A 104,680-nucleotide genomic window follows, 5' to 3' on the forward strand; every position below is an offset into this window, starting at 1 on the left:
GCGCGGAATGCTATCTTATCAGGGCCATTGCACTGCGGATGATCTGAAATGATCTCATAGGGTGCATAGAACAGATTTCCGTTATAATCTTTGTAGACAGGCACCGAAGTTTCGGCCTGTGCATGGGACATTATGAAAATGGCAGAGAGCGATAATAAGGTTTTCTTAATATGATTATTCATTGAAGCTCCAAATTTGTTTCTTATACTCAATATGGGTAAGCAAAGCTGACTTAACAAGAATGCGTTATAGTTTAACCACCCGCCCCTCAATCGCAGATTGTTGCGCGGCTAATCCCATTGCAACGGCCTTGGCACCATCATCCAGAGTAACTTCCACCCTGCCCTGCCCGCGCACGACCTCCAGAAATCGCAAGTGTTGGTAAAATGTCGATCCATTATGATCCCCTGCCTCAAGCAGATTGGGGTCAACGGGAATTTCGCGCACCTCGGGACCTTTGGGGCTGCGCGGGCTGACGATCAGTTGGGGGATTGGTGGCGCGCCCAGTTTTTCGGGCCAGAACCGGGTTGGGCCAGGCACCAGCGCTTCGATCTTGCCGCGTGGACCGACGGCGCTGATTTCTTCCTGATAGCGAGATCCTTCGGCGAACATGCATAATTCCAGCATCGCCCGGGCGCCGTTTTCGAAATCGACAATGACATAGCCGTTGTCCCAGATGTCGGGCACCTGACCGTCATAGACTTCATTCGTATGGTTCACCGATTGTCCGGCGCTGGCCATCACACGTACCGGTTCGGACCCAAGTGTCAGCCGCATCAGGTCAAAGAAATGGCAGCATTTTTCGACCAGAGTCCCACCTGTTTGCGCGTTGAAGCGGTTCCAGTTGCCAACCTTTTGCAGGAACGGAAAGCGGTGTTCGCGGATCGTCAGCATCTTGATCCCGCCGGTGATCTGGTCCGCCTCGGTCAGCAGTGCAGCGATGGGCGGCATATAGCGATACTCCATCGCGATCCAGACCGGCGCGGGGTAGGTCTGACCAAAGGCCTGCAACACAGGCGCATCAGTTGGATCGGTATAAAGTGGCTTTTCACATAGGATCGGCAGCGGGCGTTTATCCGCGATGGCCTGCAGTTGCGTGACATGAAGATTATTTGGACTGACGATCACCAAGGCATCCAGCCCGTCATGGGCCAGCAGATCGTCCAATGTGCCCATCACAGCTGCCCCCCCTGCCAGATCGGCCGCCGATTGCGCCAGATCAACGACGGGATCATAGACCACCGACACCTTGGCCCCGTCCAGAAGCGCGATGTTCTGAATATGCTCTCGCCCCATCATTCCGCATCCGATGATGCCGTATTTTATTGTGTTCACTGCTGTCCTCATTATTTCAAGCGATTGATATAGCGCGCTTTTTCGTGATTGTACCATGTCCGTGAAAATTCGGACGGTTGCCCGTTCTGCGACCAACTGATCCTTTCGATAAAACCTGCAGGACTGCCGTGATCCATCCCAAGCGCCGCGGGCGCCCAATTTGGAACAGGGGCCACGCCAATGCGATCTTCGACCTGTGAAATGATCAATCCAAGGTGTCCTTTATAGAAAAGATAAAGCGATTCAAGCAGGTCAGCCGCGTTAATTTTTTTAGCAAAAGTTCCATCAAGCCAGATTTCTTCCACCGCCGCTGGTATGCCGCCCAAACGGCGCAAACGTCGAATGCGATGTGCGTCGGGACTGGATCCGAAAAATGGTAAATCGGCAGGCTTGTGCAGACGATCAACACTGATGACACAAGCCGTTGGCAAACCGCCACCTTGGGTCAGCTCCAGACGAAAAAAAGTATAAATACTTTCCGTAACTGTCTGACTTTTAATGTAATTTCCTGATCCTTGTATGCGGTGCAATAGACCCTTAGTTTCAAGATCACCAAGAGCTTTGCGCAGGGTACCAACCGATATGCCATGCTGATCAGCCATCTGACGTTCTGGCGGCAAGCGGGTGCCATCGGGCAAGTGACCCGCTGTGATCTCGCGGATCAGCATTTCACTGATCTGAATATATTTTGGCAGCGCCGAAGAATGGGTCATCGGTCACGCCTCCCTTTCGCGGCCAGTAATTGATATACTATTGATGCATATCAAAGTGAATGCTACGCAAGTAGAAAATCGAAACTGGGAGGAGATTCGATGACCGTTGTGCCCGTTACGTCATCAGACTTGGATGCGGCCGAGGTTTCATGGTTTTCCGCGTTGTGTTCGGATGACTATGAATATTTGGGTGTTCCAGATGGCGCGTTGCGGTCAAGCTGGGAAAATTGTCGGGATATCTTGCTTGAGGCCGAACATCAGGGCTTTCGTAATATTCTGTGTCCCTCCTCTTATCAGGTCGGCCAAGACACCCTTAGTTTTGTAGCCGGTTGCGCCTCATTAACAAGCAACATCAATATGTTAGCTGCAATCCGCTGTGGTGAAATGCAGCCTATCATGCTGGCCCGTACCGTGGCCACGCTGGATCATATGCTTAAAGGCCGACTGACATTGAATGTCATCAGTTCTGACTTTCCTGGCGAAGTGGCCGAGAGCAATTATCGTTATCAGCGATCACGGGAAGTCGTCGAAATCCTCAAGCAGGCCTGGACGCAGGATGAGATTAACTACAGTGGTGAAGTATATGATTTCAAAGGTATAAATACCGATCCAGCCCGCCCCTATCAGCAGAATGGCGGCCCGCTTTTGTATTTCGGTGGCTATTCCCCTGCGGCGTTGGAGCTGTGCGGCCAGCACTGCGACGTCTATCTGATGTGGCCCGAGCCAAAAGACCAATTGGCTGAACGTATGCAGGCCGTGAACACGGTGGCCGAACGTTATGGTCGCACGCTGGATTACGGGCTGCGGGTGCATATGATCGTGCGTGATTCCGAAGCTGAAGCGAAGGAATACGCCGAACATTTGGTCAGCCAGCTGGATGACGAATATGGCCAGCTGATCCGCGACCGTGCCCATGACAGCATTAGTCTAGGCGTTGCGCATCAGGCCAAAGCGCGGGAATTGGCCGATAAATTTGGATATATTGAACCGCACTTATGGACTGGTGTTGGGCGTGCGCGATCCGGCTGTGGTGCCGCGTTGGTCGGGTCAACTGATCAGATCATGACCCAGATTGAATCGTATCAGAACATGGGCATTCGCGCCTTTATCTTCTCGGGCTATCCGCATATCGATGAATGCAAATCATTCGGACAACGCGTGTTGCCAAACCTGAAAACCTGTTCTCTGCCCGAGGTTTACGGCAGGATCCCATCCCAAACACCAGCCACGCCACTGGGCGTAGGAGAGCGCCGCTAATGGAACGTATCAAGCTGACCGATGATCTGGAATTTAGCCGTATTGTATATGGGATGTGGCGCTTGGGCGATGACAGCGATACGTCGCCCGCCCACATCCAAGCCAAGATTGAGGCCTGTCTGGAGCAAGAGCTGACAACATTTGATCAGGCCGATATCTATGGTGATTATGGCGCCGAAGCTCTTTTAGGAGCAACGTTGAAAGCCGCCCCACAGCTGCGCGATCAAATGGAGATTATATCAAAATGTGATATCGTTGCACCGATTGGCAAATATGCGGACAAGCGAGTGAAATACTATGACACATCGCGCGATCATATCTTAGCTTCTGTCGATAGCTCGCTAGAATATATGAATATTGAGCAGATCGATTGCCTGCTGATCCACCGGCCCGATCCGTTGATGGACCACCACGAAACGGGCGCGGCGCTGGACGAAGTCGTGGCCAGCGGCAAGGTGCGGACGGTGGGCGTGTCGAACTTCAAGCTGCACGACTGGACGTTGTTACAATCGGCGATGAAAAATCAGTTGGTCACTAATCAGATCGAAATCAGTCTGGCCCAACACAGCCCATTTACAAACGGTGACATTGCTTATTTGCAAGAACGTGGTGTGCCGCCGATGGCTTGGTCCCCGCTTGGGGGTGGCAGCCTGATGCGTGGTACCGATGCTGATGCTGCGCTACGGACCAAACTGGCCGATGTCGCACAAAGCAACAGTACCGATATCGCATCGGTAGCGGTGGCGTGGTTGCTGGCGCACCCGGCACGGATCATCCCCGTGATGGGCACAAATAATCTGGACCGCATCAAACAGTTTTCCGATGCCTTTACCGTGCAGATGGACCGCGAAACCTGGTTTGACCTTTACACCGCAGCCCTAGGTAACGAGGTACCATAGTGGACGGCGATCAGGGGAAATTTATGCAAATATTTCAACCAGATGCAGATGCGCGCAGCTTTCGGGACGCGCTTGGGCGGTTCGTGACAGGTGTTACTGTGGTCACGGTTCCTTCGGTTGATGGCCCCATCGGAATTACAGCAAACAGCTTTTCCAGCGTATCATTAGACCCGCCTTTGGTTCTGTGGTCGCCTGCAAAATCTTCGCGTCGTTTCAAATACTTCGAAGCCGCGCCGCATTTCGCAATTCATGTTCTGGGTGAAGCGCAAAGCGAAATTTGCACGGGCTTTGCCAAGTCCTTGTCTGCCTTTGACGGGCTGGATGTAACCGAAAACGATCAAAATGTACCCCTAATCAATGGCTGTCTTGCACGATTTGAATGCAGTCTGGAGGCCATGCATGATGCGGGCGATCATGTGATTATCGTGGGACGAGTCGAACGTGCCGCCCTGCAGGATGGCGCGCCGCTGGCTTTTGGCAGCGGCCAATATGGTCGCTTTACGAACGGACTGTAAGGTCCGATAGTTAATAAGGTCCGTAAACGGGCCAAAAACGGGAGGACGCGCCATGGCGCTGTTGTTTGGGTTACTTGCGCCCCTGCAACTGTTCAACGATATCGTGCTGCGCATCGGTCGTGCGCTGGCGATTGCGGCATTGGCGATCATGGTTTGTATTATTCTAGGCCAGATCTTTTTCCGATATCTGAGTGATGGTTGGGCTTTTGATCAGGTCAGAACGTATGTCTGGGCAGGTTTGCCCAAGGCAGCTTTGTCATGGACAGAAGAAGGCGCACGCTTTTTGATGCTTTGGATGACAGGGCTGATTGCACCTATGGCCTATCGCTATGGTGGCTTTGTGTCGATTGATATGCTGGAACGCGCCCTGCCTCGCATTCTGGCGGCTATCTTGGGTTTACTGCTAACCTGTATTGCAGCTATTGTGATCATCTATTGCGTTATACTGGGCTGGGATAACGTGACATCCTTTACAGCAAGTGGTCGTTCGGGGTCTTTGGAACTTCCATTGGATTGGTTCGGCGGCGAACGTATCAGATTTAAAAACAGATGGGCTTTTGCATCGCTGTTTGTTGGCTTTTGTTTGCTTTTGATCGTGAATACGGAGCTGCTTTTACGCCAAGTTATCAGCTTGTTCGGTGGCGGCGATAACCTTCGTCCGTTCGAGACCACGGAAAGGATCGACTGATGCTGCTTTGGTTCCTGCCGCTGTTTCTTATTATCCTGATGCTGGGATTGCCGGTCATCTTCGCGTTGCTTCTTGCGCCAGGTACCTTGCTGATTGCAGATGGATCAACACGAGATTTACCTGTGCTTTATCGCAATCTTTACAATGGTATAGATAGCTTTCCATTAATGGCCTTGCCCTTTTTCATGCTCGCAGGCGAAATTATGAACAGAGGCGGGATCACAAACCGCCTGGTCGAATTCAGCCAGGCCTTTATGGGGCACCTGCGCGGCGGTCTTGCCCATGTGAACATCCTGTCCTCGATGCTGTTTGCTGGATTATCAGGGTCTGCGGTTGCTGATACGTCTGCCCTTGGATCGACCTTGATCCCGGCGATGGAAAAGAATGGCTATAGCCGCAAGTTTGCAGCGGCGATCACTGCAGCGTCGTCGGTCATTGGGCCGATTATCCCACCATCGGGGATCATGATCATTTATGCCTATGTGATGGGCGAAAGCGTGGCCGCGCTGTTTTTGGCGGGGATTGTACCGGGTATTCTGGTTGGGGCTGGCTTAATGCTGGTCGTCAGACTGATGGCAGACAGATACGATCTGCCAAAAGCGGAACGTATTGTTCATAAAAATCAAACCATAACACCGCTTGAAGGTGTTGTTGCATCGATCCTAGTGCGCATCAACATTGCGGCCTTGCTATATGGTCTGTTTGTACTGTTTCGCTGGATGTTTGCGCTGAACGTCAATCCCAACGGCTGGCTTATCTTTCTGATCATGTTGCCCGTTGCCCATGGGCTTTTGGTATGGATGAAGGCCAACGTCAGCGATGATTTTCGCCTGATCTGCAAAAAGGCAGTCGCGCCACTGCAGACCCCCATTATCATTTTGGGCGGTATTCTGATTGGCGTGTTCACCCCGACCGAAGCCTCTGCCATCGCCGTTGCCTATGCCCTGGTGATCAGCTTTTTCGTATTGCGATCCATGTCAGTAAAAGATTTAACCGGCGTCCTAGCGCGATCTGCATTGGCATCATCATCGGTCTTGCTGCTGGTCGGGGCCGCTGTCGCGTTTAAAACAGTCGTATCGCTGTCGTTTGCACCACAGATATTGGCCGAATTCCTGACGTCGCTTAGCGAAAACCCCTTGATCATTCTGTTCCTGATCAACATCTTGCTGTTCATAGTCGGCATGTTTCTGGATGCAGGCCCGGCGATCATTATTCTGGGCCCGATCCTGGGCCCGATCTTTGTTGATCTGGGCGTACACCCGGTGCATTTCGCCATCATTATGTCGGTGAACCTAACCGTAGGATTGGCGACGCCACCGATGGGTTTGGTGTTGTTCGTCGCCTCGACTGTCAGTCGGGAAAAAGTCGAAACCATTTCAAAAGCTATTTTGCCGTTTCTTGCCGTGGAAGTCGTCGTGATCTTTCTGATCACGTATTTTCCATTCATATCTATGACGGTTCCCAGACTTGCGGGATTCGTTCAATAAACAGCTGTCAGAGGGAGGACATCATGCTGAAAACCTTAACGAAAAAGCTTATGGTCGCGGGGCTTCTTGCCACGGGTCCAATGGCGGCAATGGCGCAGGAATATACGCTGCGTGCCACTGCAAACTCAAACGAGAATGACGAAGATTACGATGGTCTTGTCGTGTTCAAAAACTATGTCGAGGCAGCGTCAAACGGTGCCATCGCTGTGGAAATTTTCATGGGTACTCAGCTTTGTGCCAAGGGGATCGAATGTCTTCAGGGCGTGTCTGACGGATCCATTGATATTTATATCTCGACCTCCGGCGGGGCTGCGGGCGTTTTCCCGTATGTTCAGGTGCTTGATCTGCCGTATCTGATGTCTGACGACCGCGTGGCTGAACACGTATTGTCGGGTGACTTCGTGCGCACCATGCGTGACATGGCACTTGAAGATTCAGATGGCACAATCCGTTTGATGACGATTGGCAACACAGGCGGCTGGCGCAATTTTGCTAACACGCAGCGCCGTGTCGCATCACCATCCGATATGGAAGGTTTGAAAATCCGCACTGTGGTTGCCGACCTGCCGCAAGAGTTGGTTCGTGCACTTGGCGCTGCACCCACACCGATCCCGTGGGCCGAACTGTTCACAAGTTTTCAGACCGGCGTTGTTGATGGATCGAAAAACGGTATCACCGACATCATGGGTATGAAATTCCCGGATGCAGGCTTACAATACATCACGCTGGACGGCCACGCCTACATGGGTGCCCTCTGGTGGATGTCGAACGAAAAATTCATGGAAATGCCAGAAGACATGCGCCGTGTTGTTGTTGACGGCTTCTATGCCCTGCAGCAGGCGACATTCGCATCACCCAAGCGTAAATCAATCCAGGCCTATGAAGATTTCGTCGCTGGTGGTGGTGATCTTTACGTGCCAACGCCCGAAGAAAAAGAAGCTTTTAAACAAGCCGCATTGCCCGTTTATGACTGGTTCAAGGAAAACGTGGATGGCGGCGAAAAGATCTTTGATGCGTTAAACGCAGCCGTCGCTGAGGCTGAAGAAAGCATTAATGCAGGTCGCGCACGCGACTTAAATTAAAATCAACAAAAGCACAGTTAAACGCGGCATTCACCTGATGTCGCGTTTTTTACAGTCATTTGAGCGTTACGTAAAAACCCAGTTCGGATCGTTTTACGCATTCAAGCCATTTGCATCTTTCTTTTGCACCAAATCCAGCGACAGTCATGTCTGCGAAAAAAAAGGCGTAGAATTTTCGTAGATCACTTAAACTCTGAGACCTCTTAACCAGAATAAAGCCTTCGATTTCGAAAAGTACCGCAATCATTTTAAGTTGTCAGTACTATGAGGCCCGGAAACGCGCTTTAGAAATGAGCGATCTTCGCGCAGCAGGAGCTTTTCTCTTTGGCAAATTCGTAATTCTTGCGTCCCAAAAATTGTGGTCAAACTGTGAATATCGAGGGAGTTGTCACATTGATCGAGGACACAACCCGCGCCAACTTTAGTTTTTGCAAAAGGCATGAAAACGGACGTGCTTATGTCACCTTTGTTTGATTTTTCAGAGCTATAAAGGCAATCGCATTACAAATCCAATCCACATGATTTTGCATCTCTTCACGCGGATCAAGCCATCCACGACCCGACTCAATAATAACCTCGTTTGTATTGATATGTAGAACAATCTTAACAGTTCGAAAATCGTCCCGTTTCCAAGTACGGGATTTGCTGGGTGACTTAATATCAACCTTATGAATATCTGAAATACTAAAAATCCTGGTCGGCTGCGTATAAAACCACAGTATCCTGACATCGACAAATAAAGTACGACTTGGGATATCAAAGCTATAGGTTCTCACAACAAGTGGCGCAAAAAATAGACATAAAAGAACGACCACACTACCAACAACAGGAAGCGAAAATGCCATAAATTCAAGGTACATAGCAAGGCTTTCACCTTCCATCAACACAGCAAACATGACGCTGACAAGCCAAAAAACAATGATGAATATTGGTAAGGCAAAAAGTTCTGCAAAGGTTGGTTTATTAGACAAAACCAACCTATTATCGCTTTTTTCCAGCAGCTTAAGCCGCACTGAAATCTCCGGCAGTTCGCAAGTGCTTAAGGCACATTAACAAATGTACAAATTGATCTGGCGCCGTGCACGAATAGTAATCGAAAATTATTCAGCCGCTTCAGGTGCTTCTGGGGTTTCAGCTGCAGGCGCTTTAGTGGTTTCATCAAGCTTTGGCTTGCGCGGTCTGCGCGGGCGCTTTGGCTTTTCCGGTGCGCTTTCAGGCGTTTCGACCAATCCGCTTTCTTCTGAAGCAGGTGCCGGGATCGCATCAGCAGTTAGATCAGGCTGTGGTGCCTGTGCGGGATCGTTTTCACGATGATCCTGGCGATCTGTGCGTTCGCGGTCTCGTTCGGCCTGGCGTTCACGGTTTTCGCGTTCTTGTTGTTCACGGCGCGCATCCATCTCACGCTGTGCTTCACCAAGAAGCCGCGTGTAATGTTCCGAATGCTGCTGAAAATTCTCAGCCGCAACACGGTCATTGCTAAGTTGTGAATCACGGGCCAGCTGATTGTACTTGTCGATAATTTGCTGCGGGGTACCGCGCACTTTACCTTCTGGTCCGGAACTGTCGAACACACGATTTACAACATTGCCCGAAGGACGATTATTATTGCGGTTCGGTTTCGACCGCGAACGTGACTTGTTAGATGATCTCATAAACTTGCTGTCCAGCCCTATGTATGGCCTTTGCCCCGTTCCGATGCCGCACAATCAGGTGGGCCAAATTTTCGAAAAGCGCAATTTTCTGGTTATTATCGAGGGGAAGACAACCGCCTTCATCCGTCTGATGATGTAGTGATATCATTCTTTATCAATGGAGCAAGGGGAATCTGGCCTGTTTTCGTTAAACTTGCGCCTTTTTGCCTGTTTTTGCACTGACAACACGGTCACGACCATCCAAATCAGTATAAATTGCGATGTTTTCAAGATTTTGCTGCTGAAAGATTTGCTGCACGGCAAGCCCTTGACTGGCCCCAATTTCAACAATCAGACATCCGTTTGCAGTCAGATGATTGGCGGCTTTGGCTGCAATGGTGCGATAGGGCTGCAATCCATCCCCGCCTGGAGTAAGGGCCATCTGCGGTTCCCAATCGCGCACGTCAGGGGATAAATCAGTCATTTCAGACTGCGCGATATAAGGGGGGTTCGACACGATAAGGTCAAATAGGCCGGTGATATTTTCAAACCAGTCAGATTGCTGAAACTGCGCGCGATCTTGCAGTTCAAGACTTTGTGCATTTCGCCGCGCCACATTCAGGGCAGCCGCAGACAAGTCGACACCTATGCCATTGGCATGTGGCCGTTCGGCCAAAAGCGTTAGCAAAATGCATCCCGACCCCACGCCCAAATCAAGCACGGTTTCAAAGGACTTTTGAAGCGCAACCCCAATCAGTGTTTCAGTATCGGGGCGCGGATCCAGAACATCAGGCGTCACGATAAAGTCCCGGCCATAGAATGCACGCGCGCCAATAATCTGTGCGACAGGTTGGCGCTTTGATCGCGCTGCAATATGTGTTTCAAAAAGCTTCTGCGCCTGTATTGGCATCGGGTCGGACAAAATCAGGCTTATCCGCCCGGGATTAATCCCCAAAGCATCCACCAGTAGTTTGCGCGCATCACGTGGGGCATCTGGCACCCCTGCCCGGTTCAGTACCTTGATTGCATCTGCAAGTGCGTCCGCTGCAATCATGCCTCCATCTCGGCCAGCAGATTGGCCTGATCTTCGGATGTCAGCGCATCGACAATATCATCCAGATCGCCCTGCATGATCTGATCCAGCTTATAAAGCGTCAAATTAATACGGTGATCCGTCATGCGGCCTTGCGGAAAGTTATAGGTGCGGATGCGCTCTGACCGATCACCTGATCCAACCTGAGCCTTTCTGTCCGCGGATCGTTCGTTATCTACGCGCTGACGTTCCAGATCATAAAGGCGCGTTTTCAAAACCTGCATCGCAATTTCGCGATTGCGGTGTTGGGATTTTTCGGAACTGGTCACGACCAACCCTGTGGGAATATGCGTGATGCGAACGGCTGAATCCGTGGTGTTAACATGCTGACCGCCTGCCCCACTGGCGCGCATCGTATCAATGCGAAGATCCTGCGCGTCGACCTGAATATCGACGTCTTCAGCTTCCGGCAGAACGGCGACTGTGGCTGCACTGGTATGAATGCGTCCCCCGCTTTCTGTTGTTGGCACGCGCTGCACCCGGTGCACACCGCTTTCGTATTTCAGCTTGGCAAAAACGCCATCGCCTTGCACATGGGCTGTCACTTCCTTGATCCCGCCAAGTTCTGTGGCTTGTTCTTCTATGATCTCGAACTTCCAGCCCTTGGTTTCAGAATAACGCTGATACATCCGCAGCAGATCGCCTGCGAAAAGTGCAGCTTCGTCGCCACCGGTTCCAGGACGAATTTCGATCATTGCGGGCCTGGCGTCAGCCGCATCTTTCGGCAAAAGCGCCAACCGTAGCGCCTGTTCAAGCGCTGGCTGGCGCGCTTTTAGCGTGGGCAATTCATCTTCAGCCAGCTCTTTCATTTCGGGGTCGGCCAGCATCACTTCGGCTTCGGCAATATCATCCAACAGTTGACGATAGCTACGAATTTTTTCGACCACCGGCTTCATGTCCGAATATTCTTTAGCCAGCTTGGCAATATCACCGCTTCCATCGGCCATCTGCGCCTCCAAGAATTCGAAACGCTGTATAATCTGTGCAAGTTTATCTAAAGGAACCATCCGGTTTCACTGTCGTATCATAGGGCTTTGGTCAAGACCGATCCTGTGTTAATATGACGATATGAGACAGAGCTTTTTTGTTTTTACAACGCTTATTGTGATGACAACAGCGCTTTCGGCGCAGGGTAACAAAACCGTAGATTGCTATTGCACAGATCGCGGCGGAAACCGTGTGGAATTGGGTGAAAATACTTGCCTATACGTTGATGGCCGTATGTTCACAGCGCAGTGCCAAATGTCATTGAACGTTCCGATGTGGCGCGAAGTGCAGCAAGGCTGTATGACATCACAGATGACCGAAAGTGACCAAGACCAGATTTATGTCAGCAATCAGCAGCATTAAAAACTTGGGTCCCGCCTATGAACGCGAATGTGCAAAAGCGGGCATTTATTCCGCAGAAGAATTGCGCGCATTGGGGCCCGACGCAACTTATGCAAAGCTATTGAAAACTGGAACAAAACCGCATTTCATTGGATATTACGTCTTAGTCATGGCACTGCAGGGTCGGCCATGGAATGACTGCAAAGGCGATGAGAAAAAGCAATTACGCGCACGCTTTGATGCCTTGAAAGCCCAAACACAAAAGGCGCCCATGTCCGAGCTTGAAGAAATGCTGAATATTATCGGCGTAGTTGAAAAACCAACAGATAACCGCCACATCTAGGGTATGAGCGAAAAAGAAATCAAAAAACTGGAACGCCTTGCCAAAGTGATGGATGACATCGTACGTGTGCCAGGCACGAATATCCGCATCGGCCTGGATAGTCTGACCGGATTTGTTCCGGTCATAGGTGATTTTGCAGGTTTGATCCCTGCAATTTATATCGTTTCAAAATCCCGCAAACTTGGCGTATCCAATCACGCCACAGGACGCATGGTTTTTAACAGCTTGATTGATTTCGCAATTGGATCTGTTCCATTGATCGGTGATATTTTCGACATCGGCTGGAATGCAAATCTGCGGAATGTTGCGATTTTACGCAACGAACTTGAACGTAAGAAATTACAGTCCGCAGAACGCGATGGCCTTATCGAAGCGGTGCTGGACTAGATCATTCTTATTGATCCAGTATTCCAGAAAAAGTCCGTTGTCGCCAAAAATGTACCCCAAGGCATGGTCACTATGAAGTTGTAAAAGCGGGATGTTTTCATCGCAGTCCCACCAAGCGGGCATTGTCCCGTTCTGACGATGCCCCAGCATCTGGTGACGATCAATACAGCATCTTGCCTGACCATTTAGCAAAACGGACCCATGCCCCGGCGTATAACTCCAGAAATAATCCTCAAAATAAGACTGCGGCATCTTTGCGCGATATTCCGGATTTACTGCAGCGTCTTGCACCGCTTTTAGCATCCCTTTCGACAATGCTTTTTCAATATCATGCTGCGCGTCTTCAAAAGCACTGTCACGCGTCTCAATCAGCCAGTTTATAAACCCATTCCGTTCTGACTGAGTTGGCTCGTTAGTCCAGGATTTACCCCGAACTTCTTTGATTGTGCCCAATGCCTGCTTGCGCAAGGACTTGATATAGTGGCGGTTCATCCAACCCTTGCGAGATTTGAAATCAGACGTTGCACCCAAAAAGGCCCGACAGATCGCACCAATGACACCCCAAGTTTGTGGAAACGGCAAACCATCATGCGGATCATCCGGTATGTCGCCGTAATATCGATTTGGCTTACCATCTTGGAAATTCGCGATCAGACCCGTGGCCCGCAAAATTTGTGTGGCATGCATGCGGCTTTGCAAAATATCGTATCCACGTTCCACGATGTCCATATCTGACATATGGGGCAGTCGTTCAGGCCAGGTTTTGATCAACAATGGCTCAACCGGCCATTTGGTGAAAACGCGCAGCGCAGGATCATCCGGTAATACGGGATCACCAGGCATGCCCATTCCGATTTGGTCCAACGTATGCAAATCATCAGGCGGTTGGCGCAAGGGCGTATCTTGTTGGGTTATATGGATAACAGAACAATAATCACTACACGTCGCCTGTTCATAGGACGCGCCATCCTGCAACATTGCAAAAAACAAAAGCAAGCCGTGATCTGGCAGATCAACATTCGTTTTTGGCAAGCTGGCGCAGTCAATTTGGGCTATGAAGTGCAACGCTTGCCCCGCAGCCGTTCTGGGCCATTCGATATCGGCGGGCAGCATCGGCATACCGCCTAGATAACTTAGCGTGTCATCCAGATGCGATGGAACCGGAAAGGACCGGTGCAGATAGATCGTGGGTTTCGCGAAACCCGATAACATCCCATCAAAGTCTTCAATATCATAAGGTTTCACTGGGTATTATCCATCAATAAAACCAAAGGCTTTGTCAAAACGACGATCAGCCAGATCTTTTTTACTGATCCAAAACTCAGCAAACCCATGATCATAAAAACAAAACTGCAATGCATCGTCGCTAAAAAGCTGCAGCAGCATCACGTTGTCGTCGTTATCAAAATCGGGATCAGCCCCACCCATGCGGCGATAGCCCAGCATCTTGTGGTGGCTGTAGTCTGCACGAAACCTAGGGCGCAGCGTTGCGTCCAGGTGCGCGGTGGTCGGCAAATAATGCCATGATGCCTCCTGAAAATAATCCGCAGGTACATTTGCGCGCCCGACCGGATCAATAGCCATTTCTTCCAACGCCATACGCATACCATCTGATACAGCGTCTTTTATCAAATGTTGAACAGCGTCATTGTCTGATGATATAAGGGGCCGCAACCAATCCAGAAAATAGGTGCTATCCCGTACTGTAGGTATGTGATTTGATGCAATCCGTCGCGCTTGTTTAATGAATGCATGCGCCCTTGTCACAGCTTTGGCCTGAAGATCATCTTGGGATATCAGATCTTTGTCTGAACGGTCCGAATGATAGCAAAAGGCCCGGGCAATTTTGTCAATCATACCCCAAACTTGCGGAAAAGGCGGCCCATCATCCAGATCCCGGGGACAACGATATCGCCAGTGCGGATATTTATCCGTGAAATTCGGCGCGGTGCCTGTTACCCGAAACAGCTCTGCTGCGATCATGCGCTCTCGCATGTCATCATATTTACGATCTGTTAATTCCTGCCAGTCACATCCTTGAACGTGCGTGGGCCAGTCATCCACGCGATACAACTGCACAGGCCAATGACGAAACACCTTAACAGGGGCATCATCGGGCATTTCCAGCGTACGGTACCGTTGATGCCCATGGGGAAATAATGGCAGCAAATCATCTGGGGGCTTGTGTTTTTCATGGTGCGTATCAAGAACATGGATCACGCGCACTGAATTTGGAGCTTGCCAGCAGTCTTCATCATCAAGACACCCAAAGAATAACAAAAGTCCGGCATTGGGCAGATTAAAGCTGATTTTCGGCAGGCTTGCGCAATCAATCTGCGCCAAAAAATGCATGGCACGTTCATATGAATCACGGGGCCAATCAATATTTACAGGCAACGACGGCAGCCCACCTAGATGCGACAGCGACGTATCGTTATTTTCATCAAGCAAGAATGGTCGATGCAAATAGACTGCGTCACGCCGCGCCGGGCCGGCCAGTGCTTCAAAGTCGGTATGGGTGAAAAAGGGCAATGTCATATCGGGCTGATCACAATAAAATCAGCCCAATTAGCACAAATTTAACCGACCAATTCAAGTCCCGCAAAGAAATAAGCGATCTCGACCGCAGCAGTTTCGGGTGCATCTGATCCGTGTACTGAATTTTCGCCAACGCTTTCGGCAAATTCTGCGCGGATCGTGCCAGGTGCGGCATCAGCAGGGTTCGTGGCCCCCATCACTTCACGGTTTTTAGCAATGGCCCCTTCGCCCTCCAGAACCTGCGCAACAATTGGTCCAGAGGCCATGAATTCGCAAAGCTCGTCATAAAACGGGCGTTCGGCGTGCACGGCATAGAAAACACCCGCCTGCGCCTTGGTCAGGTGAATGCGTTTTTGTGCTACGATGCGCAGACCTGCGTCTTCGAATTTTGCGTTGATCTTGCCTGTCAGGTTCCGCTTGGTGGCGTCGGGCTTGATGATGCTGAATGTGCGTTCTAGGGCCATTATACTCTCCTTGGGGTACATTTGTGGCGCGCTTAACACGCACTATTCCAAAGGGGAAGAGCCATTGTCGATCCGGACTTCATGGCACTGCATATTAAGCGAAAAATCAGAGAACGGATGGATTTGGCTTTTGAAATGCCGTGTCCAGACGGCGCGACCATCAGCTTGGATGGAAAAGTAGAGCGGGTTATAGGCATATGTGCCGTAAAAACTGCGTGGTCTGAATTCATCAGAAGGAAGCGCAATCATCGACACCCCATCTGTATTGAAATGTGTCGGTGGTATTGCGCTTATAATTGAATTAATCGATGCCTCCCTGCGCACCAGACATCCCTGAAATCTGCCTGTGGCTGTGCCATCTGCAATCGTCAAATAGTAAAATGTCTGATAGAGTTCAGGCTGTGGAAGGTTTTCAAGCATATATACCTGCCCGTCTTTTTCAGACCAGCTTTTTTGGTATACGGTTGTAGTATCATTTCTTTGGAGTTTGCAGTCAGCGAAATCCGTAGGTTCAGCGAAATCCGTAGGTAATGACTCCGAGCTAATGATTAATGGATGCAAGCGACCAGGTTTTTGAAGGACCTCACACACATATGTCTGTGCATTACAGGTTCCCGCGAACAATATTGCACATAGTGTTAACTTGAATAATCGTGCGGCCCGCATGTGCTTTTTGCTTTCTCAATATGTACTGGCATCTTATTGGGCCATTTCGGGGCGTTCAATGTCAATTATATGCAATCAACGCATTCGGTCAGATTGACAGTGCCCTGATGTTCGTTCAGCAGTGCCGCCATGCTTAAGATATCAGACATTAGTTATTCGGTCGAAGGGCGCCCATTGTTTGAAGGTGCCAGTGCGACGATCCCAACAGGCCACAAAGTTGGTCTTGTCGGGCGAAATGGAGCTGGAAAAACAACGCTTTTCCGCCTGATCCGTGGTGAATTGGTTCTGGAGGGCGGCAGCCTTAACCTGCCGTCTCGCGCCCAGATCGGAGGTGTCGCGCAAGAGGTCCCCGCATCAGAAACATCGTTGATCGACACTGTTCTGGCCGCTGACACCGAACGCGCAGATCTTTTGGCTGAGGCAGAAACAGCCACGGACCCGGCCCGGATCGCCGATATCCAGACCCGTCTGGCCGATATTGATGCCTGGTCCGCCGAAGGGCGTGCAGCATCGATCCTGAAGGGTCTTGGCTTTGATCACGCCGAACAACAAATGCCCTGTTCGGCGTTTTCTGGCGGCTGGCGAATGCGTGTGGCTTTGGCCGCCGTTCTGTTTTCCGCCCCCGATCTGCTATTGTTGGATGAACCCACCAACTATCTGGATCTGGAAGGCGCGGTCTGGCTGGAAACCTATCTGGCCCGTTATCCACATACCATTCTGATTATCAGTCACGACCGTGGGCTTTTGAACCGGGCCGTCGGTGCAATACTGCATTTGGAAGACCGCAAGCTGACGCTGTACCAAGGCCCCTATGACCAGTTCGCCCGTCAACGCGCAGAACAACGCGCGGTTCAGGCGGCGATGGCCAAAAAACAGGACGCCCGCCGCGCGCACTTGCAAAGCTTTGTCGACCGCTTCAAAGCCAAGGCCAGCAAAGCCAAACAGGCCCAAAGCCGGGTTAAGATGCTGGAAAAGATGACCCCGATCAGCGCCCCCGAAGAACAGGCGCGGCGGGTATTTACCTTTCCCGACCCCGAAGAATTGTCTCCGCCGATCATAAATGTCGAAAACGGCGCTGTGGGCTATGGCGATACGATTGTGCTGAAAAAATTGAACCTACGCATTGATCAGGACGACCGTATCGCTTTGCTGGGAAAGAACGGTCAGGGCAAATCCACGCTGTCCAAGCTGCTGTCAGGCCGTCTGGAAACCCGCGAAGGGCGGATGGTGCAATCGACCAAACTGCGCATCGGTTATTTCGCGCAGCATCAGGTGGATGAATTGCACATCGATGAAACGCCGCTGCAACACCTGCAAAGCGAACGCCCCGATACACAGCAATCCAAACTGCGTGCGAAACTGGCAGGGTTCGGCTTGGGACCGGATCAGGCGGACACCCCCGTTGCACGGCTGTCGGGTGGTCAAAAGGCGCGTCTGTCGTTGTTGTTGGCCACACTGGACGCGCCGCATATGCTAATCCTGGACGAACCGACGAACCACCTTGATATTGAATCACGCGAAGCCCTGGTCGAGGCACTGACAACCTATTCCGGTGCGGTCATTCTGGTCAGCCACGATATGCATCTGCTTAGCCTTGTGGCCGATCGTCTATGGTTGGTCAAAGACGGGGCCGTGATGCCCTATGAAGATGATCTGAATGCCTATCGCAAGATGCTTCTTAGCGTCGATAAGCCTGCGAAAACGACAGAAAAGCCCAAGCCCAAGCGTGCCAGTCGGGAAGATGTGCTTGCCCTGCGATCCGAGGTTCGTAAATGCGAAATGCGGGTCGAAAAGTTAAATGACATGCGCGACAAACTGGCAAAAAAATTGGCCGATCCTGCGCTTTACGAAGATGGCAAAACCGGCGAGATGGAAGTCTGGCAAAAGAAATACGCCGAGGTGATGGACGCCCTGGGTCGCGCCGAAACAATGTGGATGAGCGCATTGGAAAAGCTGGAAAAAGCGCAGGCGTAAGGGGGCAGCCGCATGAGCAAGGATACTGTTTGGGTCAGTCGCGCGATGATGGATTCAACGCTGATGAAGGGATTTGATCACGACAATTACTTTGTAGATAAAGAAAATGCTCTTGATGCTATGCGCCGAAATGAAAAAGGTGAACCCTTGCCCGCAGATCGATTTCCGAAAGAGATGTATGGCGAATACAGGGATGAAAAAGTAAAAAAGCAACCTGATATCTTTAACGCAGGTGGATTTTGGACGGTTTCTGCCGAGTGTGCAGATGTTTTACGACAATTCGATTTGGGCCAGACATCCTTATATCCAGTGAAAATTCTTCAGCACGACCGGACAACACCGGTTGAAGGCACATATTTCTGCCTGAACTTCGGCGAAACCAAGGATGCTTTTGTCTCGGAGGAGTCGCCTCGTGCCAGAGAGCGGGGATATAATGCTTGGGGGCTTCCTTATGGCGTAAAAGATGGGGAGATGGCTATAAAACCTGATGCGTTAAAAGGTGTTGATTTATGGATGGATCAACGGGTTAAAGATGCCTTCTTTTTAAGTGATCCCCTGGTTAAAGCCCTTAAAGCCGCAAAATTGACCCGCCGGTTCGGCCTGCGGAAATGCCGGATCCTTTAACCAAATCCAGTTTCATTGTTCCGAAAATACTCACGCCGCAGGCAAGGGGCGCCGCAGCGCCCCTCCCACGTCCTAGAACCGATACGACAATCTCGCCTGCAACGTAGTTGCATCGATATCAATATCGCTGTCATCGAAATCGTCAAACTGATGAAACAGCGCCTCGCCACCAAGCGATATATTCTGCGTCACGCGGTGTTCGTACCCCGCCCCCAGAAAATAGCCATCGCTACTGTCCAGTTCATCAGCCGTAGCCTGAGCCCAACCGCCCGTGGCGTATAACAGACCATTGCCCAGATCATAACCGCCCCGCGCCTTCAGGCGCAGCACGCTTTCCAACGTATCGGCGTCATCCAGTTCAATGCTGGCGATATCGTAATCGATGCCACCGCCCAGAACGAACTGACCAAAGTCATAATCATAACCGGCGATTAGACCACCGATGACATCATCACCGTCCAGATCAGCCGCACCATCCGTGGTTACATCGCCGTACCCAAGCTGCGCACCACCGTAAAACCCGGTCCAATCGCCATCGGCACGCATTGGTTCTTCGGGCGGTGGGGCTGGGACAAAAACGCTGTCGTCCACAGGCTGTTCGATTGACCCTGCAAAGGCGGGAACGCCCAATGCAATCGCCGATACTGTCATCATAAGATACTTCATTTCCTGCTCCTCAGTTTCGCACGCTCATGTCGCGCACTTTTTAGGTAAAGAGCTGGCCGCCCCATGTTACCCCACACAGCCACACGTCCGCGTGAAATGAGCTTGATTGGCCATTTTGGGCTGCTTGCAGCGCAATACCCCTTGAAAAACAGGCATTCTGGCGCTGATTTTACAGATTTTTTGACAAGCGGGAATAGGTCAAATATTTGAACACCTGTTCAATTGGGGGAAAATCACGTGGATATGAAAACTGTCGCCGCTGTTATAACGGGCGGCGCATCGGGACTTGGGGCCGCAACGGTCAAAGCTTTTCGGGACGCTGGTGCGCAAGTCACAATTCTGGATCGCGATACAGCAGGGCAAACGTTGGCTGATGATGTTGGTGCAGGCTTTGTTCAAACGGATGTCACGGATGAGGCATCGGTCAGTGCAGCACTAGACCACGCGAAATCCGAAATGGGCCTGATCAACGTGGTAGTGAACTGTGCAGGGATTGCCACAGCAGAAAAGACGGTTGGTCGCGATGGCCCCCACCGTCTTGAGACCTTTCAGCGTACGGTCAACATCAACCTGATCGGCAGTTTCAATGTGGCAAGGCTCGCGGCCGTTCATATGGCAGAAAACCCAAGCGAGCCTAAGGGCGTAATTGTGCATACCGCATCTGTCGCGGCTTTTGACGGGCAAAAGGGTCAGGTGGCCTATGCCGCTTCCAAGGCCGGGATTGCAGGTATGCAGCTGCCTATGGCGCGCGATTTAGCGCAGATGAGTATCCGAACGATGGCCATTGCGCCGGGTATTTTTCGCACACCCATGTTGGAAGGTCTTGGCGAAGAGGTGATGACGGGTCTTGCTGCCGATGTCACCTATCCCAAGCGCCTTGGTGATCCAGCGGAATATGCAGCACTGGCCAAGTTCATCGTCGAATGCGATTATTTGAATGGCGAAACCATTCGGATTGATGGGGCACTGCGCATGAAATAACGGCAGCATGGTATCGCGGAAAAAGCCCACAAGGGCTTGATAAGCGCTTAGGTTACACCGGCGCATCCTGCCAAGTCAGTGCCCTATGATCGAAACCATTTGCCAAGGTTGGTTTGATGACCTGAAAATAGGGCGACAGATCAAAATCGCGCGGTGCAAACAGGGAATGATGACGGATGTGAAAAATCTCACGCCTAATATAATTACCGCGCTGATCTTCAACCCGCACAGTTGGCAAAATGGGATATTTGATCGACTGATACGCCTGCGCAATCAGTGATGAACAAATCGCGCGGGTCGGATCGCCTGATCCGAACGCCAGCATTCGTCTGCGCCAACGAACAGGAACCGGCGGCGTGGGCATGAAATATCGTAGCAAATCGAAAATATTCCGCAGATCGTAATCCAACCCGATGCGGTCAATCATAAACTGTGCAATCATTTCGCGTTCAGCCTCATCCAAGCCGACAGCCCTGCAAATTCGGGTGTTGAACGTCTCGTATTTCGACAACGGCACGGCCACGCACCCTTCGCCCAGGTTCACTTCGACCAACCGCGGACGTTCTGTACCGTTACCCACTTCTGGCAAGGCGTCCCCCACATAGAGGGCCGCATGCGACCATGTGGATTGTGTCAGATACTTGATTGCCTTGGATATTCTTTCATTCCCTTCAACCAGCAACACATCACCCGGCCGCAGCGTATCGCATAGTGATTTGAAATCAGACGGCGTATAAGGTCGATAACCCGAACTTTCACTGCGCAGCTTATTCGCAAGGCGTTTGCCCAGCCAATCCAGAAAACTGTCCATCTTGTGCTTTGATGTTGTGGTCATCCACACTTCCTATTCACATCATTTGAGTAAATTGCGACACAGATGTCAAAGAGATGTATGTTACAAAACCAGCAAGATCAGATGATCAAAGTTCGGCCATTTGACCATACGGTGGCACAATAACGGTTTCGATCAGATACTTCGCGCTTTGTGCCATCGCAGCTTGTTGCAAGGGGCCGAAATACCAAACCGGATCTAGTTTGCGTTCGTAATAAAGTGTCAGAGATACATCCGTTTTACCATCGGCACGTTCTGTAAAATCGACACGCGTGCCGTCGATTGACATATACCCGGACAGATAGCTGTCGTTGCGGGTGATGCTAGTTCGGATATGGTGATCGCCCACTTCATCCAACCTCAAGTGCATCTGACCTGTATGAACATTGGTAAAGAACCAGCGGCGATAAACAAACGTCATCTCATGCACATCGCCCTGATTTAATGTACCGGCCTTGATATCGGTTGGCTTCGGGAAAACCGATATCAGCAAGGGGCGCGGTTTTTCAAACTGGATGGGCTGCGCCATATGCGCCTTGATCGCCGCGATGCTGGCATCAACCGTCACTGTGTGCGTCACCTGATTTTCGCGCGGGGCCGTCAGGGCGGGAATGGTGCCTTCCAATGACAATCCCATAACAAGGGCAGGAATGATCAAAGCCGGCACACGCGTTCTGTGATTGTTATAAAGTGCGGCGAACCCATAGGCTGAGAACATAATGATGTAATAAATCGGCATCGCAAAAAGGATACAGATGAACCCTTCGAACAGAAAACCTGATAAAGCCAGGAAAAAGACGGTTGAATGCAAGAAGTTTTTAACAGCTCTTTTACCGTATCCCATCGGTTCCGGGGCAGGCACAAAATGATGCAAAGCCAATCCGATCAAAAATGGGATTGCTACATAGAAAACGCCAGTATGACCAAATCGAGAATCTAGCAAATACCGCAGCGCAATAGACACAACACCTGCCATGAAAAACAAATAGAACCATTTAGGGGCACGTAATTTCATCGAACTGCCTTCAACTTTGCGTTATCTTTCGTCGTTATACCTCAAAAGAACAATAACAAAACTGTCGCAGGCTTTGACCCAAGGGCAATCTGTGCTAACTCTTATGAATTAGCCAACAGGAGAGACGACATGAAGATGAAGACCCTTCTGGCCGCAGTGGCCCTGACACTGACACCTGCTTTCGCATTTGCAGCCGGTTGTAATTATGGCAAAGACGAAGTCGCAATGTCCTGTGCAAGTGGTACAGTTTGGGACGCGGCTTCGAAAAGCTGTGTTTCCACCACAAGCTAGGATCAGATCAATCCACAAAAAAGACGGTCCTTTGTGGCCGTCTTTTTTATTTTCCATATCGTCTTTGATCACCTTGGTTCTATATTCGGCTCAATATCAAAGGAGATTTCGATGCGCGCCCTTATTCTTGCAACCGCCCTGTGTATTCCAACTTTTGTTTTCGCGGCAGGGTCAGAGGACCCGACCCCACCCAAACCAACGCAAACCACAACAGAATGCAAAAGTGGCATGGTATGGGATGAAAAGACCAAAAGCTGCGTGGCGCCGCAGGAAAGCCAACTGGATGACGACGTGCTGTATCAGGCCGCGCGCGAATTTGCCTATGCTGGACAGTATGATCATTCACAAGCCGCTTTACGGGCCATGTCAGATCAAAACGATGACCGCGTTTTGACCTATATGGGTTTCACGACACGCAAAATGGGCGATGTACCCGCAGGTATGGCGTATTATAACGCGGCCCTTCAGGTGAACCCGGATAATATCTTGGCACGATCTTATATGGGTCAGGCTTTTGTCGAAGCAGGCCAGCTTGGGGCCGCGCGCGAACAGTTGAAGGAAATTCAGGCACGCGGTGGTCGCGAAAGCTGGTCTGAAACGTCGTTGAAAAAGGCAATCGAAACAGGTGACGGATATTCCTATTAATCGCTGCCGTTAAGCATCCATTCACACTCATCAGTTTAGACATGGGCCAACGACGGAGGCCCGCATGACAATCGCCTTGCCCATGGCATCGCTGGAAGACAACGCAACACCTATACGGCCGCGCGCCAAGCTATCGCTGACGCGAAAACAAAAGGCTGCTATTGTTGTGCGTTTACTGATCAGCGACGGGGCCGATCTGAAGTTGTCAGAACTTCCCGAAGACCTGCAGGCGCAGTTAACTCTGCAAATGGGGGCCATGACACATATCGACCATGATACCCTTGCCGCTGTTGCTGGTGAATTTGCCGAAGAATTGGAAGCAGTCGGTCTGTCCTTTTCCGGCGGCGTTGCTGGCGCGCTGTCTTTGCTGGATGGCAAGATCAGTTCGAAAACGGCGGCAAAGCTGCGCAAGGATGCAGGCGTCACGCGGGGCAACCCATGGGAACGCATCATCGGTCTTGGTAATGACAGACTGCTGCCTGTGTTACAGGATGAAAGTATCGAAATTGCTGCTGTTGTCTTGTCGAAACTAAAAGTGAACAAGGCCGCGGAATTACTGGGGATGCTGCCTGGTGAACGGGCGCGCCGCATCACCTATGCCGTGTCGATGACAAGTGCGGTCACCCCCGACGCCGTTGAACGCATTGGCCATTCCTTGGCCGATCAACTTGATGCCCAACCTGAACGCGCCTTTGACGATGATCCGGTCGAACGCGTTGGTGCCATTCTGAACTATTCACAATCCGCAACACGCGATGACGTTTTGAAAGGGCTTGATGAAACCGACGCCGGTTTTGCCGAAATGGTCCGCAAAGCCATTTTCACATTTGGCAATATTCCAGAACGCATTGACCCACGCGACATTCCCAAAATTACCAAAAACGTGGAGGCATCGGTTCTGATCACAGCACTTGGGGGTGCGGCAGACCTTGGATACCAAACTTCAGCCGACTTTATTCTGGATAACATGTCCAAGCGAATGGCCGATCAGATCCGTGACGAAATTGCGGCATTGGACACCATCAAGCCAGACGATGCTGAAGTTGCGATGACAAAGGTTATCGCCGAAATTCGCGAAATGGAACAAAACGGCGATCTGTTATTACTGGCGGATTGATTTGGCTTCAACCGCTTCATAAAGCAGATCCGCTTGTTATTATCGTGTACCGGTTTTATGACATTGTTTGCACTGTCAGGAAATTCGGATGACCAAACCCAAGAACAAAGGCCGCACATGGTCGGATTGGTTGACCGACAAAGTGTTGCGCGCTGTGATCATAGGCACCAAAATTCTACCCTATGATCAACGCGTTCCCATCATGGGCACTCTAACATCTCGTTTGATTGCGCCGATGGCTGGGTACATCAAACGCGCAGACAAAAACTTGGCCTATATTTACCCCGATATGACGCTGCAGGATCGGCAACGCATTGCACGTGCCGTCGCGAATAACGCCGGAAGAACAATAATCGAGACGTATTCGCCAAAGGGGTTGATGCAAAAAGCAAAGACTAGCACGGTTTCGGGCCTGGGCTTAGAGGCATTACAAAACGCGAAATTACAAGGCAAACCCGTTTTACTGGTCACCGGCCATTACGGAAACCACGAAGCCCCCCGCTATGCGTTAACTGCAATGGGTTATGAGATCGGCGGATTGTATCGCCCAATGGCAAACCAGTTCTTTAACGAACACTATGCCAATACCATGGCCGACATAAGCGGTCCGGTTTTTGCCCAGGGGCGGCGCGGAACGGCAGGGTTTGTGAAATACCTTAAACAAGGCGGCATCGCTGTTTTATTGTTCGATATCTATACCAGAAAAGGCGTGACCCTACCCTTTTTGGGAAAACCTGCGCCAACGGCCCTGTCAGCAGCAGATCTGGCATTGAAATACAACGCCATTCTTATTCCGTTTTTCGGCAAACGACGGGAAGATGGGCTGACCTTTGATATTCAGCTTGATGCACCCATTGACCACACCAGCCCGGAACAGATGCTAACAGAAATGAATACGCGTCTGGAAAAGCGTATTCACGAAAATCCTGAGCAATGGTTCTGGATACATCGGCGCTGGCGCAAAAAGGTGCGCTGAATAGCTATTTTAGCTGGGCAGCCCCATAAATTGCGCCATGGCCGTCCTTTTGAATAATCACAACCACGGGCGATGAACCGTGGGCCTCAATAGATTTACGAAACGGTTCTTGGCCGCTCCAATTATCAATCTTTTCCCAAGAGGTAACAACATTGGCATAACTCAATGTTCTGCCCGCATTTTCCCCACGTTTTATTTCAACCGTTTCCAACGGGGAATAGCGCACAAGTTGAACGATCATTGGGTTAGCAACGCTTGATAATGCCTCAATCCGTACAATATTACCGCGCCGTGTCAGCGAAATCTGAACAGGCAAATTCTGCGCTGCATGTTTTTGCAACATATCCGCCACTTGCATCGGTCGGGTTCCTACCACATGGTCAACCCCGCCGATGATCATTTGTGGGGTGTAAACCGTACGTGACCCTGCTGCATGCGCGTATGCTTTTTGCCGTTTGGTGTGCATCGGATCGGCAAAACGGTCTTTCCAGCCAATATAATCCCAGTAATCAACGTGTAATGCCAAAGCGATTACATTTTCACGGGCGGCAAGTTCGTGCAATAATTTGTCTGCCGGCGGACAACTGGAACATCCCTGTGATGTATAAAGTTCGACCACCACAGGGGTCGTGTCAGCATTGGTAATTGTACAAAGACTACTCAGACCGAACAAAGCCGACATAATTATTCTTAGCATTTCGCGTTTCTTTCCATTTTAACGTCTCAGACGTATTGCATCTGATGATCAATCGCCAATCAAGGTTTTGCGAGAAAATGCAATACTCGCCCATAGCGTGAAAATACTGTGTGCAATTGTATACAAAAATTACAAAGACCCCTTGAAACCTTAAATATCTTCGTGCAGATAGCAGCCAGCGATACCCCGCATGACCTATGTAAGGGAGGCAAGAAATGCCCATCACCGTCGGACAGGATACCTCAAAAACACGCAAAACACTTAGTGTTGGTAACAAATCTTTTGCCTATTATTCAATTCCCGCAGCAGAAGCGGCCGGTCTTGGCACGTTTTCAAAACTTCCAGCAGCACTGAAAGTCGTTTTAGAAAACATGCTGCGCTTTGAAGATGGCAAAACTGTTCACGTCGATGATATCAAGGCGTTTTCGGATTGGGCTGCCAAAGGCGGGAAAAATCCGCGCGAGATTGCATACCGCCCTGCCCGCGTACTGATGCAGGATTTTACCGGCGTGCCCGCTGTGGTCGATCTGGCCGCGATGCGCGACGGGATCGTGGCGCTTGGCGGGGATGCTGAAAAAATCAATCCGCTGAACCCTGTGGATCTGGTTATTGACCATTCGGTCATGATCGATGAATTCGGCAACCCACGTGCGTTCCAGATGAACGTGGACCGCGAATATGAACGCAATATGGAACGTTATGTCTTCCTGAAATGGGGGCAAAAAGCATTCAATAATTTCCGTGTTGTTCCCCCCGGTACTGGTATCTGTCACCAAGTCAATCTGGAGTATCTGGCCAAAACAGTTTGGTCTGACGAAGATCAGAACGGTGATCTTGTTGCCTATCCTGACACGCTTGTCGGCACAGACAGTCACACAACCATGGTAAATGGTGCTGCCGTTTTGGGCTGGGGTGTTGGCGGGATTGAGGCTGAGGCCGCTATGTTGGGTCAGCCCATTTCTATGTTGATCCCCGAAGTTATTGGTTTCAAGCTAACCGGCGCGATGGTTGAAGGCACGACCGCAACCGATCTGGTATTGCGCGTTGTTCAAATGCTGCGTGAAAAGGGTGTTGTTGGCAAATTTGTTGAATTTTACGGCGACGGGTTGGATAACCTGCCGCTGGCGGATCGTGCGACCATCGGCAACATGGCCCCGGAATACGGCGCGACCTGTGGGTTTTTCCCAATTGATGACGAAACAATCCGTTATCTGACACAAACCGGCCGCGACGAAGAAACGCTGGCGCTGGTTGAAGCCTATGCCAAGGAAAACGGCATGTGGCGGGATAGCGATTACAATCCTGTCTATACCGACACGCTTGAGTTAGACATGGGCACTGTTGTTCCTGCGATTTCGGGTCCAAAACGACCCCAGGATCACATCGCGCTTGATGGCGCCGCAGTGGAATTTGCCAAATATGTCAAAGGTGAACGTGAAGGCAAAGAAACAAGTGCCGCTGCTGAAGTGCGTTGGGAAGGCGAAGGCGGGCAGCCCGAACCACAAACAATTCCCGGTGACCAGGGCCATCATAAGCGCGGATATGTTCAGACCGAAGACGGCAATTATCAACTGCATGACGGGTCAATTGTGATTGCATCGATTACGTCGTGCACAAACACTTCGAACCCTTATGTGATGATTGGTGCGGGTCTGGTTGCGCGCAAGGCGCGGGAATTGGGCTTGAACCGTAAACCATGGGTGAAAACGTCACTTGCCCCAGGATCTCAAGTGGTCAGTGCCTATCTTGAAGCCGCAGATTTGCAGGATGATCTGGATGCGATTGGCTTTAATCTGGTGGGCTATGGCTGCACAACCTGTATCGGCAACTCTGGCCCGCTTGAGCCCGAGATATCAAAAGCCATCAATGATTATGATCTGATCGCAACTTCGGTTCTGTCAGGCAACCGTAATTTCGAAGGCCGCATCAGCCCGGATGTGCGCGCCAACTATCTAGCTTCTCCGCCCTTGGTGGTCGCATATGCGCTGGTTGGCGATATGAACGTGGATATTGCCAATGACCCGATTGGTCAGGACAAAAATGGTAACGATGTTTACTTGAAAGACATCTGGCCGTCGTCCAAAGAAATCGCTGAGCTGGTCGAAAAGACCGTGACACGGGAAGCATTTCAGTCAAAATATGCGGATGTCTTCAAGGGCGACGAAAAATGGCAGGATGTTGAGATCACCGATAGCCTGACATATGATTGGCCGACATCATCGACCTACGTTCAAAATCCGCCTTACTTCAAGGACATGGACAAGGAACCGGGAACAATCAGCAATATCGAAGACGCCAAAGTGTTGGCCATTCTGGGTGATATGATCACAACAGACCACATCAGCCCGGCCGGTTCGTTCAAAGAAACAACGCCTGCCGGTCAGTATTTGGTCGAACGTCAGGTGCCGGTGCGTGAATTCAATTCCTATGGGTCACGCCGCGGTAATCACGAGGTCATGATGCGCGGCACATTTGCCAACATTCGTATCAAGAACGAAATGCTTGATGGGGTCGAAGGTGGCTATACGCTTGGGCCGGATGGGCAACAAACCTCGATCTTCGAGGCAGCAATGGCCCATCAGGCTGAAGGCACACCATTGGTGGTTTTTGGTGGCGAACAATATGGTGCCGGATCTTCGCGGGACTGGGCTGCCAAGGGTACAAATCTGTTAGGTGTCAAAGCGGTGATCGCTGAAAGTTTCGAACGTATTCACCGATCAAATCTGGTTGGTATGGGCGTGATACCGTTCGAATTCACGAATGGTGATACACGATCCACGCTTGGTCTAAAGGGCGATGAAACAGTTTCAATCACAGGCCTTGAAGGCGACGTTAAACCCTTGATGACCGTGCCTGCTACGATCACCTTTGGCGATGGTTCCACCAAAGAGATTGAACTGAAATGCCGGATCGATACCGAGGTTGAGATCGAATACATCGAAAACGGCGGCGTTTTGCATTACGTGTTGCGTAATCTGGCTAAAGCCGCCTGATCCGCTTATCGCACCCTTGCGGGCGCTTTTCGCGAAGCGCCCGTATCATACATTTATATTGTTTTGAAAACCTTTGGGATACGTCGTATTCCTGATAACAGATAATTCAGTCGCGTTCTTTCCAGCGCACCATCTGCCGCAAGACACCATGCAAAATTTGAACATCCGCGCGGGTCAGTGGCATACGGCTCCAAAGATTGCGCAGGTTCAATTTCATAACTTCTGCTTTGGCTTCAGGATAAAAGAAATCCGCATCGCTTAACCGGCTTTCGTAATGATCTGCCAGCTTTTCAATATCAACCTGTGTTGCCCAGTCTGTGCGCGCCATATCAACAGTTTCATGCACAATATCTGTATTTTGCCGCTGCCATTCATAGGCCGTCAGTAAAACGCATTGCGCCAGATTCAATGACGGAAAATCGGGGTTAACCGGCACCGATATAATGGCATTCGCCTTGGCGATATCGTCATTTTCCATACCTGATCGTTCCGGACCGAAAAGAACCGCAACCTTGTCACCTGCTGCAATCTTTTCTGTGGCCAGCTTCATTGCATGTTCCGGACTGAACACAGGTTTGGTCAATCCACGTGGCCGCGCGGTTGTGGCAAACACATAAGTGCAATCAGCAACAGCATCGGCTGTGGCCTCACACAGCTTGGCTTCATCCAATAATCGCCCTGCTCCGCTGGCCATTGCAACAGCTTTTTGATTGGGCCATCCATCACGAGGGGCCACGATCCGCATACGATCCAATCCAAAATTCCACATTGCCCGTGCCGAAGCACCGATATTTTCACCCATCTGCGGGCGGATCAAAACGAAAAAGGGTTGTGGATCAGGTGTCATGGCGCCTGCTCTAAGCAGCCCTTGGCTTGGATGCAAGCCCACGATATGAAAGCAAAAAAGAAAGGGTGCCCAATGACCGAGGACACACAAGACCCACAGATCTATCTGATCACACCGCCCGAGTTTGAATTATCCACTTTTCCATCCCTTTTAGCACGGGTTCTGGATCAAACCCAAGTCGCCTGTGTCCGGCTAGCCCTTGCAAGCAAAGACGAAGATCATATTGCGCGAGCTGCAGACGCCTGCCGCGCTATTTGCCATGAACGCGATATTGCCTTGGTGTTGGAAAGTCATATTCTGATGGTCGAGCGTCTTGGATTGGACGGCGTCCATCTGACAGACGGCGCACGCTCTGTTCGCAAGGTACGCAAAGAACTGGGTCAAGATGCCATCGTTGGCACATTTTGCGGCAGCTCGCGCCACGAAGGACTGACGGCCGGGGAAGCCGATTGTGATTATGTCGCATTCGGCCCTGTTGGTGAAACCCCATTGGGCGATGGATCCCGTGCCAAGGCTGACTTGTTCGAATGGTGGTCTGAAATCATTGAGGTGCCCGTGATTGCCGAAGGCGCGCTAAGCATTGATCTACTTCGCGTCTTGGCTCAATCCACAGACTTTTTTGCCATCGGGGATGAGATTTGGTCAACCGATGATCCCGCCGCTACACTGGCACAGATGCAGGCAGCCATACAGGGATGACATTCGTTAAATCACATTGGCAACTGATGCTGATCACGGCAATTGTTTTTGCCCTTTGGTCGACCCCTGTAGTGTTTCCGTTGAAAATGCTTGTTGTGTTTTTTCATGAAATCTCGCACGGGTTGGCCGCAATTTTCACGGGCGGCTCAATCATCGAAATGGCACTGTCACCGCAACAGGGTGGTCATGCTGTGACAATGGGCGGCAACCGGTTTGCGATCACATCAGCGGGCTATATCGGGTCGCTGGTCTTTGGTGTTGTTCTGTTCACGCTGGCTTTGCGCACCAAGGCCGACACCTGGACGATGGGCATATTGGGCGCCGCACTGGTTGTCATTACACTGCTTTATATTCGTGCGCCCTTTGGTCTGATATTTGGCCTGATCAGCGGTAGTGCCATGCTGATCATGGCGCGCTTTGCAAGCCATCAGATCAATGATCTGGCCCTGCGGATCATCGGATTATCCAGCATGATCTATGTGCCCTATGACATCTTCAGTGACACGCTGGCCAGATCACATTTGCAGTCTGATGCATGGGCCATGGCGCAGACATTCGGAGGCACCACAATGATGTGGGGCGGGCTTTGGTTGATCATAAGCCTTGTCGTGATCGGCTTTTGCTTACGTTACAATCTGCGTGGCAACAGCAATCTGTTCTGATTATTCTGCCGCTTGCGTTGACGGATTGTTCGGATGGCTCGTCCAGTTTGCATATTCAGGCTCAACCACCTTGCCGGTTCTTGGATCAATGTCACCGGCGGTCATTGGTTCCATCGTGATGCAATCCTCAACCGGGCAAACGTTCACACACAGGTTACAGGCCACGCATTCTTCATCGATCACTTCAAACACGCGGTCGGGTGACATGCTGATCGCCTGATGACTGGTATCTTCGCACGCGGCATAACAGCGCCCGCATTTGATACAGGCATCCTGGTCAATCTTGGCCTTGGCGACATAGTTCAGGTTCAGATATTGCCAGTCGGTCACGTTGGGCACTGCACGCCCCACCACATCGGCGACAGATGCATAACCCTTTTCATCCATCCAATCACTTAAGCCTGATTTCAACTCATCCACGATCTTGAAACCATAGGTCATGGCCGCTGTACACACCTGCACATTACCACACCCAAGGCTGATAAACTCGGCCGCATCGCGCCACGTTGTGATCCCGCCAATACCGCTGATAGGCAGGCCGTGTGTTTCTGGATCACGCGCAATTTCCGACACCATGCTAAGCGCGATGGGTTTTACGGCAGGGCCACAATACCCACCATGACTGCCCTTGCCATCAATAGACGGCTCGGGCGACATCGTATCAAGATCAACAGATGTGATCGAGTTGATCGTATTGATCAGGCTGACCGCATCGGCACCACCTGCTTTGGCCGCAGCCGCAGGTTTGCGCACATCGGTGATATTAGGCGTCAGTTTCACGATCACAGGCATGCGGCTGTATTGTTTGCACCACCGTGTGACCATTTCGATATATTCCGGCACCTGACCGACAGCCGCACCCATGCCGCGTTCGCTCATCCCATGGGGACAGCCAAAGTTCAGTTCAATTCCATCGGCGCCTGTGTCTTCGACCAACGGCAGGATCGCTTTCCATGCTGCTTCTTCACAGGGCACCATCAGCGATACAATCATCGCACGATCGGGGTAATCACGTTTACAGGCCTTGATCTCGCGCAAGTTCACCTCAAGAGGGCGATCGGTGATCAGTTCGATATTGTTCAGACCCAACAAACGGCGATCTGCGCCGTAAACAGCCCCATACCGCGGACCGTTGACATTGACTACAGGCGGCCCTTCGGACCCAAGCGTTTTCCACACCACGCCACCCCATCCGGCCTCGAATGCACGGCGGACATTATATTCCTTATCTGTTGGCGGGGCCGAGGCCAGCCAAAACGGATTGGGGGATTTGATACCCAGAAAATTTGTACTTAGGTCAGCCATAGCGCGTCCTTTCCCTGTTCGGGTATGATCTGTTTAGACCATCAGTGTGTTGTGTATATCTTCCGCCGCATCACGTCCTTCGGCAACAGCGGTCACAGTCAGATCTTCGCCACCCGCCGTACAATCGCCACCGGCCCAGATCTTGGGCATGGACGTACGGCCAGCCGCATCAACCACGATTTTACCGCCCTGAATATCCAACCTATCAGGAACCGTTTCCAGCGTTTGCCCAATCGCTTTGAATATCTGATCCGCGGGCAGACGCAGGATTTCACCGGTACCGGTTAGGCCAGCGTCTGTCTGCGTCACATATTCAAATTCAGCCTCGCAAACGGATCCGTTCCCAATGATTTGACGCAACACCACATTTGTTAAAATCCGCACTCCACTTGATGTCGCATGGTCTTGTTCGTAACGCGACGCGCTCATCCGGTCCTGATCGCGGCGATAGGCAATCGTTACGTTTTCCGCCCCAAGCAGCTTGGACTGCACTGCAGCATCTACGGCCGTCATACCCCCGCCGACAACGATCACATTGCGACCAACAGGCAGTTTTGTAAGATCGCTGGCCTGACGCAGGTGTGCGATAAAGCTCACGGCATCTTCAACACCGGTCTTGTCTTCACCATCTGCGCGCAGCGCATTCACACCACCCAGACCAATACCCAAAAACACGGCATCGAATGCATCAGCTAGATCATCCAGCGATATCTCATGCCCCAGTCGAACACCGGACTTAACTGTAATGCCACCAATCTGCAGTAGCCAGTTCACTTCTTTTTCGGCGAAATTGCCGGCTGTTTTATAGGCGGCGATGCCAAATTCGTTCAGACCACCCAGTTTGCTTTTCGCATCATAAAGCGTGACGCTGTGCCCTTTCATCGCCAAACGATGTGCACAGGCCAAACCTGCAGGACCAGTACCAACAACCGCGATGGATTTTCCTGTGTCAGACGCGCGCATGAACGGGTGGACACCAGTATCCATCAATGTGTCCGTTGCAAAGCGTTGCAAACGACCGATTTCAACAGGCTTACCTTCGGCTGCTTCGCGCACGCAGGCTTCCTCGCACAAGGTTTCAGTCGGGCAAACCCGGGCGCACATGCCCCCCAGAATATTTTGGTCCAATATTGTTTTTGCTGCCGCTTCCGGAGTTCCGGTCTGAATCTGACGAATAAACAAAGGGATATCAATCGCAGTCGGACAAGCCGTTATACAAGGCGCATCATAACAAAAATAACAGCGATCCGCAGCAACGGCGGCTTCGTGGCCGTCCAATGGTGTGTAAAGATCATCAAAGTTCTTCTTGATTTCATCTTCCGAAAGGCGTCCCGAAACAATTCCCGGGGTCATGGTATTGCTGGCCATGCAAGGATCCTTGTGCAAGCTTGCTGAGAAAAGCCAATTTGCCACAGCTTTCAATTTTGGCAAATGATTAATTATGAACCACAGAATGCCGCATCATTTTTAGTGAAGTTCGAAAATTATGCCTAAAATTTCATCATTAAATATACGACACACAATGCATAACAGACCAAAACAAACGGTTGTATGCGTTTTTGCCCTTGCTATCCCCACGAGCACTTGTTGAATTGTGCCGGGTCCGATCAGACGGACAAGTGTGGGAGAATACAAAATGAATAAATACCTAGGACGTGTTGTCGTCGGTTTAGTGGTATCATCATTTGCAAGCCAAGCGTTTGCGACCGAATGGAACGTATCGGTATGGGGTAAAAGACGTGCTTTTACTGAGCATGTTGAAAAACTTGCAGAACTTGTTTCTGAAAAAACAAACGGTGAATTCACCTTCAATATCTCGTATGGTGGGTTGTCGAATAACCGTGAAAACCTTGATGGTATTTCGATCGGTGCGTTTGAAATGGCGCAATTCTGTGCAGGATATCATCGTGATAAGAATCCATCCATCACAGTGCTGGAACTTCCCTTCCTAGGCGTTGAAACGCTTGAAGACGAACGTCGGATCAGCCAGGCAATCTATGAACATCCAGCCGTAATTGAAGATCTGGCCCGCTGGAATGCTGTGCTTTTGATGCCATCACCATTGCCGCAATATAACTTTGTCGGTGTCGGCGAAGCCCCTGAAACATTGGCAGAATTCGAAGGCCTAAGCGTTCGTGCAACAGGCGGGATTGGGGCCGCGATGGAAACTGTTGGCGCTGTACCAACATCTATGTCAGCCACCGAAGTACGTCAGGCGCTGGACAGTGGCGTGGTCAAGGCCGTGTCGTTTGCTCCGCATGCGCATATGTCATTCGGAACCGTCGAATCAGGCACATGGTGGACAACCAACCTGAACCCCGGCACGGTGAATTGCCCTGTGGTCGTAAACAGCGATGCGCTTGATGCATTAAGCGACGAACATCGCGAAGCCCTGATGGGATCAATCGACGAGGCGTTGGATCATTATATCGATTATTATGAAAATAATACGATGAAAGCCTGGGGACCTTTGCTTGAAGAAAAGGAAATCCAGCAAGTGACATTCAGCGATGCTGAAATTGCAGCTTTTCGCGAAGCAGCAGCAGCCCCTGCAGCGCAGGCTTGGATTGAAGAAAACAACGCGCGCGGCCTGCCCGGGCAAGAATTGTTTGACCTGGTCACCAGCCTTGTAGCTGAAGAATAAGAGACCTCAGAAAACCGCCCGCTAATTCGGGCGGTTTTTTCCATAAAGGATACATAACATGGCAGGCAAAACGTCTGTTCTGGAAGATGGCACGCTTGTCAGCCGTGTTGACCGGGCACTTTATAAACTGGAAACCTTTTTGGCGCTTATATGCGGATTGGCCGTTTTTGGATTGATGATACTGGCCGTCATATCGGTCGGAGGTCGCAATTTCTTCAGCTCTCCCCTGCCCGGCTATGTCGATTGGATCGAACAGTTAATGCCTTTGATCGCTTTCATCGGCATTGCTTATGTGCAGCGTGATGGCGGCCATATTCGAATGGATATCGTTGTTAGCTATCTAAAGGGTCGTGCTTTATGGCTGGCCGAGATTGTCAGCGTTCTGATGATGCTGATTCTGATGATCCTGCTAGTCTGGGGAACGTGGTCGCATTTTGAACGCAGCTTTGATTTTGCAGCGCCGCTATGGAGCACAGATAGTTCTATCGATATTTATTTACCGATCTGGCCCGCCAAACTGCTGGCCCCGATTGCATTTTCAGTTCTGTGCCTGCGCCTTGTTGTACAGTTGTGGGGATATACGCGCGCGTTTGTTTTGGGTCTTGACCAACCCGCAGCCGTACCAATGGTCGAAGATGCCGCCACACAGGCGGCCAAAGAAGCAGATTCGCTGCTAAGCCGCGCAAAGGACTAATTAAAAATGGATGCGACTGATATCGGGCTTATCGTCTCGGGCGGGATGCTGGTCATGGTTATACTGGGTATGCGCGTGGGATTTGCCGCCGCCATGGCCGGTGTTGTTGGTTTAATCTGGATTTTTTGGGCACGCTTCGGATACGATCCCAGTCGGTTTGATCAGGCAATTGTTGTCGCTGTCAAAACCGCAGGCCAAGTGCCGCATTCCAAAGTGTCCAGCCAAGCGCTTAGCCTGATCCCGACATTTATTCTGATCGGATATCTGGCCTATTACGCAGGCCTGACCAAAGCCTTGTTCGAGGCCGCCAAAAGATGGGTGGCCTGGGTGCCGGGTGGTCTTGCCGTATCAACTGTTTTTGCAACGGCAGGTTTTGCTGCTGTGTCGGGTGCATCAGTCGCCACATCTGCGGTTTTCGCACGAATCGCGATCCCCGAAATGCTGAAGATCGGCTATGATAAGCGTTTTGCAGCAGGTGTGGTTGCGGCAGGTGGTACGCTGGCATCCCTTATTCCGCCATCCGCCATTCTGGTAATCTATTCGATCATCGTGGAACAGGATGTGGGCAAACTGTTGCTGGCGGGGTTCATCCCTGGGGTCTTTTCAGCAATTGTTTATGCGATTTTGATTGTTGGTCTTGCCCTTGCCCTGCCAAATTTCGGCCCCCCCGTCAAAGGCTTTACATGGGGTCAACGCTTTTCATCCTTACTGCCAGCATTTCCAATTTTCTTCGTCGTCGTGATTATTCTTTTCTTTGTCTATAACCCCATCCCGCAGACGATCACTTTATTCGGCGCAGAAATTGACACGATCATTGGCGGGGATGCCTGGGGCACCCCGACCGAAGGTGGCGCGCTTGGTGCATTCGTGGTCTTTATCATGGCCGTTTGGCGCGGAATGCGTTGGCCAGAATTAAAATCAGCCCTGCTGGAAACCGCCAAGTTAACTGTGATGATTTTTACAATCATCTGGGGCGTTCTGATCTATGTGCGCTTTTTGGGCTTCGCTGATCTGCCAAATGCGTTTTCAGACTGGATCACATCACTTGAATATTCACCGATGTTGATATTGATCATGATCCTGCTCGCCTATGCGGTCTTGGGCATGTTCATGGACGCGATCGGGATGCTTTTGCTGACATTGCCGGTGGTTTATCCCGCAGTCATGGCGCTGAACGGTGGTGAATTTGTCAGTGCGGCTGACAGTACATTCGGCATGTCCGGCCCAATGTGCGCAATCTGGTTCGGGATACTAGTGGTTAAAATGGCAGAATTCTGTCTAATCACGCCCCCCATCGGCCTGAATTGCTTTGTGGTGGCAGGCGTTCGTGATGATCTAAGTGTTCAAGACGTGTTTAAAGGCGTCACACCGTTTTTTATCGCAGATGGCATTACAATTGCGCTTCTGGTCTCATTCCCGATGATCGTGTTGTGGTTGCCCAGTCAGGTTTGATTGGCCCCTTAGCGATACAAAAGTGACTGACCATTGGCGAACAGGTGAATTTTGTCTGGGTTTGCAGTCATCTTAAGCGTCTTGCCGCGTATGCCTGCATGAATGCCAAGCAGTTTCGCAATCACAGAGTCATGTTCCGGGGCTGATTTGGCGAAATAGATTAACGTGACTTCACCCAAGGCTTCCTTGAAATCCACTACGCCTTCGAACGCATAATCATCGCCGTCGGTGGCGATCATATCCTCGGGACGAATACCAACATTCACCTTAAGGCCTTTATCGCCCTCTTGCGTGGGGATATCGACACGTAACAGACCATTGCCTTCGGGCATATGCACCAATGTTTGCGGGCCTGTTTCGGCTATTTCACCGGCCAACAGGTTCATCTGGGGCGATCCGATGAATTGCGCCACGAATTCGTTTTCTGGGCGTTCATACAGATCCAACGGTGTTCCCACCTGTGCAATACCTTTGTTGGCCAAAACAACGATCCGACTGGCCAGCGTCATCGCTTCGACCTGATCGTGCGTCACATAGATCATGGTACTGTCTGGCATCGCTTCTTTTAACTGCGCGATCTCGATCCGGGTGGCGACCCGCAATGCTGCATCAAGGTTTGAAAGCGGTTCATCGAACAAATACACTTTTGGATCGCGCACAATCGCGCGGCCAATAGCAACACGCTGACGCTGACCGCCTGACAAGGCTTTGGGCAACCGGTCCAGATATTCACCCAATTGCAGCGCATTGGCAGCGCGGTCAACGGACTCTTGAATTTCGGCTTTGGTTTTACCCGCCAACTTTAGCGCAAAGGCCATGTTATCGCGCACGGTCATATGCGGATAAAGCGCATAGGATTGAAACACCATCGCGATACCACGCTGTGACGGGGGCACGTCATTCACAACAGTTCCGTCGATTTCAAGCGTGCCATCAGATATCTTTTCCAGCCCAGCAATCATTCGCAAAAGCGTAGATTTACCGCACCCCGATGGACCAACAAAGACAATCAGTTCACCGGTTTGGATATCAAGGTTGATATCTTTCAACACTTCAACCGTGCCACCATAGACTTTGGCGACGTTGCTTAGCTTAAGATCAGCCATGCGGTTTCCCTCCCCCTTTTTTTGTTTCTTATGTCTTCCGAAGCGCCAGATGTGGCTGCCACGGCCCAAGATGTAATTTCCCGTCAGCACTTACGCCGGCACTGCCAAGTTCGGCCCCGATTTGTTGCCACTTGCCTTTAGGCAATTCAAAATCAGACGGTGTGTCGCTTAGATTGAACGCGCAGAATATTTCTTCGTTGGCATGCGTGCGTGTAAAGTAAAGAACGTCGCCCAAGACACTGACTTTGCTTTGTTTTCCCTTAATCAACGCAGGATGGGTCTTGCGAAAAGCAATCGCGCGTCGATAATGATGCAAAATCGCAGCCGGATCATGTTCTTGTGCCGAAACAGAGCGGTTCAGGTGATCGTGACTCACTGGCAACCAGGGCGTTCCACTGGTTGTAAAACCACCGTTTTGATTTGACGGTTCCCACACCATGGGCGTGCGACAGCCATCGCGTCCTTTGAATTCGGGCCAGAATTCGATGCCATATGGATCTTGCAGATCTTCAAATGCAACATCAGCCTCGGGCAATCCAAGTTCTTCGCCTTGATACAGACACACGGACCCGCGCAGGGAGAGGATCAGCGTGGCAAACAAACGTTGCGCCGCAGGCGTCAGATCCCACCGGGTGACGTGACGTATGACGTCATGATTGGAAAAAGCCCAACAGGCCCATCCAGTCGGTGCCACGTCGTCAAGTTTTCCAAAAACATCTGCGACGCGCTTTGCTGTCAGCTGATCTTTTGCAAGAAACTCAAAGGCATAGCACATATGAACGAAATCATCACCCGCTGTGTATTGCCCTAAAATCTCAAGCCCGAATTGCGCATCACCCACTTCGCCCACTGTTGTCGTACCGGGGTATTCATCTAGAAGTGCGCGGTACTTCCGAAGAAACTCAAGGTTTTCCGGTTGGTTTTTGGAATACAGATGCCGCTGGTGATTATAAGGATTCACCGAAGGCGCGATGTTGGCATTGCGTTCTTCGGGCGGCAATGCCGGGTTATCGCGCAATTCCTTGTCTGCGAAATAAAAGTTAATCGTATCCAGCCTGAAGCCATCCACACCGCGATCCAGCCAAAACCGTGTGACGTCCAGCAAAGCCTGTTGCACATCAGGGTTGTGGAAGTTCAGATCGGGCTGCGACACTAGGAAATTATGCAGATAGTATTGCTCGCGCCGCGCATCCCATTGCCAAGCCGAACCGCCAAAGATTGATAACCAGTTATTAGGCGGCGTTCCATCAGGTTTCGGATCTGCCCAGACATACCAGTCAGATTTCGGATCATCGTGGCTTTGGCGCGATTGTTCAAACCAGGCATGTTGATCTGACGTGTGGCTGAGCACCAGATCAATCATCACCTTCAGTCCAAACTTATGTGCCGTGTCCACAACCGCATCAAAATCAGCCAGACTGCCAAACATCGGATCAACATCGCAATAATCACTAACGTCATACCCGAAATCCTTCATCGGTGATGTGAAGAACGGCGAAATCCAGATCGCATCCACACCAAGCGACGCGATATAGGGCAAACGCTGCACGATCCCCAACAAATCCCCGATACCATCGCCGTTGCTGTCTTGGTAACTGCGCGGATAGATCTGATAGATCACCGCCCCGCGCCACCAATCATTATCGACTTTCCGCGATGAACCCGCTTGCATATCAGCCACCACATTCATGTTGTCAGAACCCTTTATTTTACCGAACCAGCCAATAGGCCGCGCACCAGGTAACGTTGCATTGTAAAGAAAACGATCAGCGGGACAGCGATTGACACAAATGCCGCTGTCGCCAGAATATCCCAATCCCCTCCGCGTGAGCCAAGCAGGTCATCCGCGATTTTGACTGTCATCACCTTGGTCTCGGCCGAGGATGGCAAGAACACTTTCGCCACCAACAGATCATTCCATGTCCAAAGAAACTGGAAAATCGCAAAGCTGGCCAATGCAGGAAATGACAGGGGCAAAACGATTTTCATGAAAACCTGAAAGTCAGTGGCCCCGTCAACCTTGGCGCTTTCGATAATATCACGCGGTAGGCCGACCATGTAATTTCGCAATAGATAAATCGCCAGCGGCAGTCCGAACCCGGTATGCGCAAGCCATATGCCCACAAAACTTTGCCCGATACCCACCTGATTATGCAGGTTCAAAAGCGGCACCAATGCCAACTGCAACGGCACAACCAGTAAGCCCACGACAGCCGCAATCAACAGACCGCGCCCCGGAAATTCCATCCATGCCAATGCATAGGCGGCAAACGCAGCAATCAGGATCGGGATGATCGTGGCAGGAATAGTAACGGTGAATGTGTTGACAAAGTTTATGAACAACCCTTCGTCGGCAAATAAAAGTTGTCGAAACGTCTGCCCTTGCTCAATAGCGTTTTTGCGTTCCAGTTCATTTTTGCCCGTCAAAACAGTGGCATAGTTATTCAACGTCAGATCTGGCGGCGTTTCCGCCAGAATATAAATACGTGGGCCCTGGCCAGAAAACTCTTCTGCATTTTCTGCCCGAAAGCTGCCATCAGTGTTCACAGTCAAAGTGCCGCCGCGACGCAATTCAACCGTTTCACCAGCGGTATATTGCGAAGGTGCTGCCCCGCGCGTGCCAAAGGCAATCACTGTTCCTTCGCCATCGGGAAATCTGTCTGCAACTTCAGCATCTGCAAAGATATTGCCTTCGATCACGTAAAGCCCGTTTTGCTGTTCCATACCGCTGGTCGAGGCACGTCCGCGAAAAGTCAGATCAACGGAAAAAGGGGCCTGCCACCACCCCGATGCGCTGATCTGATCACGATCCCGAAACGAAGACACTAGCAACCCCACTGTTGGGATCAGCCAAAGCAAGACCAGTACAACAACACTTATATTAACCGCCCAACCAAGGCTGGATTTGGTTCCTGCATTATTATCCATATCGTGATCCTTTCCCTAGCGCATTTCTTTGCGGGCCTGGACAATGTTCCAGATCATCACAGGTAAAACGACCAACATAATCACAAAGGCCACAGCCGTCGCGCGTCCATCGTCACGGAACATGTAACTCATCATATAACTGGGCAGAATTTGGGTGCCGAAATTCCCGCTCGTCATCGTATAAACGATATCGAAAACCTTAAGCACAAGGATGGTGATTGTCGTCCAGACAACCATAATTGTCCCAACAATTTGCGGCACTTTGATCTTAAAGAAAATCTGTACGGGGCCAGCGCCATCAATGATCGCCGCCTCTATCGTTTCTTCGGGAATACCACGCAACGCCCCTGACAGGATGACCATGGCAAAGCCCGTCTGGATCCAGATCAGGATCACCATCAGAAAGAAGTTATTCCAAAACGGGATCAGCATGATGTCGACCGGCTCACCACCAAAAAAGACAATGATTGCATTAATCAAACCAATATCGGGATTGTTCGAATAGACCATTTTCCAGATCAGTGATGCGCCTACAAAAGAAATCGCCATCGGCATAAAGATCAAAGATTTGGCGATGTTGCCCCAGCTTAGCCTGTCGGTCAGTTGTGCGACCAGAAGACCCAGAAAAGTCGACATTGCAGGCACAACCAGAACCCAAAGCAGATTGTTCACGAAAGCCTCGCGGAATTCGGCATCGCCAAACATTGATGTATAGTTTCCAAACCAGATGAATTCATCGCCTGCGCGATTGAACAGCGACCTGTAGAACGATCCGACCACAGGATAGACCAAATAAAGGCCCAGGGCCAAAACCGCAGGCATCAGAAACAGCCATGGTCGAATTCTGTTGGCACGATTTATATTGCGGCCAATGTTCGGACCCGATGCGGGGTAAAGCACCTTATCCAGAAACAGGTTTGAGGCATAAAAATACCCAACACACCCACCAACACCGATCAGGATCGTCAATACACCTTGCAAAAGCGGGGACATGGCGCGATCTCCTTGGTTTTGAATTCAAGGGGTCACGGGCTGATCGTGCAGCCCGTGATAAAGTCTTATTGGATTGAATTCCAGCGTTGCTGAACTTCGCCAGCCACAGTGGCCGCGTCTGAACCTGAACTATAATCGATCATCGCTTTCCAAAACGCGCCCGATCCAATTTCACCCGGCATAAGGTCGGATCCATCAAATCGGAATGTCGTCGCATTCAGCAATACATCGCCCAAAGCGCGGTTTGTATCGTTTGAATAAAGCTCTGTGTTGACGCCCTTGTGGGGGGTCAAGAACCCGGACAACGCCATCCACGTTTCATGCGCGATGGGTGTTTTCAGGTATTCAATCAGCGCCCGGGCGCCTTCGCTGTCGTTAGTGATCGACCACATCGTTCCCGCGCCAAGAACGGGGTTACCTAAGTCTTGTTCGGCATAGGATGGGAAGTAGAAAAAATCGACATCCACGCCCATTTCAGTTCCGTCAGGAAAGAATGTCGGGATAAAAGACGCCTGACGGTGCATGTAGCATTTCGGCGGAAGCGTGAATAACCCGCCTGCACTGTCGCGAAAATCGATTGTGACAATCGAAGATGCGTCGCCGTCAACATAGTCATCATTACGCGCGAAATATCCGAACTCCTCGATCGCCGCCACAACGCGGGGATCATCAAACGGAATTTCATTGCTGACCCACTGGTCATAGACTTCAGGCGGTTGCGTCCGCAGCATCATATCTTCGACCCAATCGGTGGCAGGCCACCCCTTGGCAGCGCCCGAATCCAGGCCAATACACCATGGGGTTGCACCATCTTCGACGATCAGATCGGTTAGCTCTTTCAGCTCTTCCATCGTTTGGGGGATATCATAGCCAGCCTCATCAAACTGTTCTGGGGAATACCAAACCAGCGATTTTAGGTCGACTTTGTAAAAGAAACCGAACAGCTGATCTTCACCGCTCTCATTCGCAAATGTCGCAAGATCAACCCAGGAATCGCCGGCTGCATAATTCTCGGTCAGCCAGTCAGCTGTGGCGTCATCAAGGGGGGCCACAAGTCCCTGCCCCGCCAGATCTGAGGCCAGACCCGGCTGCGGAAACACCGCAACATTTGGTGCAGAATTGGCGCGTGCAGAAATGACGATATCGTTTTCAAAGCTTTCGGAGCCGGAATAGTTGACCGTTGCCCCGGTTGCCTCTTCAAAATAGGACAGAACTTGCGTCACAAGATCATTGTCAGCACCGGTCCAAGGGCCAGTTACTGTGACTATTTGTCCGCTAAGGTCATATTGATCTGCAAACGCAGTATAACTGTCCCAGTTGAAATCCCCATAACCGATGTCAAATGGCAAATCGGCGACGGCTTGTGACGCACTTAAGCCAAATGCACATATAACGGCCCCCGAACAGAGCAGATGTTTCATGATATCCTCCCAGATCGCAGAGATTCCCCTGCATTTTAAAAAAGTCCAAAACGCCGGAATCATTTGAAAGCGCTTTGGTTAACACCCAAAGTGACGTTAGCGTTAACCATCTGTCAATGCCCTAGGTTGAATTACTTTTTAAAACAGGACTTTCTTTGCAGCTGCAGAAAGACGATGTAGGTATTATTTTATTTTGACCGAATGATTTTAGATTGATATTGCAGACAGGTAATAAAAGCGCTTTGGTGTGTTATCTTATGAATTTGAAAGAACTGGCTGAAAATCTTGGATTGTCACAAACAACGGTAAGCCGCGCGCTAAATGGCTATCCAGAGGTAAGTGAAGCCACCCGCGTGCGTGTCCTGCAAGCCGCTGAGCAATATAACTATCGTCCGAACACCCGCGCCAAAGGCCTTGCGACGGGGCGATCAATGGCCATCGGTCACGTTATTTCAACCTCAACCAAAACTGAATTAGTTAACCCGATTTTCGCTGATTTCATTGCCGGTGCCGGCGAAACCTATGCGAAAAATGGCTATGACATGCTGTTGTCAATTGTTTCTGACGATGAAGAGGCGCGCGTGTATCGTGATCTGAAAGCCAAGGGTACAATTGACGGCATTATTATTCATGCCCCTAAGGTCAACGATTTACGCATCCCCTTACTACAGCAGCTTGATTTGCCTTTTCTGGTACATGGCCGATCATCCCGCGGCAGTTCTGATTATGCCTGGGTTGATGTGAACAATGAACAGGCCTTTCAGCGCGCAACTGAATTTCTGCTGGACTTGGGGCATACAAGAATTGCCCTTGTGAACGGCGATGAAAACATAGATTTCGCGAAAAAACGTCGTGACGGTTTTCTAAGTGCGATGAAAACTCGGGGCGTTGATGTTCGGCCTGATCTTATGCGGTCCGACGACATGACAGAAGTTCATGGCTATGTGTCTGCCAAAGATATGCTCGCCTTTGACGTCCCGCCCACTGCGTTTTTAGTGGCCTCAACCATCACAGCTTATGGGGTACGCCGCGCGATTGAAGAAAGTGGCAAAGTGATGGGCCGCGAAATATCTGTAATCACCTATGATGACGCCCTTAGCTATTTCCGCAATGGTAATGAGGTGCCCGTTTTCACCGCGACACGATCATCCGTACAGGAAGCCGGGCGCATATCGGCCGAACTTTTACTTGAAATGATCGCCAATCCGGGCTTGGGTCCGCAGCAAAGACTGCTGGAAGCACAGCTCGTCATTGGAAAATCAACGGCACCTGCCCCTAAGGACTAAAATTTTCATGAAATCCTCGAAAGACATGTCATTGGTTGCCGATATCGGTGGCACCAATACCCGCGTGGCATTGGTTCATGAAAATACTGTTCGCCAGGACAGCATCAAGCGGTTTCGAAATGCGGAGTTTTCGAATCTTGAAGTGATCCTGAAGACATATCTTGACGGTCATCGCGTTGATGTCGACGCAGTGTGTCTGGCTGTTGCAGGCCCTGTTCAGGAAAATCGCGCACAGATGACCAATCTGGACTGGGATATTGAATGTCAGTCGATCAAAGCGGCCACCAATGCCTATGATGTTACAATCCTGAATGATCTTCAGGCACAAGGGCATGCGCTTGATCAGTTGCCGGCCGACCAGCTTTATCAGATTGCGCCAGGCAAAAGTCAGCATGACGGTCCAAAGCTGGTTGTCGGCGTTGGGACAGGTTTCAATGCGGCCCTTGTTGTCGAGACGGAAAAAGGTGTCGTGGCGCTTGCGTCTGAATGCGGTCACATTCAATTGCCGGCCGCGACAGATGATCAACTTGCTTTGTTTAAGTTCATTCAGGCCGATCATGGATTTTGTTCTGTCGAAGATGCCGTATCAGGTCGTGGGCTGGTCAATATATATCGCTGGATGGCCCAAGGCACCGCAAACCCGGATGTCACCGCAAAAGAAATCGTCGAGGCCTGTGACGCTGGTCACAAAAACCCCCAGGCCGCCGCTGGAAAGTTGTTTTGCAAACTTCTGGGACATATCACCGGGGATCTGGCGCTGACACAATTGCCCCATGGTGGTCTATATTTCGTGGGTGGCGTCGCTCGGGCATTTACATCGCATTTGATACAATTTGGATTTTATGATGCCTTCAAGGACAAGGGGCGTTTCAGTGAATTCATGTCCCATTTCCAAATATTTATAGTCCATGACGACTTTGCAGCCCTGAATGGGGCAGCGTCATACCTGTCAAAAAGATAAAATCCGCGAACGCATCCATTAGGTTTTAGAAACGATTTCTTAAAACTCAGCCCCTTAAACCTGTCTCACAGGACGAAAAGGGGATTCCCAAGATGCTGACAAGATATCCGTACGAGAGTGACAATGGCTGAAACTATTCTGCTGCCATCGCGCCTGGATGTAAAAGCGGCACCAGGCCTTCACAAAACATTGTCACCTATGGACGGTGACGTTGTTCTTGATGCAAGCGGCGTGACCCATATCGGAACGCAGTGTTTACAAGTGATATTGGCGTGCAAACAAAAACTGGACGCCGCTAATACAACCCTTCGCCTGGAAAATCTAAGTACAGATTGCACAGAACAATTGGCTCTTTTTGGGCTTGATTCAAACTTTTCGACGGAGACAGCAACATGAGTTTAAGTGTCCTTGCTGTAGATGACAGTCGCACGATGCGCGACATGATTTCAATTGCCCTGAAACAGGCAGGTATTGAACCGACATTGGCGGAAGATGGCGAACATGGGCTGGAAGTCTTGGCCGACATGACGCCCCCTGATGTGATCATCACAGATATCAATATGCCCAAGCTGGATGGATTTGGTTTCATTGATGCGGTTCGCAAACAAAACAAGCATCAAGGCATTCCCATTTTGGTTCTAACAACCGAAAGCGCGGAAACCCTGAAAGCACGCGCCAGACAAGCTGGTGCAACAGGTTGGATCGTTAAACCATTCGATCCTGTGAAACTTGTGCGCGCTCTTAAAATGGTTGCCGGATAGGAAGGACAGTCGATGACCAGCACCGACCCAATGGCCGAAATCCGGGCTTCGTTTTTCATCGAATGCGAAGAGCTTCTTGAATCACTTCAAGATGGCCTTGAAGCATTGGGGTCTGGCGATTCTGATCCTGAAACCATCAACATCGTTTTTCGAGCTGTTCATTCTATTAAAGGCGGTGCAGGTGCGTTTGGGTTGGACCAGCTTGTCGAATTTGCCCACAGCTATGAAACGGTGTTGGACGGCGTTCGATCTGGTGAAACTGAAATTACACCTGATCTGATGCGTCTTCTTTTTCAATCAGGCGACATTCTATCTGATCTTGTGCGGCTGTCCCGTGACGATGAGCCCATTGAAAAATCCCTGACTGAAGCCACATACGCAGCGCTTAAAGAAGTCGCAGGATCCTCTGATGAGGAAGAGCCGGAAGCCGACATCGATTTTCAACCCATGGGTTTGGCGTTTGATTTCGCGGATCTAGCTGAAGAAAAAAACGCGTTCATAATCACATTTAAACCCGAAGCAGAATTATTTACGTCAGGCAATGAACCCCTGCATCTATTTCGTACCCTTGCCGAACTTGGAAATATTACAGTCACATGTGACGCAAGCGCACTTCCTATCATCGAAGATATGGACATCGCCCAAGGGTATCTAAGCTGGACATTGCGCCTTGAGACAGACGCCGAAAAAACTGCAGTACAGGAAGTCTTTGAATTTGTTGAAGGGCTTTGTGATCTGAAGATCGAAGACGATATTGATCTTCCGGCATTACCCGATCTTGCTCCGCTTGAGCCCGTGGCCGAAACCGTATCCGAAGCCATTGTGCCACTGTCAGCAACTGCACCTTCCGCACCAGCTGAAGCCAAGACCGCCGCTGCGCCAAAACCGACAGTTCGTGTCGACCTGGAACGCGTGGACAGGTTGGTCAATCTGGTCGGTGAGTTGGTAATTAACCAGGCAATGCTGTCACAAAGCATATCAGACACGGGTATTCCAGGCAGCTCGGAAATTGCGACCGGATTAGAAGAATTCATGCGTCTGACACGCGATATTCAAGACAGCGTCATGATGATCAGAGCGCAACCCATTAAATCTCTTTTTCAGCGTATGTCGCGAATTGTACGTGAATCGTCAGCAGCAATCGGCAAAGACGTTAAGTTCGTCACTGAAGGTGAAAATACCGAAATTGATAAAACCGTTATTGAACGTCTTTCAGATCCGCTGACGCATATGATCCGAAATGCCGTTGACCACGGTCTTGAAAGCAACGCCGACAGAGTTGCTGCTGGAAAACCCGAACAAGGCATTGTCAAGCTAAGCGCTATCCACAGATCCGGCCGTGTCATCATTGAAATCAGCGACGATGGCGCAGGTATCAACCGCCCTAAAGTTCAGCAAATTGCTATTGAAAAAGGGCTTATCGCGAAAGATACTCAACTCAGCGACGCTGAGACAGATAATTTGCTTTTTGCGGCTGGATTTTCAACAGCGACCGAGGTTTCAAATCTTTCCGGTCGTGGTGTGGGAATGGATGTCGTGCGCAGTGCAATCCAGTCACTTGGCGGGCGCATATCGATTGCCTCAACCCCCGGAAGCGGCACAACATTCACGATAAGTCTGCCACTTACACTTGCGGTTATGGATGGCATGGTCATTAACGTTGCAGATCAGGCAATGGTAGTGCCGTTAAATTCAATTGCGGAAACACTTGCGCTTACTCAAAATGATATCGAACAACTTGGTCCAAACAAACATCTGGTACGCAACCGTGACACATTTGTTCCCTTGTTGGATCTTGGCGTAGAACTGGGATATCGGCATGCGCTGCCATCTTACGAAGGCGCTGTTGTTCTATTGATTTCACAGGAAGACGGAAGCCGCGCCGCACTTGTTGTCGATACTATTCAAGATCAACGTCAGGTCGTCATCAAAGGCCTTGAAGAAAGCTATGGTCGTGTCCCCGGTGTTGCTGCGGCAACTATTTTGGGTGACGGACAGATAGCTTTGATCCTTGACCCCACAGATATCATCTCAAACGCGTCCCTAGGTGCTGCACCTGACGACGCCCCATTCGCGATTGCAGGGTGAAAACATGGCTGAAATGGAACTTATAAAAGAAACAGGTGATGTTGAATTGCTGTCCTTTCGCATCAGCGAACAGGAATATTCCCTTGATATCATGTCAGTTCGGGAAATTCGCAGTTGGACAAAGGCAACACCGTTGCCGCATTCCCCAAGCTATGTGCGGGGGGTCATTAATTTGCGTGGAACAGTTTTACCAATCATTGATCTGAGTGCGCGACTGGGACTTGAGAAATCAGAACAATCTGAACGGGACGTTATAATTGTCGTGCATATGTTTGATCAGACAGTCGGGCTTTTGGTTGATGCCGTTATCGATATTCTTGCGGTACCACATAATGAAATGCAACAACCGCCCGAAATTGGCACAGACACAGGTCCAGCTTTTGTCAACGCACTGACCCTGGTCGAAGGTCGCATGATCAGATTGCTTGATCTGGCTTCGATTATGCCCCGCACCGAAGGCAAAGCAGCCTGATGACACCGAATGGATCATCCCAAATGACGGCACAGACAATTCCAGATGCGCATTTTGTGCAACTGGCGGATCTTGCATATTCTGAAGCTGGATTAATGATACCACACGGTAAAAAATCCATGATTCATTCGCGACTAAGCAACCGGTTACGCCGGCTGAATATCGCAGATTTTGGGGCTTACCATGCTTATGTGACGTCACCCGAGGGTGAGCAAGAACGTAAGCATATGATTTCTGCTTTGACAACGAATGTCACCTCGTTTTTCAGAGAAGATCACCACTTCAATGCATTGCGCGAAGACATCTTGCCAGAGCTTTTGAATAAAGCGCGAAATGGGCAGTCTGTACGAATATGGTCTGCGGGCTGTTCCAGTGGACAAGAGGCATTTTCAATCGCAATGACGCTTGCAGATTGCGTATCAAACATCGGTAATTTGGATATCAAAATCCTTGCGACCGATATCGATACCAATATGATCGCAACCGCACGGCGTGGGTTTTACTCTGAAACAGATGTTTCAGGTATTCCTGGCAAATATCGTGACAAACATCTTTCGCCGGCATCATCAAATAATCAAAGTGGATATGTGATGTCCAAAGCGTTGCAAGATCTTATTGCCTTCCGCGAATTGAACTTGCTTTCAGACTGGCCGATGAAAAAGAAAATAGATGTCATTTTTTGTCGGAATGTCGTGATCTACTTTGATGAGCAAACGCAAAGCAAGCTTTGGGAAAAGTTTAAAGACGTGATGCATCCTGAAGGATGGTTGTTGTTGGGCCACTCCGAACGTTTGGGTGATCAGGACATCGATGGCATGCAAAGCGTTGGCGTCACCACGTATCGCAAAACCACGCTTCCAAAACAGGCTAACGTAAAAAGGAAAAAAAATGGCGCTTAGGGATAAAATTCGCATTTTGGTCGTGGATGATATGGCGACAAGCCGCGGCTTGATTACCCAAGCTTTGGACGGTTTTGGTGTGACAAACGTGACGACAGCAGTTGATGGACCATCTGCGCTGGAATCATTGGCCGCGTCGCCAGCCCACCTTGTGATTTCAGACTACAATATGCCGAATATGGATGGTCTTCACCTTCTGCACGCTTTGCGGCAAAATGCGGCAACAAAGGGAATTGGCTTTATCCTGATTACAGGTCGTGCAGAACAGGAAATCATTGAACACGGCAAGAAACTTGGAATGAACAATTGCTTGAAAAAACCGTTTGAACCCAAACAGCTTTTACAATGCATCGAAGCGGTTGTTGGACGGCTATGAGTGTTCAGCATCATAAATTTGAAAGTGATGCATCGTTGCTTAAAACAGTCGATCTTGCTCATCTGTCTGGTAGCATTGCAATCGAATTGCAAACGTTATTACAGACAGTTGGTCAACTTGAAGTGGTGTTAATTGAACGCATGCCGCCGACAGATGATCTTTGTATTGAAACGATGCAATCGCTTGATTTATTACAACAAACGCTTGCAGATCTGTCAGAGTGTCAGAAATCAATTCAACTGAAAATGCAAACGGCTGAATTTTGTTGTAATTTTCAGGAAATTGATTTTGGAAGCGTCAAGCTGACAAGTCTCAAGGAACGCTTATTCAATTCGAATCCGAAATCTGACTATAGCACTGAAACAAAGGAAACCAGTGCAATTGAGTGGTTTTAGAACAGACTGACTTTCAACGAAAACTCATATTAAATTCTGCGACACAATCTCAAATAATCATTTGAGACTTTTCAAACCGCATTCGCTGACGTAAATCCACTTTATGGTTGATAAATTACATATTGTGGGCGGCGGAATGGCCGGATCTGAAGCCGCCTGGCAAGCCGCACGCATGGGTGTTTCGGTTGTTTTGCATGAAATGCGCCCGCATGTGGAAACATTTGCGCATCAGACGGGCCATCTGGCTGAAATGGTCTGTTCAAATTCCTTTCGATCAGATGATGATGAACAAAACGCCGTTGGATTATTGCATTGGGAAATGCGCGCCGCTGATGGTTTGATCATGAAGAAAGCCGATAAACATCGCATACCTGCCGGCGGTGCACTTGCCGTTGACCGAAATCCCTTTGCGCAAAGCGTTACGGAAGCGCTTAAAGCGATGCCGAATGTTGAGGTTTCTTATGGCGAAATTACCGAATTGCCTGAAGACGGTCATTGGATTATCGCAACCGGTCCATTGACATCGGGTCATCTGGCGAATGCCTTGCAGGCAGAAACCGGAAAAGAAGCATTAGCCTTTTTCGACGCGATCGCTCCAATTATCTATTCCGACAGTATCGATATGTCGAAAGCCTGGATGCAATCGCGCTATGACAAGGGCGAGACTGAAGCAGAACGCACCGCTTATCTGAATTGCCCAATGGACCGCGCGCAATACGAAGCATTTATCGACGCACTTCTGGCTGCCGAAAAAACTGAATTCAAAGAGGGCGAGACAGCAGGTTACTTTGACGGCTGCCTTCCCATCGAAGTCATGGCCGAACGCGGCCGTGAGACACTACGGTTTGGACCAATGAAGCCGGTTGGTCTAACCAATGCACACCAACCTGACGTCAAGCCCTATGCCGTGGTTCAGTTAAGGCGCGATAATGCGCTGGGCACTTTATTTAATATCGTCGGATTTCAGACAAAAATGAAATACGGTGCACAAACCGAAGTTCTTCGTACGATCCCGGGCTTGGAAGATGCCCGCTTCGCTCGGCTTGGGGGCATTCACCGAAATACATTTTTGAATTCTCCTATTTTGCTAGACAATCAAATGCGGTTGAAATCCAAACCGCATATTCGGTTTGCAGGCCAGATCACGGGTGTCGAGGGCTATGTCGAAAGTGCCGCCATGGGGCTTTTGGCAGGCAGGTTTGCGGCAGCCGAACTATTGGGAATGCCACTTGCCTTACCACCAAGGAAAACGGCAATGGGGGCGTTGATCGCACATATTACCGGTGGCGCTGATGCAAAAACCTTTCAACCTATGAACGTTAATTTCGGTCTTTTCCCCCCGGTTGACGGTTTGAAAGCCGGGCGCAAAGGACGTAAAGACCGCTATAAAGCGTATACGGATCGCGCGAAGACCCTTTGGACCGAATGGCTGAACCAAGGCGCCTTGAACGCAGCCTGATGGCAGCGGATACACTTTTCAGAACGCGTTTTGCGCCATCCCCAACCGGGCCTTTGCATCTGGGGCATGCCTATTCGGCGATGCTGGCGCATGATTTAGCCGTGCAAAATAAGGGTGAATTTCTGTTACGGATCGAAGATATCGACCAGTCGCGTGCCCGCACCCAATGGGAAGATTGGATTTTCCGTGATCTAAAGGCACTTGGTATTGAATGGCCAAAGCCTGTTTTGCGTCAATCAGGCAGATTGAATGCCTATCGCAATGCGATCCAGTCCTTATGGGACAAGCGGCTTATTTATCCTTGTACATGTAACCGTCGCGATATTCTTGACGCCGCGAGCGCCCCGCAAGAAGGGGCAGCCCCCATTATAGGCCCTGATGGTGTGGTGTATCCGGGTACTTGCCGTAATTATCAACATGACGTGTTCCTGGTGCCACCCGCCACCACACTGCGCCTAGATATGCGTAAGGCAATTGCGCATTTGGCTACCACAGACTTTGCCTTTATTGAACAGGGCCAAGGAACAAAGACCACAGTTGATTTCAGCGCGGACAAGGTTATCGATAAGATTGGCGATATTGTCATTGCTCGTACTGGTTTGGGCACATCATATCATTTGTCTGTTGTGCTGGACGACGCATTTCAAAAAATCTCGCATGTTGTCCGCGGCCAGGATCTGTTCGAGGCGACAAAAATTCACGTGATCCTGCAAAAACTGTTTAATCTGCCAACACCAGTTTATCATCATCACAAGTTAATCCGCGACAAAACAGGTAAACGCCTTGCAAAGCGTCACGATGCCGAGGCTATTCGTAAATATCTGGATAACGGCGCAACGGCAGGTGACATTCGCAAGCAGGTCGGCCTTAGACCATAGGCGTCATCAATTCAACTTCACCTTCATCGCGTATTGCGCTGTAAAAACAAGATTTTCTATTGGTATGACACGCTGGTCCCGTTTGATTAACAACAGCCAAAAGGCAATCGCGATCACAATCTACGCGCAGGTCAACCAGATCTTGGACATGTCCGCTGGTTTCACCTTTGATCCAGAAAGACTGACGCGAACGGCTCCAATATGTGACGCGCCGGGTTTGCAGAGTCTGCAAAACCGCCTCAGAATTCATCCATGCCATCATTAAAACCTCACCGCTGCCATCCTGTTGTGCGATGACTGGAATCAGCCCGTCTGCGTTGAATTTTAGTGTGGATGGATCAAATGACATGTCGAAAACCTTTTGCATGTGCCGCAGAACGGATTATTTATGCAAAAATCGACCAAAGGAAAAGCCATGAGTGCCGAAACTGACATGATCAAGCTGTATTCGTCGCGTATTCTTGCGTTGGCAGCTGAAATTCCGCGCACTGCTCGGCTGGATGCGCCGTCAGCGACGGCAAAACGCAGATCACCGCTGTGCGGATCAACCGTTACAGTGGATATTATTGTTGAAGATGGCCGTATTGTGGATTTTGGACAGGACGTCAAAGCTTGTGCTTTAGGTCAGGCTGCAGCGTCTGTGGTGGCGCAAAATATTATTGGCTGCACTTTGGCTTATGTCGAAAAAGCGCGCGATGAACTGAAGACAATGCTGAAATCAAACGGCCCTGCACCGGCTAAACCCTTTGATGGGCTTGAGGTGCTGATACCAGCGCGGGATTATAAAAACCGCCACGCATCAATTCTTTTGGCGCTGGATGCCGTAGTCGAAGCAATGACCGAAGCCAAGAAATCGGCCTGCGCTTAGAGGTTCTGGAAACGACATCTTTTGTCGCCCACAAGCAACCCGACCCGCAGATATGACGTAATTCTTTGATGAAAGCATCAAGGAGGCGCGCCCATGAAAACCACCACCCGTGTTGCCGTTATCGGCGGAGGCGTCGTTGGCTGTTCGGTTTTGTATCATCTGACGAAATTGGGTTGGACCGACGTGATGCTGCTGGAACGGTCGGAACTGACCAGCGGATCAACCTGGCATGCTGCGGGCGGGTTTCACACGCTGAACGGTGACACCAACATGGCCGCGCTTCAGGGCTATACCATCCGCCTTTACCGTGAGTTGGAGGAAATCACCGGCATGTCCTGCGGCCTGCACCATGTGGGCGGCGTGACGCTGGCCGACAATCAGGATCGCTTTGACATGCTGGTCGCGGAACGCGCCAAGCATCGCTATATGGGCCTGGAAACCGAAATCGTCACCCCCGAAGAAATCGCCAAGATCGCGCCGATCACCAATCTGGATGGCATCGTGGGCGGGTTGTTCGACCCACTGGATGGTCACCTTGACCCGTCGGGCACGACCCACGCCTATGCCAAGGCCGCGCGGATGAACGGCGCGCAGATCGAACTGCACTGCAAGGTCATCGAGACCAACCAGCGCCCCGATGGCACCTGGGATGTGGTCACAGATAAGGGCACAATCCATGCCGAACATATCGTCAACGCCGCAGGCCTTTGGGCGCGCGAAGTGGGCGCAATGGCGGGCATCTATTTCCCGCTGCACCCGATGGAGCACCAGTATCTGGTCACCGACGACATCCCCGAAATCTATGAACGCGACAGCGAACACCCCCATGTGATGGACCCCGCCGGCGAAAGCTATCTGCGGCAAGAGGGGCGCGGGCTTTGCATCGGTTTCTACGAACAACCGTGTGAGCCCTGGGCGGTCGACGGCACCCCTTGGGATTTCGGGCATGAGCTGCTGAACGACAAACTGGAAAAGGTCGAAGACAGCATCGAATTTGCCTATAACCGCTTCCCCGTCCTGGGGCGTGCGGGCGTCAAATCGGTGATCAACGGCCCCTTCACCTTTGCGCCCGACGGCAACCCCCTGGTCGGCCCTGTGCCCGGCATGCGCAACTATTGGTCGGCCTGCGCGGTCATGGCGGGCTTTAGCCAGGGCGGCGGCGTGGGTCTGACGCTGGCGCAATGGATGGTTGAGGGCGAGCCCGAACGTGACGTCTTTGCCATGGACTGCGCCCGCTTTGGCCAGTGGGTCACCCCCGGCTACACGCGGCCCAAGGTGATCGAGAATTATCAGCGCCGCTTTTCCGTCACCTACCCCAACGAAGAACTGCCCGCCGCGCGGCCGTTCCAGACGACGCCGATGTACGACATCTTTGATCAGATGGGCGCGGTCTGGGGCCACCAGTTCGGGCTTGAGGTGCCGAATTACTTCGCCGCCCCTGGCGAAGAACGCTATGAAACCCCCAGCTTCCGCCGCTCAAACGCGTGGGAGGCTACTAAGCGCGAAGTCCGCGCCGTGCGCACCTCGGTCGGGATAAACGAGGTCCACAACTTCGGCAAATTCCGCATCACGGGCGCAGGCGCGCGCGACTGGCTGGATCGGATCATGGCAGGCCGCATCCCCGTCCCCGGCCGGATGAGCCTGACGCCCATGCTGTCGCCCAAGGGCCGCCTGATCGGGGATTTCACGATCAGCTGTTTAAGCGATGATGAATTCCAGCTGACCGCCAGCTACGGCGCGCAGGATTTCCACCACCGCTGGTTCCTGCAGCATTCGGAAGACGGTGTGAAGATTGAAAATATCAGCAATCAGCGCACCGGCTTTCAGATCGCAGGGCCGAATGCGGCCAAGCTGCTGCAATCCTGCACCCGGCAGGATATCAGCGACATGCGCTTTATGGATGTGCGCCGGATGACCGTAGGCATGGTCGACTGCACCGTCCAGCGCGTCAGCTACACCGGCGATCTGGGCTTTGAGATCTATTGCGATGTCATGAGCCAGCGCAGCCTGTGGCACACGCTTTGGGACGCAGGTCAGAGCTTTGATATCAAACCTTTCGGCATGCGCGCGATGATGTCGCTGCGGCTGGATAAATTCTTCGGGTCCTGGCTCAGTGAATTTTCCCCCGACTACACCGCCGCGGAAACCGGACTGGACCGCTTTATCAGCTTCAAGAAAAACGTTGATTTCATCGGTCGTGAAATGGCCGAAAAACAGCGTACCAATCCTCCTGACCGACAGCTGTGTGCCTTTGAGGTTGATGCAAACGACGCAGATGTCGTTGCCTATGAACCGATCTTTTTGGATGGTAATGTTGTTGGGTTTTGTACGTCAGGTGGATACGCTCACTGGCCGGAAAAATCGATTGCCATGGGCTTTGTGCCCACGGATCACGCCAATGCGGGCCTGAACGTACAAATCGAAATTCTGGGCGAAATGCGTGATGCGACACTGATCACAGAACCGCTTTTTGATGCCGACGGCGCGCGTATGCGGGGGTAAGAAGGTCTGTGGCGTGTTTCAAAGTGAGATTCACGATCACGATAAAGAGATCGCATTAGACGTTCGAAAATAACCGAATAGTTGCCATTACTAAGTTGCAAGACGGGTATAAGTGGCAGCGGGATAATTTCGTCTATTGCGCCGAATCCATGTCGACCGAACGTCTTTTGCTGTATGCTATTTATCTGACTTATATTGCGGATGATCAGGATTTCGATAATGACTTTGATAATAATGTCAGCTCATTCATGTTTAGGTAGACGCAGTTTCTATAGGCGTAAATTACTTTTTTCACTAAAAAATGCCAAAGTCGTGCTTGAGATTGCGCAACTAGCGATCTTTTATGACAAATCATGCTCGCGTAATTTAGTTGCGCAACTACGACTTTGGTCTAGTTCGGAACCCTGCGTCACTCCTGCTAGGTTCTCTTGGAAATAACGAACCGCAAAAAGGCAAACAGGTTGCACATAAGTCTAAAGTGCTCTTTTCATGACATCTTAAATCCGACAAGATCGCGTCAATGTCAGGCTGCGGTTAGCCTTTTTCCAAACATGGGTAGGTTTGGAAAACATGATCTAGATCATGGTGTGTATGGGCCATGTGAAAACAGTATCGTCACGAGTGGGGAGGACGCTTGATCTGAAACGCATCGGTTCGCGGGATCAGGCATCCAGATAATGACGAATGGAGGAGACTATGACAGCTCAAGCGCAAGAAAAGGGCGCATCTGCGCCCGTGTACGCGCCATCTGCCGAATTTGCAGCCAACGCGCATGTCGATGCTGAAAAATACGCACAGATGTACGAAACATCTGTTAAAGACCCCGAAGCGTTTTGGCGCGAACACGGGAAACGGCTGGATTGGATCAAGCCTTATACAAAGGTGAAGAATACAAATTACAGTTTTGGCGATGTCTCGATCAAATGGTTTGAAGACGGCACGCTGAATGTGGCAGCCAATTGCATTGATCGGCATCTAAAAGACCGTGCAGATCAAACCGCGATTATCTTTGAACCCGACAATCCCGAAGAAGATGCCCAGCATATCACCTATGCCGAATTGCATCGCCGGGTTTGTCGGATGGGTAATATTCTGGAAGACATGGGCGTGCGCAAGGGCGACCGTGTTGTGTTGTATATGCCCATGATCCCCGAAGCCGCCTATGCCATGCTGGCCTGTGCGCGGATCGGCGCGATCCATTCTATTGTTTTTGCAGGATTTTCACCCGATGCCTTGGGCGCCCGTGTGAACGGAAGTGACGCCAAGGTCGTGATCACCGCTGATTATGCCCCACGTGGTGGTCGTGAAACGGCGTTGAAGTCCAACACGGATCAGGCGCTTTTGCATTGCAAAGACAGCGTCAAGGTTCTGGTGGTCAAGCGGACTGGCGGACAAACGACTTGGATCGAGGGGCGCGATTACGATTATAACGAAATGCTGCTTGAGGCTGATGATTACTGCCCCGTGGCTGAAATGCGTGCCGAAGATCCTTTGTTTGTGCTGTATACCAGCGGATCAACCGGGCAGCCAAAGGGCGTGGTACACACCACCGGTGGTTACCTGGTCTATGCCGCGATGACGCATCAATATGTGTTTGATTATCACGATGGCGATGTCTTCTGGTGTACCGCGGACGTGGGTTGGGTCACTGGCCACAGCTATATCGTTTATGGCCCGCTGGCCAATGGTGCCACCACGCTGATGTTCGAAGGCGTGCCCACCTATCCAGACGCCAGCCGGTTCTGGCAGGTCTGCGAAAAGCATAAAGTCAACCAGTTCTACACGGCCCCCACCGCCATTCGCGCACTGATGGCGCATGGCAATGAGCCGGTGGAAAAATGCGATCTAAGCGATCTGAAATTGCTTGGCACCGTCGGCGAGCCCATCAACCCCGAGGCCTGGAACTGGTACAATGATGTCGTGGGCAAGGGTAAATGCCCCATCGTCGACACATGGTGGCAAACCGAAACCGGTGGTCACTTGCTGACCCCCCTGCCCGGCGCAACCGCGTTAAAACCCGGATCAGCGACAAAGCCATTCTTTGGGGTACAGCCTGTCGTATTGGACCCACAAACCGGCGAAGAAATCACCACAACCGCCGCCGAAGGGGTGCTTTGCTTGAAAGACAGTTGGCCCGGCCAGATGCGCACCGTCTGGGGCGATCACGACCGGTTCCAGTCGACCTATTTTGAACAATACAAAGGCTATTATTTCAGCGGTGACGGCTGTCGCCGGGATGCGGATGGCGATTACTGGATTACAGGCCGTGTGGATGATGTGATCAACGTCAGTGGTCACCGCATGGGCACGGCCGAGGTCGAAAGCGCACTGGTCGCTCACGCCAAGGTTGCCGAGGCCGCCGTGGTCGGATACCCCCATGATATCAAGGGCCAGGGCATCTACGCCTATGTGACGCTGATGAACGGGATCGAGCCGACTGATGAGCTGCGCAAAGAGCTTGAGACATGGGTGCGCAGCGAAATCGGCCCCATTGCCAAGCCAGATTTGCTACAGTGGTCCCCCGGTCTGCCAAAAACGCGGTCGGGTAAGATCATGCGACGCATTCTGCGTAAGATCGCCGAAAATGACTATGGCAGCCTTGGCGATACCTCGACCCTGGCTGATCCATCGGTTGTCGATGATCTGATCGAAAACCGTATGAATAAGGGCTAGGATAATGGATGCTGAAACATTGACAAAATCCGCTGTTCTGATCCTGCTTGGCCCACCGGGTGCGGGCAAAGGTACCCAAGCCCGAATGCTGCAAGATAAATTCGGTCTGGTGCAGTTAAGTACTGGTGATCTGCTGCGCGCAGCCGTCGCGGCTGGCACAGAAGCGGGCAAAAAGGCCAAAACGGTCATGGAGGCCGGTGAACTGGTCAGCGATGATATCGTACTGGCCATTCTGAAAGATCGGCTGGCCGAACCCGATACGTACAAAGGGGTCATCCTTGATGGGTTTCCCCGCACCACAGCACAAGCCGAAGCGCTGGATGATCTGCTGGATAAGACCGGCCAGAGTATCAATGCGGCGATCTCGCTTGAAGTGGACGATGCCGCAATGGTCACCCGTATATCGGGTCGTTATACCTGTGCAAACTGCGGCGAAGGCTATCACGACGATTACAAGCAACCCGCCATCAACGGCATTTGCGATAAATGCGGCGGAACCGAAATGAAGCGCCGCGCCGACGACAATGCAGAAACCGTCGGCACCCGTCTGGCCGCTTATCATGCGCAGACAGCACCGTTGATTGATTACTATGACAGAAAAGGCGCGCTGCGGCGTGTCGATGCGATGGGATCAATAGATACGATTGCCATTGATCTAGGGAAGATTGCCAAAGAGGCATCTACCTGACTAAAACTGGGCAGGCGGCCAAAGGAGGAGGCCGTCTGATATAATGGGGAAAACCAACAGAGAGAGAGAAAGGGAGGAGCGCCACATGGCGGATCAAACCTCAAGTAAAACCGAGGCAGCACAGGACGCAAGTTCTTACTGGTCGGCAAATATAAGAATAATCATCGTTTGTCTTATCATCTGGGCCCTTGTGTCCTTTGGCTTTGGCATCCTGCTGCGTCCAATGCTGTCTGGCATTGCAGTTGGCGGAACGGATCTGGGCTTCTGGTTTGCACAACAAGGATCCATTCTCGTCTTCCTGGCACTGATCTTTTTCTATGCCTGGCGGATGAACAAGCTCGACGCCGAACACGGCGTGGACGAAGAATAAGGATAAGGGACAGATGGATCAGTATACTCTTAACCTGCTGGTGGTGGGCGGAACATTCGCCTTGTACATCGGCATCGCGATCTGGGCACGTGCCGGATCAACATCGGAATTCTATGCAGCCGGGCGCGGCATCCACCCTGTCACCAACGGGATGGCCACAGCGGCAGACTGGATGTCTGCCGCCTCGTTCATCTCGATGGCAGGTCTGATTGCCTTTACGGGCTATGACAATTCGACCTTCTTGATGGGGTGGACAGGTGGCTATGTGCTATTGGCGCTGCTGTTGGCACCGTACTTGCGCAAATTTGGCAAGTTCACAGTGCCAGAATTCATCGGCGACCGGTTTTACAGCCAAACGGCCCGCATGGTGGCTGTTGTCTGTCTGATCGTCGCATCGGTCACATATGTGATCGGTCAGATGACAGGCGTCGGCGTTGCATTTTCGCGCTTTCTTGAAGTGCAGAATTCAACCGGTCTATTCATTGGTGCGGCTGTCGTTTTTGCCTATGCCGTGTTTGGCGGCATGAAGGGCGTGACCTATACACAAGTTGCACAATACTGCGTTTTGATCGTTGCCTACACAATCCCTGCGATCTTTATTTCGCTGCAACTGACAGGTAATCCAATCCCCGGTCTGGGTCTGTTCGGAACGCACGTGGAATCCGGTGTGCCACTGCTGACCAAGCTGGATCAGATTGTTCAGGAACTGGGTTTTGCCAGCTATACCGGCCATCATGGTAATACGCTGAACATGGTTCTGTTCACCTTGTCGCTGATGATTGGGACGGCTGGTCTGCCCCACGTGATCATCCGCTTCTTCACAGTGCCAAAGGTGTCTGACGCCCGTTGGTCTGCGGGTTGGGCGCTGGTCTTCATCGCACTTTTGTATCTGACAGCCCCCGCTGTTGGCGCAATGGCGCGTTTGAACATCATCGATACGATCTATCCAAACGGAACGCAGTCTGAAACGCTGGTCTATGACGAACGACCCGATTGGATGAAGAACTGGGAAGTCACAGGCTTGCTGAAGTTCGAGGATAAAAACGGCGATGGTCGCATTCAGTTCTATAATGATGCTTCAACCGAATTTGCAGCGACCGCTGCAGCCAATGGTTGGGCCGGATCTGAATTAACCGTGAACCGCGACATCCTTGTGCTGGCCAACCCCGAGATCGCAAATCTGCCGGGATGGGTCATCGCACTTGTCGCAGCGGGTGGTCTGGCCGCGGCGTTGTCAACGGCGGCGGGTCTGCTGCTGGCGATTTCATCGTCGGTCAGTCACGACTTGATCAAAGGGGCCATCAATCCGCAAATCAGCGAAAAAGGCGAACTGTTATCCGCCCGAATTGCGATGGCTGTTGCGATTGGTGTTGCTACCTATCTTGGGCTTAATCCCCCGGGCTTTGCGGCGCAAACCGTGGCGCTGGCCTTTGGTCTGGCGGCGGCGTCCATCTTCCCGGCGCTTATGATGGGGATCTTCAGCAAACGCGTGAACAACGTGGGTGCTGTGGCAGGTATGACAACAGGTCTGGTTGTCACACTGGTCTATATCTTCCTGCACAAAGGTTGGTTGTTCGTGGCAAGCACGGCCAGCTTCAGCGATGCCGATCCCCTGCTGTTGTCGATCAAATCGACATCCTTCGGGGCCGTGGGCGCCATGCTGAACTTCCTTGTGGCTTATGTCGTGTCTTTCATGACAGAAGAACCACCAGAAGAGATCCAGGAACTGGTCGAAAGTGTTCGTATCCCACGTGGTGCGGCAGCGGCAACAGCCGATCACTAAGACCTGTGGGCCGTTTGGTTAGGCCCACCCTTAAAATAAGCAATCCCGCGCCGACTATTTTGGCGCGGGATTTTTTATGCCCATACCGCCTTTTCAAAGCGGATAGGTCCGGTATAACTTTAGACAATCATTTGAATAAATCAGATTTCGGAGATGCCAATGCCACATTTGATCTTTGTTCCTGTTCCGAATGCAGAAAAATACCCCAATCGACCTTTGACAATTGGCGAAAAGCAGATGGTCAAAAGCGTTTTTGGGGCAGAAAAATTTAAATATGATGAAATCGTTATCTTGAACCGCCCGCATTGGAGGTTGATTCACATAATCAAAAAAAGAAAATTTCTATCTGTCGCTCACGTCGTCGGCACCAAAATGTTCATGTCCAATAAATCGCAAACGAAATATGAAAAAGACTATAGCCTTGTGGGTGTAAGCCTCGCAGACAAATGCACCTTTATGCACGAGATGACTCATATCTGGCAGCATCAGTTGGGCAAAGGACGCTATAACGCATTAACGCAAAAGCAAATGAACAATATTCTGCATGAAAAAGACCCACTTCTTGAAAAATATTCTTTGAATGAGATCACCGAAGAAGAAGTTCTTGAAAGTCGTAGAAAATACGACTCGATTTCAAACTTGGGGAAAATCCCTCACAACCCACCGATTTCAGCTGTTATCGCGTCACGTCACCACGCAAAGGAAAAGGGGATCACACAAGAAGAAATGTGCGATTTCTGGGATAAAAACGCCGAATATGATTATCTGCGACCAAGTGCGGTCGATTTGAACTTCTACGAATTGAACGTTGAACAACAAGCCAACTTAATCGGGAATTATTACTATATAAAGCATTGCCCTAAAGAGGATTATAATCCGAACGCCAAAAACTCTATCACATGGCGAAAACTAAAGCCTATTGAATACTACGAAAAGATGATCCCCTTTCTTCCCAAATAGCGATCAAGGACATCATAACGGGTTTTCATTATTGTGTTGTGTCCTCATACTGAGTTTGAGTGATTTGATGGTGACCGATGCCCCTGCCCCCTGATGCGATTATCGATTTCCTTGGCAACATGCAGCCCTATGATCGGCTGCCAATTGCCGCGCTGACTGATATCGCCAATAAAATGGATTGCGTGCATGCCGACAGCGGCGCCGATATCTATGTCGCAGGACAGAAACAGACCGGGCTTTTCGTTGTGTTCAAAGGCCAGATTTCTGTCACCGATCTGAACGGCGTACAGATTTCAACCCTTGGGGCGCGGAACACATTTGGCGAACGCGGGCTGATGAAAGACGGCGTCGCCGTGACGTCCGCCAAGGCCATAGAAGACAGCACATTATTCCATCTGCCCGCCACCGATTTTGCGCAGCTTATGGATGATCACGCCCCGTTTCGCCGGTTTTTCACGCGTACGCGCCAGGCTGAACCTGTTCAGAACGATCTTGCCACGATCCGCGTTGACACGATCATGGCGACAAACCCTGTCACCTGCACGCCTGACACTACGATCCAGCAGGCAGCTGTATTGATGCGCGATCGTCGAATTTCTTGTCTGTGCGTCATGGAAAATGGCCTGCAAGGTATATTGACTGTTCGTGATCTGACCAATCGTGCGCTGGCAGATGCGTTACCGCTGGATACACCGGTCAGCGAAATCATGACATCACACCCCATCACCCTGCCCGCCAGTGCAATTGGGTCAGATGTGCTGAATGCGATGATGGAACGCAATCTGGGACACCTGCCTATCTTGCAGGGCGATGATCTGGTGGGTATCGTCACGCAAACGGATCTGACCCGGTTTCAGGCGTCATCCTCGGCGCAATTCGTTCAAGACATCGCAAATGCCAACAGTGCCGATGATTTGGCTAAGGTCACAGCGAAAATTCCAAAATTGCTGGTGCAACTGGTTGCTGCGGGAAACCGCCATGAAATCGTCACCCGGCTGATCACCGACATTGCAGACGCTGCCACCCGCCGCCTGCTGACGCTTGCCCATGATCACCTTGGCCCCGCGCCCGTGCCCTATCTTTGGCTGGCGTGCGGCAGTCAGGGGCGACAAGAACAAACAGGCGTATCAGATCAGGACAATTGCCTGTTTTTGCATGATGATGCCAGCGATAATGATTTGATCTATTTCGATGCGCTTGCAAAATATGTTTGCGACGGGTTGGACAAGTGCGGGTATGTCTATTGCCCGGGCGATATGATGGCCACAAATCCACGCTGGCGGCAGCGCGTCACAACATGGCGCAACTATTTCACGGGCTGGATCGCAACACCCAATCCCGAAGCCCAAATGCTGGCATCGGTCATGTTCGATCTGAGGCCCATAGGCGGCGATCACAGCCTGTTTGAAAACCTGCAGGCCGAAACGCTGCAAATGGCTGCCAATAATTCGATTTTTATTGCGCATATGGCGTCGAATTCCCTGAAACATACACCGCCACTTGGTCTGCTTCGGGGGTTTGCGACAATCCGGTCGGGCGAACATAAAAATCGCCTGGACATGAAGCACAACGGCGTGGTGCCGATTGTCGATCTGGGCCGGATGTATGCACTGCAAGGAAAGTTGACAGCTGTCAACACGCGCGCACGACTTGAAGCGGCGCGAGATGCGGAAACGATCAGCAAAAGTGGAGCGCGCGATCTGCTGGATGCCTATGATTTGATCGCCCAAACGCGTCTGGATCATCAAAGTACGCGGATCAAAGCCGGCGAAAATCCAAACAATTTCCTGCGTTTGGGAAATCTGTCTGATTTTGAGCGAAGTCATCTGCGAAACGCTTTTGTTGTGGTAAGAACAATGCAGTCCGCCCTTGGACAAGGACGTGGTATGTTGGGATAACAAGACGTGCAGCCCGCACAGAACGGGCGCACGACTGGGAGGATACGTTATGTTTTTTGAACTGATCGGCACCTTTGCTGCAGGGTTCGCAGCCGCAGGTTTGGTTTTGATTCTGAACCGCGTCTTTGCAGGGCGCTTGCCGAAATGGCTGATGCCGGTTGTGGCAGGCGTTGCGATGCTTGCGACGACAATCAGTAATGAATACGGTTGGTATGCGCGTGCACAAAACAATCTACCAGATGGTATTGTTGTCGCACAAACCATTGAAAGTCAGGCATTTTACCGTCCATGGACCTATGTAAAACCCTATGTCAGCCGGTTTGTCGCCGTCGATCATGCCTCGATCCGTAAAAATGAATCTGTACCGGATCAGCGCATCGTTAATTTGATATTTTATGGTCGGTGGGCCCCCGTACAACAGGTGCCTGTGGTTTTTGATTGCGCAACCGCGCGGCGGGCGGATGTCGGCGACGGCATGCAATTTGGGCCTGAAGGACAGATCATCAATGTTGATTGGATCGGACTAGAGGACGACAATCCCGTATTGAAAACCGCCTGTGCCGGGGCATGACAGATGACCAACCTTAGCCTGCGTCTTCGAATATTCTTATTTTTCTGCTTTCTGGCTGTGGCCAGCATTATGGCAGCCAGCGTTGCGGCCTGGGTCGGATATGGCCGCAGTGACGCACCACAGGCCGCTTCCGCGTTTGTTTTTACCGCTCTTTTCAGCAGTCTTTTATCGGTCATGGCAACCGCTGGCATCTGGCTTTTGTTTGATGAAAATGTTGCCAAACCCATCGAACGTATTGCAGCCGATCTTCGCGCACGAGCCCACGCCAATATTAACCAGGATATCGATGCCGAAGCCGCAAAATATCTGGGTGATCTGGCCCCTGCCGCACAGGCAATGACCGCGCAGCTTAGTACCGCCACGATGGATACGGCACAGACAATAGCGGAAAAAACAGCATCGCTGCAATCGGAAAAAGAACGCCTGACCGCGATCCTGTCTGACATTCCAATTGCAGTGATATTGGTTAATCCAGAACACCAGATAGTGCTGTATGACGGTCAAGCATCGGATTTGTTATCATTCGAAGGTCCCGCACGCCTGAACGCATATCTTTTCGATTATCTTGAGGCTGGCGGCATAAAATCTGCCCTGAAAACCCTGCGCAATAATGATCTGCCCCGCATCACATTCACCGCATTGTCACGATCAGGGCGCAGTTATGATGCTGTCATCCGCCCCATGGGCGGTGACGCAGGCTATATGATCACACTTGAACCCCAAGAGGATGTCACCCAGGATCTTGCCCCCCACGCCGAACGACCGCTGGTCTATGATTTCAGTTTGATTGAGCGTCAAAAACGATGTGATCTTCATGACAAGCCATTGAACGATCTGTGTTTTGTGGTGTTCGATACAGAAACCACCGGTCTTTTACCCCATAAGGATGAGATCGTTCAGATCGGGGCTGTACGCATGTTGCGGGGTCACATGATCGAAGGTGAAAGCTTTGAAATCTTGGTCAATCCGGGTCGTAAAATTCCGGAAAGTTCGACCAAGGTCCATGGGATCACCAACGCGATGGTGACCGACGCCCCTGCAATTGATCAGGCAGGTGCCTCTTTTCATCACTTTGCGCGCGACGCCGTTCTGGTGGCGCATAACGCGCCTTTCGACATGGCGTTTTTGCATCGCCATAAAAAGAGGATTGGATTAACTTTTGATCATCCGGTGCTGGATACTGTTTTATTGTCTGCCGTCCTGTTTGGCGGATCATCGACCCACACTTTAGACGCGCTTGGCGATCGTCTTGGTGTTCGAATTCCGGCCCACCTGCGCCATACGGCCATGGGTGATGCCGTCGCAACCGCGCAAGTCATGGAAAAAATGCTGCCCATGCTGATCGCACGCGGATTTATCACGTTCGGCGACGTTCTGAATGAAGTGCGCAAGCATCAACGGATCGTAGAAGATCTGAACGCCTGACTTTTCAGCCGTCAGAAACCGCGCTTAACTTAAATTAAAATCCTGCATCCAGCCCATGAGCCGCTTTTGGTTGACGCCCATGTCAGATTGTCCAAATCGCAAACGACTGTTAATGATCAGAATAGTGCCTTCCGCAACGGTCTGTGCCTCGACCGTTGTGTAATCAGGAAACCCCATCAGCAAAGATCGCGTAACATAGGTCACCATGCCCTGATCTGTCGTTCCAGCCAAACGGGTTGTGCGGGGCGTTTCCATGATAATGCGGTCCATTTCAACCAATGCATCCTGGGGTGCAGCATCGATAAACATCACCTTGGCAAACCCGCCTTCGCTGGCATGATCACCGGGCACCATAGGATAGGACGACGTATGCCATTTGGCTTCTTCAGACGGCGCAAATCGAATATAAAGCAAGCCGCATGCAATAAGCACAATCACCAGAAGAAAAACGATTTTCATATCCCTGTCCCTGCTCAAGTTCGTATTAGTCGGAAACGCTTGTGTTTCATATGGTGATGTATGCGCCGGAAACCACCCTTAGTGATTAGAGTTTATTCTGGCGTTTATTCCACAGCATCAGGCACATAATTTCGGTCGCGATGTGGGCCCCGGCAATCGCTGTGGCGCCGGTCGTGTCAAAGGGGGGCGACACTTCGACAACATCGCCGCCTACAACATGGATACCGGCAAGATCACGCAAAATGATAGCTACCTGCCCGCTGGACAAACCACCCCACACCGGTGTGCCAGTGCCAGGGGCAAAGGCAGGGTCAAGGCAATCAATGTCAAAGGTCAGATATGTTTGATGATCGCCCAAAATATTTTTTATCTTTTGTGCCGTGGCGACTGGGCCGCTTTCGTGGACCTCACGGGCATCAATGATATTTACGCCAAGGGTATCATCATTTGTTGTGCGAATACCAACCTGAACCGACCGCGCCGGGTCGATCAACCCTTCTTTCACCGCTTTATAGAACATGGTGCCGTGATCGATCCGGTCCATATCATCATCTCGCCATGTATCCGAATGTGCATCAAACTGCAGCAAAGACAGGGGGCCGTACCGGTCGGCATAGGCGCGCAGGATCGGAAAGGAAATATAGTGATCCCCCCCAAGCACAAGCGACCCTGCATCTGCATCCAGAATGGTTTTGACATGTGTGGTCAGCGCGGCCGGAAAATCTGAAATGCGGGCATAGTCAAAGGCCAGATCACCGTAATCCACAACGCTGAAGTCACTCAGCGGATCGAACCCCCAGCCATAGGGTGGGTCATAGGGCTGCAAGCTGCTGGCCTCGCGGATGGCACGTGGGCCAAGCCGTGTGCCGGGTCGGTTCGTGACGGCCTGATCAAAAGGCACGCCTGTAACTGCAATATCAACGTCTGTCAGATCCTTGGTATAGGTGCGCCGCAGGAATGAGGTCACGCCACCAAACGTGTTTTCAAAAGCTAACCCCTTGGTCCCCTTGCGGGTAATGGCCGTATCAACCTGGGTCTTTGCGTCTTCTAAGGCCATTCGGCGGTCCGTTCTGTTCATAATTAAGACAGCTTGCTTAGCTTGAGATCATATGTTGATCGCATTCAAAGCGCCATGTGTTTTGCATTCCGACCGGATCATCGATGTCTTATGAGATTTCCAGTCCTGATTTACCAATCACTCAGGCTGATACAACGGAATAGTAGAGATCGACATTTTAGCCGAAGCATTCTGAATATCTCGTGCGTGCGAAATATAGATCAGTGTTTGATTTTGTTCATCCATGATCCGTTTTATCTTCAGTGACTTCCAGATAATCGACCGACGTTCTGAAAAAACGGATTCCCCTTCGTCGGACATATCAATATCGCCTAATGTGATCGGTCCGGTTTGGCGGCAGGCAATTGAAGAATTCGACGGATCTTCGAACCAGTTGCCTTTTTGAAGCCTGTCAATAAGTCCCCGTTCAAAATAGGCTATATGACACGTCACGCCATCTACCTTGGGGTCCTGAAACGCTTCGATAATAATGTCATTACCCAACCAATCGACGTCAACGTTCCCAATCTTTTCTGCCGCAGCAGATGACGCGAATAGCGCCGATAAACATACTACTGCAGCCTTAATTACACCAGACATCATATTTTCCTTTGGTTGCCCAATCTGTTTAACGAACCAAAGCGATTATAGTTTCAGTGCCTTTGTCATTAAGCTGCATTTTTCATTCCGCTTTAGGCAAAATTACCTCAACTCTTTCTAAAATCTGCAGAATTTCCAAAGCGTTGGAACTATTTTCACCCGCGCTGAGTTTGCCAATCAGCAGTTGAATGTAACAACGGCATCCGGTGGAAAGCGAACGTCGATCGGGTACAGCAATCTTACTGTTCGCATACGGGAGCTATATCATGAACGGAATTATTTATCTTGTTGGCCTAGTCGTCGTCGTATTGTTCATCCTTTCAGTCCTTGGACTACGGTGAACCCCATGGCAGATGAAATTGAAACAGCCGAAGTGGCATTTACGGGTACGTCACGACCCGGCATGGCCTATCTTGAATGGGGCGCGATCTTTGGCGGCATTGCGGTGGCATGTGCGATTTCAGTCGTCTTGATGAACTTTGGGGCCGCTGTTGGCCTGAATGTTGGAAATCCACTTTTGGCTGATGGATCAGCGTCTTGGAATGTGCTTGTGGCCGGCCTTTGGGTTATTGTCGTATCAATCTCGGCGGCGTCTGCGGGCGGTTATTTGTCTGGTCGCATGCGGTCACGCCGCGATGATGCGCTTGAGTCCGAAGTCGAAGTTCGGGACGGCACACATGGGCTTGTCGTATGGGCCGGATCAACACTTATTGTGGCTGCAATTGCTGGCGTATCTGCGTTGGCAGGTGCATTCGTTGCAGCTGTCGACACGAATGGGTTTGAAGTAACAGAGCAAACTGTGCGTTTTACGAAAAACTCATCTATTATCTTTGCTTTTGCCACAGCCGCAGGCCCAGCCTTGGCTGCAGCAGCAGCATGGTTCTCAGGTATCTCAGGCGGGACACATCGCGATGGCGGTTTGTCTGTGCATGATGTCGTTCCAGTAATGTTACGCAAACGCAGCTAAAACTGATCACATCTTGCGACTTTGTGATCAGATCAAACAATCACGTTGACCGGTTAAACCCGGTCAACTTTTTTTACTTTACTGTCCCAATGGTTTGGCGTGCGATATAGATGAAATACACAGCAAGGGGCAATCACATGACCAAATCACAGCAAGAAAAATTCGATAATTTTAAAGCATTGCATGACAATGGGCAGACTTTTGTAATCCCTAATGCATGGGACGCAGGTTCGTCGCGTATTCTGACCCATCTGGGTTTCATTGCCCTTGCCACCACCAGCGCAGGTTATGCGTTTTCCATTGGTCGGCGGGATGCCATTGCAGGGCTTAGTCGTGATGAAATCCTGACCAACGCCAAGGCCATTGTCGATGCCACCGACCTGCCCGTTTCAGCGGATCTGGAAGATGGCTTTGGTAGCAGTCCCGACGCTTGCGCCGAAACGATCAGACAGGCCTGTGATATCGGTTTGGTGGGTGGGTCAATCGAAGATGCAAGTGGTGATCCTGACACCCCGATCTTTGACATGGGACTTAGCGTAGACCGTATTCAGGCCGCTGTTGACGCCGCCAAAGATCGCCCCTTTCTGCTGACTGCGAGGGCCGAAAATTTCCTGTATAGCCGCCCTGATCTGGATGATACGATCAAGCGGTTGCAAGCGTTTGAAAACGCTGGCGCAGATGTGCTTTACGCCCCGGGCCTGCCAGATCTGGATGCCATCAAAACTGTCTGCGCAGCCGTTAGCAAGCCCGTCAACGTCGTCATGGGGCTAAGCGGTGGTCTGCATTCTGTCGCGGATCTGGCAAAGGCTGGCGTCACACGCATCAGCGTCGGCGGATCTTTTGCCCGTGCCGCATGGGCCGGCATGATCCGCGCCGCCGAAGAGGTGCGCGACCATGGGACCTTCACCTATGCCCAAGACGCCATCCCCGACGGTGTGATCAGCCAGATGATGTCGGATGAACGACGGCGATAGGCTTTAGGAAGCTATATCAAGTCCGGACAAGCCGAAATTCTTGCAAATCATACAAGCAGTTATTCGGTAAAACCGTCGGATGATCCTTGAGAGTCCAAACTAACAAATGCTGCGAAGGCAATGAATGGCAGCTTTAGCACGTCCGCATCCTCCGACACAAAGAACGACGGAAATACCGTTGGTGCCCGTTAAACTGTTATCCAAACATACGGAGGATATCATGAAGACACTAGGCACCACGCTCGCTCTGACGTTTTTGACCGCCGGTGCAGTTCAAGCACACGTGACTATCACTGTGGATGGGGATCAGCGCTGTATCACATCCGATGGCGTGCCCGATCATGACACTGGCCCATGGCGGGCCGGGGCTACGGTGCAAGAGCAGAACCATAGGTTTTGCATGGATGCGACGCCCGAACTCACGGACACCATTACCCAGAGCGTCCATATTTCGGGCATTACGCTGACCGGAATTCCAATGCGTCCAGGCACCGCTGAATACTATGATCCGACTTCCGAGCGTGGTTATTCGCGCGATCCATCTTCGGGGTGGAATGTAGAAGGTGTCGGCGGGCTCATCATGGACGCGCAGAACGCGCATGTGGACGGTGACGGGATGTACCACTATCACGGCATTCCGTATGCATTAACAGGCACCCTTGACGGCACGCTCTTTGGCTATGCCGCGGATGGGTTCGAAATCCACTACGTGGGCGATCAGGTGCAATCGTCCTGGCAGTTGAAAAGTGGCGAACGCACATCCGGTCCAGGTGGCGCACATGACGGCACCTATGTCCAGGATTACGAATTTATTGCAGGCTCCGGAACTTTGGATGAATGCAACGGGGCCATGATGGACAGAAGCTATGTCTATTTTGCAACCGATACATACCCCTTCTTCCCGCGCTGTTTCAAAGGAACAGTGTCGAGCGACTTCATCGGTGGGCGCGGCAATCAGCCCCCGCGAAATGGCGAGGGCTGATCTGAAACAAACCGAAATTCACAAATTTGCCATTTATAGATTAGACTCGAATGATAGCATCGTCCCGCAATCTCACCAAGTGGCTCATTGAACCAAAGGGCTGCTTTTGACACCGTTTGTTGCCCAGACCGAATAAAGCGTTAAAACGCTAAGAATTCAGATAGCCCGTTAGTATTGCGGTAAATGCGCCGATGTGGACAACCATGATCGCCCGGTCTTTCCACATCACACCCACGACAAACCACAGGATAATGCCGATAATAAAGGCAAAACATTCCACGGAACGATATTCAAACCGGTCAGACCACAGCCCACCAATTGAATGACAGTCGCAACCCATTTGACAACGCCAACACGTTCCAATTTGCAAACCCTTTAGACCTTGATCCATGTCTAATCGGTTTGAAACAACGACGCCTGCCACAGGTCCGATTTATCAAAACGAAAACATCAAACCCTAATTAAACATCGCAGGCAGATCTATCGTGCTTTCGACGTTCAGCTGATCCTTGTGTGCCGCAATAAACCGCTCTGCCGCGCGCTGGCCGGCCTGCTTAAGCTCAGACAACACATAAGGCGACGGCACCATTTTTGTCGCCACGCTTAGCATGTTCATCAGATCATCATCGGCGATCATATGGACCACAATATCCTCCATGGTTCCAGATTTCAGCGCCCCGTCGTGCAATAGTCGTTTGACAAAATTAATCGCCCGTAGTTCCCGTAAAAGGGATGAATTAAAGCTGATCTCATTAATCCGGTTTTGAATTTCAGGCGCCGTTTTCGGAATATCCTGTCGTTCCAGCGGATTGATATTCACGATCACGATATCGTCCGGCAAAGCGGCTGTAAACAGCGGGAACAACGCAGGATTGCCAGTATAACCACCGTCCCAATATGCCTCAAGCCGATCGGTCGCAGGGTCATGGATTTCAACGGCCTGAAAGATCGTGGGCAAGCAGGTCGATGCCAGAATGGCGTTGGTCGAGATATCTTCGCCCTCAAATATCTTGATTTTGCCTGTCCGCACATTTGTCGCACACACAAACAGCGCAGGCCCATCGTGGGCACAGACTTTATCATAGGAAAACTGCGCCACGATCCGTTCCAGAGGGTTTTGATAAAACGGGCCATAGGTATAGGGTGAAAACATCCGCGTGGCGCTGTCGATGAAGGAAAACGGCAAGCTGTATTCAATGGACTGGCTGATCTGACCAAGTGACGGCATCAGCGCCGTCATCCAGCTGGCCATGCGCATGTCATTGATCGCGCCCACCTTATGCCAAAGCCAGTTCAGATTTTCGCGCGCACCATCACGACCACCTGACAGCATCCCCGCCTTGAACGCAGCGCCGTTCAGCGCTCCGGCAGAGGTACCGGAAATCCCCGCAATCTCTATATCATCCTCATCCAGAAATCGATCCAGAACGCCCCAGGTAAAGGCCCCATGCGCACCGCCACCCTGCAGCGCCAGATTGATACGTTTCACGATTGGCTTGCCTCATAGGCCGCAATCAGATCGGTGATCAGGATACCGTCGATCATCGCATCGGTTATATCTGCATTTGTAATCTCAAGCCCTGTCAAATCCGCAGCATTTATGCTGACCCCCGATAGGTTCACATCATCAAATGTCGCATCTGTCAGCTTGACATTTTCAAACGTCAGCCCGGTCATATTTGCATCAATGATCTTGGCATCGGTCATATTCGCGTCCTGAAATTCTGCGTTTTTCAGACTGACGCTTTTAAATGTCGATCCGTCCAGCTGTTGATTTTCGATCTGAAGTTTATCGCTCATAATGCGGTCCATCCTCCGTCTACGCTGATTGTTGTGCCGGTGATCTGTGCCGCCGCGTCCGAGGCCAGAAAAACCGCCGTGCCACCCAATTGTTCGACCGTGGCAAATTCTTTCGATGGCTGGCGGGTCAACAAAACCTCGCGCACAGCTGTATCGCGGTCCATATCATATTTTTTCATCGTATCGGGGATCTGTTCTTCAACCAGCGGGGTCAGAACGTACCCGGGACAGATCGCGTTGGCGGTGATCGGTTCCTCGGCGGTTTCCAGCGCCACGACTTTGGTCATGCCCACAATTCCGTGCTTGGCCGCCACATAGGCCGATTTATAGGGCGAAGCTGTCAACCCATGGGCCGAGGCGATGTTGATCACCCTGCCCCAGCCCGCCTTGCGCATCAATGGCAAGGCCGCAGCGGTGGTGTGAAAAGCCGAACTCAGGTTGATGGCGATAATCGCATCCCATTTTTCAGCTGGAAATTCATCGATACCCGCCACATGCTGAATGCCGGCATTGTTGATCAGAATATCGCAGGCGCCAGCTTTTTCGATCAAGGCCCGGCATTCGTCGCCCTTGGACATATCGGCCTTGATATACCGCGCCGTCACACCCGTCACATCGGTGATTTCCTGTGCCAATGCATGGTCATCCTTGGTGTCGGTGAACGAATTCAACACAACGTTCGCCCCGGCTTTTGCCATCTCGCGTGCGATGCCAAGCCCGATGCCTGAATTCGACCCGGTTATGATTGCTGTTTTTCCGTTCAATGACATGACTTGCCCCCTTTTCACCATAGGTAAGCTGTCATGCTGCAGATGCAAAGAAAATTACAGAAAATCAAACAATCATCCCAAAGACCCACACCAAGGATGATCACAGTACGGCTTACAGAAATATCGCACATCGCATTTGCCCGATCCTTTTGCACCTGCCTTATTCTCAATCATATTTAGAAAACATCTTTGCAAAAAACACGCTATGAGCGATTAAATTCTTACATTTTTCGCACCTGATCGGCGAAATTTTGTTATTGTCGCCAGTTGCAAAACAATCATTTGTTATCACCCGTTTCTTGATCTTTGGTTTGCTTACAAAACTTCAGCATCCTCAGGAGCGACAAGATGAGCACAGATAATATCTTCGCAATAGAGACAGAACTTTCCTTTGATATGAATACGATGGCAGGTGCCACGACGAACGCGGCCCAGAATAACGTCATCGAAGGCACCGCTGGCGACGACATCCTGACGGGACGTTCAGGTGACGATATCATTCGCGGCCTTGAAGGCAATGATCGCCTTTTCGGCGAAGACGGCAACGACCGCATGGGTGGCCAGCAAGGCGATGACTTTCTAAGCGGCGGAAATGGTCAGGATACAATGTACGGCGACGCTGGCGACGACACACTTGAAGGCGGCGACGGCAATGATCAGCTGCTTGGTCGTGTTGGCGATGACAGCATCCTTGGTCAGGGCGGCAATGATAACATATCAGGCGACGAAGGCCGCGATACCATCGATGGTGGTGACGGCAGCGATGCTATCTTTGGCGGTAATGATGATGATGTCCTGCAAGGTGGTGCAGGCAATGACTTCATCTCTGGCGGCAACGGCAATGATATTCTGCGTGGCGGCGCAGGAAATGATACCTTGTTCGGTCAGGAAGGCGATGATCGCATCGGTGGCAAATCCGGCGATGACCGGATTGAAGGCGCCAAAGGCAATGATGTGCTTTACGGCGATGGCGGTGAAGACACAGTCAAAGGCGGCTCGGGCGAAGATACGATCTTTGGCGGTGCCGGTGATGATTTTCTGGACGGCGATGCCGGTGCCGATTTCATCGACGGCGGGGACGGCGATGATCAGATCTTAAGCTCTGAAAGGGGATCAACAGCCAGCGATGACACCATGCGGGGCGGCGCAGGCGATGACCGTATCACCAGCTTTTCCGGCAACGATATTCTGGCCGGCGGTACAGGCGATGACACACTGGTCAGCGCGAATGGTAACAATACTCTGACCGGTAATTCCGGGGACGACGTTCTTGCCTTTTACCAGGGAAGCGCCACGCTGACAGGCGGCGCTGGCAGTGACGAATTTGTCTTTTCGGATAATACGTCACAAGGTCAGGGCGGCACGGCGACCGTCACAGATTTTTCAACTGCCGAAGACACGATCGGTATCATCCGAACCATCGGCACGACCGTGACCGCGCAGGAAAATTTCGATCTGTTTTTGCAAGAAGCACAGCAGGTTGGAAACGCCGTGGTCTGGACTGGCGACAGCACCCAAAACACGGTTGCATTCGAAAATCTGTCCCTGTCTGACCTGACAGTCGATAACTTCGAAGACATCTCAGGATTGGTCTGAACAAAAGCAGTGCAGCATCGAAAACCCGGTGCTGCACTGCACCCGGATCATTACAAAACACCCGGCAAACAGATCTGAAACAGACAAGGCTTTTGGACTTTTCAGAATCATTGCAGGCGACTTTCAGCACGCATCCGGGCACCAGTTTTGCGGCGGAAAACTGTTTTTGAAGTCGGCCGACCGCATTCACCGTGAAATCATCGAAATTGACCAGATCGAAAAGATCGAGGAAGTCTCGGCCGACGATTCGCGTTCGGTCACCGGGTCGTTCGGATGGGGCCTGGCCGGGGCCTTTGTCGCGGGCCCCCTGAGTGCGCTGGCCGCCGGGTTTATCGGCGGCAAACGGAATGACGTCACCTTTATCTGCACCCTGAAATACGATCGCAGCTTCGTCGGCGTGATCAACGCCCGCGACCTGTCCGCGCCTTTCCTGCTAGCGAAAAAAGACGCGTGAGGCAAAGCGTCGACGTATCGTGGCGCACCTTACCTTAGGGTGCAAACGGTATTGTCAGAAAGCTACGATACATCTGATTTGCAAGAAACACGCCGCGGTTCGACTGACCGAAAACTCAGGTGATCAACATCGGCCCCAAACCTCTGACGCAGGATAGCTTTTACGGTACCAATTTCAGTTGGCGTTGCTTGAAGGCCACGTCCGACGACATGAACGGCTCCGGGCTGTATGTTCAAAATATGCGTGTATTCTTCAGGAGTATAATTCGTTTCGCTGACGCCGTTGTATGACCAGCCTTTAAGGTATGCAAACCGTCCCGATCTTTCGTAAGGTGCTGAAATTATGCGATACCGCTGTCCTTCTGGGCCAATATAGATGTCCATACGACCGTCGGGTGGTGTGGCCCCCATGGCAGCGCCAATTACATAGCTTGCATCACAGTCAGCCCGACCGTTGCATTTCTTGAACTGACCCTGCTGAATGGGGCGATAGCTCAAAACCAGCCCAAACTGCGTATATGGTTGTGGGACCGCCAAATACACACGATCTTTTGAGACCGAAAATTCGTTCATCACACGGTCGCTTGATTCATTGATCTCAAAACACCCCGACAGCATCAAGACAAAGGCAAAAGCAAATAGTCGTTTCATATCCAAATTCCTCGCTCACGAATCCGTGAAACCTTATGTCTGGGGAAAACCAGTTACAACGCGATAGCAACAAAAAAAACGCCAGCACGAAGCTGGCGTTGAGTTATTGAGGCAGGTTTCATACAGGCAAGAAACCTATCGAGCAGTGATCCCTTTATAAGCAATCCGGCGCTGCGGTCCAAGCTAAAAGTTTGAAAAGGTTGAAAAGCCTGCGTACGTTAGACCGAAATGAAAAAGATAGAATGGGGAACGTCCACAAAATGAGACTGTTAAGCATGGGCAGCATCCGAAAAACCGGCCTGATTCTGGGCCTGCTGGCAACCACCGGATTTGTATCCGCCGAACCTAAACATGGCATAGCTATGTATGGTGACCCTGCACTACCACCGGATTTTGTGTCCCTGCCCTATGTAAACCCCGATGCACCCAAAGGCGGTCGCGCGGTTTTTGCGGAACGCGGAACCTTCAACAGTCTGAACCCTTTCATCTTCAAAGGCGCTGTGCCTTGGCAGCTTCGCTCTGTCACATCCGAAGGTCTGATGGGCCGGAATTGGGATGAACCTTTCACCATGTACGGTCTTTTGGCCGAATCGATTGAAGTCCCGCCGGATCGGGGATGGGCTGAATTCACGCTGCGCGAAAACGCACGCTTTTCCGATGGCAGTCCGGTCACGGTCGAAGATGTGATGTGGTCTTACGAAACGCTCGGCACCCAAGGCCACCCCCGTTATCTTGGACTGTGGAATAAGGTTGCAGCGATGGAACAAACGGGACCACGATCCATTCGCTTTACGTTCAATGATGAAGATCGCGAACTTGCTTTGCTGGTCGGCTTGCGTCCGATTTTAAAAAAAGCACAGTGGGATGGTATTGATTTTGCAAACTCAACATTGGATCAAATTCCAATAACAACAGGGCCTTACACGGTTACGGACTATCAAACGGGGCGTTTTGTTGAACTGACACGCAACCCCAATTACTGGGGTAAAGATCTGCCTTTGCGCCGGGGTATGTATAATGTTGACACGATCCGGATGGAATTTTTTGGTGATGCCTCGGCGATGATAGAAGCGCTGAAAGGTGGTTTGATCAATTCGCACCGCGAAACGAACGTACAATCCTGGGAAGTTCAGTACGACTTTCCGGCCGTTCAATCTGGAGATATCGTCAAATCCGTGATCCCCCATCAGCGGCCATCCGGGATGACCGGCTTTGTCATGAACACCCGCCGCAGCAAGTTTTCCGATTGGCGCGTGCGCGATGCTCTAATCCACGTATTTAACTTTGAGGTGATAAACCAAACCGTCACCGGCGGGCAATCACCACGCATCACGTCTTATTTTTCAAATTCAGAACTTGGCATGCGCCCCGGCCCTGCCGAAGGCCGTGTGCTTGCGTTGCTTGAGCCATACAAGGATGAACTTATCCCTGGCGCGCTTGAAGGATACAGCGTGCCCGTATCAGACGGAACATTGCGCAACCGCAAAAACCTGCGCCACGCTATGGCCCAACTTGAAGCAGCCGGATGGACGATACAGGATGGCGTGTTGAAAAACAGCGATGGGCTACCCTTTACCATCGAAATTCTGCTGCAACAGGGGGCCATCGAAAATCTGGCGATCATGGAGATTTACCAACAATCGCTTGAACGCCTTGGTATTCAGGCAGTGATTTCAACCGTGGATAATGCGCAATACAAGGCGCGCACTGAAACCTATGATTTCGATATGACGCAGTATCAGGTCGGGCTAAGCTTATCGCCAGGAAATGAGCAGTACGCCTATTGGGGCGGTCAAGGTGTTAACCAACCGGGCACGCGCAACTGGATGGGCGTGAATTCAGTTGTCGTCGAAGCGATGATTGACCAGATGCTGGCCTCAGATAATCGGGACGAGCTGATTACCGCCACCCGCGCCCTGGACCGAGTGTTGACATCAGGTCGCTATGTTATTCCTACTTATCAATGGAATGTCAGCAGGATTGCACATGTGAAACAGCTGAAATATCCAGATTATATTCCGATCTATGGGGATTGGATCGAATGGCAACCTGACGTTTGGTGGTATGAGGAGTAGAAAATGAAGAAAGCAATAATAGTGTTGATTCTTATGGGTTTAGCAGCCTGTAATACGGTCGACGGTATCGGTAAAGATATCCGAAAAGCCGGCAGCACGGTTTCAAATATGTAGTAACGTCATTGGCCGTTCATCAAGCCCGCTAGGACCTGATGAGCGGCCGTTATACAGGTTCCAAATATCCGCGATAATGCACAACCAAACCGATACCCAAGGGTGCAGACAAGCGGACATCAAAGCGAAATTTACCCTCTGATTGTGTCTCATGCGACACACTGATTGGTAACAGCCATTTGGGCATCGGAATTCCGCCGAATATCTTTGCAGATGTAACAGGAAACACCAAAGCATCCCCTTTTACCTGAAGACCAAGCAAGAAGGTGAACGGACCAAACCGTTCAGTCATACCATTGGTTGCAGGGGCAAGATGGCTTTTAAAGGTCTGCTTTCCAAAATGCCGGTGCCATGTTTCGCCTGATTGTGTGCGGATCTTTACCACCTCAACCGAAATATCATCATCCGCTTTGGGAAATCGAAATACCCACCCCAAAAGACGTGAGATAAGACCGGTTCCACGGGTGACTGTGGATTTTCCAACCAAACGCAGCACACCATACGTCTGATGTGACGCCTGAACCAATGGGGGCAATTCTCTGAAAACGGGCCCCAGCACTGTTTGAAAAATAGGTTGTAATTCTGTTTCTTCTGTCGTGGTGATCACAGCCAGATCGGACACCGCGTCTTCGATCTGGTGCAAGCTTATCACAGCGGCTGATACGCGGGCACCTGGGGCGATGCCCTGAGGGTTTCGCAAAGCTGCGCGGGTGGCAACAGCGGGAATAAAAGGGCCTTCGCCCTGTTCGGCCACCAAACGCCAACTGCGCCGTATATGTGTGCCTGCGGTCGCCCCCGTGACATGCACCACCATTCCGCCGCGATCACTGCCTAAGAACCAAAGCATTTTGGCGGAAAAAAGCATCGTCACGATCAACCAGTTCTGCACAGGAAACATTACCTTGCTGCGCATCCAGGATATCGCGGCCAGCCCATAATTCATAACGCCCAGTTCAAGCCCTGCGCGAAAGAAAACACTGCGGGCCTGAAAAACTTCGGGGAATACTTTTAGATCGGGCACCTCGATCAGCCAGCCTTTACGCCGCATATCACTGGACAGATCATAGGCAACCGGCCCGGACCAACTGCGCCGCATCTGCCATTTGCCACCGATCATCATCGGAATATCGGTACCCGCCTGTGATAAAATGCCGGCCACAACCGATTTACCCCGTGGGGCCCGATTGCCCGGCAGAATCGCGGTATCGATCATCTCGATGCTGTCCATATCCTTGGACAATTCCTGAACAACGGCCGAGGACACGGCCGGAACACTTGAAAGCCCCGACAAGGCAAAACACCCGTTTTCTTTGGCCAGATCATCAAGTTGCGCCAGCCCAATGCAGAAATCCGCATCATCGGCCAGGTCAAGATAATGAATACCATGACTTAATGCGAAATGCGCCAAACGATACGGATCATCGCCATAGCTGTGAAAAGGGCCCGCGGCATCGACAACCACATCAGGCTTAACCGTCAACAACAGCGACAGGTCACCGGTTCGATCCAAAGTTAATGCAGTTGCATCCAGATCATCTGCCAGTATCTGCGCTTTTTCCATAGAACGCCCTGCGATAACAACGTCATGCCCATCGCGCACCAGAAGACGGGCCGTGCGTTCGCCAAAAACGCCATAGCCACCCAGAATAACAACTTTCATTTGATCAACCTTGCCCGCAACCCCGGCCCTGCGACCGCACACATATCTGTGCGCCCAAAGACAGAATACCTGTTACGCGCAATCCGCCGATAAAGCCATCCACGTACGGCACGCGGCAAAATCTCAAGTGCAATAAGCACGCGCCCCCATCCACCGGAACGGCGACCCACATGGATCATCGCTTCGATCCCCTGATAGGTTTGACCCTGATCCAGAACCAGCCATGTTTCAGGATCATCCTGCTTGATATTGTAATGCGTCAGAACGGCCTGCCCCAGTGGGGTTTGCACCGGGCAAATTCGGATATCGCCACTTTTATCCAGAATATCAATCATACGCGCGCCGAATGTACAAAGCGTGCAATCACCATCCATGAACGCAATCGGCGTTTGATCATCAAACTTGGGTACATCCGGATCGGTACGGTAGCTATAGGCAGGCGCTGACATTTTCTTATCCCTCTGATCGATAGATAGAGTGCTGATAAAAAGGGAAAAGATAATGTGCCAGTGTGACGCGGACGAATATGACTTCGTAAATGTCATACCTTCGGCAACAGTACCCAAAACAAAGAAAATATCTTCTTTCTGCTTTGAATACGCATGCCGAAGGGAAATTAAAAGCTTATGATCAGCTGGCCTCTGCCCAATCCCAAGGACGCGCAAAATTGCCCAGAACATGGCTGACAGCCTCGTCTGTGACATCCCCGGTTTTATTAACCTTGGCGACAAGACCACGCTTTTTATCTTCGACAACGCTGACCACTTCGGCATTTACATCAGCATCCGCCAAGGCTGCATTATAAATACGTTTGATCGCCATTTTGCGCAGGTCCGGCTTAAAGATTTTACCGACTGCGGTCTTTGGAAGTTCATCCATGATCTCAACATATTTTGGCTGTGCAGCACGTTCATGAACGTGTTCGTTCGCATATGCCATCAGATCATCGGTCGTTGCAGTGGCACCATCAATCAGTTCGACATAAACGCATGGCAGCTCGCCTGCGTGGGCATCGGGTTGGCCGATTGCACCGGCAAAGGCCACATCTTCATGACCGGCCAAAGCCTCTTCAATCTCGGCGGGGTCAATATTATGGCCCCCACGAATGATCAAATCCTTGGCGCGCCCTGTAATCCAAAGATAACCATCCGCATCAATGCGCCCCAGATCACCGGTGCGCAAATAGACATCATGGTGAAACAACTCGTGGTTTTTATCGTGCTCGGTATAGGTGGATCCAGCAAATACGCCTGGGTTGTCGATACAAATCTCACCTACCTCATCGACAGCGCATTCTTTTACGCCATCCGGGGAATGGGTCAGAATTTTGACGTCTGTATAAGGAAACGGCAGCCCGACGGAACCGATTTTCTTTTCACCATCAATCGGGTTGCATGACACCAGACAGGTGGCTTCGGTCAAACCATAACCTTCGACGATCTTCACGCCAGATGCTTTTTCAAAGCGTTTGAACAATTCGACCGGCAAAGGGGATGACCCCGAAAACGCTGTTTTCAGCGATGATACATCCGCGTTTACTGGGCGCTGCATCAGGGCGGATATGGCCGTTGGAACGGTGATCATAAACGTCACCTCCCACCGTTCGATCAGCTTCCAGAAGTTGTCGAACACGCCTTCCCCACGATAGCCCTGCGGTGTTGGGAAAATCACATGGGCACCGCTGTAAATCATGGCCATAAAGATCGGATAGCAGGCGAAAACATGGAACATCGGCAGCGGACAGATGATCTTGTCTTTTTCAGTAAACAGAATGCTTGCGCCCATAAGGCCGTTGTAAATCATGCCTGAATATTTGTGTTGGGCGACTTTCGGCATGCCCGTCGTGCCGCCGGTATGGAAATAGGCGGCAACACGATCAGTCTTGCTGTCTTCAAAATCAAGTGTGCTGTTTTGTTTAGCGACCGCATCGGAAAAATTCAGAACCGTCGCCTTGTGCTTTACGTCGACCTTTGGCCGGATCAGCGGAACGATGAACTTTTTCAATCCCGTCAGATAGCGCAGCAGATCCACTTCGATAATGTGGGTCACATTTGGGGCCAATGCGGCGGCATCAGCTGCCTTTTGGGCAACATCTGTTTTGGGAAAAGCTTTGAGTGTGACCAGCACCTTTGCGTTGGTTTCACGCAAAATCCCACCGATTTGTTCGGCATCTAGCAGCGGGTTGATCGGGTTTGCAATGCCTGCAACAGTGCCCGCGATCAGCGTTATGTTCGCTTCATTACAGTTGGGCAACAGATAGGCGACAGCATCATCTTCACCAACACCCAGACCACGAAACAAATTGGCGGCTTGCGTGATTTTTGTATGAATTTCATTCCACGTAAGCGTTTCAGCTTTGGCATCGGGATCGGAAAAAAGCTGAAAGGAAACGGCAGGGCGATTGCCAAATTTTGTTTTGGTCCTTGTCAGAAGCTCGTATGTCGTAACGGGAAGATCCCGCGCTTCATAAGCCATTTCCGTTTCAATGGCCTTTTTTTGATCAATCGTCGCGAATTGCATTACCGTCATTTCCTCCCTTGTGGTTCGATGTTTTCGAACCGATTTTTTTCACTGTAGCGGAAGATGGTCAGAAACGCAGCATCTGGCAAGTATGACGCAGGGAAAAAACTACTCTGCCGCGAGTCCGTCGGTAAATTGCAATCGTGCAAGACGGGCATACAGCCCCCCTTCCCCAACCAATTCATCATGAGACCCTTCAGCCACGATCCGCCCTTGATCAAACACAATGATTCTGTCCGCTTTTTTCACAGTTGCCAGCCGATGCGCGACGATCAGCGTTGTGCGATTTGCACTCAATGCCTCGACCGCGGTTTGAACAGCGCGTTCGCTTTCGGCATCCAGTGCTGATGTCGCCTCGTCCAGCAACAAAACCGGTGCGTCCCGCAAAATCGCACGGGCAATCGCAATGCGTTGTTTCTGCCCACCCGATAACATCACACCACGTTCGCCGACATAGGTGTCATATCCGTCCGGCAAGGCCGTTAGAAAATCATGGGCCGCGGCTGCACGTGCCGCCTGTTCAACGTCAGCATCCGATGCACCAGGCAAGCCAAAACGGATGTTATCACGCGCGCTGGCGGCAAAGATCACAGGCTCTTGCGGAACCAATGCGATTGCACGGCGAAAATCATGACGCGCCATGTCACGCAAATCAGTGCCGTTCAGCGTAATCCGACCCGCATCAGGATCATAAAACCGCTGTAGCAACTGAATAATAGTCGATTTTCCAGCCCCTGAAGGCCCAACCAAAGCAACAGTTTCACCCGGTTTGACATGCAAATTCACATGATCCAATGCCGCCTGCGACGGACGTGCGGGGTAATGAAAAGTCACGCTTTCAAAACTGACAGCGCCTTTTTCCGCATCATGCAAAGCCTGCGCCGTTTCCGGATCGCGCACATTGTCTTCGACATTCAACAGCTCAACCAGTCGTTCAGTCGCACCTGCGGCACGCTGCAATTCACCCCAAATCTCTGACAAGGCGGCGACAGCACCCGCAACCATGACCGAGAAAATGACAAACTGCACTAATTCGCCCGGCGTCATCATATCGCCGCGCACATCGTTGGCTCCGATCCAAAGAACGCCGTTTATGCCAGAAAAGATCAGGAAAATAACGATCATCGTCATCAATGACCGTGTCCCGATCCGCTTTTTCGCTGACACAAAGCTTTCTTCGGTCAAGTGATCAAACTTTTTGCGGCTTTCGGCCTCATGTGTAAAAGATTGTACGGTCTGAATGGCACTAAGCGTTTCTGATGCATTGCCGGATGATGCAGCAATCCAGTCCTGATTTTCGCGGCTTAACACCCTTAATCGCCGCCCCAGAACGATGATCGGTACAATCACTGTGGGCACGATCAACAAGACCAACCCAGTCAGCTTGGCCGACGTCAAAAGCATCAAGAATAGCCCACCGATCAGGATCAGAACATTTCTTAATGCCACAGACACTGATGATCCAATGACAGACAAGATCAATGTCGTGTCTGTCGTAATCCGGCTTAACACCTCGCCCGTCATAATATTTTCGTAAAATCCGGGCGACATACCAACAACACGCTGGAAAACAGCTTTGCGGATATCTGCAACAACCCGTTCGCCAAGCCGTGTCACCAGATAATACCGCAGAGCCGTGCCAATGGCCAAAAGGGCCGCAATACCGGCCGCGGCCAGAAAATACTGATTCAAGATTTCGGCATCTGCGGCGTTGAAGTTATCAACCACGCGCCGCACTGCAATGGGCAAAAGCAACGAAACCCCTGCCGTGATGACCAGTGCCAAACTGGCGAAAATGATCAGCCATTTGTATGGGTATAAAAACGGCAAAAGCCCCGACAACGCACCTATTTTCTTTGATTTTGCGCGTTCTTCTTCTTTTGCCAAAGGCGCTGACGCCATCTTAGTCGTCCTTTACGTTGCTCTGATCCGTCTTAGTCAAGACCGGCACTGGCAACAAGGTACAGGTGGTCGCGGATGAAAAATAAAAGGAATTCTGGAGCGGGCGGCGGGCTCGCGGAAATAGGTTTTCACAATAAAATCGATACTCCTGTGTCCCACGACTTAGCTAAGTGTACTTTAATAGAATCAACAACTTGGAATATAAGTGTCCTACGCTTCCGGGACTAAGAAAATTCTACTGAAAGCTTTTTCATTTGAGTCTGAGTAATTGCTTCATTTTCCATATTGAATCGAACTGATGATAATGTTGAGATCAAAGTGATTTGGCTTGCCACGCTTTCATACAGCCCCAAGTGCTCGTTTTAGCGCCATGTTGTCGGATCATAATCCCGCATCCAGTTTTGGTGGAGGCCGGATTCGGATTGGAACCATTGGCCGGGGAAGCGCAGGTTGATTGCGTCGCCCGATGTTGTGTGGATGCCGCCGAAGGGCAGGTATGTGGCCTGCCAGACTTTGGTGCCTGCGGTGTTGGTCGCGAACAAGGGCCGTCCGATGTGGTCGGCTCGGATGAAGTAGACCTGCCCGGCCTCGATCACGGCGACGGGGGTCATGTCCATCCAGACGTATTCCCTCAGCAGGGTGCTTGTCCCGGCTGCCGGATCGTATTCATATTCCGCGATGCGCTGACCGTCCAGATCATGGCCGAATGCAGCGTCCGGCCCTCTTGTGTCAGCCTGCGGATGACCTGCTGACCGGCGGCATTATAGACATATTCCGACTGCACCACGCCGTTGATCGAGAAGCTGTCCATCCGGTTCGCGGCGTTGTAGGTATAGCCGTAGGCGTCCCAGTCGATGCTGAGACTGGGTCGCAACGGATCGTTCGGGGCGGCGAGTGAGGTGCAACCCCAAGTTAACGTCCCATTCCGACCCTGCAGGCCAATGGACGGCGGCTCGCAAGGGTGAGCCTTTGGAGCGCATTCGTTGCCTATTCCGACAATTACCTGATCGACACCGACCACGGTGTTATCGTCAACGTGGAAGCGACCAGATCAATCCGACAAGCCGAGGTCGGGTCGACCAGGACGATGCTGAACCGCGTCAAAGAGAGGTTCGATTTGCATCCCGAACGCCTGATCGCGGACACTCTCAGAGCTAGAAGCAGAGTCACTATGCTAAAGCTCCCCAACACCACTTTTGTAAGGCGCAAAGTCGTCATGCTAAGATTCAACACCGCCGTGGCTCACAGAGCGCGATGTCGTTTCCTAAGTTCGCAGGCTTGAAAACAACTCTGCCGAATGCGTCCGGATCGCGTCGACGGCCTCATCACCCAGCACCAAACGAAGAGGCACTTCTTCACTGGAAAGAACCTGAGATAGCGCCCTTGCTGCTTTGGCTGGATCACCTGCTTGTTTTCCGCTGACCAAGCGCATGAACTCCCTCGTCACCCCGAGAACGTCACTGTACTCATCCATTGCAAGTGGGATGACCTGGTTCGGTGCGATTGCTGCAATTTCCTTAAGTGGCTCAAGTCGACGTGCGGTCGCGACCACGTTGTCGCCTGACTTGATTGCGTTTTTTGCAAACTCCGAACCAAACCCGCTCGACGCGCCGGTGATGAACCAAGTTTTTGCCCAAGAGAAACCCCTTTCGTCGTTTTAATCAGAGTGAGTTTATGAAGTTAGCTTCCGAAGCCGGATGAGGGATCACCGGCCCATGCGTCCGCAAGAACATTGGGATCGAAGTACTCTTCGAACATCTCGATAAGTCCTGCCGCATTGAATGAAAAAAACCCGATGTACCTATTGTCATATCGGCGACCCGTCGGAAGCACCTCGATCTCTCCTCGATACTTAAGCAGCAACGTGTTTGTTCCCTCCAAAACAAATGCTTGTCGATCAAAGAACTCCATTCTGCCAGTCAAATCAGGCAATTCAGCGTAGTGCTTGATCAGAGCCCCTTTTCCAGACACCTTTGTGGGAAACCCTTTCGGGGAGAAGCTGCAAAGGCGCTGCTTCCTATCATCAGGCACTTGCAAAGTGCTGCTTTCATCAGGTGTTTCATTTTGATCTCCTATTTGAAGCAAGTTCAGGCCAACTGGCCGCCAGTCGCGTCGAAATCCGTGCCGTTGAACGCTGTAGCGGCATCTGAAGCAAGGAACAGGACGCCCTCGGCCATCTCTTGCGGGTCCATGATGCGCGGCGTCACGAAGAAATCGGCCATACCCTCATGGGTCAGCCCTTGGAACTCAAAGCTCTCTTCGAGCATCGGCGTGTCCACGGCGAGCAGCGAAATGGAGGCAACCCGGATGTTGTCCTTGGCAAGCTGTGCGCCTGCCCTGGTCAGTCCCAGAACAGCATGCTTTGACGCGTTGTAGTGGGCTGTGTTAGCAAAGCCGCGATGGACGCCATGTTGACGATGACGCCATTGCCCTGTGACTTCATCACCGGAATGGCGTATTTCATACCGTAGAAGACGCCGTTCGCGTTCGTAAGCATCATGTCGTCAAAATTCTCGACGGGAATGTCCTTGATGAGGGCGGGCGTCATAAAAGTCCCGGCATTGTTAAAGAGCACGTCGAGGCGACCATAGGTCTAGGTCGCGGCGGTGATGAAGCGTTCAACCTGCGCAGGATCCCGGACATCCGTCTGCACCCAAGTGACGGCGCCACCTGCGTCGCGAAGTGCCACTTCAAGTTGGCGGCCCAACTCATCACGTCGCGCCCCAAAGACGACCTGACCGCCCTCCATCGCAAAGGCACGCACGGTCGCAGCGCCGATCCCAGAATTGCCGCCTGTCACGGCAATGACCTTGCCTACAAAACGACCATTTGGGTTGAGTTGTATCGGAGCGCTACTGGAGTTCAAACTGTTGGCAGTCGCGGCGGTCGCGGCCACTGAGACGGCAACCGCCGCGCCACCGGCCAGTATCGCACGGCGCGTTTGGTTCATTTCGTCGGACATAGGGTTTCCTCCAAGAATTTGTTCACCTGAAGGGACGACAACAAATGGTCAGTCGACATCCCACTCAAGCAATTGCAAGTTGTGATGATGAAAGAATGGCAAACAGATGGGGACTTGGCAGGTGCGAATCCTGTCTTTGTCTATGTGATTCTTGGCATTTCGACGTGACCAAGAGCTTTATGCCCACTCAAGTTGAAGTTGCGCCATTAGTATTCTGACTGCCCAACGTCTTGCTCCTAGGCGGAGTGGGACCGAAATGTGGCCGGTGTCGTTTTGAACTTGCGTTTAAAATGCTGATTGAAACGACTGGCGTCATCGTAACCGACACGCCATGAAATCGTGGCAACGCTTAATTCTGTTGTGCGAAGATAAACTGACGCCAAATCCATTCGCGCTGCGATAACATATTGAAGGAGTGAAACGCCAACGCTGTTTTTGAAAGCCTTTGAAAGATGCGTTGCACTCAGGGTCGCTTCATTCGCCATCGCGAGCAAAGAAATATCGTCTGACAAATGATCGTGGATATAGTCCAGAACTTTCCGAATGCGTACGTCTTCAACCCCAAGCTTCTACTCAGATGCAGGCTGAATAAGTTGCACCAGTTGTGCTGCGAGGGCACGATGCATTGTTTCGCGATACAAGGTGCCTCCACGCCCGAAATCTTCCCCGCCAAGGCAAAGATTCAGGAGGATCGGATCAATGTCTCCGAAGATATCGTGAAACCCGAAGTTGTCACGAAGACCGACTTCTTTGAGGATTTGGCGGCCAAAACTGATAGTCAAAAGACCCAGATCTTGATCATGCTCACAATAGCCTTCGCTATCGCGCGACAATATCCAGCCCTGATGTTTTCCAAGAGTGGCAATAACTTTGCTCCCGACGCATCACGCGTGATGTGATGTCTGGGCTGGTCAGTAATAAATATGCCAAGGGAATGCTCCGACAACTCGAAACGCCCACCACCGGCGGGCAAATTCACTATAGTTGTCGAAATCCCAGTCATCCGATGATCTTAGCACGGAACCGAGAGACATCAATTTTTGTCAAGAGTCGGCAAAGAGCCCAAAATACAGCATGCTGCAATTCGCACCAAGGTCTGAAAAAGGTGCGAAGCGGTCATTCGAGGATGGTTTAGTGCGTCTGTTCGGTGATGGATTGGGCGGGTTTCAATTGAAATTCAACAACCTATCTCATGCCGTTTGCATTGTATGTGCAACTTGAAATCGCCTTCTGGCGCGCCCTGCAGGGTGTTTGGCGGGACAATTGACTTGATTCAATTGCGGCTCGTTTGAGCGAGTAAGAATGGTCTGTCCGATATCAGCTGGATGAATGATGGGTGTGCGTATCAATGACGCGACAGTTTCATGAAATCTTTGGGTCCTAAGCGGCCGAGACTTCAAAAGCCTCAGCCAACTTTATTGCCTTGGCTCCAGACACCGCGGAGAAGAGGTGTTTCGCCGATTTGGCGCACACGCAGAACATCACCGCGCAATCCTGTTTTCAAAGCACCACGGTCATGCAACCGCACGGCACTCGCGGGGTTGCTGGTCACGGTAGCAATAGCGCGGGGCAGGTCATTCCAAATATCTGCAAGGCGGAAGGCCGACAAAAGCAGCGCTGAAGGCACGTAGTCTGACGAGACGATGTCGAGAAGATCGGCTTTTGCGAGATCCTCCGCCGCAACATTGCCGGAGTGGGATCCGCCGCGGATCAGGTTGGGTGCACCCATCATCACGGCAATGCCGTGGATGCGACAGGCGGCTGCGGCCTCAACCGTTGTGGGAAACTCGGCAAACCCCACGCCGTTCCCCGCTGAGGTTCCGACATGATCGGCCGTGGTATCATCATGGCTGGCCAGAACTGCGCCCAGGCGGCGGGCCTCTTTCACTGCACCCACCTCGTGCTTTGCCCCGAGGCGTTTTTGCAGACCCAAAAGGGTCTCAACATGTTCGGCAAACTCCGCGTCGTTCATCCCGCGCTTCTTGGCGACGTAGGTTTTCAGTGCGGTCAGGTCACGGAACTGGCGCTGGCCCGGGGTGTGATCCATCAGGCTGACGATGCCGACCCTGTCTGACGATCCGAACGCCGCCAATTCCTCAAGCAGCGTCTCTGAACAGATTTCGGCCCGCAGATGAAGGAAATGACTGATCTTGAAATACCCTTGTGCGCGCGCTGCCAAGAGTTCATCCGCCAGCTTTCGGGCGTAGTCGATGTAGCGTCCCTTACCGCTGTGGATGGACCCCACCCGCATGGCGTCAAACACCGTCGTGATACCAGTGGACGCCAGCTCTGCATCGTGCGCAATCAGGGCAGGCAAATGTGGCCAGTCCACCTCTGGGCGCGGTTCGATATGGCGTTCGACATTGTCTGTATGCAGTTCGACAAGACCGGGAATAACGAGATCACCGGCACAGTCCAGGGCACCGGTTGGTACATGATCCCCTTCAGTAATGTCACAAATGACGCCTTGTTCGATTGTCACCGCACCAGTGAGTACCTGATCTTCCAACACAAGCTGTGCATTGGCGAGACATAGGTTGCTTGACACATCGTTGTCACAAGCCTTTGTCAAAGAGGACGTGGGAAAAGGGGAATTCATGTCATACTCTCGATTTGCAATTTACTATGTGCCGCCGGTAGGGCCCTTGGCCGATTTCGGTGCATCTTGGCTTGGTTGGGATGTGTTGCATGGCCGTGAGACACCCCAGCCAGATATGCTGGGTTTGGATGACATCACGATGACACCGCGCAAATACGGGTTTCATGCGACTTTGAAACCGCCATTTCGCCTGGCAGAATGGCAAAATGTGCCGGCTCTGGAAGCTGCCGCATCTGACCTTGCTGTCAACCTCGCGCCGGCCATATGTGACGGCTTGGAATTGACGACCTTGGGCGGTTTTCTGGCGCTGACTCCGCAAGGCGATATGCACGCTGTGCGCCGGGTTGCTGGGGTCTGTGTGCGAGAGCTTGATCCGTTTCGCGCCCCAGCTTCCGAGGCAGAACTCGCGCGCCGCCGCAAAGTTGGTCTGAGCCCACTGCAAGAGGCGCTGTTGGTGCAATGGGGCTATCCTTACGTGATGGAGGAGTTTCGGTTCCACATGACCCCGACGGCGCGGCTGCCGCAGGATGACATCGCCGTATGGTCGACTGCTGTGCGGCGTCATTTGCCAGACCTGCCTAACCTTTTTGTGTTGGATCAGATCGCTTTGTGTGGTGAGCGGGAAGATGGCCGGTTTGAGGTGATCCATCGCTACAAACTCACCGGCTGAAGCAGTGCCGCCCCCCGGGCGATGGTCTGGGACAGCGGACCATCGTTTGTGAGGTTGATCACCTTGAGCCCAGTCGACAAGGGCTTGTCAGCCAGGGCAAGGCGTTTGCTGATCTCTTCTTCAGTCTCACGAGCCCGCGCGGCGAGACGGTGCGCAAGCGTTTCCGGTTTCGCGGTGATGTTGAGAACTACGAGGCGTGGGAAAATCTCGGCGGCTTGGGCCAGGGCCTTGCGGGAGAAATTGACAAGGCAATCGGTGCCCTTGCCAAGCTGGTACTTGACGGTGATCGGAATACCGTAGTGCAGCCCGTGCGCGCGCCAATGCACGGCAAAAGCCCCACCTTCAACTAAGGCTTCAAATTGTGACACAGACACCGCATCGTAATCCTCGCCACCCAAGTCGGGCGCACGTGTGATGACGCGGCGCACCAGATGCAAATCGGGTATTGCGCCGTGTAGGCCCGCCATCACGCTGTCCTTGCCAACACCCGATGGGCCGACAACCGCGATGAGGCGTCCCCCAGACTTTGAGGCAAGCGTCATGCAGCCATTCCTGGGGTAAAGCGGCCAACATCAATTTCACGATCACAGACTCGGGTACGGGCCGCCTCATCATGGAAAATACCAATGATGGCCGCGCCGCGCGCTTTGGCGTCTTCGATCAAGGAGAGCACCACCTCGCGGTTCGCAGCGTCCAGGCTCGCGGTGGGTTCATCAAGTAACATCGCGGGGTAGGCATGGGCAAAACCACGTGCAATATTGACCCGCTGTTGCTCGCCGCCCGAGAAGGTTGTGGGGGACAAGGACCACAGCCTTTCGGGGATGTTTAATTGGGTCAGAAGCGCCGATGCGCGGTCCTGCGCTTCGTCTGTCGGTACTCCCAAAGCGCGCAGAGGCTCTGCAACCACATCTAGCGTTGGCACGCGCGGCACCACACGCAGGAACTGGCTAACATAGCCCAGCACATCACGGCGCAATTTGATGATGTCGCGCGGCTCAGACCGAACGATGTCCAAACCGCCAATGCGAATTTCACCTGCCTGCGTCAGGTAATTGCCGTAGATTATCCGCATCAGCGTGGATTTACCAGCACCAGAGGCCCCAGTGAGCGCCACGCATTCACCGGGGGCAACCGCGAAGGACACATCGCTGATCACTTCGATCACGGCACTTCCCTGATTGTGCAGGGTAAAGGTTTTGGAGACGTCTTTGAGTTCAATCATGGTTCATACCTGTAAAACGGAACTGACAAGAAGCTGGCTATAGGCGTGCTGCGGATCGTCCAGTACCTGATCTGTTAGACCCGACTCGACCACGCGGCCTGATTTCATGACCATAAGGCGGTCCGCCAGCAGGCGAACCACAGCCAGGTCGTGGGTGACGATGATCGCCGACAGCCCCATGTCACGCACCAGACCCCGCAGTAGATCCAGCAGGCGTGCCTGAACCGAAACATCAAGACCGCCTGTGGGTTCATCCATGAACACCAGGCGCGGGCCCGTCACGAGGTTGCGCGCTATCTGCAAGCGTTGCTGCATCCCGCCCGAGAAGGTTCTAGGTCGATCATCCACACGTGACGCGTCGATCTCGACCCGCCCGAGCCAGTCCATGGCCTTGTCGCGGATGTCGCCGTAGTGACGATCTCCCACAGCCATCAACCGCTCGCCTACATTGCCACCGGCGCTGACGCCCATGCGCAGGCCGTCGCGGGCGTGTTGGTGGACAAAAGCCCAATCGGTGCGACCGAGCATCCGCCGCTCCGGCTCAGACATCGTAATTGTGTCGCGGGGGCCGTCCGTGCGGGTGTCGAACACTACGTGTCCCGCATCGGGGGTCAGATGCCCTGCCATGCAATTGAGCAAGGTGGATTTACCTGACCCGCTTTCGCCAACGATCCCCATAACCTCACCGGGATACAGGTCAAAAGACACATCGGCGCAACCGATATGCGCACCATATCGCTTGGTGATGCCCTGAACGGAAAGCAAAGGTGTCATGCTGCGTCCTTTCCTTTGTGGCCCGCTGCCTGGCGCGCTTCGCAATAATCGGTGTCAGAGCAGACAAACATCCGCCCACCTAAGTCATCGATGATTAACTCATCCAAATAGCTGTCTGTCGCACCGCACATTCCGCAGGGGTGATCTGCTTTGGACGCTTCGAACGGATGATCCTCAAAGTCGAGGCTGACCACTTGGGTATAAGGGGGCAGCGCGTAAATACGTTGCTCGCGCCCCGCGCCAAAAAGCTGGATTGCGGCCATATCGCCCAGTTTGGGGTTGTCGAATTTGGGGATCGGCGAGGGATCCATCACATAGCGCCCTTCGACCTTGACCGGATAGGCATAAGAGGTCGCGATATGACCGTGGCGGCTGATATCTTCGTAAAGTTTCACATGCATCAGTCCATATTCTTCAAGGCTGTGCATCTTGCGAGTCTCGCTTTCACGGGGTTCGAGAAAGCGCAGCGGTTCCGGGATCGGCACCTGATAGACAAGGATGTGACCCTCGTGCAACGGCTCTTCGGGGATGCGGTGCCGGGTCTGAATCACAGTGGCATCACTTGTCGCAGTGGTCGTCGCAACTCCAGCAGTGCGTTGAAAGAAAGTCCGAATTGAAACGGCGTTTGTGGTGTCATCGGCCCCTTGGTCGATCACCTTGAACGTGTCCTTGGGCGTCAGCACCGCAGCCGACACCTGCACGCCGCCTGTTCCCCAGCCATAGGGCATTGGCATCTCACGAGAGGCGAAAGGGACCTGATAGCCGGGAATGGCAAGCCCCTTAAGGATTGCGCGGCGGATCATCCGTTTGGTTTGTTCGTCCAAATAGGCGAAGTTGTACTCAGTCATTCCGCTGCCTCCTGCACCTGTTGCGCACCCGCTTCGCGACGGAGCTTGCGCACCAGTTCCAGCTCGGACTGAAAATCGACGTAATGGGGCAGTTTGATATGTTCTAGGAACCCCGTCGCCTGAATGTTGTCTGCGTGATACAGAACGAATTCTGCGTCCTGTGCGGGTGCGCCAACGTTATCTTCGCCCAATTCTTCCCAGCGTAGCGCGCGATCGACCAAGGCCATGGAGATTGCCTTGCGCTCGGTCTGGCCAAAGACCAGCCCATAGCCGCGCGTGAACTGCGGCGGCTCGGTTTTCGAGCCGGTGAATTGGTTGACCGTCTCGCATTCGGTCAGGATCACTTCTCCGATCTCAACGGCAAATCCCAGTTCGGGGATGTCCATCTCAACCGGCACCGACCCGATCCGTAGCTCGCCCACAAAGGCATGGTTGCGCCCGTAGCCGCGCTGCGTGGAGTAGGCGAGGCCAAGGGTAAAACCTTCGTCCGCGCGGGTCAGCGCTTGCAGGCGCAGGGCGCGGTCGGCGGGCATTTCCAGCGGTTCGCGGGTCAGGTCCGGGGGCGGCGTATCGTCATGGGGGGCCTCTTCGATCAGCCCTTCGCGGTTCAGGAATTCGGTTACATGCGGGACAGTGCCCGTCTCGGCGTCACGTGAAGGAGCCTTGGACACCTCGCCATCAGCGGCCAGTTTAAAATCAAGCAAACGGTGCGTGTAGTCAAATGTTGGGCCCAGGACCTGCCCGCCGGGCAAGTCCTTGAACGTGGCCGAGATGCGTCGATCGCAGGCCATAATGCGGGTATCGACAGGCTCGGACGCACCAAAGCGCGGCAGAGTGGTGCGATAGGCGCGAATGAGGAAGATCGCTTCGATCAGATCGCCACGTGCCTGCTTGATTGCAAGTGCCGCAAGGTCCGGATCATAAAGCGACCCTTCGGCCATGACGCGATTGACGGCAAGACTTAGTTGCTCGCGGATTTGCGCAATGCTGAGCTCCGCGACATCCATGTTACCGCGGCGTTCTTCGGCGAGCCAGGCATGGGCATTCTCGATTGCCCGCTCTCCGCCTTTGACTGCTACATACATGTCAGGATACCTTGGTTGACCGGGGCAAAGCCGCGAGGCGTTCGCCACAAGTGAAAATGAAATCCAGCCCCAGCGGGAACAGGGTTCGGTTGGCCTGAAACGCTTCCACTTCTGGCAAGGAAAGCGTTGCCTGATCCTTGATGCCGGGACCCGTCAAAGTTGCGCCTGCCGCAAGTTCGGAACATTCGACGATAAGCGTGGCCGAGCGGTCAGGGTACTCGGACGTGCCGATCGGGTAGACCGCGAGCGGCGCGAGCGCGTCCCACTTGCCAACCGCAAACATACAATGAGCGGGGCCAACAAAAGGGGCACCTGTGTGAAAGGCCAGCCACGCCCGCGCCGCTTCGCAATCCATGTCGCCAGCCAGATAAACCGGTGTTTCCGTATCGCAGAGTGTCAGCAGAACGGCGCCCATCGCGGGCGACAGCGGGGCTGGGGGTGCAGCCCCGTGGATATCCTGAATGGCGCCAGGGCGCGCCATGGCCTCCATCAAACTGCGAAAGGCGTGGGCTGACTGGGTGGCTGGATCGGCAAAGCCGCCGGACAGGGTGTTTGCCTGCATCAGTCTTCTCCTCGGGTCATGGTAAAGAAATCAACCTTTGTCGCGGCTGCCTTGGCCGCGCGGGCGGCTTTCATGGTGGCCATTCCTGCTTCCAGAGGCTCAAGGACCGCCTCGCGCATCCTACTTGCCATTGGGGTCTGCATAAGCGCATCTACGAGAGCGGCGACCTCGGCATCTGCTTTGCGACGCCCTTGAATATAGCTGTGCCCGACTTCGCCAGTTTCCAACGTCAAGGCGCAGCGGGTTATCGTCATCTCGCCCAGATTGAAGGGTGCGCCAGTGGCACCAGCGCGAGCGCGGACCATCGCGCTGCCAATTTCCGGCGCACGCAGCCACGTAAAGGCAGGGCGCGATATTTCAGCATCAAACAGTGCGGCCACACGGCCTTCGGGCGCTTTAGCCAGCAGACCCATCCACGCCTTGCGGGGATTATTTTCGCTCACAGTTTCTTTCATCTCGACAACTTGCCTCTTTACTATACAACTATACATATCCTATCATATGGATGTCCTCATGACAGAAGAGTTTTGTGAAATTTGCGTGACAGTTCTGACAAAACCCCGATCTGGAAGGCCATCGCTAACGCTTTGCGCAGCGATTTGGCCGAAGGGCGCTATAACCCCGGTGACAAGCTGCCGACCGAGGCAGCGCTGGCAGACCGCTTTGGCGTGAACCGCCACACAGTACGCCATGGGATTTCTGTATTGGTCGAGGAAGGGCTAGTGCGCACCCGTCGCGGTGCAGGGGCCTTTGTCGCGGCCACGCCGACCGACTATCCGATTGGCCAGCGCGTGCGGTTCCACGAAAACCTGATCGCCGCGGGCCGCAGGCCCGAAAAGCGCATGCTCGCGTTGGACGAGCGCACAGCGACGATCGGCGAGGCTCAGGCGTTGCATATCGAGGCCGGCGATCCGGTTTGTGTCTATCACGGGCTTTCATTGGCAGATGGCCAGCCGGTTGCTGTATTCGAAAGCTTGTTTCCACTGGCGCGCCTAGTAGGCATCACCACTGCATTGAAGGAATCAAGCAGCGTGACACAAGCGTTGAGTGTTGTGGGCATCGACGACTATACGCGTGCCTCAACCCGCCTAACGGCAGTCCGCGCCACGGCAACCCACGCGCTGCTGTTGCATGTTGCCGAAGGCGATCCGCTGCTGAGATCCTCGAGTCTAAATCATTGCGAGGGTGGGCTGCCCGTAGAATACGGTCGCACTTGGTTTGCAGGTGACCGGGTAACGTTGACACTTGAAACGTGAGGCTTGCTCATCAGCACAGCACTCGCATCCATCTGCTTTGAACCTTATGATAAGCCTGCTTTTTCCTAGCAGCGCAACGCTACAACTTTGTGACGTCTGGTGTCAGATCGTGCCCTCGTGGTGCTCCAGAAATTCCTCTGCACTGAGGTTGCGAAAATCATCAAGCACGCTGCGCAGGCGTGCGTGCGGCCAATCCCACCATGCAAGCTCCATAAGCCTGTCAACAATTCGCGGTTCAAAACGAGGACGCAGCGGGACAGCGGGGATGCCTGCCACGATCATGAAGGGAGGCACATCCTTTGTCACAATTGCACCGCCTGCGATAACTGCCCCGTGGCCGATGTTCACTTCGGGCCGGACCTGCGCGCCATGGCCAAGCCATGTATCATGACCAATCACCGTGCGACGACTGCGCCTGTGGGCGAACCAAGCGTCATCGTGATCTGCATCTTCGAAATAATCGGCCGAGCGATATTGAAAGTGATGCAAACTAGCTTTTTCCATCGGGTGGTCCGTGGCGCCGATCCGCACGAAGGCTGCAATGTTCGAGAATTTGCCCAAGGAGGCATTGGCAATGTCGGCAAACCGGTCGCAGTATGAATAGTCATCCATATGGGAATGCGCCAAGCGGCTACCTCGGCCAATTTCCACATACTGTCCGAATGTTGCATCTGTGATCTCGCAATCGGGATGAATAAAGGGGACATCCGGTTTCAATCTGGTCGTACTCAAAACGCGCGCTCCTCGCCATTCCACCGAAAGAACTTGCCGGTTCGCTCAAGAGTGAGGCCCTCTGCTAAAGCGATAATCCCTGCCGCGACCCGATTTTTGTCCGTGGTCGGTCTGTCCGGCCGGTGAAGACCTGCGTGCGTGATGACAGGATCACCCGTTTGGTGAAGTGAGGTTATCAGAATGCGTGCCATCAGGTTTTGCGCCCGATCAGCTTGCCGCGCAGCCAGCCCGAAAACCAATCCATGAACATCACCATGGCGATGATCAGGACAATATAATATGCAACCTCCTCCCAGTCTTTCTGGGTCTGGATCGCTTGTGTCAGCATGAGGCCGATACCGCCGCCCGTGATCGCGCCAATGATGGTGGCAGAGCGGGTGTTGGATTCAAGGAAGTAAAGGATTTGGGCCAGAAGCACCGGAACAATCTGCGGTATGACGCCAAAGCGATAGCGTTGGAGCGGCTTGGCTCCAGTCGAGGCGACGCCCTCGATTTGCTTTTGATCCACGTTTTCCAAAGCCTCCGAGAAGATTTTGCCAAAGGTGCCGGTATCCGTGATCAGGATTGCCAATGCGCCAGTAAGCGGGCCCGGGCCAAAGGCACGGGCCAGGACCACCGTCCAGATCAGCGCATCGACACCGCGCACAAAATCGAACAGGCGGCGGGTGGCAGCGCGCACTAGCATGAACGGCGAGAACCGTTTGGCTGCTAGAAAGCCCAACGGCAGGGCGATGATGGCTGCCCCCATCGTTCCAAGGAAGGCCATCAGGATCGTCTCGCCAATGGCCCAAGCCACATCCTTGTGCCGCCACATGTCGTTGTTCCACCAATCGGACACTGCGCCAGTGATATTGTCGCGCGCAGGGTCGATCTGGTCGCCAAACAGGATCGTGGCCAAGGCCTGTCCGTAGTAGGGGCTGTCGAGCGTGAACCAGAACAGCTCCCAACCGGGGAAATAATTGAAAACCTCGGTCCGAGCGCCCGTCAAGGTAATTCGGCCTTCGGGTGTGGTGATGCCCACGCGGCGGTCCGAGGCGGAAATCCAATCGGGCAGATTATCGGGCAGGTTGGTCGTGACGGTGCGCCCCTCGGCCTGCGCCTCAATCAGTTGGAAGCCGGGAATTTCGATCTCGGTCCGGTTGTCTGGCAGATAGCGCACAATGATGTCACCGCCCAGATCGATGGTGATGACTTCATCCCCCGTCACCCAATCGGGGCGCTGGCCCTCCGGGTAGGTACCCTTGCGTTCGCCTTCGACGGCATAGGTCACATTTCCCGATCGGTTGTCCCGGGTGACATGCACCTTGTAGGACCAGCTGTCGGAAGCCAGCGTCACTGCGTTTTCCATATTGGCGCGTCCTGCAAGACCAGGCAGGTCAAACGCGAAGAAGATATAGACGAAATAAACTGCGATGACCGCCGGGATGCCAAAGCCAATCAAGCGTTTGCGCTGAAAGAGCTTTTCGGCCTCAAACTTGGTCGCGTCCAGATCAATAGTGGTCATTGGCCTTGTCCTTCAGTCAAACGATTGCGGTAGCGGCTGGACACTTGATCGAAGAATACGATTGTGCCGAACAGAAGGATGAAAATCGCGGCGGCTTCATCAAAACGTCCTGGCCCCCAGGCCATAGCGTTTCGCAACTCATAACCAAGCCCACCGGCGCCGACAAATCCAAGTATTGCCGAGGCACGGATGTTGATTTCAAATCGCAACAGCGTGTAGCTCACGTAGTTCGGTGCGACCTGCGGCAGCACACCCAGAAGCATCCGCTGCGACCATGTCGCACCTGTGGAGGCAAGCCCTTCTACAGCTTTCAAGTCGGTGTTTTCGGAAACTTCGGAAAACATCTTGGCCAGTGCACCGGCCGTGTGGATGGCAATTGCGATCATTGCGGGAACGGGCCCACCACCGAGCACAAAGATCAGAACCAGTGCGATGACGATTTCGGGCACGGCGCGCATGATATCCGAAATGCGGCGGAACAAGGGGATCAGACGCGGCCATTTCGCCAAGCCACGAGTGCCGAGCAGCGACAGGAACAAGCCGCTAATTGCCCCGATGAGGGTCGACACAGCGGCGATATTTATTGTTTCTACCAACGCGGGAAAATACTTGGCGATGAGGGCAGGCAGATCGGCGCGCTTTTCCCATGCCTCTGAAAGAACATCGGCGGGGTAGTCGCCGATCTGATGCAGTCCATCCCAGAAACCGCCAGCGTTGCGGTCATCTGCGACATTGAACCCGGACACCATCAGAACGACGAAAATCAGAAGGGTGAGACCGCCATAGAGCCTGCGGCGCTGTACCTGCGCCATATAGCTGGCTTGAATGCCGTCTACGTGGTGTGGCACGCCACTAAGTGATATATCTGCCATCCTGACCCCCGGACAAAGAAATACCGGCAGCCCTAAAGGGCTACCGGATGCATCCTAAAAATGTCTTAGTTACCAATGACGGCTCTGCGGGCTTCGATTACCGAGAGATAGGTGTCGTGGGTCACCGGCTGCGCGCCAAGGTTCTCGCCCGCAAAGACGCCGTAGGAACACTCGGCATCGTTTTCGTAGAGGTTGTCCATCAGCTCAATCATAGTTGCCTTTACATCCTCTGGCAGCGCGGTGCGCAGAACCACGGGACCCTCAGGGATTACGTTCGACTTCCAGATTTCCACCATGTCGTTCATGTCGACGAGACCTGCATCAACCGCACGGCGCAGTGCGCCGGAGTTGTACCCGTCTTCCCAGTTTCCCTGACCGTCAGCCCAGCTAACGCCGCCGTCGATATCACCGTTATAGACAGCGACAATGGTCTGCTCGTGGCCGCCGGTAAATTTGACTTCACCAAAAAAATCGCCAGATTCCATTGAGTTTCCAATGGCTTGTGGAATCTCGATGGAAGGGATCAGGTAGCCCGATGTGGAATTCGGATCACCGAAACCAAAAACCTTGCCCTGCATGTCGTCCAATGAAGTTATGCCGCTATCGACGCGCGCAAAACCGATTGAGTGATAACCGATAGAACCGTCAAGGTTCACCTTGACCAAAACCGGCTCAACCGCTTCAGGGTCTTGCAGATAAATTGCAGCGTAAGACGATGCGCCCAACCAAGCCATATCGAGCGTACCGCCGAGCAGGCCCTGAATCACGCCGTTGTAATCAGCAGGTGCGAAAACTTTGGTTTCCACGCCGAGTGCTTCGGTCGTGTAATCAGACAAACACTGGAAGGAATTCATACGGTCCTGAGCGTTTTCACCGCCCAGAACGCCGATGCGGAATTCAGTGATTTCCTGGGCGAAAGCACCCATGCTGAGGGCTGTGGAGGCGGCAAGCGCCAGTGCGAGGGTCTTTTCCATTGTTATCTCCGTGGGTTGTTGCCCTACCGCTCTGCAGCTATTTGAGGGCGGGTTGATTAGGGTGGCCCGCAGCAGACGCGCAGGCTTAAACTGGCTCAGGCGTAGGCTTTCACTTCGCGGACCTTTGACCTGTCCAGTGTTTCGATTTCGGTGGAAGTGGCTGCTTCGGAAAAATCCGCGCCAGCCCCGTAGATGTCACGTGCGACCCCAGTGGTCAGCTGCTCTGGCGTGCCATCAAAGACGATCCGCCCATCGCGCATCCCGATTACGCGATCGCAATAGCGCCGCGCAGTATCAAGCGTGTGGAGGTTTGAGATGACCATGCGCCCGTCTTCTTCGTGAATGCGGCGCAGGGCTTGCATGACCACTTGCGCATTCATCGGATCAAGGCTGGCGATAGGTTCATCGGCAAGGATGATTTTCGGGTCCTGCATCAAGGCGCGCGCAATCGCCACGCGCTGTTGTTGCCCACCCGAGAGCGCCTCGGCCCGTTTCGGGGCCTGTTCGGCAATACCGAGCCGGTCAAGGATTTCGATGGCGCGGTGGATATCAGATTGCGGGTAAAGGTTGAACATTGTCGCAAAGGTCGACCGCTTGTTCAGGGTGCCGTGCAGCACGTTTGATACGACATCCATGCGGGGGACGAGGTTGAACTGCTGGAAAATCATGGCGCATCGTGATTGCCAATTGCGCCGCGCAGCTCCCCGCATCCCAGTGATCTCTTCACCCTCAAAGGTAATCGTGCCCTCAGAGGCATCGCTCAGGCAATTGACCATCCGCAAAAGCGTTGACTTACCCGCGCCAGAACGGCCAATGATCCCAATCATTGACGGTTTTTCCACCAAGATGTTTGCAGCATCTACAGCCGTTTTATCCCCGAACCGCCTGGTCAGCTTATCAATCTTCAGCATATCGCCCCCATGTTTGGTGAGGGCGTAAACGCCTGTCGCTACGGTTTGATGACGGTTTTGAGTCAGTTTCTTTACATAAAAGTAAAAGAAAAATGACACTTCCAAGGGACGTAAAGCGCAAGCTTTTGCAATGATTGGCACATATTGCCTTGGCGCCACAGTTATCCATACGGCTTCATAATTCTGTTACATTTTGAAAATCAGACGTTTAGGATTGCCTTATGGCCTTTCGATATGCGCTCACTTTGTCAGTCTGCTTCTCTTTTCCTGCGCTTGCGGAAGCGCAAATGACTGACGTGAGTTGTGATGACACCACGCGAATGGCGCATATGCTGACCGATGCTCTGGGAGCAGAGCGTCAGGGGAGCGGTCTGCGGGACCCCGAAACGCTGCTCGAAATCTTGGTTACCGAAAGAAACGGTGACTGGATCATCGTACAGAACTACACAAACGGAACATCGTGCATTGTCGCTATGGGCGAACACTGGGAAGGCGAAATTCCCGGACCAGCCTAACTGCTGGCTTCTTCAAGCCGATCCGTCGCGGCGGCAGGTCTTGGTGACAAAGCTTCCATGCGCGCGTAAACTTCCGCGCTCAACATCAGGTCTTTAGCATCCATCGAAGGCTGCAATTGCTCGACATTGCGTGCGCTGATGATCGGTGCTGTTACAGCAGCATTGCGGGCGGCCCAGGCGACGGAAAGCGTGGCAGCGTCAATGCCCAGTTCAGCAGCCAGTTCTGACAACGCTCGTGCCGCCTCGAGCATCCATTTTTGACCATAGCGGGCGGCATAGCGTTTGTCCGTCGAAAGACGCCCCGTCCCGCCTGAAAAATACTTGCCCGTCAGCAATCCACTGCCAAGGGGAGAATAAGGGGCGACGGCGATCTCTTCTGAGAGTGCCATTGGAAACAGTTCAACCTCTGCCTGACGTTTGACTAGCGAATACATTGGCTGGATTATGTCGATGCGCGTTCCCGCAATATTGGCCGCCGCCTGAGCTTTCATCACCTGCCACGCAGCAAAGTTCGATACGCCGATATAGCGAATTTTGCCTGATCGCTGCAAACCGCCCAACGTCTCGAAGGTTTCTTGCAAGGGTGTTTCCGGGTCCCAGCGATGCAAATAAAGGATATCGACTGTGTCGAGGCCAAGCCGCATGCGGCTTTCATCGAATTGTCGAACAATGTTGGTGCGGTCGCTCCCACCGGTATAGCCAGCCTTGGTTGCCACAATCAGCTTTTCGCGATCCAGTTAACATCCTCTCAGAGGCGCCGCCCGTGTAGGTATGGGCGGTGTCAAAGAAGTTAATGCCCGCCCCTTTGCACGCTTCGAACATGTCTTGGCTTGCCGTAGCATCGGCGGTACCGCCAAATTGCATGCATCCGAAACAGAGTGTAGACAACTTTGAGCCATCTTGCGCATTGATTTCTTTCAACAGATCGCTCCAAGTGTGCAGTAATCAGCAGAAACCCTTAGACCTTTTGCATGACTGTTTTGTGACGGCCCCGAGAACTGTCAGTCTATTGAAATACCTCCTTAGGACAGACCCTCCGTAATTTGGGCGTCGTATGGCGGATCATCAAATGAGCTCGACGCCAGCATTTTTCGCGGTTTTGTGTTGGAACCCTTCACCCGCGTCCTTACCAATGGAGGAGCGGACAGACCGTCCGTCCGAATCAAGGTCGTAGCCACTGTATTTGTGCAACTTGTGTGCAATCCAGGGTGAAGGTCCGCAAAGCGCACTATTTTGTTGAAAAACTCCTGCTTGATTGATGACCTAACGGCTGATTCAATTCCCTTATTGGTTGGGGGCATTGGCGATGATG

The 104,680-nt window shown here is 52.0% G+C and carries 107 protein-coding genes and 5 pseudogenes (1 of these 112 only partly in view); 54 read left to right on the forward strand and 58 right to left on the reverse strand.

Going from position 1 to position 104,680, the window contains the following annotated elements; all coding sequences use genetic code 11:
* The 3 genes from HRQ87_RS11525 to HRQ87_RS11535 all read right to left on the reverse strand — a co-directional run.
* A protein-coding gene (locus HRQ87_RS11525) for a hypothetical protein (RefSeq protein ID WP_174138453.1) crosses the window boundary here: on the reverse strand, window positions 1-182 show its start. 748 nt of this gene lie to the left of the window's left edge; only the first 182 of its 930 coding nucleotides appear in the window; its start codon is at window positions 180-182; the stop codon falls past the left edge of the window.
* 64 nt (window positions 183-246) lie between these two features.
* A complete protein-coding gene (locus HRQ87_RS11530; RefSeq protein WP_174138455.1) occupies window positions 247-1,347 on the reverse strand; it encodes a Gfo/Idh/MocA family protein in 1,101 nt (366 codons plus the stop codon).
* The gene (locus HRQ87_RS11535) at window positions 1,347-2,048 is read right to left on the reverse strand and encodes a GntR family transcriptional regulator (RefSeq protein ID WP_174138456.1); all 702 of its coding nucleotides are present in this window, start codon (window positions 2,046-2,048) and stop codon (window positions 1,347-1,349) included. The genes HRQ87_RS11530 and HRQ87_RS11535 overlap by 1 nt, the downstream gene beginning before the upstream one ends.
* A 99-nt stretch (window positions 2,049-2,147) precedes the next feature.
* On the opposite strand from HRQ87_RS11535, the gene HRQ87_RS11540 reads away from it, so the two are divergent.
* Genes HRQ87_RS11540 through HRQ87_RS11565 form a run of 6 tightly spaced genes read left to right on the forward strand, consistent with a single transcriptional unit; the run spans window position 2,148 to window position 7,976 of the window.
* Window positions 2,148-3,305, forward strand: coding sequence for an LLM class flavin-dependent oxidoreductase (locus HRQ87_RS11540; protein WP_174138458.1), 1,158 nt, complete (start codon window positions 2,148-2,150; stop codon window positions 3,303-3,305).
* The gene (locus tag HRQ87_RS11545; RefSeq protein WP_174138460.1) at window positions 3,305-4,204 is read left to right on the forward strand and encodes an aldo/keto reductase; all 900 of its coding nucleotides are present in this window, start codon (window positions 3,305-3,307) and stop codon (window positions 4,202-4,204) included. The genes HRQ87_RS11540 and HRQ87_RS11545 overlap by 1 nt, the downstream gene beginning before the upstream one ends.
* Window positions 4,205-4,227: 23 nt before the next feature.
* The gene (locus HRQ87_RS11550; protein WP_174138462.1) at window positions 4,228-4,719 is read left to right on the forward strand and encodes a flavin reductase family protein; all 492 of its coding nucleotides are present in this window, start codon (window positions 4,228-4,230) and stop codon (window positions 4,717-4,719) included.
* 52 nt (window positions 4,720-4,771) lie between these two features.
* On the forward strand, window positions 4,772-5,407 hold the full coding sequence (locus HRQ87_RS11555; protein WP_174138464.1) for a TRAP transporter small permease: 636 nt from the start codon (window positions 4,772-4,774) through the stop codon (window positions 5,405-5,407).
* Entirely contained in the window at window positions 5,407-6,894 is a 1,488-nt protein-coding gene (locus HRQ87_RS11560; RefSeq protein WP_174138466.1) for a TRAP transporter large permease, read from the forward strand. Before HRQ87_RS11555 ends, HRQ87_RS11560 begins: the two co-directional genes overlap by 1 nt.
* A 23-nt stretch (window positions 6,895-6,917) precedes the next feature.
* On the forward strand, window positions 6,918-7,976 hold the full coding sequence (locus HRQ87_RS11565; RefSeq protein ID WP_174138468.1) for a TRAP transporter substrate-binding protein: 1,059 nt from the start codon (window positions 6,918-6,920) through the stop codon (window positions 7,974-7,976).
* 455 nt (window positions 7,977-8,431) lie between these two features.
* On the opposite strand, the gene HRQ87_RS11570 is transcribed toward HRQ87_RS11565, so the two are convergent.
* From HRQ87_RS11570 to prfA, 4 genes are all read right to left on the reverse strand, one after another.
* Window positions 8,432-8,989, reverse strand: a complete 558-nt coding sequence (locus HRQ87_RS11570) for a hypothetical protein (RefSeq protein WP_174138469.1) — start codon at window positions 8,987-8,989, stop codon at window positions 8,432-8,434.
* A gap of 87 nt (window positions 8,990-9,076) precedes the next feature.
* Complete coding sequence (locus HRQ87_RS11575; protein ID WP_174138470.1) at window positions 9,077-9,628, reverse strand: DUF4167 domain-containing protein; 552 nt, start codon at window positions 9,626-9,628, stop codon at window positions 9,077-9,079.
* 187 nt (window positions 9,629-9,815) lie between these two features.
* Window positions 9,816-10,661: a peptide chain release factor N(5)-glutamine methyltransferase gene (gene prmC, locus HRQ87_RS11580; protein ID WP_174138471.1), complete on the reverse strand. Its 846-nt coding sequence runs from the start codon at window positions 10,659-10,661 to the stop codon at window positions 9,816-9,818.
* Entirely contained in the window at window positions 10,658-11,707 is a 1,050-nt protein-coding gene (gene prfA / locus HRQ87_RS11585; RefSeq protein WP_174138472.1) for a peptide chain release factor 1, read from the reverse strand. Before prfA ends, prmC begins: the two co-directional genes overlap by 4 nt.
* A gap of 100 nt (window positions 11,708-11,807) precedes the next feature.
* Between prfA and HRQ87_RS11590 the strand changes: the two genes are divergently transcribed.
* The 3 genes from HRQ87_RS11590 to HRQ87_RS11600 are packed head-to-tail and all read left to right on the forward strand — an operon-like array spanning window position 11,808 to window position 12,759.
* Window positions 11,808-12,050 carry a hypothetical protein gene (locus HRQ87_RS11590; RefSeq protein WP_246252179.1) on the forward strand — a complete coding sequence of 81 codons (243 nt, stop codon included), beginning with the start codon at window positions 11,808-11,810 and terminating at the stop codon, window positions 12,048-12,050.
* Window positions 12,028-12,372 carry a TfoX/Sxy family protein gene (locus tag HRQ87_RS11595; RefSeq protein ID WP_174138474.1) on the forward strand — a complete coding sequence of 115 codons (345 nt, stop codon included), beginning with the start codon at window positions 12,028-12,030 and terminating at the stop codon, window positions 12,370-12,372. Before HRQ87_RS11590 ends, HRQ87_RS11595 begins: the two co-directional genes overlap by 23 nt.
* 3 nt (window positions 12,373-12,375) lie before the next feature.
* On the forward strand, window positions 12,376-12,759 hold the full coding sequence (locus HRQ87_RS11600) for a DUF4112 domain-containing protein (RefSeq protein WP_174138475.1): 384 nt from the start codon (window positions 12,376-12,378) through the stop codon (window positions 12,757-12,759).
* On the opposite strand, the gene HRQ87_RS11605 is transcribed toward HRQ87_RS11600, so the two are convergent.
* Genes HRQ87_RS11605 through HRQ87_RS11620 form a run of 4 tightly spaced genes read right to left on the reverse strand, consistent with a single transcriptional unit; the run spans window position 12,712 to window position 16,181 of the window.
* The gene (locus HRQ87_RS11605) at window positions 12,712-14,004 is read right to left on the reverse strand and encodes a DUF1963 domain-containing protein (protein WP_174138477.1); all 1,293 of its coding nucleotides are present in this window, start codon (window positions 14,002-14,004) and stop codon (window positions 12,712-12,714) included. The genes HRQ87_RS11600 and HRQ87_RS11605 overlap by 48 nt on opposite strands.
* Before the next feature lie 6 nt (window positions 14,005-14,010).
* Complete coding sequence (locus HRQ87_RS11610) at window positions 14,011-15,297, reverse strand: DUF1963 domain-containing protein (RefSeq protein ID WP_174138479.1); 1,287 nt, start codon at window positions 15,295-15,297, stop codon at window positions 14,011-14,013.
* Window positions 15,298-15,338: 41 nt separating this feature from the next.
* A complete protein-coding gene (ndk, locus tag HRQ87_RS11615) occupies window positions 15,339-15,761 on the reverse strand; it encodes a nucleoside-diphosphate kinase (protein WP_174138481.1) in 423 nt (140 codons plus the stop codon).
* A 42-nt stretch (window positions 15,762-15,803) separates the two neighbouring features.
* Window positions 15,804-16,181 (reverse strand): SAM domain-containing protein, encoded by a 378-nt coding sequence (locus HRQ87_RS11620; protein ID WP_174138483.1) that lies wholly within the window; start codon window positions 16,179-16,181, stop codon window positions 15,804-15,806.
* 375 nt (window positions 16,182-16,556) lie between these two features.
* Between HRQ87_RS11620 and HRQ87_RS11625 the strand changes: the two genes are divergently transcribed.
* Both HRQ87_RS11625 and HRQ87_RS11630 read left to right on the forward strand, forming a co-directional pair.
* A complete protein-coding gene (locus tag HRQ87_RS11625; RefSeq protein WP_174138484.1) occupies window positions 16,557-18,401 on the forward strand; it encodes an ABC-F family ATP-binding cassette domain-containing protein in 1,845 nt (614 codons plus the stop codon).
* A 12-nt stretch (window positions 18,402-18,413) separates the two neighbouring features.
* The gene (locus HRQ87_RS11630) at window positions 18,414-19,025 is read left to right on the forward strand and encodes an imm11 family protein (RefSeq protein ID WP_174138485.1); all 612 of its coding nucleotides are present in this window, start codon (window positions 18,414-18,416) and stop codon (window positions 19,023-19,025) included.
* A 72-nt stretch (window positions 19,026-19,097) separates the two neighbouring features.
* Here HRQ87_RS11630 and HRQ87_RS11635 read toward each other — a convergent pair whose 3' ends face one another.
* Entirely contained in the window at window positions 19,098-19,691 is a 594-nt protein-coding gene (locus HRQ87_RS11635) for an outer membrane protein (protein WP_246252151.1), read from the reverse strand.
* Window positions 19,692-19,928: 237 nt separating this feature from the next.
* Here HRQ87_RS11635 and HRQ87_RS11640 point away from each other — a divergent pair, with 237 nt between their 5' ends.
* On the forward strand, window positions 19,929-20,672 hold the full coding sequence (locus tag HRQ87_RS11640; protein ID WP_425501564.1) for an SDR family NAD(P)-dependent oxidoreductase: 744 nt from the start codon (window positions 19,929-19,931) through the stop codon (window positions 20,670-20,672).
* Window positions 20,673-20,724: 52 nt separating this feature from the next.
* Here HRQ87_RS11640 and HRQ87_RS11645 read toward each other — a convergent pair whose 3' ends face one another.
* Window positions 20,725-21,507, reverse strand: coding sequence for a YiiX/YebB-like N1pC/P60 family cysteine hydrolase (locus HRQ87_RS11645; RefSeq protein ID WP_174138486.1), 783 nt, complete (start codon window positions 21,505-21,507; stop codon window positions 20,725-20,727).
* An 85-nt stretch (window positions 21,508-21,592) separates the two neighbouring features.
* Window positions 21,593-22,519 (reverse strand): hypothetical protein, encoded by a 927-nt coding sequence (locus HRQ87_RS11650; protein WP_174138487.1) that lies wholly within the window; start codon window positions 22,517-22,519, stop codon window positions 21,593-21,595.
* 129 nt (window positions 22,520-22,648) lie between these two features.
* On the opposite strand from HRQ87_RS11650, the gene HRQ87_RS11655 reads away from it, so the two are divergent.
* The 4 genes from HRQ87_RS11655 (at window position 22,649) to HRQ87_RS11670 (ending at window position 25,548) form a co-directional block, all read left to right on the forward strand.
* Complete coding sequence (locus tag HRQ87_RS11655; RefSeq protein WP_174138488.1) at window positions 22,649-22,810, forward strand: carbohydrate-binding module family 14 protein; 162 nt, start codon at window positions 22,649-22,651, stop codon at window positions 22,808-22,810.
* Between the two features lie 111 nt (window positions 22,811-22,921).
* Window positions 22,922-23,455 carry a tetratricopeptide repeat protein gene (locus tag HRQ87_RS11660; protein WP_174138489.1) on the forward strand — a complete coding sequence of 178 codons (534 nt, stop codon included), beginning with the start codon at window positions 22,922-22,924 and terminating at the stop codon, window positions 23,453-23,455.
* A 64-nt stretch (window positions 23,456-23,519) separates the two neighbouring features.
* Window positions 23,520-24,572 carry a flagellar motor switch protein FliG gene (locus HRQ87_RS11665; RefSeq protein ID WP_174138490.1) on the forward strand — a complete coding sequence of 351 codons (1,053 nt, stop codon included), beginning with the start codon at window positions 23,520-23,522 and terminating at the stop codon, window positions 24,570-24,572.
* A gap of 88 nt (window positions 24,573-24,660) precedes the next feature.
* Window positions 24,661-25,548 (forward strand): lysophospholipid acyltransferase family protein, encoded by an 888-nt coding sequence (locus tag HRQ87_RS11670; protein WP_174138492.1) that lies wholly within the window; start codon window positions 24,661-24,663, stop codon window positions 25,546-25,548.
* 4 nt (window positions 25,549-25,552) lie between these two features.
* Here the strand turns inward: HRQ87_RS11670 and HRQ87_RS11675 are convergent, their stop codons facing one another.
* Entirely contained in the window at window positions 25,553-26,245 is a 693-nt protein-coding gene (locus HRQ87_RS11675; protein WP_174138494.1) for a DUF1223 domain-containing protein, read from the reverse strand.
* Between the two features lie 215 nt (window positions 26,246-26,460).
* On the opposite strand from HRQ87_RS11675, the gene acnA reads away from it, so the two are divergent.
* Window positions 26,461-29,238, forward strand: coding sequence for an aconitate hydratase AcnA (gene acnA / locus HRQ87_RS11680; RefSeq protein WP_174138495.1), 2,778 nt, complete (start codon window positions 26,461-26,463; stop codon window positions 29,236-29,238).
* 106 nt (window positions 29,239-29,344) lie between these two features.
* Here the strand turns inward: acnA and HRQ87_RS11685 are convergent, their stop codons facing one another.
* Window positions 29,345-30,085: an RNA methyltransferase gene (locus HRQ87_RS11685; protein WP_174138496.1), complete on the reverse strand. Its 741-nt coding sequence runs from the start codon at window positions 30,083-30,085 to the stop codon at window positions 29,345-29,347.
* A gap of 72 nt (window positions 30,086-30,157) precedes the next feature.
* Here HRQ87_RS11685 and HRQ87_RS11690 point away from each other — a divergent pair, with 72 nt between their 5' ends.
* Complete coding sequence (locus HRQ87_RS11690; protein ID WP_174138497.1) at window positions 30,158-30,784, forward strand: thiamine phosphate synthase; 627 nt, start codon at window positions 30,158-30,160, stop codon at window positions 30,782-30,784.
* The gene (locus tag HRQ87_RS11695) at window positions 30,781-31,446 is read left to right on the forward strand and encodes a M50 family metallopeptidase (RefSeq protein WP_174138498.1); all 666 of its coding nucleotides are present in this window, start codon (window positions 30,781-30,783) and stop codon (window positions 31,444-31,446) included. Before HRQ87_RS11690 ends, HRQ87_RS11695 begins: the two co-directional genes overlap by 4 nt.
* Here HRQ87_RS11695 and preA read toward each other — a convergent pair whose 3' ends face one another.
* Window positions 31,447-32,751: an NAD-dependent dihydropyrimidine dehydrogenase subunit PreA gene (gene preA / locus HRQ87_RS11700; RefSeq protein ID WP_174138499.1), complete on the reverse strand. Its 1,305-nt coding sequence runs from the start codon at window positions 32,749-32,751 to the stop codon at window positions 31,447-31,449. It lies immediately after the preceding gene.
* A gap of 33 nt (window positions 32,752-32,784) precedes the next feature.
* A complete protein-coding gene (locus HRQ87_RS11705) occupies window positions 32,785-34,119 on the reverse strand; it encodes an NAD(P)-dependent oxidoreductase (RefSeq protein WP_174138500.1) in 1,335 nt (444 codons plus the stop codon).
* Window positions 34,120-34,387: 268 nt separating this feature from the next.
* On the opposite strand from HRQ87_RS11705, the gene HRQ87_RS11710 reads away from it, so the two are divergent.
* The 3 genes from HRQ87_RS11710 to HRQ87_RS11720 are packed head-to-tail and all read left to right on the forward strand — an operon-like array spanning window position 34,388 to window position 37,541.
* Window positions 34,388-35,395, forward strand: coding sequence for a C4-dicarboxylate TRAP transporter substrate-binding protein (locus tag HRQ87_RS11710; RefSeq protein WP_174138502.1), 1,008 nt, complete (start codon window positions 34,388-34,390; stop codon window positions 35,393-35,395).
* A 58-nt stretch (window positions 35,396-35,453) separates the two neighbouring features.
* Complete coding sequence (locus tag HRQ87_RS11715) at window positions 35,454-36,089, forward strand: TRAP transporter small permease subunit (RefSeq protein ID WP_174138504.1); 636 nt, start codon at window positions 35,454-35,456, stop codon at window positions 36,087-36,089.
* Window positions 36,090-36,095: 6 nt separating this feature from the next.
* Entirely contained in the window at window positions 36,096-37,541 is a 1,446-nt protein-coding gene (locus tag HRQ87_RS11720; RefSeq protein ID WP_174138506.1) for a TRAP transporter large permease, read from the forward strand.
* A gap of 8 nt (window positions 37,542-37,549) precedes the next feature.
* Here the strand turns inward: HRQ87_RS11720 and HRQ87_RS11725 are convergent, their stop codons facing one another.
* The 5 genes from HRQ87_RS11725 to HRQ87_RS11745 all read right to left on the reverse strand — a co-directional run bounded on the left by HRQ87_RS11725 (window position 37,550) and on the right by HRQ87_RS11745 (window position 43,989).
* Complete coding sequence (locus HRQ87_RS11725) at window positions 37,550-38,647, reverse strand: ABC transporter ATP-binding protein (protein WP_174138508.1); 1,098 nt, start codon at window positions 38,645-38,647, stop codon at window positions 37,550-37,552.
* A gap of 28 nt (window positions 38,648-38,675) precedes the next feature.
* Complete coding sequence (gene bglA, locus HRQ87_RS11730) at window positions 38,676-40,337, reverse strand: beta-galactosidase BglA (RefSeq protein ID WP_246252154.1); 1,662 nt, start codon at window positions 40,335-40,337, stop codon at window positions 38,676-38,678.
* A 14-nt stretch (window positions 40,338-40,351) separates the two neighbouring features.
* Window positions 40,352-41,575, reverse strand: coding sequence for a carbohydrate ABC transporter permease (locus HRQ87_RS11735; RefSeq protein ID WP_174138510.1), 1,224 nt, complete (start codon window positions 41,573-41,575; stop codon window positions 40,352-40,354).
* A gap of 15 nt (window positions 41,576-41,590) precedes the next feature.
* Window positions 41,591-42,568: a carbohydrate ABC transporter permease gene (locus HRQ87_RS11740; RefSeq protein WP_174138512.1), complete on the reverse strand. Its 978-nt coding sequence runs from the start codon at window positions 42,566-42,568 to the stop codon at window positions 41,591-41,593.
* Between the two features lie 65 nt (window positions 42,569-42,633).
* Window positions 42,634-43,989: an ABC transporter substrate-binding protein gene (locus tag HRQ87_RS11745; protein ID WP_174138513.1), complete on the reverse strand. Its 1,356-nt coding sequence runs from the start codon at window positions 43,987-43,989 to the stop codon at window positions 42,634-42,636.
* Window positions 43,990-44,246: 257 nt separating this feature from the next.
* Between HRQ87_RS11745 and HRQ87_RS11750 the strand changes: the two genes are divergently transcribed.
* The 11 genes from HRQ87_RS11750 (at window position 44,247) to gluQRS (ending at window position 53,564) form a co-directional block, all read left to right on the forward strand.
* Window positions 44,247-45,275 carry a LacI family DNA-binding transcriptional regulator gene (locus HRQ87_RS11750; protein ID WP_174138515.1) on the forward strand — a complete coding sequence of 343 codons (1,029 nt, stop codon included), beginning with the start codon at window positions 44,247-44,249 and terminating at the stop codon, window positions 45,273-45,275.
* A gap of 7 nt (window positions 45,276-45,282) precedes the next feature.
* Window positions 45,283-46,236, forward strand: coding sequence for a glucokinase (locus tag HRQ87_RS11755; RefSeq protein WP_174138516.1), 954 nt, complete (start codon window positions 45,283-45,285; stop codon window positions 46,234-46,236).
* 123 nt (window positions 46,237-46,359) lie between these two features.
* Window positions 46,360-46,632 (forward strand): STAS domain-containing protein, encoded by a 273-nt coding sequence (locus HRQ87_RS11760; protein WP_174138519.1) that lies wholly within the window; start codon window positions 46,360-46,362, stop codon window positions 46,630-46,632.
* Window positions 46,629-46,997, forward strand: coding sequence for a response regulator (locus HRQ87_RS11765; RefSeq protein ID WP_174138521.1), 369 nt, complete (start codon window positions 46,629-46,631; stop codon window positions 46,995-46,997). Before HRQ87_RS11760 ends, HRQ87_RS11765 begins: the two co-directional genes overlap by 4 nt.
* 12 nt (window positions 46,998-47,009) lie before the next feature.
* The gene (locus tag HRQ87_RS11770) at window positions 47,010-49,085 is read left to right on the forward strand and encodes a chemotaxis protein CheA (protein ID WP_174138523.1); all 2,076 of its coding nucleotides are present in this window, start codon (window positions 47,010-47,012) and stop codon (window positions 49,083-49,085) included.
* Between the two features lie 4 nt (window positions 49,086-49,089).
* The gene (locus tag HRQ87_RS11775) at window positions 49,090-49,557 is read left to right on the forward strand and encodes a chemotaxis protein CheW (protein WP_174138525.1); all 468 of its coding nucleotides are present in this window, start codon (window positions 49,090-49,092) and stop codon (window positions 49,555-49,557) included.
* A gap of 23 nt (window positions 49,558-49,580) precedes the next feature.
* Entirely contained in the window at window positions 49,581-50,456 is an 876-nt protein-coding gene (locus HRQ87_RS11780) for a CheR family methyltransferase (protein WP_174138527.1), read from the forward strand.
* Window positions 50,446-50,832 (forward strand): response regulator, encoded by a 387-nt coding sequence (locus HRQ87_RS11785; RefSeq protein ID WP_174138529.1) that lies wholly within the window; start codon window positions 50,446-50,448, stop codon window positions 50,830-50,832. Before HRQ87_RS11780 ends, HRQ87_RS11785 begins: the two co-directional genes overlap by 11 nt.
* Window positions 50,829-51,227 carry a hypothetical protein gene (locus HRQ87_RS11790; protein WP_174138531.1) on the forward strand — a complete coding sequence of 133 codons (399 nt, stop codon included), beginning with the start codon at window positions 50,829-50,831 and terminating at the stop codon, window positions 51,225-51,227. Before HRQ87_RS11785 ends, HRQ87_RS11790 begins: the two co-directional genes overlap by 4 nt.
* Before the next feature lie 103 nt (window positions 51,228-51,330).
* Window positions 51,331-52,686 (forward strand): methylenetetrahydrofolate--tRNA-(uracil(54)-C(5))-methyltransferase (FADH(2)-oxidizing) TrmFO, encoded by a 1,356-nt coding sequence (trmFO, locus tag HRQ87_RS11795; protein WP_174138533.1) that lies wholly within the window; start codon window positions 51,331-51,333, stop codon window positions 52,684-52,686.
* Window positions 52,653-53,564: a tRNA glutamyl-Q(34) synthetase GluQRS gene (gene gluQRS, locus HRQ87_RS11800; RefSeq protein ID WP_246252157.1), complete on the forward strand. Its 912-nt coding sequence runs from the start codon at window positions 52,653-52,655 to the stop codon at window positions 53,562-53,564. Before trmFO ends, gluQRS begins: the two co-directional genes overlap by 34 nt.
* Here the strand turns inward: gluQRS and hisI are convergent.
* The gene (gene hisI, locus HRQ87_RS11805; protein ID WP_174138535.1) at window positions 53,554-53,931 is read right to left on the reverse strand and encodes a phosphoribosyl-AMP cyclohydrolase; all 378 of its coding nucleotides are present in this window, start codon (window positions 53,929-53,931) and stop codon (window positions 53,554-53,556) included. The genes gluQRS and hisI overlap by 11 nt on opposite strands.
* A gap of 48 nt (window positions 53,932-53,979) precedes the next feature.
* On the opposite strand from hisI, the gene HRQ87_RS11810 reads away from it, so the two are divergent.
* The 10 genes from HRQ87_RS11810 (at window position 53,980) to HRQ87_RS11855 (ending at window position 67,302) form a co-directional block, all read left to right on the forward strand.
* On the forward strand, window positions 53,980-54,432 hold the full coding sequence (locus tag HRQ87_RS11810; RefSeq protein WP_174138538.1) for an iron-sulfur cluster assembly scaffold protein: 453 nt from the start codon (window positions 53,980-53,982) through the stop codon (window positions 54,430-54,432).
* A 93-nt stretch (window positions 54,433-54,525) separates the two neighbouring features.
* Window positions 54,526-56,934 (forward strand): GcvT family protein, encoded by a 2,409-nt coding sequence (locus tag HRQ87_RS11815; RefSeq protein WP_174138540.1) that lies wholly within the window; start codon window positions 54,526-54,528, stop codon window positions 56,932-56,934.
* A 696-nt stretch (window positions 56,935-57,630) separates the two neighbouring features.
* Window positions 57,631-59,607: an acetate--CoA ligase gene (gene acs / locus HRQ87_RS11820; protein WP_174138543.1), complete on the forward strand. Its 1,977-nt coding sequence runs from the start codon at window positions 57,631-57,633 to the stop codon at window positions 59,605-59,607.
* Window positions 59,608-59,611: 4 nt separating this feature from the next.
* Window positions 59,612-60,295 (forward strand): adenylate kinase, encoded by a 684-nt coding sequence (locus HRQ87_RS11825; protein ID WP_174138545.1) that lies wholly within the window; start codon window positions 59,612-59,614, stop codon window positions 60,293-60,295.
* Between the two features lie 85 nt (window positions 60,296-60,380).
* Entirely contained in the window at window positions 60,381-60,665 is a 285-nt protein-coding gene (locus tag HRQ87_RS11830) for a DUF4212 domain-containing protein (RefSeq protein ID WP_174138547.1), read from the forward strand.
* 13 nt (window positions 60,666-60,678) lie between these two features.
* Window positions 60,679-62,448 carry a sodium:solute symporter family protein gene (locus tag HRQ87_RS11835; protein WP_174138548.1) on the forward strand — a complete coding sequence of 590 codons (1,770 nt, stop codon included), beginning with the start codon at window positions 60,679-60,681 and terminating at the stop codon, window positions 62,446-62,448.
* A 159-nt stretch (window positions 62,449-62,607) separates the two neighbouring features.
* Window positions 62,608-63,408, forward strand: coding sequence for a hypothetical protein (locus HRQ87_RS11840; RefSeq protein WP_174138550.1), 801 nt, complete (start codon window positions 62,608-62,610; stop codon window positions 63,406-63,408).
* 77 nt (window positions 63,409-63,485) lie between these two features.
* Window positions 63,486-65,306, forward strand: a complete 1,821-nt coding sequence (locus HRQ87_RS11845) for a DUF294 nucleotidyltransferase-like domain-containing protein (RefSeq protein ID WP_174138552.1) — start codon at window positions 63,486-63,488, stop codon at window positions 65,304-65,306.
* A 49-nt stretch (window positions 65,307-65,355) separates the two neighbouring features.
* Complete coding sequence (locus HRQ87_RS11850) at window positions 65,356-65,877, forward strand: hypothetical protein (protein ID WP_174138554.1); 522 nt, start codon at window positions 65,356-65,358, stop codon at window positions 65,875-65,877.
* A 3-nt stretch (window positions 65,878-65,880) separates the two neighbouring features.
* On the forward strand, window positions 65,881-67,302 hold the full coding sequence (locus tag HRQ87_RS11855) for a 3'-5' exonuclease (protein ID WP_174138556.1): 1,422 nt from the start codon (window positions 65,881-65,883) through the stop codon (window positions 67,300-67,302).
* Window positions 67,303-67,326: 24 nt separating this feature from the next.
* Here the strand turns inward: HRQ87_RS11855 and HRQ87_RS11860 are convergent, their stop codons facing one another.
* The 3 genes from HRQ87_RS11860 to HRQ87_RS11870 form a co-directional block, all read right to left on the reverse strand.
* The gene (locus HRQ87_RS11860; RefSeq protein ID WP_174138558.1) at window positions 67,327-67,761 is read right to left on the reverse strand and encodes a DUF1499 domain-containing protein; all 435 of its coding nucleotides are present in this window, start codon (window positions 67,759-67,761) and stop codon (window positions 67,327-67,329) included.
* Between the two features lie 85 nt (window positions 67,762-67,846).
* Window positions 67,847-68,818 (reverse strand): agmatinase, encoded by a 972-nt coding sequence (gene speB / locus HRQ87_RS11865; protein ID WP_174138560.1) that lies wholly within the window; start codon window positions 68,816-68,818, stop codon window positions 67,847-67,849.
* A gap of 138 nt (window positions 68,819-68,956) precedes the next feature.
* Window positions 68,957-69,418: a CreA family protein gene (locus HRQ87_RS11870; protein WP_174138562.1), complete on the reverse strand. Its 462-nt coding sequence runs from the start codon at window positions 69,416-69,418 to the stop codon at window positions 68,957-68,959.
* A 346-nt stretch (window positions 69,419-69,764) separates the two neighbouring features.
* Here HRQ87_RS11870 and HRQ87_RS11875 point away from each other — a divergent pair, with 346 nt between their 5' ends.
* The 3 genes from HRQ87_RS11875 to HRQ87_RS11885 all read left to right on the forward strand — a co-directional run bounded on the left by HRQ87_RS11875 (window position 69,765) and on the right by HRQ87_RS11885 (window position 72,341).
* Entirely contained in the window at window positions 69,765-70,385 is a 621-nt protein-coding gene (locus HRQ87_RS11875) for a hypothetical protein (RefSeq protein ID WP_174138564.1), read from the forward strand.
* A gap of 137 nt (window positions 70,386-70,522) precedes the next feature.
* Entirely contained in the window at window positions 70,523-71,359 is an 837-nt protein-coding gene (locus HRQ87_RS11880) for an isocitrate lyase/PEP mutase family protein (protein WP_174138566.1), read from the forward strand.
* Between the two features lie 220 nt (window positions 71,360-71,579).
* Window positions 71,580-72,341, forward strand: a complete 762-nt coding sequence (locus tag HRQ87_RS11885) for a YHYH protein (RefSeq protein ID WP_246252160.1) — start codon at window positions 71,580-71,582, stop codon at window positions 72,339-72,341.
* Window positions 72,342-72,489: 148 nt separating this feature from the next.
* On the opposite strand, the pseudogene HRQ87_RS11890 reads toward HRQ87_RS11885, so the two are convergent.
* The 4 genes and pseudogenes from HRQ87_RS11890 to HRQ87_RS11905 form a co-directional block, all read right to left on the reverse strand.
* Window positions 72,490-72,656: pseudogene (locus HRQ87_RS11890) on the reverse strand (DUF6552 family protein).
* 142 nt (window positions 72,657-72,798) lie between these two features.
* Window positions 72,799-73,830, reverse strand: coding sequence for a patatin-like phospholipase family protein (locus HRQ87_RS11895; protein ID WP_174138570.1), 1,032 nt, complete (start codon window positions 73,828-73,830; stop codon window positions 72,799-72,801).
* Window positions 73,827-74,141 carry a pentapeptide repeat-containing protein gene (locus HRQ87_RS11900; protein ID WP_217430443.1) on the reverse strand — a complete coding sequence of 105 codons (315 nt, stop codon included), beginning with the start codon at window positions 74,139-74,141 and terminating at the stop codon, window positions 73,827-73,829. The genes HRQ87_RS11895 and HRQ87_RS11900 overlap by 4 nt, the downstream gene beginning before the upstream one ends.
* A complete protein-coding gene (locus tag HRQ87_RS11905) occupies window positions 74,138-74,911 on the reverse strand; it encodes a 3-hydroxybutyrate dehydrogenase (RefSeq protein ID WP_174138573.1) in 774 nt (257 codons plus the stop codon). The genes HRQ87_RS11900 and HRQ87_RS11905 overlap by 4 nt, the downstream gene beginning before the upstream one ends.
* Window positions 74,912-75,259: 348 nt before the next feature.
* Between HRQ87_RS11905 and HRQ87_RS11910 the strand changes: the two genes are divergently transcribed.
* Window positions 75,260-76,507, forward strand: coding sequence for a calcium-binding protein (locus tag HRQ87_RS11910; protein WP_174138575.1), 1,248 nt, complete (start codon window positions 75,260-75,262; stop codon window positions 76,505-76,507).
* Window positions 76,508-76,673: 166 nt separating this feature from the next.
* Complete coding sequence (locus HRQ87_RS11915) at window positions 76,674-76,961, forward strand: hypothetical protein (protein ID WP_174138577.1); 288 nt, start codon at window positions 76,674-76,676, stop codon at window positions 76,959-76,961.
* 62 nt (window positions 76,962-77,023) lie between these two features.
* Here HRQ87_RS11915 and HRQ87_RS11920 read toward each other — a convergent pair whose 3' ends face one another.
* Window positions 77,024-77,611, reverse strand: coding sequence for a hypothetical protein (locus HRQ87_RS11920; RefSeq protein ID WP_174138579.1), 588 nt, complete (start codon window positions 77,609-77,611; stop codon window positions 77,024-77,026).
* 260 nt (window positions 77,612-77,871) lie between these two features.
* Between HRQ87_RS11920 and HRQ87_RS11925 the strand changes: the two genes are divergently transcribed.
* Both HRQ87_RS11925 and HRQ87_RS11930 read left to right on the forward strand, forming a co-directional pair.
* Window positions 77,872-79,686: an extracellular solute-binding protein gene (locus HRQ87_RS11925; RefSeq protein ID WP_174138581.1), complete on the forward strand. Its 1,815-nt coding sequence runs from the start codon at window positions 77,872-77,874 to the stop codon at window positions 79,684-79,686.
* A gap of 33 nt (window positions 79,687-79,719) precedes the next feature.
* Window positions 79,720-79,800, forward strand: coding sequence for an entericidin A/B family lipoprotein (locus HRQ87_RS11930; RefSeq protein ID WP_246252208.1), 81 nt, complete (start codon window positions 79,720-79,722; stop codon window positions 79,798-79,800).
* A 49-nt stretch (window positions 79,801-79,849) separates the two neighbouring features.
* Here the strand turns inward: HRQ87_RS11930 and HRQ87_RS11935 are convergent, their stop codons facing one another.
* The 6 genes from HRQ87_RS11935 to HRQ87_RS11960 all read right to left on the reverse strand — a co-directional run bounded on the left by HRQ87_RS11935 (window position 79,850) and on the right by HRQ87_RS11960 (window position 86,756).
* Window positions 79,850-81,460: a saccharopine dehydrogenase family protein gene (locus HRQ87_RS11935; protein ID WP_174138585.1), complete on the reverse strand. Its 1,611-nt coding sequence runs from the start codon at window positions 81,458-81,460 to the stop codon at window positions 79,850-79,852.
* Window positions 81,457-81,909, reverse strand: a complete 453-nt coding sequence (locus tag HRQ87_RS11940) for a thiol-disulfide oxidoreductase DCC family protein (RefSeq protein ID WP_174138587.1) — start codon at window positions 81,907-81,909, stop codon at window positions 81,457-81,459. The genes HRQ87_RS11935 and HRQ87_RS11940 overlap by 4 nt, the downstream gene beginning before the upstream one ends.
* A 181-nt stretch (window positions 81,910-82,090) precedes the next feature.
* Window positions 82,091-83,980, reverse strand: a complete 1,890-nt coding sequence (locus HRQ87_RS11945) for an acyl-CoA synthetase (protein ID WP_174138589.1) — start codon at window positions 83,978-83,980, stop codon at window positions 82,091-82,093.
* A 108-nt stretch (window positions 83,981-84,088) separates the two neighbouring features.
* Window positions 84,089-85,882: an ABC transporter transmembrane domain-containing protein gene (locus HRQ87_RS11950; RefSeq protein ID WP_174138591.1), complete on the reverse strand. Its 1,794-nt coding sequence runs from the start codon at window positions 85,880-85,882 to the stop codon at window positions 84,089-84,091.
* 362 nt (window positions 85,883-86,244) lie between these two features.
* Window positions 86,245-86,499, reverse strand: a complete 255-nt coding sequence (locus HRQ87_RS11955; protein WP_174138593.1) for an RHS repeat domain-containing protein — start codon at window positions 86,497-86,499, stop codon at window positions 86,245-86,247.
* Window positions 86,500-86,513: 14 nt separating this feature from the next.
* Entirely contained in the window at window positions 86,514-86,756 is a 243-nt protein-coding gene (locus tag HRQ87_RS11960; protein WP_174138595.1) for a hypothetical protein, read from the reverse strand.
* 4 nt (window positions 86,757-86,760) lie between these two features.
* Between HRQ87_RS11960 and HRQ87_RS11965 the strand changes: the two are divergent.
* Window positions 86,761-87,029: pseudogene (locus tag HRQ87_RS11965) on the forward strand (IS5/IS1182 family transposase); the annotation flags it as partial.
* Between the two features lie 117 nt (window positions 87,030-87,146).
* Here HRQ87_RS11965 and HRQ87_RS20245 read toward each other — a convergent pair.
* From HRQ87_RS20245 to HRQ87_RS12005, 7 genes and pseudogenes are all read right to left on the reverse strand, one after another.
* Window positions 87,147-87,314 (reverse strand): hypothetical protein, encoded by a 168-nt coding sequence (locus HRQ87_RS20245; protein ID WP_246252166.1) that lies wholly within the window; start codon window positions 87,312-87,314, stop codon window positions 87,147-87,149.
* 48 nt (window positions 87,315-87,362) lie between these two features.
* Window positions 87,363-87,500: pseudogene (locus tag HRQ87_RS20490) on the reverse strand (SDR family NAD(P)-dependent oxidoreductase); the annotation flags it as partial.
* Window positions 87,501-87,562: 62 nt separating this feature from the next.
* Window positions 87,563-87,967 carry a nuclear transport factor 2 family protein gene (locus HRQ87_RS11975; RefSeq protein ID WP_174138597.1) on the reverse strand — a complete coding sequence of 135 codons (405 nt, stop codon included), beginning with the start codon at window positions 87,965-87,967 and terminating at the stop codon, window positions 87,563-87,565.
* A gap of 2 nt (window positions 87,968-87,969) precedes the next feature.
* A pseudogene (locus tag HRQ87_RS20255) lies at window positions 87,970-88,844 on the reverse strand (SDR family NAD(P)-dependent oxidoreductase).
* Between the two features lie 236 nt (window positions 88,845-89,080).
* On the reverse strand, window positions 89,081-89,356 hold the full coding sequence (locus tag HRQ87_RS20650; RefSeq protein ID WP_425501571.1) for a helix-turn-helix transcriptional regulator: 276 nt from the start codon (window positions 89,354-89,356) through the stop codon (window positions 89,081-89,083).
* 57 nt (window positions 89,357-89,413) lie between these two features.
* Window positions 89,414-89,677 (reverse strand): hypothetical protein, encoded by a 264-nt coding sequence (locus HRQ87_RS12000; protein ID WP_174138607.1) that lies wholly within the window; start codon window positions 89,675-89,677, stop codon window positions 89,414-89,416.
* A 572-nt stretch (window positions 89,678-90,249) separates the two neighbouring features.
* Complete coding sequence (locus HRQ87_RS12005; RefSeq protein WP_174138609.1) at window positions 90,250-91,443, reverse strand: alpha-D-ribose 1-methylphosphonate 5-triphosphate diphosphatase; 1,194 nt, start codon at window positions 91,441-91,443, stop codon at window positions 90,250-90,252.
* Here HRQ87_RS12005 and HRQ87_RS12010 point away from each other — a divergent pair.
* Window positions 91,442-92,113, forward strand: a complete 672-nt coding sequence (locus tag HRQ87_RS12010; protein WP_174138611.1) for a DUF1045 domain-containing protein — start codon at window positions 91,442-91,444, stop codon at window positions 92,111-92,113. The two genes, HRQ87_RS12005 and HRQ87_RS12010, sit on opposite strands and share 2 nt — an antisense overlap.
* Here HRQ87_RS12010 and phnN read toward each other — a convergent pair.
* Genes phnN through phnG form a run of 7 tightly spaced genes read right to left on the reverse strand, consistent with a single transcriptional unit; the run spans window position 92,095 to window position 97,059 of the window.
* Window positions 92,095-92,655, reverse strand: a complete 561-nt coding sequence (phnN, locus tag HRQ87_RS12015; RefSeq protein WP_174138613.1) for a phosphonate metabolism protein/1,5-bisphosphokinase (PRPP-forming) PhnN — start codon at window positions 92,653-92,655, stop codon at window positions 92,095-92,097. The two genes, HRQ87_RS12010 and phnN, sit on opposite strands and share 19 nt — an antisense overlap.
* A complete protein-coding gene (gene phnL / locus HRQ87_RS12020; RefSeq protein ID WP_174138615.1) occupies window positions 92,652-93,335 on the reverse strand; it encodes a phosphonate C-P lyase system protein PhnL in 684 nt (227 codons plus the stop codon). The genes phnN and phnL overlap by 4 nt, the downstream gene beginning before the upstream one ends.
* A 3-nt stretch (window positions 93,336-93,338) precedes the next feature.
* On the reverse strand, window positions 93,339-94,109 hold the full coding sequence (gene phnK, locus HRQ87_RS12025) for a phosphonate C-P lyase system protein PhnK (protein WP_174138618.1): 771 nt from the start codon (window positions 94,107-94,109) through the stop codon (window positions 93,339-93,341).
* Window positions 94,106-94,957: an alpha-D-ribose 1-methylphosphonate 5-phosphate C-P-lyase PhnJ gene (locus HRQ87_RS12030; protein ID WP_174138620.1), complete on the reverse strand. Its 852-nt coding sequence runs from the start codon at window positions 94,955-94,957 to the stop codon at window positions 94,106-94,108. Before HRQ87_RS12030 ends, phnK begins: the two co-directional genes overlap by 4 nt.
* On the reverse strand, window positions 94,954-96,042 hold the full coding sequence (locus tag HRQ87_RS12035) for a carbon-phosphorus lyase complex subunit (protein WP_174138623.1): 1,089 nt from the start codon (window positions 96,040-96,042) through the stop codon (window positions 94,954-94,956). The genes HRQ87_RS12030 and HRQ87_RS12035 overlap by 4 nt, the downstream gene beginning before the upstream one ends.
* Before the next feature lies 1 nt (window position 96,043).
* Window positions 96,044-96,604 (reverse strand): phosphonate C-P lyase system protein PhnH, encoded by a 561-nt coding sequence (phnH, locus tag HRQ87_RS12040; RefSeq protein ID WP_174138626.1) that lies wholly within the window; start codon window positions 96,602-96,604, stop codon window positions 96,044-96,046.
* Entirely contained in the window at window positions 96,604-97,059 is a 456-nt protein-coding gene (gene phnG / locus HRQ87_RS12045; RefSeq protein WP_174138629.1) for a phosphonate C-P lyase system protein PhnG, read from the reverse strand. Before phnG ends, phnH begins: the two co-directional genes overlap by 1 nt.
* An 81-nt stretch (window positions 97,060-97,140) precedes the next feature.
* Here phnG and phnF point away from each other — a divergent pair, with 81 nt between their 5' ends.
* Entirely contained in the window at window positions 97,141-97,860 is a 720-nt protein-coding gene (gene phnF, locus HRQ87_RS12050; protein WP_174138632.1) for a phosphonate metabolism transcriptional regulator PhnF, read from the forward strand.
* A gap of 102 nt (window positions 97,861-97,962) precedes the next feature.
* Here the strand turns inward: phnF and HRQ87_RS12055 are convergent, their stop codons facing one another.
* The 5 genes from HRQ87_RS12055 to phnC all read right to left on the reverse strand — a co-directional run bounded on the left by HRQ87_RS12055 (window position 97,963) and on the right by phnC (window position 102,853).
* On the reverse strand, window positions 97,963-98,592 hold the full coding sequence (locus HRQ87_RS12055; RefSeq protein WP_174138634.1) for an LbetaH domain-containing protein: 630 nt from the start codon (window positions 98,590-98,592) through the stop codon (window positions 97,963-97,965).
* Window positions 98,593-98,782: 190 nt separating this feature from the next.
* Complete coding sequence (gene phnE, locus HRQ87_RS12060; protein WP_174138637.1) at window positions 98,783-100,096, reverse strand: phosphonate ABC transporter, permease protein PhnE; 1,314 nt, start codon at window positions 100,094-100,096, stop codon at window positions 98,783-98,785.
* Window positions 100,093-100,968: a phosphonate ABC transporter, permease protein PhnE gene (phnE, locus tag HRQ87_RS12065; RefSeq protein ID WP_174138640.1), complete on the reverse strand. Its 876-nt coding sequence runs from the start codon at window positions 100,966-100,968 to the stop codon at window positions 100,093-100,095. Before phnE (HRQ87_RS12065) ends, phnE (HRQ87_RS12060) begins: the two co-directional genes overlap by 4 nt.
* Before the next feature lie 65 nt (window positions 100,969-101,033).
* Window positions 101,034-101,942 carry a phosphonate ABC transporter substrate-binding protein gene (gene phnD, locus HRQ87_RS12070; protein WP_174138643.1) on the reverse strand — a complete coding sequence of 303 codons (909 nt, stop codon included), beginning with the start codon at window positions 101,940-101,942 and terminating at the stop codon, window positions 101,034-101,036.
* Window positions 101,943-102,037: 95 nt separating this feature from the next.
* Complete coding sequence (gene phnC / locus HRQ87_RS12075) at window positions 102,038-102,853, reverse strand: phosphonate ABC transporter ATP-binding protein (protein WP_174138645.1); 816 nt, start codon at window positions 102,851-102,853, stop codon at window positions 102,038-102,040.
* A 287-nt stretch (window positions 102,854-103,140) separates the two neighbouring features.
* Between phnC and HRQ87_RS12080 the strand changes: the two genes are divergently transcribed.
* Complete coding sequence (locus HRQ87_RS12080) at window positions 103,141-103,368, forward strand: hypothetical protein (protein ID WP_174138647.1); 228 nt, start codon at window positions 103,141-103,143, stop codon at window positions 103,366-103,368.
* Here the strand turns inward: HRQ87_RS12080 and HRQ87_RS12085 are convergent.
* A pseudogene (locus tag HRQ87_RS12085) lies at window positions 103,365-104,289 on the reverse strand (aldo/keto reductase). The gene HRQ87_RS12080 and the pseudogene HRQ87_RS12085 sit on opposite strands and share 4 nt — an antisense overlap.
* Between the last annotated feature and the right edge of the window lie 391 nt (window positions 104,290-104,680).

The organism is Parasulfitobacter algicola (assembly GCF_013315265.1).
Lineage (GTDB): Bacteria > Pseudomonadota > Alphaproteobacteria > Rhodobacterales > Rhodobacteraceae > Parasulfitobacter > Parasulfitobacter algicola.

What these genes read in the sequence shown, in the direction of transcription:
- HRQ87_RS11810 (WP_174138538.1), top strand. Translation starts at nt 53,980, where the DNA reads ATGAGTGCCGAAACTGACATGATCAAGCTGTATTCGTCGCGTATTCTT.
- HRQ87_RS11945 (WP_174138589.1), bottom strand. Translation starts at nt 83,980, where the DNA reads ATGCAATTCGCGACGATTGATCAAAAAAAGGCCATTGAAACGGAAATG.
- HRQ87_RS11550 (WP_174138462.1), top strand. Translation starts at nt 4,228, where the DNA reads ATGCAAATATTTCAACCAGATGCAGATGCGCGCAGCTTTCGGGACGCG.
- HRQ87_RS11675 (WP_174138494.1), bottom strand. Translation starts at nt 26,245, where the DNA reads ATGCTAAGAATAATTATGTCGGCTTTGTTCGGTCTGAGTAGTCTTTGT.
- HRQ87_RS11535 (WP_174138456.1), bottom strand. Translation starts at nt 2,048, where the DNA reads ATGACCCATTCTTCGGCGCTGCCAAAATATATTCAGATCAGTGAAATG.
- HRQ87_RS11770 (WP_174138523.1), top strand. Translation starts at nt 47,010, where the DNA reads ATGACCAGCACCGACCCAATGGCCGAAATCCGGGCTTCGTTTTTCATC.
- phnL (WP_174138615.1), bottom strand. Translation starts at nt 93,335, where the DNA reads ATGATTGAACTCAAAGACGTCTCCAAAACCTTTACCCTGCACAATCAG.
- HRQ87_RS11920 (WP_174138579.1), bottom strand. Translation starts at nt 77,611, where the DNA reads ATGAAACGACTATTTGCTTTTGCCTTTGTCTTGATGCTGTCGGGGTGT.
- acs (WP_174138543.1), top strand. Translation starts at nt 57,631, where the DNA reads ATGACAGCTCAAGCGCAAGAAAAGGGCGCATCTGCGCCCGTGTACGCG.
- HRQ87_RS11825 (WP_174138545.1), top strand. Translation starts at nt 59,612, where the DNA reads ATGGATGCTGAAACATTGACAAAATCCGCTGTTCTGATCCTGCTTGGC.
- HRQ87_RS11555 (WP_174138464.1), top strand. Translation starts at nt 4,772, where the DNA reads ATGGCGCTGTTGTTTGGGTTACTTGCGCCCCTGCAACTGTTCAACGAT.
- HRQ87_RS11575 (WP_174138470.1), bottom strand. Translation starts at nt 9,628, where the DNA reads ATGAGATCATCTAACAAGTCACGTTCGCGGTCGAAACCGAACCGCAAT.
- HRQ87_RS11840 (WP_174138550.1), top strand. Translation starts at nt 62,608, where the DNA reads ATGCCACATTTGATCTTTGTTCCTGTTCCGAATGCAGAAAAATACCCC.
- HRQ87_RS11845 (WP_174138552.1), top strand. Translation starts at nt 63,486, where the DNA reads ATGCCCCTGCCCCCTGATGCGATTATCGATTTCCTTGGCAACATGCAG.
- HRQ87_RS11540 (WP_174138458.1), top strand. Translation starts at nt 2,148, where the DNA reads ATGACCGTTGTGCCCGTTACGTCATCAGACTTGGATGCGGCCGAGGTT.
- HRQ87_RS11670 (WP_174138492.1), top strand. Translation starts at nt 24,661, where the DNA reads ATGACCAAACCCAAGAACAAAGGCCGCACATGGTCGGATTGGTTGACC.
- HRQ87_RS11610 (WP_174138479.1), bottom strand. Translation starts at nt 15,297, where the DNA reads ATGACATTGCCCTTTTTCACCCATACCGACTTTGAAGCACTGGCCGGC.
- HRQ87_RS11545 (WP_174138460.1), top strand. Translation starts at nt 3,305, where the DNA reads ATGGAACGTATCAAGCTGACCGATGATCTGGAATTTAGCCGTATTGTA.
- HRQ87_RS11595 (WP_174138474.1), top strand. Translation starts at nt 12,028, where the DNA reads ATGTCAGCAATCAGCAGCATTAAAAACTTGGGTCCCGCCTATGAACGC.
- HRQ87_RS11590 (WP_246252179.1), top strand. Translation starts at nt 11,808, where the DNA reads ATGACAACAGCGCTTTCGGCGCAGGGTAACAAAACCGTAGATTGCTAT.
- HRQ87_RS11695 (WP_174138498.1), top strand. Translation starts at nt 30,781, where the DNA reads ATGACATTCGTTAAATCACATTGGCAACTGATGCTGATCACGGCAATT.
- HRQ87_RS11910 (WP_174138575.1), top strand. Translation starts at nt 75,260, where the DNA reads ATGAGCACAGATAATATCTTCGCAATAGAGACAGAACTTTCCTTTGAT.
- HRQ87_RS11755 (WP_174138516.1), top strand. Translation starts at nt 45,283, where the DNA reads ATGAAATCCTCGAAAGACATGTCATTGGTTGCCGATATCGGTGGCACC.
- HRQ87_RS11715 (WP_174138504.1), top strand. Translation starts at nt 35,454, where the DNA reads ATGGCAGGCAAAACGTCTGTTCTGGAAGATGGCACGCTTGTCAGCCGT.
- phnN (WP_174138613.1), bottom strand. Translation starts at nt 92,655, where the DNA reads ATGACGCTTGCCTCAAAGTCTGGGGGACGCCTCATCGCGGTTGTCGGC.
- HRQ87_RS11560 (WP_174138466.1), top strand. Translation starts at nt 5,407, where the DNA reads ATGCTGCTTTGGTTCCTGCCGCTGTTTCTTATTATCCTGATGCTGGGA.
- HRQ87_RS11835 (WP_174138548.1), top strand. Translation starts at nt 60,679, where the DNA reads ATGGATCAGTATACTCTTAACCTGCTGGTGGTGGGCGGAACATTCGCC.
- phnK (WP_174138618.1), bottom strand. Translation starts at nt 94,109, where the DNA reads ATGACACCTTTGCTTTCCGTTCAGGGCATCACCAAGCGATATGGTGCG.
- HRQ87_RS20245 (WP_246252166.1), bottom strand. Translation starts at nt 87,314, where the DNA reads ATGCGCTTGGTCAGCGGAAAACAAGCAGGTGATCCAGCCAAAGCAGCA.
- HRQ87_RS11785 (WP_174138529.1), top strand. Translation starts at nt 50,446, where the DNA reads ATGGCGCTTAGGGATAAAATTCGCATTTTGGTCGTGGATGATATGGCG.
- HRQ87_RS11750 (WP_174138515.1), top strand. Translation starts at nt 44,247, where the DNA reads ATGAATTTGAAAGAACTGGCTGAAAATCTTGGATTGTCACAAACAACG.
- HRQ87_RS11790 (WP_174138531.1), top strand. Translation starts at nt 50,829, where the DNA reads ATGAGTGTTCAGCATCATAAATTTGAAAGTGATGCATCGTTGCTTAAA.
- HRQ87_RS11775 (WP_174138525.1), top strand. Translation starts at nt 49,090, where the DNA reads ATGGCTGAAATGGAACTTATAAAAGAAACAGGTGATGTTGAATTGCTG.
- HRQ87_RS11530 (WP_174138455.1), bottom strand. Translation starts at nt 1,347, where the DNA reads ATGAGGACAGCAGTGAACACAATAAAATACGGCATCATCGGATGCGGA.
- HRQ87_RS11870 (WP_174138562.1), bottom strand. Translation starts at nt 69,418, where the DNA reads ATGTCTGGTGTAATTAAGGCTGCAGTAGTATGTTTATCGGCGCTATTC.
- HRQ87_RS11905 (WP_174138573.1), bottom strand. Translation starts at nt 74,911, where the DNA reads ATGTCATTGAACGGAAAAACAGCAATCATAACCGGGTCGAATTCAGGC.
- HRQ87_RS11625 (WP_174138484.1), top strand. Translation starts at nt 16,557, where the DNA reads ATGCTTAAGATATCAGACATTAGTTATTCGGTCGAAGGGCGCCCATTG.
- HRQ87_RS11760 (WP_174138519.1), top strand. Translation starts at nt 46,360, where the DNA reads ATGGCTGAAACTATTCTGCTGCCATCGCGCCTGGATGTAAAAGCGGCA.
- HRQ87_RS11900 (WP_217430443.1), bottom strand. Translation starts at nt 74,141, where the DNA reads ATGAGCGATAAACTTCAGATCGAAAATCAACAGCTGGACGGATCGACA.
- HRQ87_RS11885 (WP_246252160.1), top strand. Translation starts at nt 71,580, where the DNA reads ATGAAGACACTAGGCACCACGCTCGCTCTGACGTTTTTGACCGCCGGT.
- HRQ87_RS11705 (WP_174138500.1), bottom strand. Translation starts at nt 34,119, where the DNA reads ATGGCCAGCAATACCATGACCCCGGGAATTGTTTCGGGACGCCTTTCG.
- HRQ87_RS11740 (WP_174138512.1), bottom strand. Translation starts at nt 42,568, where the DNA reads ATGTCCCCGCTTTTGCAAGGTGTATTGACGATCCTGATCGGTGTTGGT.
- HRQ87_RS11830 (WP_174138547.1), top strand. Translation starts at nt 60,381, where the DNA reads ATGGCGGATCAAACCTCAAGTAAAACCGAGGCAGCACAGGACGCAAGT.
- phnC (WP_174138645.1), bottom strand. Translation starts at nt 102,853, where the DNA reads ATGCTGAAGATTGATAAGCTGACCAGGCGGTTCGGGGATAAAACGGCT.
- HRQ87_RS11665 (WP_174138490.1), top strand. Translation starts at nt 23,520, where the DNA reads ATGACAATCGCCTTGCCCATGGCATCGCTGGAAGACAACGCAACACCT.
- phnE (WP_174138637.1), bottom strand. Translation starts at nt 100,096, where the DNA reads ATGACCACTATTGATCTGGACGCGACCAAGTTTGAGGCCGAAAAGCTC.
- HRQ87_RS11880 (WP_174138566.1), top strand. Translation starts at nt 70,523, where the DNA reads ATGACCAAATCACAGCAAGAAAAATTCGATAATTTTAAAGCATTGCAT.
- HRQ87_RS11720 (WP_174138506.1), top strand. Translation starts at nt 36,096, where the DNA reads ATGGATGCGACTGATATCGGGCTTATCGTCTCGGGCGGGATGCTGGTC.
- HRQ87_RS11935 (WP_174138585.1), bottom strand. Translation starts at nt 81,460, where the DNA reads ATGAAAGTTGTTATTCTGGGTGGCTATGGCGTTTTTGGCGAACGCACG.
- HRQ87_RS12030 (WP_174138620.1), bottom strand. Translation starts at nt 94,957, where the DNA reads ATGACTGAGTACAACTTCGCCTATTTGGACGAACAAACCAAACGGATG.
- HRQ87_RS11860 (WP_174138558.1), bottom strand. Translation starts at nt 67,761, where the DNA reads ATGAAAATCGTTTTTCTTCTGGTGATTGTGCTTATTGCATGCGGCTTG.
- acnA (WP_174138495.1), top strand. Translation starts at nt 26,461, where the DNA reads ATGCCCATCACCGTCGGACAGGATACCTCAAAAACACGCAAAACACTT.
- phnD (WP_174138643.1), bottom strand. Translation starts at nt 101,942, where the DNA reads ATGGAAAAGACCCTCGCACTGGCGCTTGCCGCCTCCACAGCCCTCAGC.
- HRQ87_RS11855 (WP_174138556.1), top strand. Translation starts at nt 65,881, where the DNA reads ATGACCAACCTTAGCCTGCGTCTTCGAATATTCTTATTTTTCTGCTTT.
- HRQ87_RS12080 (WP_174138647.1), top strand. Translation starts at nt 103,141, where the DNA reads ATGACTGACGTGAGTTGTGATGACACCACGCGAATGGCGCATATGCTG.
- speB (WP_174138560.1), bottom strand. Translation starts at nt 68,818, where the DNA reads ATGGCCTTAGAAGACGCAAAGACCCAGGTTGATACGGCCATTACCCGC.
- HRQ87_RS11710 (WP_174138502.1), top strand. Translation starts at nt 34,388, where the DNA reads ATGAATAAATACCTAGGACGTGTTGTCGTCGGTTTAGTGGTATCATCA.
- phnG (WP_174138629.1), bottom strand. Translation starts at nt 97,059, where the DNA reads ATGAAAGAAACTGTGAGCGAAAATAATCCCCGCAAGGCGTGGATGGGT.
- HRQ87_RS11930 (WP_246252208.1), top strand. Translation starts at nt 79,720, where the DNA reads ATGGGTTTAGCAGCCTGTAATACGGTCGACGGTATCGGTAAAGATATC.
- HRQ87_RS11940 (WP_174138587.1), bottom strand. Translation starts at nt 81,909, where the DNA reads ATGTCAGCGCCTGCCTATAGCTACCGTACCGATCCGGATGTACCCAAG.
- preA (WP_174138499.1), bottom strand. Translation starts at nt 32,751, where the DNA reads ATGGCTGACCTAAGTACAAATTTTCTGGGTATCAAATCCCCCAATCCG.
- HRQ87_RS11950 (WP_174138591.1), bottom strand. Translation starts at nt 85,882, where the DNA reads ATGGCGTCAGCGCCTTTGGCAAAAGAAGAAGAACGCGCAAAATCAAAG.
- bglA (WP_246252154.1), bottom strand. Translation starts at nt 40,337, where the DNA reads ATGAATGTGGTGGCTGATATGCAAGCGGGTTCATCGCGGAAAGTCGAT.
- ndk (WP_174138481.1), bottom strand. Translation starts at nt 15,761, where the DNA reads ATGGCCCTAGAACGCACATTCAGCATCATCAAGCCCGACGCCACCAAG.
- phnH (WP_174138626.1), bottom strand. Translation starts at nt 96,604, where the DNA reads ATGCAGGCAAACACCCTGTCCGGCGGCTTTGCCGATCCAGCCACCCAG.
- prfA (WP_174138472.1), bottom strand. Translation starts at nt 11,707, where the DNA reads ATGGTTCCTTTAGATAAACTTGCACAGATTATACAGCGTTTCGAATTC.
- HRQ87_RS11815 (WP_174138540.1), top strand. Translation starts at nt 54,526, where the DNA reads ATGAAAACCACCACCCGTGTTGCCGTTATCGGCGGAGGCGTCGTTGGC.
- HRQ87_RS11780 (WP_174138527.1), top strand. Translation starts at nt 49,581, where the DNA reads ATGACGGCACAGACAATTCCAGATGCGCATTTTGTGCAACTGGCGGAT.
- HRQ87_RS12010 (WP_174138611.1), top strand. Translation starts at nt 91,442, where the DNA reads ATGTCATACTCTCGATTTGCAATTTACTATGTGCCGCCGGTAGGGCCC.
- HRQ87_RS11850 (WP_174138554.1), top strand. Translation starts at nt 65,356, where the DNA reads ATGTTTTTTGAACTGATCGGCACCTTTGCTGCAGGGTTCGCAGCCGCA.
- prmC (WP_174138471.1), bottom strand. Translation starts at nt 10,661, where the DNA reads ATGATTGCAGCGGACGCACTTGCAGATGCAATCAAGGTACTGAACCGG.
- HRQ87_RS11645 (WP_174138486.1), bottom strand. Translation starts at nt 21,507, where the DNA reads ATGACCACAACATCAAAGCACAAGATGGACAGTTTTCTGGATTGGCTG.
- HRQ87_RS11600 (WP_174138475.1), top strand. Translation starts at nt 12,376, where the DNA reads ATGAGCGAAAAAGAAATCAAAAAACTGGAACGCCTTGCCAAAGTGATG.
- HRQ87_RS11565 (WP_174138468.1), top strand. Translation starts at nt 6,918, where the DNA reads ATGCTGAAAACCTTAACGAAAAAGCTTATGGTCGCGGGGCTTCTTGCC.
- HRQ87_RS11655 (WP_174138488.1), top strand. Translation starts at nt 22,649, where the DNA reads ATGAAGATGAAGACCCTTCTGGCCGCAGTGGCCCTGACACTGACACCT.
- HRQ87_RS11765 (WP_174138521.1), top strand. Translation starts at nt 46,629, where the DNA reads ATGAGTTTAAGTGTCCTTGCTGTAGATGACAGTCGCACGATGCGCGAC.
- hisI (WP_174138535.1), bottom strand. Translation starts at nt 53,931, where the DNA reads ATGCAAAAGGTTTTCGACATGTCATTTGATCCATCCACACTAAAATTC.
- HRQ87_RS11875 (WP_174138564.1), top strand. Translation starts at nt 69,765, where the DNA reads ATGGCAGATGAAATTGAAACAGCCGAAGTGGCATTTACGGGTACGTCA.
- HRQ87_RS11690 (WP_174138497.1), top strand. Translation starts at nt 30,158, where the DNA reads ATGACCGAGGACACACAAGACCCACAGATCTATCTGATCACACCGCCC.
- HRQ87_RS11925 (WP_174138581.1), top strand. Translation starts at nt 77,872, where the DNA reads ATGAGACTGTTAAGCATGGGCAGCATCCGAAAAACCGGCCTGATTCTG.
- HRQ87_RS11630 (WP_174138485.1), top strand. Translation starts at nt 18,414, where the DNA reads ATGAGCAAGGATACTGTTTGGGTCAGTCGCGCGATGATGGATTCAACG.
- HRQ87_RS11735 (WP_174138510.1), bottom strand. Translation starts at nt 41,575, where the DNA reads ATGGATAATAATGCAGGAACCAAATCCAGCCTTGGTTGGGCGGTTAAT.
- HRQ87_RS11725 (WP_174138508.1), bottom strand. Translation starts at nt 38,647, where the DNA reads ATGGCTGATCTTAAGCTAAGCAACGTCGCCAAAGTCTATGGTGGCACG.
- HRQ87_RS11650 (WP_174138487.1), bottom strand. Translation starts at nt 22,519, where the DNA reads ATGAAATTACGTGCCCCTAAATGGTTCTATTTGTTTTTCATGGCAGGT.
- HRQ87_RS11955 (WP_174138593.1), bottom strand. Translation starts at nt 86,499, where the DNA reads ATGGACATGACCCCCGTCGCCGTGATCGAGGCCGGGCAGGTCTACTTC.
- HRQ87_RS12005 (WP_174138609.1), bottom strand. Translation starts at nt 91,443, where the DNA reads ATGAATTCCCCTTTTCCCACGTCCTCTTTGACAAAGGCTTGTGACAAC.
- phnE (WP_174138640.1), bottom strand. Translation starts at nt 100,968, where the DNA reads ATGGCAGATATATCACTTAGTGGCGTGCCACACCACGTAGACGGCATT.
- HRQ87_RS11660 (WP_174138489.1), top strand. Translation starts at nt 22,922, where the DNA reads ATGCGCGCCCTTATTCTTGCAACCGCCCTGTGTATTCCAACTTTTGTT.
- HRQ87_RS11685 (WP_174138496.1), bottom strand. Translation starts at nt 30,085, where the DNA reads ATGACACCTGATCCACAACCCTTTTTCGTTTTGATCCGCCCGCAGATG.
- HRQ87_RS11745 (WP_174138513.1), bottom strand. Translation starts at nt 43,989, where the DNA reads ATGAAACATCTGCTCTGTTCGGGGGCCGTTATATGTGCATTTGGCTTA.
- gluQRS (WP_246252157.1), top strand. Translation starts at nt 52,653, where the DNA reads ATGGCTGAACCAAGGCGCCTTGAACGCAGCCTGATGGCAGCGGATACA.
- trmFO (WP_174138533.1), top strand. Translation starts at nt 51,331, where the DNA reads ATGGTTGATAAATTACATATTGTGGGCGGCGGAATGGCCGGATCTGAA.
- HRQ87_RS12035 (WP_174138623.1), bottom strand. Translation starts at nt 96,042, where the DNA reads ATGTATGTAGCAGTCAAAGGCGGAGAGCGGGCAATCGAGAATGCCCAT.
- HRQ87_RS11620 (WP_174138483.1), bottom strand. Translation starts at nt 16,181, where the DNA reads ATGCTTGAAAACCTTCCACAGCCTGAACTCTATCAGACATTTTACTAT.
- HRQ87_RS11635 (WP_246252151.1), bottom strand. Translation starts at nt 19,691, where the DNA reads ATGAAGTATCTTATGATGACAGTATCGGCGATTGCATTGGGCGTTCCC.